The sequence below is a fragment of the Litorivita sp. NS0012-18 genome (assembly GCF_040371945.1).
GTDB lineage: Bacteria > Pseudomonadota > Alphaproteobacteria > Rhodobacterales > Rhodobacteraceae > Litorivita.
The window spans coordinates 1-113,847 of sequence record NZ_BAABWS010000001.1 but is presented as its reverse complement, the minus strand read 5'-3'; the positions used below and the strand labels follow the sequence as shown (position 1 = coordinate 113,847).

The following is a 113,847-nucleotide window of genomic DNA, read 5'->3' as shown; positions in this document are numbered from 1 at the left end:
GCATCATCTTCCCTTGGCGCAGATGGCCGAGGTTGATGCCGCATGGTCGGCCTCTCACGGGGTGGCGCGCGGCCTGTCGATGGGGCGCTATTGCGGTCAGTATTTGCGCGGGCAACGGGTCTTTACTGCCTATCTGGGGCATGAATTGATCGGATTTGTCAGCTTCCACGTCTCGAACCACGAAATGTGCCTTGATCTGATGCGCGCGCGCAGCGATGCGCCCGACGGCACCATGCATGCGCTGGTGAATTGCGCGATTGCCGAGGCGCGCGATGAGGGCCGGCGGCGCCTGTCCTTGGCCGCCCTGCCCGCCTTGCCGCCCGCGGGGGCCGCGCAAGGGCGGCGCGCGCGCGCGGTGGCACGGCTGCGCCATCTGGCGGCGCAAAAGACCGGCGGTCTGGGCCTTGTGCAATTCAAGATGTGTTTCAAACCACGTCTGGAGCCGCTCTATATGGCCGCCCCCTCATGGCCCGCGATGGCGCTGGCGGCGGCCGATCTGGCGCGCGAGGTGCATTTGACCCCGACGCATCCGCTCAGCCCCGCCCCGCCCCGTATTGGCGCGGCTGAGGTCTAGCCCACCCGCGCCGCCCTCATGATCATGATGCAGGAAATCAATTTGTCTTGTGCGGCCAAACATGCGAGGTGGTGCGCGAGAAATCACACAAGCCCGCAAAAGGTGAGCCGATGACCAATGCCTTGTCGAAAATGATCGAAACCCGCGAATGGATCCTCACGGATGGGGCCACGGGGACGAACCTGTTCAACATGGGGCTGACCTCTGGCGATGCGCCCGAAATGTGGAACGAAGAGCACCCCGACCGGATCAAGAATCTTTATAAATTGGCCGTCGACGCGGGGTCGGACCTGTTTTTGACCAATTCCTTTGGCGGCAACGCCAGCCGCCTCAAATTGCACAACGCCGAAAAACGCGCGCGCGAACTGTCACGAATCGCCGCCGAGCTGGGCCGCGAGGTCGCCGATGCGGCGGGCCGCCCCGTGGTGGTGGCCGGATCGGTCGGCCCGACGGGCGAGATATTCGCCCCCATGGGTCCGATGACGCATGAGTTGGCGGTCGAGATTTTCCACGAACAGGCCGAGGGCCTCAAGGAAGGCGGCGCGGATGTGCTTTGGGTCGAGACGATCTCGGCCCCCGAAGAATACAAAGCCGCCGCCGAAGCCTTCCGTCTGGCCGATATGCCGTGGTGCGGCACGATGAGCTTTGACACCGCAGGGCGCACCATGATGGGCGTGACCTCGGCGCAGATGGTTGAAATGGTCGAAGGCCTGCCGAACCCGCCCTTGGCCTTTGGCGCCAATTGCGGCGTTGGCGCGGCGGATTTGCTGCGCACGGTTCTGGGCTTTACCGCCGCTGGGGTCGAGCGCCCCGTGATTGCCAAGGGCAATGCGGGCATTCCCAAATATGTTGACGGGCATATCCATTATGACGGCACGCCGGAGCTTATGGCCGAATACGCCTGTCTGGCGCGGGACGCGGGCGCAAAGATCATCGGCGGCTGCTGCGGCACCATGGCCGAGCATCTGGCGGCGATGCATGAGGCGCTCAGCACCCGCCCCAAAGGCGCGCGCCCGACGCTGGAAACCATTGCCGAACGGATGGGCGGGTTTTCCTCGGCCAATGACGGCACCGGCGAGGGCGAAGACCCTGAAAGCACCCGCACGCGCGGACGCCGCCGCCGCAAATAAGCGCGGGGCCGTCGCTCCGACCTAAAAGAGAGACAATTGCCGATCCGCCTGCGCCTCCTGCGCGGGCGGATTTTTGGTTTTGCCCGCAGCGCGCTCGGGCGGCACAAACAGATCGCAGCGCAATGTGGGCTGCGCCGCATCAAGCCCCAATTTACGCGCCGACAAAGCAAAGCGTTTGGCGATCACATCGGCATAGGGCCCCTCACCGCGCATCCGCCTGTGCCAATCGCTGCGGTAGCTGGCGCCGCCGTGCATGGCGCGCACATGCGACATGACCCTTGCCGCGCGGTCGGGAAATTGCGTCTCCAGCCATTCCTCGAAGAGCGGCGCGACTTCGAGCGGCAGGCGCAGCATGATCCAACTGGCCGCATCGGCCCCCGCCTCCCTGCCCGCCGCCAAAAGCGCCTCGATCTCGTGATCGGTCAATCCGGGCACAACGGGCGAGGTCATGATGCGCACCGGAATGCCAGCATCAGAGAGCCGTTTGATCACCTGCAAGCGGCGCGCGGGCGGCGGGACGCGCGGCTCCATCTTGCGGGCGATATGGCGGTCCAGCGTGGTCACCGAAATCCCCACGCGGCACAGGCCCTCGCGCGCCATATCGGCCAGAATATCAATGTCGCGCTCGATCAACGTGCCTTTGGTGACAATCGCCACGGGGTGTTTCGCGGCGCAGAACACCTCAAGACAGGCGCGCATCACCCCTTCGGTCTTCTCGATCGGTTGGTATGGGTCGGTATTGGTGCCGATGGCGATCGGGGCGCAGCGGTAGGATTTTGCCGACAGCTCGCGCGCCAAAACCTGCGGCGCCTCGGGGCGCGCGATCAGTCGGGTTTCAAAATCCAAACCAGGCGAGAGGCCCAAATAGGCATGGGTGGGCCGCGCAAAACAATAGATGCAGCCATGCTCGCAACCGCGATAGGGGTTGATCGAGCGGTCGAACGGCAAATCGGGCGAGCGGTTATAGGTGATCAGACGGCGCGGGCGTTCATGACTGACCTCGGTGCGCAGAGGCGGCAAATCCTCGCCGATGTCCCATCCGTCATGCTCGGCCGCCCGCGCCGTAGCCTCATAGCGCCCAGCCCGATTGCTTTGCGCCGCGCGCCCCGGTGCAGGGCGGGTTTGCGGCGGCAACTCGGCGGCAATGGGCGGCAAGCCAAAGGGATCATCGGGTGTCATCATGGGGTGATTTTGGAACATAAAGAGAACAAATGCAATAACCCCAATATCTCTATGAGAAATATTCACACCCGCGAAGTGATTTTGCCTCTATAAGTCGGTCAAGCCTTCGCCTATGTCGCAATCTGCGCAGCTTCGACGCCGCGCGACGCACATTCTGGCACAAAGACCCGCATGCGCCGCAAGGTGCCCAGCCAAGGAAAGACCCGCATGTCTGACGAAGAAGACGACATTATCCTCGCTGATCTGGACGACGACGAGCTTGTCCAACAGATGTTTGACGACCTCTACGACGGGATGAAGGAAGAGATCGAAGAAGGCGTGAACATTTTGCTCGAACGCAACTGGACGCCTTACGACATCCTGACCAAATCGCTTGTCGGCGGTATGACCATTGTCGGCAATGATTTCCGCGACGGGATCTTGTTCGTGCCCGAGGTCTTGCTGGCCGCGAATGCGATGAAGGGCGGGATGGCGATCCTCAAGCCGCTGCTGATCGAAACCGGCGCGCCGCGTATGGGCAAGATGGTGATCGGCACGGTCAAAGGCGACATTCACGACATCGGCAAGAACCTTGTGGCGATGATGATGGAGGGCGCGGGCTTCGAGGTGGTCGATCTGGGCATCAACAATCCGGTCGAAAACTACATCGACACGGCCAAATCCGAAGGCGCCGATATCATCGGCATGTCCGCCCTTTTGACCACAACCATGCCCTATATGAAGATCGTGATCGACACGATGGTCGAGCAAGGCATCCGCGATGATTACATCGTTCTGGTCGGCGGCGCGCCTTTGAACGAGGAATTTGGCAAGGCCATCGGCGCCGATGCCTATTGCCGCGATGCCGCCGTTGCGGTGGAAACGGCCAAAGACTTCATCTCGCGCAAGCACAATCAGACCTCGGCCTAGGGGCTGCGCCGCGTTTGAACCGCATCAAGGCCCGCCTCATGTGCGGGCCTTTTGCATTTGACCGCCCGAAACCTCCCGCCGCATAAAGACCGGATCATGACCCGCCCTGCCGCCCCCGATATTTTGCCCGACGACGCCACTTTGACCAAGGATGGCGCCTTGCTGCGCGCCAGCGGAGCCCGTGTGCTTTTGGTGGCCTGCGGGGCTTTGGCGCGCGAGATCGTCGATCTTCGGGCGGTGAACGGCTGGGAGCATCTGGAGATCGCCTGCCTGCCCGCGATTTTGCACAACAGCCCCGAAAAAATCGCCCCTGCCGCGCGAGCGATCATCGAGGCGCGCGGCGCGCAGTTTGATCAGGTCTTTGTCGTCTATGCCGATTGCGGCACCGGCGGCGCGCTTGAGGCGCTGTGCCGCGAGACGGGCGCGCAGATGATGCGCGGGCCGCATTGCTACGCGTTTTTCGAAGGGGTCGAGGCCTTTGCCGCCAAGGGCGACGCCGATATGACCGCCTTCTACCTCACCGATTTTCTGGTGCGCCAGTTTGACGCCTTTGTCTGGCGGCCTTTGGGGCTGGACCGGCATCCCGACCTGCTTGGCACCTATTTTGGTCATTACGAACGGCTGGTCTATCTGGCGCAGGTCGATGATCCGGCGCTCGACCTCCAAGCGCAGGACTGCGCGCGCCGCATGGGCCTTGCCTATGAGCGCCGCTTGACCGGATATGGCGATCTGGCCATCGATCTGGCGCGTGTGGCGAAGGGTTAGGCTGCCTCGGCCGCCACTTGGTGAATGCGTTCGATCATCGCGCGCAGCCCGTTCGAGCGCTGCGCCGAGAGGTGATCGTTGAGCCCCAAGCGCGCCAGTTCTTCGGCGGCTTTGACCTGCGCCACCTCTTGCACCGACAGCCCGTTGTAGAGCGCGCGCAGCACCGCAATCAGCCCCGAGACAATCATCGCATCGCTGGCCCCGTCGAAGTGGAGCACGCCGCCCTCGATGACCGGATGCAGCCAGACCTGCGAGGCGCAGCCGTCCACCTTGGTCGCTGGCACGCAAAGCGCCGCGTCCAGTGGCTCCATCGCCTTGCCCGCGTCAATGACATAGCGATAGCGGTCTTCCCAATCTTCCAAAAACTCGAAATCCGCTACGATGTCTTCGAATGCCGCGCTCGCCATAGCCCTATGCCCTTTGCCAGATTGCCAATAGCGCACAGGTAAGCGCCGCGCTCCCAAAGGTCCAGCCCCCCAAAGCCGCGCGGCGAAAACTGCCTTGTTGCTTTTCAAGCGCGCTGCAATAGGGTAACTGCGATAAAAAGACCAAGAGGCAGGGACATGCGCACATCCATTATCGCCCTTTCCATTTCATCGCTGCTGCTTGCGGGCTGTGGCGGCGGGTCCGTCGGCACATCGCGGTATAATCCGGTCAATTGGTTTGGCAAAGACCGCGCGCCAGAGGCCGTTTCGACCGAGGTTGGCGAGAAAAACCCGCTGATCCCCGAACGCCAAGCGGCAAAGCTGAAATCCAAAGAGGCGGTCTATCTGGGCACCTCGGTCGAGAAAATCACCGCGCTGCGCCTCGAGGCGGCCCCGGGCGGGCGGATTTTGCGCGTGGAGGCCGTGGCGCAAACCCAGCGCGCCTTTGACGTGCGGCTGATTGCCGAGCCGTCCGATGAAGGCACCTTGGTCTATACGCTCAAAGCCGCCCATCCTGACCGCGCCGCTTATGGTCCCGATCGCAGCCGCAAAATCACCGCAGCGCTGTTTTTGACCGATCAGGATTTGCGCGACATCAAAACCGTGCGCGTCGCGGGCACCAGCAACGCATTGAGCGTGCGCCGCTAGGGCGATACGCGCGGCAACACAAAAAAACGGCGCCTCCGTATCGGGGCGCCGTTCTTTTATATATCAACAGCTTGCACGGCAAAGCTCAGGTCAGTCGAGATCGACGATCCGCACCGAGCTTCCCTTGGCCGAGAGGGCGATTTTACCCTCGCAAAGCCGCAAGGCATCATTGCCAAAGACCTCAAGCCGCCATCCGGTCAGCGCAGGCACATCGCGCATCCCCGCGGCAATCGCATCCAGATCGGCAGCAGGCGCGATCAGCTTTGGCGCAACGCCGGAGCTTTCGGTCTTGGCCTTGATCAACACGCGCAGCAGATCGGCCAAGGCGGGATTGACCTGTAGCTTGTCGCGCTCATTGCTGACCTTGGGCATTTTGTCGGGCGGGCAATTGAGCCCCGCTTTGACCGCAGCCAAAATCCCGTCGGCAATCTCTCCGCGCCGCGCCTCGCGCAGCAAGAGCCGCGAGCGGCCGAGATCTTGGGGGTTTTGCGGTTTGGTCGAGGCCAGCTCGACCAAAGCATCGTCTTTATAGACACGGTTGCGCGGCACGTTGCGCGATTGCGCATATTCTTCGCGAAACCGCGCCAATTCGCGCACAATGGCCAAAAACTTGCCCGATGTGGTGCGGGTCTTGACGCGTTTCCACGCCTCCTCGGGTTTGACCACATAGGTTTCGGGCGAGGTCAGAACCGTCAATTCCTCGCGCACCCATTTGGCGCGCCCAGTGCGCTCCAGTTCGGCGGCGAGATGCTCGTAAATCAGCCGCAGATGCGTGACATCGGCCAGCGCGTATTTTTGCTGTGCCTCGGTCAGGGGGCGGCGCGACCAATCGGTAAAACGCGATGTCTTATCAACGGGTTGCTTGGCAATCTTGCGCACCAGCGTCTCATATCCGGCCTGTTCGCCAAAGCCGCAGACCATGGCCGCGACCTGCGTGTCGAACAGTGGATCGGGGATCACCCCCGCATCGACATAGAAAATCTCGAGATCCTGACGCGCCGCGTGGAAAACCTTGACCACCGAGGTGTCGCGAAACAGCTCGTAAAGCGGCTCCAAAGAGATGCCCTCGACCAGCGGATCGACCAGAACCGCATTGCTGTCATCCGGCCCAGGCATGGCCAATTGGATCAGGCAAAGTTTGGAATAATAGGTCCGCTCGCGCAGGAACTCGGTATCGACGGTCACGTAATCATGGCCGCGCGCTTCGGCGCAATAGGCGGCCAAATCTTCGGTTGTTGTGAGTGTTCGCATCAGGGGTCGATCTTTGCTCGTCTTGTTATGGTTGTGCCCACGCCCTAGGCCGCAGGTATAGACCAGATGATCGGGTTTGGAAAGTGGCCTGCCGCCCCTGCCCGCAGCCCGCGCCCGTCAGGGCAGATAGAGCGGCGCGCGATCGCCGCTGGCAAAGCGGCGCAAGACCGCAGGATAGAGCGCATGTTCTTGCACCAAGACCCGCGCGGCCAAGCTTTCGGCGGTATCGCCTGCCATGACCGGCACCCGCGCTTGGCCCAAGATCGGCCCGTCATCAAGCGCCGCCGTGACCTCATGCACGGTGCATCCGGCCTGCGTATCGCCCGCGTCCAAGGCGCGTTGATGGGTGTGTAGCCCCTTATAGAGCGGCAAAAGCGAGGGGTGGATATTGATCATCCGCCCTTCAAAACGGCGCACAAAACCTTCGGTCAGCACCCGCATAAATCCGGCAAGGCAGATAATGTCCGGCGCCGCCGCCTCGATTTTCTCCAGCAAAGCCGCCTCAAAGGCAGGTCGGTCGCCTTTGAACGCGCGGTGATCTACCGCTGCCGTGGCAATGCCCATCTGCGCCGCGCGCGCCAGCCCGCCCGCTTGCGGATCATTCGAGGCCACAAGTACCGGACGCGCAGGATGGTCGCCCACCATGCTTTCGGCCAGTTTGACCATATTCGAGCCGCCCCCCGAAATCAGGATCGCAACCCGTTTGCTCAAAGAAGCGATCCTTTGTAGCGCACGCCCGCGCCCTCGGTGACGGTGCCAAGGCGGTAAACCGTCTCGCCTTCGCCTTGCAGAAGGGCACTCAAGGCGTCGGCCTCGTCCGCCGCAACCGACAGGATCATACCGACACCGCAGTTGAAGGTTTTGAGCATCTCGGCTTCGGCCATACCGCCGGTTGCGGCGAGCCATTTGAACACAGGCGGCAAATCCCATGCGCCAAGGTCGATATCGGCGCCAAGACCCTCGGGCAAAACCCGCGGCAGGTTTTCGGTCAATCCGCCGCCGGTGATATGGGCCAATGCATGCACGCCCCCTGCCCGCACCGCGGCCAAGGATTGCTTCACATAGAGCCGCGTCGGGGTCAGCAAAGCCGCGCCCAGCGTGCCCTCGCCCCACGGGCACTCATCGCCCCAACCAAGGCCCGAGACCTCGACCAGCTTGCGTACAAGACTATAGCCGTTGGAATGGATGCCATCGGAAGCCAGGCCGAGAAGAACATCGCCCTTGGCCACACCCGCCGGCAGATCGCTGCCGCGCTCCATCGCGCCTACGGCAAAACCGGCCAGATCGAAATCACCGGCCGGATACATGCCCGGCATTTCCGCCGTCTCGCCGCCGATCAACGCACAGCCCGAGCGCACACAGCCCTCTGCAATCCCCTCGATGATCCGCGCGGCTTTTTCGGTCTCAAGCTTGCCCGTGGCAAAATAGTCGAGGAAAAACAAAGGCTCGGCGCCCTGACAGACCAGATCATTGACGCACATGGCAACCAGATCGATACCGACACCGTCCACCTCGCCCGTATCAATCGCGATGCGCAGCTTGGTGCCCACGCCGTCCGTCGCGCCCACAAGGATCGGATCGCTATAGCCCGCGCCCTTGAGGTCAAACAAAGCGCCAAAACCGCCAAGGCCGGACATCACGCCCGAACGGTTGGTGCGTTTGGCCGCCGGTTTGATCCGGTCCACCAAAGCATTGCCCGCATCAATATCCACACCTGCATCCGCATATGTGATGCCGTTCTTGCCTGCCGTCGATGCGCTGTTGTCGCTGCTCATGAGAGCCCCCTTTGCCGATATCGCGCCCGCGATAGCGCAATGCGCCGCCGCTGTCCACGCCTGCCGCGCAAATCAGGCTCCGCGCCCCTTGACCCGCCGCCGCGCGCCGCATAATCACGCTCACGGCGGGCCTGTAGCTCAATTGGTTAGAGCAGAGCGCTCATAACGCTTTGGTTGCGGGTTCAAGTCCTGCCGGGCCTACCAAATCCCCGCCGTTGCCCTGCCGGCGCTCAGCCTGCGCCGCCAACCTGTGCCTCACGCTCAGCCTCGCAGGCGCGGCCAGATATGACAAAGGCGGGCGCGCCCGAAACATTCGCGCCTTTGCAGGTTCTCTAAATATCCCCGCCGGAGGCTCCTCGCCCCGCATTGCGCTCCCCGATCAGACGCAGCGCCACTCCTCCTACCGCGCGATCACAATATCGGCGCGCAGCCCGCCCAGACGCTCGCTCTCGCCCAAACGCAAAATCCCGCCATGGGCGCGCGCCGTATCATTGGCGATCGACAGGCCAAGCCCGACGCCCGTGCTGCGGTTCTGGTTTCGGGCGGGTTCAAGCCGCGCAAAGGGTTTGAGCGCCTCCTCGCGCTGCGCTTCTGCAATCCCCGGCCCGTCGTCCTCGACGCGGATACGCAGGCTTTTCTCGGTCAGCGAGACCGAAACCTCTACCCGCGTGCCATAATGCACCCCGTTCCCAATCAGGTTCTCGACCGCGCGGCGGATCGCCATCGGGCGCAGCCGCAACTCGCCCTCCCCCTGCGCCGCAATCAGCGTCACGTTTTGCCCCGCACGGGCGGCATCCTCGATGATCTGGCGCACCAAGGCGATGGGATCGGTCTTCTCCGGCTCGCCCTCGCTGGCCCCGCGCGCAAAGGACAAAAACTCATCCAAGAGCCGCTGCATGTCATCCACGTCGCGCACCATGGCCTCGGCATCGGCATCGTCAATCAAGGACAGTCCCAACCTGAGCCGCGTCAGCGGCGTGCGCAGATCATGGCTCACCCCGCTGAGCATCAAGGTGCGCTGCTCCAGATGGCGCTCGATCCGCGCGCGCATATCAACAAAAGCATGCCCCGCCGCGCGCACCTCATTGGCCCCCGCAGGCCGATAGGGCACATGCCGCCCGCGCCCGAAGGCCTCTGCCGCGCGCGCCAGCCGCGTGATGGGCCGCAATTGATTGCGCAAATAGACAAAGGCAATGAGCGTCATCAACCCGCCGAAAAACAACATATTTACAAATAGTTGGTGCGGATTTCGCGTGGCCACGCGGCGGCGGTCAAAACTGATCTGCAACGGTCCCTGCGGCCCTTCGACATAAAGCCGCACAGTGTAATCATCGGGCAGTTCCACCACCGAGACCTGCGGAAGCAGCGCCGAAATCTCGCGGATCACCACCAGACCGGACAGGTCGAACCAGCGCCGCAAATCCGCCCGCGGCATCGCCTTGACGCGTTGCAAGTCGATGTCCAAAGCCAGCGCCAGAGCGCCTTGCTCTGCGGGCGTGTCTGCCGCATCGAGCAGCAATTGCACCTCGCGCGCGATATTGCGGGTCATTTCTTCGGTCACGCCCTCGAAATGGCGCTGCAAAAACAATACGGTAACCACCAGTTGCAGCGTCACAACCGGCAAGACCAAGATCAAAAGCGCGCGCCCGTAAAGGCTGCGCGGCATATAGCGTTTGAGCCAAAGAAAAGACATGGTTAAACCTAGCCCTACCCGCGCAGGAGCGAAAGCCCCAAGGCGCCGCGCGCCGAGCGCCGGATCACAAAAGGACATTCTCTATGCTGCCACCCGATGATTTTGACCCGCCCGTCGCCGTGCCGGTCGCGCTGGAAAGCGGCCTGCGCCGGATCACCGCCCCCAACCCTTCGCCGATGACCTATCGCGGCACCAACACCTATCTGTTGGGCGAGCGCGAGATCGCCGTCATCGACCCCGGCCCTGATGGCACGGTCGGGGAACGGCAGATGGAGGCGATTCTGGGCGCGCTGACGACAGGCCAGAAAATCACCCATATTCTTGTCACCCATGCGCATCTCGACCATTCGCCTCTTTCGCGCGCCTTGGCGGCAGAGACCGGCGCGCCGATCTACGCCCTTGGCGATGCGCGCGCGGGACGCAGCGATGTGATGCAAGAGCTGGCCACGGCGGGCGAGATTCGCGGCGGCGAAGGAGTGGACGCCGATTTTATGCCCGATATCTGCGTGGCCGCAGGCGATGTGATCAAGACGCAGGGCTGGCAATTGGAGGTCCTGCCCACACCGGGGCATTTTGGCAATCACATCTCGTTCATTTGGAAAGATGCGGTCTTTACCGGCGATCATGTCATGGGCTGGGCCAGCTCTCTGGTCTCGCCGCCCGATGGCGATCTGACGCAATTCATGGCGTCTTGCGCGGCCTTGGCACAGGTGCCCGCGCGCATCTACTACCCAGGCCACGGCGCGCCGGTCACCAACCCGCAGACGCGCCTTGAGTGGCTGGTGGCGCACCGCATGGGCCGCGAGAGCGATATTTTGACCGCCCTTAAGGCAGCTCCCGCCACGGCAAGCGAGCTGGCCCGCGTGATCTACACCGATACACCGCCTGCCCTTCTTGGTGCCGCCGCACGCAATGTCCTGTCGCATCTCATTGATCTTACGGGGAAATCAATCGTCGCCCCCGTTGGCCCACTGACCGCTGAGGTGCGTTTCAAATGCCTCTAGGGTGAAATTTGCAAAAACGACAGATAATCTGAAAAACGCACTGGACGGCGCAAAACACTGTCGCTATATCACCCCTCGTGTTCCGGCGTAGCTCAGCGGTAGAGCAGTTGACTGTTAATCAATTGGTCGTAGGTTCGATCCCTACCGCCGGAGCCAATCACAAAAAAGTCCAGCAAAGTCAGTGACTTGGCTGGGCTTTTTTGTTTGGCAAGGTCATTCTCATCCCTCTGTGCCCCAAAGCGCGGTTTTTACTGCGCCCAAAGAGTCGGAGCCAAAGATGGGACGCATTGCTTACCTGACTAAACGCGGTGCCGTGTGGTGGTATCGCCGCCGCTATCCGGTTATTGTCATACATCCATCACAAAATAACCAAATATCAGTGCCTTGTTGCGACAATGGTACCAGCCTGCAAGCGCGCGGCCATTTGGCGGTTAGCTTGCGCACCCGCTCCAAGAGAGAAGCCCGCATTCTCGGTGCCTTCATCTCTGCGGATTTTGAGCGTGCGTGGGCGATGATCGAGGCAGTGATGAACGAACACGAATTTGATACCGACATGATGGACGCCATAGCGATGACTATGGCCAAGCATTTCCGTTCTCTGATCGAGAAAATCGCCCACGGGCCAGCGTCCAGCTTCCCCGATGGTGTCAAGCTGCGCGCTTATCGCATCTTGGAACAGGACTTGCGCAAGGCGCTCGGTGTCGAAGGCAAAGGGATCATTGCGGACGCGCCGCCAACCCCGCAGGTCGAAGAAAGCCCACCAGCAGAACAAATGTGCCAAGCGGAGCGCGATGCTCTCGCCTATGTAGAAGATCGCGATGATGACTACATGCAAGGCTTTGAGTGCTTCGACCCTGACCACGAGCCGGAATACCCACGCCTTGCCCATATCGGTGAAGACGCACGAACCAACGACGATTATTATGCCGACTATGTCGTGTCAGATTTCGGTCTGCACACACATGCGTTCCGTGCGACATTGTCGGAATATTTAGCCGCTTGCGAACGGTTGAACCTTGATCCGTCCGATGCCAACGCCGCTTTCCCGCTCGCCTTGAAAGAAGCAATGGACGCGGCGAAAAAAATCGGAATGTTTCCCGCGCCTGAACCAAAGTCATCGCCTGCGCCTGCGCCGCGAAAGAACAGCACCCAGAAGTTTGCCGACTTTGCCGAAAAGTACCTGGCCCTTCGTTGCCAAGGCTTCACGCTTGCGCGCGAAGACGAAACAGCCGATGCCGCGACGGGCCGGAACTTCGAACGGACCTCGTTGCGGAACTGGCAATCGTCGGTTCGATTGTTCGTTGAGATCGTCGGTGATCTACCCCTGTGCGATATCGGCAAAGAGGAAGTCATCGAATTCAACGACTGGCTTCAAAGACTTCCCAAGAACTTCGGCAAATCGTCCAAGGACAAGCGCACCGCGCGCCAGTTTATCGAAGACGCCGACGAGCACGACACAATCGGGATCAATGAACTGATTGAAAAGCTGCGACGCGAGGGCAAGCCACCCGGTGAGATCGAAGAAGCCGCAGCCGCAGCCCGTGTCGTGCGGCTGTCCGCGACAACGATGAAGCGTCATCAGCAAGCATTGCACGCCATCCTCGCCTATGCGCACGAAAGCGGCGCGATTGACGGTAACCCGTTCAAAGGGCGTACGCTGACCACATCCGAGATCAAACGGCGCAAGCGCAGCGAACGGCGCGTGGAGCGGGTTGGATGGGGTGAAGACATCTACGCCCTGCTCGGCTCGGAAATCTTCCAGAACGAGCTGGCGGAACAGGACGAGCCGCTTTTCTGGTGCCCGCTGATCGCAATGTACGCCGGCTTGCGGCTGGAAGAAATCTTGCAACTGCGGGTGAACGACTTCTTCTCGGACGCCGGGATCATGGCCGTGCGGGTCCAGAACGAGATTGGCTCGCAGGAAGTAAAGTCGGAGAACGGTTTTCGAAGTGTTCCGCTGCACAAGGCCTTGATTGACATTGGTCTGCCAGAACTTGTTGCCCTTCGCCGCCAACAGGGCCTGAGCCGCCTGTTCCCCCATATTGAGCGCTCAAAGTCCAAGGGGACGCTCAGCGCGATCATGTCGAAAAGGTTCGGCTATTACACCGAAAGCCGGGGCATCAAGAAGCCGGGTCTGGACTTCCACGCGCTTCGCACAGAGTTTCACGTCAGACTCGCGCGGGCAAAAGTGCCTGATCACGTGCGCAAGGGCTTGATGGGACACGAACAGACCGATGTGACCCACAAGAACTATTATCGTCTGGGCGAAACCATCGAAGCTCTCAAAGAGTACGTGGACCTCAACGACATTGATCACTCTGGCGTTCGCTCCCCGTTCGGGAAAACCTACCACAGGGCTGCCCCACACTTGCGGGTCGTAAACAGCGCGAACGGCTGATGCGCGGAACCGCCCTCACGCGCGCGGGTGCCTTTATCCCGCGTGCTCGGGGGCACGCATTAACCGCGTGCGTGAAGGCGCGAGAAGCGCATTGCATCGGAAAACGTCAGCTCGAAGCAATAGCCAATCCACAGGCGCGCCAAATCAAAACTTCGCCGCAATATGCTCGATTTCTTGCCACATTACCTAAGAATCGCGCCAAAGTCTTGACGCAATTGAGGCTCTCAATTTCTGGAAAACTGAAAGTCAATACTTTTCTTTTATTTTATTTCAATGTCTTACAGGCTGATTGAAAACTTTCTTCCGCTCAGATCCCAAACCAGCATTGCCGAAACAAAGTATCCGTTCATGTCCACTCCATCAACGCCAACTGATGGAAATTGCCATGAAAGACCTTTTCGATACCAACGCTAAAACACTGTCCGCGCTGATCAATGCAGACTGCCTTGATACACTAAAATCAATCGATTCGAACTCGGTCGACGCCCAAGTGTACGATCCGCCATACGAGGAGGTGCTGGACCACTACTGGGACAAAAACCTAAACCTTCTTCCGATTTGGGAAGAGTCGTTTCGGGTCTTGAAGCCGGGTGGATATCTTGTGGTTTTTGGAGACCACCGCAGGTTTCACCGAACAATCTGCCAGCTCGAAGATATCGGCTTCACGCTCATATCTGGGATGGGCTGGACCTATAACAACGGGACACCAGCGTGCCAAAAGATTGATGACCTACACCACGCCCGCGTGAAACCCGGAATCGAACCAATCGGCTTGTTTATGAAGCCGCTGCTGGAAAAGACTTATAAGGCGCACCGCAAAAAGCACGGAAACTCCGGGCTTCGGGTCAAAAATACCGTTCCCGGCGTCAAGATGACAAAGTCAACCTTTGACTACCGAAAGCCAAGCCCGACGGAGAGAAACCTCGGCGTCGAACACCTGCAAGCAAAGCGGGTGAACAAACGCGACGAAAGTAGCCGTGCGCTCCACGGCACGACGAGCCGTAAGAACCACGGCCCCTGCGTCAAGCCCGTGCAGCTAATGTACCATTTGTTGAAGCTCGTCACCCCGGAGGGAGGTACCGTGATGGACGCATTTATGGGAACAGGCGCGACCGGAATGGCGGCGGCTTGGGCTGGCTTCAATTTCATCGGGATTGAGCGCGACAAATCGTACTTCGAGGTTGCCAAGTTGCGGGTCGAATACGCCCTTAACAATCCAATGCCAAAGTTTCCGCTCTACGCAGCACAGCGGAAGAAAATTAAGAAGACGGAAAAGTCTTTCTCCAATCCTGCATCACACACGACGCCTTGGATTGAGACGACGACTGACTTGGGCACGCTCATGCCATTGCGTCGCCCAATCCGGGTCAAGCGCGCAATTCAAAAGCTTTTGGCGAGCGCCTCGACGCTTTTGGGCAATGCCGTCAATTCAATCAAGTGTACGGTCAATAAGGGCAAAATCTCGGGCCGTGGGCATGCAAAAAAGACAGTTTCCATTGCTGGCGTCAGCCCACACGGTACCAATCTGCCGTTTAACCGCCTCCCCTTCGTAGAGATGCTCCCCCTTGTATTCCACAACAAGAATGCGGCCATCGGTCAGCATCACGATAAAGTCGGGGTAGAATTTCCCGTGGGGCAATTGCAGCCAGAAGGACGAGCGCTTCCGGTCAATATTGCGCACCCAGTATCGGACCTTTTCGTGCCGGTCGATGTGCAGCGCACAGTCCCGTTCGTCGTCGCTGTCAAACGCGCCAATCAGCGAGAAGTAATGCTTGTTGAACTTGGTCGCACCGGAATAGGGCCGGTTCGGCGCGTGGCTCTGCTCGTCGAAGATGATGGACAGGTCCGCGCTCGTCTGAAAGTCTTCAGCGTTGGCGGCAAAAAGGGCGCTGTACTGGCTTGTTTCACGCTCGCCACGAAGGTCTTTGATGAACTGCGCAAGCGCTTTCCGAAGGTCATATTTGTTGCGGGCCAGCACATCCAGCGCAATCCCAGAGGCCACCAAATCTTCTATGGCCTTGGATATGAATACTACCGCGCTTGGCTTGGTGATATCGGGATGGACGATGCCGCTATCCAGCCAGTTGGCGAGGCGCGGCAAGGTCCAAGTCGGCTCGCGAACAACGCCCGCAAGCTGGCCTTGTAGCTGGTTGATGAAGTTGATTTCGACCTTGCCCTTATCACTGACATTTATCGTACCGGTTCGGCTCGTATCAGAGGGGCGGAACCGGTTCTTGATGTCGCTCACATCGCACGCGTCGAGCCGCCACGGCAGGTCAAGAAAATGCTCCTGTGAAAACAGTTGCAGCTCGCCCTGTTTGCGGAACCCCAGCATCGGCACAATGAACGGCGGCTTGTCTTCGTCGTCGGCGGCGCTGGTCTGGAAGTTGTTCGTCTTCGCATAAAGCCGGTCGATGGCCTTACCCACCTGCGGGACCGAAGCCAGCCCAAGGTGTAGCAGGTTCCGGCTCTCGCGGGTCATTGGCCCGGAGTAGGACAATGTCCGTGTATCGGCGTCAAACGAAACCCGCGTCTTCACCGAAGGCGGCAGTTTGGCGATGGCCGCGATGATCGTCTCGGGTTGCGCGGTCTCTTCCGGCAAGGGGTCAGACTGGTGCTGATAGGTGTCTGCCTCTTCCGAGAACCCCAAATTTTGCTGCGGCGCGACGATATCGTCCGCCTCCAACCGATTGAACCCGGCCCCTTCCACAAGGCCGGTTTTGAGCTGTTGCGCCGTCGTGTCAAAGCTGCGCGACACGATATAGGCATAGGACTGGTTCAGTGCGTCCCGCCGTTTTCGCTTGGCCTGCGGCATGCGCAGAATGCGGCCCAGGATTTGCTCCACCGCCACGGGCGAAACCTGATCGGCCACCGAACACAGCACATAGGCAAAGGGACAATCCCAGCCCTCTTTCAGCTTCGACACGGTGATGATGTAGCGCACCGGGCATTTCGGGTCGCGGATATCGTCAATCCCGTCAAGGTCTTTGCGCGGCCCCGTATGAACAGCGATCTGGTCCTTCGGGATGCGCTGGTCCTCCATCAAGTGCTTCTCGATGGTCTCCCATGTCAGCCGTGTTGGGTCTGTCTTGGACGCGCTCTGTGCCTGAAACAGGATGATCGGGCGGATGTATTCGCCGGTTTCCGCCTCTTCGGCCTTGGCCGCTTCTTCCAGCATCCGCTGGCAATCCAGCGCCGCGCCCACGGTCTTGGCCCATTCCCCGTCCGTGGTCAGGCGGATCGGCATCTTGATCATCTCTTCCGCTTTCAGCTCGGCGGCGGAAACGGCGTAGAGGATGTTGGACGCGTGCTGGCCCCGCTCGGGCTTGTGCTCGGTCTGCGGCGTGGCGGTCAGTTCCAAGATCAGCGACGGGCTGAACCGCGCCAGCGTGCGGAAGGACAGATCGCTGCGGCTGTTATGCGCCTCATCCACGATCACCATGGGCCGGTGCAGCCGCAAAAGGTTGGCCAGCGAGGCCACCGGGCGGCTTGTGCCCTCCACCAGATCAAGCGGCGCTTTTTGCTCTTCGGTTAGGCTGGCGAAGTGATCCATCAACGCGCCCGCGTCTTCATAGACCTTCAAGCCCTCGGGGTTTTCCTTGCCGCTGTCATCCTCACGGCGGAAGGATTGAATGGTGGTCACGATCACCACTGCCCCGCCGGTTGCGTCGGCGCGGGACATGGCCAAGGCCTCGGTCTTGGTCATCACCGTGAAATTGCGGTTGAAGTCGCGGGCAAGCGCGGCGCGGTACGGGTGGCCCTCGGTCTTCAACGCCTCAATCGTCTGATCAAGGATGGCGGTGGATGGCACCAGCCACAGCACCATTGGGTTGGCCACGGTCAGCAATTCGCGCGCGGCAATGCCGATGGAATGCGCGGCCAGCAAGGTCTTGCCGCCGCCGGTGGGCACGCGCAGGCAGACATAGGGCGTGCCTTGGGCCACAGCGGGCGCGTTGCGGAACGGGAACTTGGTCGCCTTGTAAAACGCCAGATCGGCACCCTGTTCGGCGGTGTCGCGCAGGTAAGAGGTCAGCCGATCAAGCGAGATCCGTTGATATTCTTTCAGCTCGAAATTGGTCGCGGCCATGTCACACGCCCTCGACCTGATAGGGGATCTGCTTGAACACCACGCCCTCGGCTTTCAGCCGGTCGGGCGAGACGGTGCAGCCCTCGGCATAGACAACGCGACTGCCCTCGAACCCTTCGGGCGGCGCGGGCAGATTGGCCAGCGCATCGGGGGTCAGCACATTGCCCATGGCCTCGCGCGGCATGCCCTCTTGGCCGGGGGCGAAAAGCAGATAGACCGCCTTGCCGCCATGCTTGCCAAGGTAAGGGCTGGTGCCTGTCGCCTTGGACGGGATCGGCACGCCGGTTTCGGCAAAGAAGATATGTGCGGCCAGATCGGGAAAGCTGACGGCGGTGTCGATATCGCCAAACTCGTTGAAGAGCGGCACGCCAAGGCGGCAATAGCGGAAGCCGCTGCCCAGCCCTTCGACGGGTTTCTCGGGGTCGCCATCATGATTGTATCCTTCGATCACCCGCCGGAGGCGTTCCGCTGTGATTGTGGATGCAATGTTCTGATCCAATTCAACAAGAATGAACTTCCGGCCAGTTTGAAGCATCGCATTTTGCTCCAAAACAGCATGACCTGTGGTTCCTGAACCGGCAAAAGAATCCAGAATGATATCATCGTCGTCAGTAACGTATGAGATCAAGCGGCCAATGACTTCATGATCTTTTGGGTTCTCGAAGACCTTCTTTCCATCGAACAGCGCTTTGTGGGCTTTCGCGACGACTTGCGCTTGTCGATAAATTACCGACCCCATCACAGTTGCTGAGCCATCGTCTGCACTTGCGTCTTTCGAAAGGTAGGATTTGAGCATTGGAGGCTTGGTATGATCTTCCCGAAAATAAATCAGACCATTATCGATCAATTCTTGAAAGGCCTCTGGGGTTGCAAATCCCCAGCCTCTATCCGGCACCTTACATGGCTGTTGCGTGACCGGATGCAAAACATCGTATCGAGGCCCCCCTCCACCGGGCCAAGATATGTCACGGTCTCGCCAAATACCTTGATCATCAACCCACTTGTGCCGCGAAAGTTTCTTTGAGGGATGGTCGTCGTCCAGTTCTTTATACCATTCTCGCAATTCTCTTTGGATATCTTCGTCGGGCAGACCAGACTTCTTCCATTTGCGGTATTGAAGCAGGATCTCCGCAGCACCGGGCTTGGGCTCCCGCCAAACAGTGCCCTTGCTGCGCAAATGCGCTAGGTTTTTGGCATAGACAACGGCGTACTCATGCCCAACCGAAAAGAGCTTTGCATCGTTCTTTCGCGTTTTGTCCCAAACAAGCTGGGCGATGAAGTTCTGCGTGCCGAAAATCTCGTTCATGAGAACGCGCAGAGTATGCACTTCAAAATCGTCGATGCTGATAATTATCACGCCATCTTCTTTGAGAAAATCGCGCAAAAGCCGCAGGCGCGGATACATCATGCAAAGCCATTTGTCATGGCGGGATAGGTCTTCGGCTTCCTTACCGACAACCTTGCCCAGCCAAGTGCGAATCTCAGGACTATTTACGTTGTCGTTGTAGACCCACCCTTCACTCCCGGTGTTATACGGCGGGTCGATGTAGATACATTTCACCTGCCCACCATAATACGGCATGAGGGCTTTCAGCGCCTCCAAGTTGTCGCCCTGCACCAGAAGGTTGCCCGCGTCCGGGTCGCCTGCGGACAGATCGCCATCACAATGCACCAGCCGATACGGCACCTCCGCATGGTGATGTTCGACGGCGTCTTTCCCTATCCAGTTCAAAGTCGGCATGATCTGTCCCGCTCGCGCTGCCTCGGATTCGGGCAGGTTGTTGATTTTTGGTCATTCTAGGCATGCCAGCCCGGCGCGCAACCATCCCGTGCCCTCGGGCAGCCCCGCGCGCGGTGGCCACGGGCAAAAAAGTTGAGAACTTTCTTGGGGCTGGGGGCGTTTGAACCAATCTTCAAACTGTCGGGCGGCAAGGCCAACAGGTACAACGCCGCATAGGCGACTTAGTAAGCAGTCCATCAACACAAGCGCCCCCTGCCCGACGCTGGCTCCGTAAACAAAACGCCCCCGGCCTTTCGGTCAGGGGCGTTTTCCTTGGTTGCGTGCGATCAGCGGTGGCGATGGATTGGTGCACGGTATCCATCAAACCAGCCATCCCCCCATGTCTTGGGATCTTGGCAATGGGACTGCGCCTCATCCAAGGTCAAGCCCCGCGCGCGGAAATATTATAACTTCATAAAATAACCAGACATAAAAAATTACGTCCGGATTTGAAAAATTTCTTGGGAAGAAAATTATTGAACCAACATCGTGATTCTAAACCTATCAGGAGGAACTACGATGGATACAATTGATGCCATCATCAGACTAGCAAAATTGGGAAGAACCGACAGCGGAGCAAGCGGTGCCGCCCGCTCCGTTTTAGTATATGCTTGGAATCCACACTGGCCTATTCGAGAATTATACAGACTTGATATCGAAAACCGACGTTCAGCCCTCATCATAATCGACCACGCCTTATACATTGAGGACGAAATTATTAAAAAACTGGTGCCAGAAATATCTGATTGGGCAATAGAACAAGAGGAATTAGAGATGAGCGGCAGGGAAAAGATCTAATCCTTACAATTTCCTTTTCGCTGGACCTGTGGCGCATAGGCAAAATTACATCAAAAAATGATGAAGGTGATGACGATAGTCGCGCGGCTGCCTTCGCCGAAGAAGTTGCCACCTCCCTACACGAAAACGCCCCCGGCCTTACGGTCGGGGGCGTTTTCGTGTGGAGCCGCTTATTCAGCGGCCACCTTTTGGCTTGCCTCGGTCAGGCCCTGGACAAAGTCCAAGGCCTTTTGTGCTTCGCTTGCTGCGCGGAAGATGGCTCGGTTGTCTTCCTTCATCGCTTTCATCCAGCCTTCGATATACGCCCCGCTCTGGTCAAAATCCGGGGTCAGGCCAAGGGTTGCACAAATCAGGCAATTTCCGATTTCGGCCACCAGCTCTTCAAAGGCGTAGGCCTTGCGGTCGCTGTGCCGCTTGAACCGGTCCAGCCGTTTGTCCGCGCCGGTCCAATGCGTCAGCTCATGGGCCAAGGTGGCATAGTACCCATTGGTGTCGTGAAAGGTGTTCGCCTCGGGCATATGGATGAAGTCGCCGCCGATATTGTAGAACGCGCGCGGCTGGTTGCTGTGCCGGATATCCGCGCCTGTGGCGGCAAAGAAGGCGTCCAGCTCGGGGTCGCGCTCGGTGCCCAAATCCCGCGCCGGATTGGGCTTGGTGTAGAACTCTTCCGGTAAGCCGTCGATCTGATCGGCATTGAACACGCGGTAAGACTTGGCAAAGGGAATGACCTTGGTTTCGCCCTCGTTGGCCTCGTCTTCGATTTCGGTTGTGGTGAAATAAACCACCTGCGATGATTTCTCACCCTTGCGCACGGCCCCGCCAAGGTCTTTGGCTTGCTTGAAGGTCATCCAGCGTGCGGATGTGTAGCCCTTGCTCGCCGCGATGGACCACAACACCAGAACATTGATCCCGCGATACGGCTCGCCATTGTGCCGCTGGGGCAGACCTGCGCCCCCTGCGCCGCCGGTCCACGGCTTGCGCCACGGTGCGCAACCGGCCTCGATGGCTGCAATGATCTGATCGGTGATTTCTTGTTGAATGTTGAATTTCTGCTTTGTCATAATCGTCTCCGTTGTTGAAAGCACGGACGATGTGCGTTCGATTTCAGATCCCGGAAGAAGATTTCTGACCGTCGGGTGATTGGTGTTGATCGGTCGGTTTCTGTTCCGAAAATCAGTGCTGATTTCAGGACTGACGCCGCAGGCGCCTGTTCCTGCAAATCTGCCACGTGGCGAACGCGGGAGGGGGCGAGGCAAGTTTTGAAAAGCGGAGGGGTATCACCCGGCAACGCAGCGCGGCGTCAGCCGTGACCGTTGTTGGGGAGACCGCTTTTCAATGCTTGCCCGAGGGGGAGGGCCGCGCCCTCACCCTGACTTTTGGTGGTTTGCTTGCTGTGCGTGGCGCTGCACTGTCTGCGTGCAGCAGCCCACGGAAATTCTTTTCTTGGTTGAAGGCGTTGCCCAAACAGGATCAACTGGTTGTCATAACTCGACAATGAAAGGTCCAGCCGTGCCGAACCGGTTTGTTTTTCGCCAAGTTCATTTTGAGGACCTGCCAACATTCTTGGCGGATGGTGAAATCAGGGCGAAAAACCACTTGGCTCCACAGAGCTGCCACCAGACCTCATATAAGGATATTGTCGATCGTCGTGGTACGGACGAATTTGAGATGCCGAACGGCTGCGTGGTCAACGACTTTGTGCCGTTCTATTTCAGCCCCATCACATCGTTCACTTACACTATTTACATGAAGAATGTGCCATTGGTCTCCCCTGAAGGACTGGAACTTCGCAAAGCTTGCGAAGATGATCGGATCTTCTTGGTCAGCTCACCACAAGCGTTCGTAGGTACCGGATTGTTCACTTGTTTCAGCGACTATGCATTGAATTCAAGAGCACCGATGCCAACGATTGAAACCGACCTCACGAAGCTAGAAGATCACGTCCACTGGAACGTCTTCGATGAAGCACCAACGGTTGCGGCCATACCCGACATCGGCTACTCGGGCGTTTGCAAGTGGTACCACAACATGGCAACACCGCCAGAGCGCATGACGCGTAGCGCCAAGCGCATGGCCGAGTTTTTGGTTCAAGACGCTATACCATTGGACAAAATCATGTGTATCGTGGTGAAAACAGACGCGATGCGAGCTACCTTGGGAGGGATGATGGCTGCTTCGGCTTGGGACATCCCGATCCTGACAAAGCGTGGGTGCTTCTACGGATGACGATACGAACCAAAAAAGGAGATATGTTTGCCGAGCCTGTGGAGGCTCTGGTTAACACCGTCAATTGTGTAGGCGTCATGGGAAAAGGCGTCGCCTTGGAGTTCAAGAACAGATGGCCCGCGAACTTCCGGGCCTACAAATCTTTGTGCGATGCCAAAGGCTTGCAGCCCGGAAAAATGTTCGTTTTCGACACCAAGGAGCTGTTCACCTCGGAAGGTCCGCGCTACCTGATCAACTTCCCAACGAAGGCCCACTGGCGCTCAAAGTCGAAGATGAAGTACATTGAGGACGGTCTCGATGCGTTGGTTGAGACCATCCGAGAGCACGAGATAACGTCCATCGCGATCCCACCCTTGGGGTGCGGAAACGGTGGGCTCGACTGGGCGGATGTTAGGCCGCTGATCGAAGCGAAGTTATCGAATCTCGATGACGTTGACATCGTTTTGTTCGCGCCCAAGCACGCCGCTGATGCGCCTGAACACGTGCATTCGGGTCTGACGATGACGTTCCCGCGCGCCATTCTGCTCAAAGCACTAAATGATCTCGAACGCTTTTTTGATGGGTCTTTCGACAGAATTTCGCTGCAAAAAATCGCATACTTTCTGCAAGCTTTGGGCGTGGACTTCAAACTGAAATTTGCCCGCAATCTGCACGGTCCCTATTCCGAAACCTTGAAGTTGGCCTATGTCTCTATGGAGCGTCACGGGATGATCGACGGCTTCCTGAGCGGCGAGCGTCAATCGCACGTGACGCCCAGCGGATGTGCAGTGGCCAATGAGTATTTGAACACCACTGACCGGAAAGCCGACGATGTAATTGATCGGTTGAGCAAGCTCGTTCAGGGGTACGAAAGTCCATACGGGTTGGAGCTTTTGTCCTCGGTTCATTTGCTTGCTCATCACGAAGGTCATTTCCCAGTGGAAAAGATCATTCAAGAGATGCAGGGATGGAGTGAAGCAAAGCGGAACAAGTTCAGCGATGACGCGATCCGCGCTGCCTACGACCGTCTGAAAGAAGATGGCCTGCTAAATTAACTCAAACTACTCTTTGCCGAAGAATACTCTTGCTCCTCCGCGACAGTTGAGGCCTGTTTTTATTTCTCTGTATGGAAACAGAGGCCAAAACAGTTTTGGCCCTATGGTCTTTGGGAGCTTGGGCGCAAGGCGACGAACTATCGCGCGACCAAAGCGCTTTCTCAAAATATAACTTAAATTTATAGACTTACCATAACGCAGGGCGCCTCAAAACCGTCGCAACCGTTCCGCCCAAGATTTTTCTGACCGGGCACAGGAAAAATATTTTGGATTGTTCTCTGTTTGTACCCAGCTCCTGATCGCAACAGGAGAAGAGTACGCCATGAAACACATTCACATCCCCAAACCAGACTACATCGGAACAACACCTGAGATCATTGCGCGCGTGCTGCGCGCTCGGAATCCGGGCCTTTCTTATCGCGACCGAAGCGCCTTGACCCGCGCCACCCTCGGACGGCGCTTCATGGACAAAGAGGTCTGTGTGTTGCGTGCGCCCGGAAACGACAAGCGGATGATCGCGGTGGACACGCCCTTGCCGCCGTTGGCCCGATCACATGTCGAGAGCAAAGCCATCATTCGTTGGGTTGACGACAACGGAACCATCATTCTCGAACCCATCACATAACCCCAATCCGAAACATTACGGAGCCAAACCTACCATTTGAAAGGAAACAATTATGGAGCATCACAGCAAGCAATACGAACGCGTCAAGAAGGCGTTGGCAAAAGCCGAAAAAATTGAAACCAAGAAACTCAATAAGCAAAAATGCGCTGTCATTGAGCACGACACCCCGCGCAAGGTCCGCCCTTCGACCAACGCGATACTGGCCCGTGCAGGCGCAGGCTTCGACCTTACACATTTGGGCAACTCTGATCGCTTTCTGGCCAAATACGGCACCCGAACGGCCTTTGCGATAGGCGCTGGCTGGGTCGTTTTCGATGGTCGCTGCTGGGACCGGTATTCAGGAAACGAACGCGCCAAGGGAATGGCCGGAGAGATTGCCCGCGCCATAAAAGAAGAGTGTAAGCACCTCAAAAAGAAGCAAGTCCCATATAGACTGCAATGGGCCGCAAGTTCGGGTCGTGCCTCCGCGATCAACGGTTCGTTGGATGTGATGAAGCCAGCGGTTATGGTTTCGCTCGATGTGTTCGACCGGCAACCTCATCTGTGGAACGCCCAGAACGGCACGCTTGATCTGACCACTGGCCAGCTCGCACAGTTCTCGCCAGCTGATATGCTGACCGGGATGGGGCCGGTGGACTACGACCCGAAGGCACCGTGCCCAGCATGGGACGCGTTCATCACCGATATCACCTGCAGTGATGGCACGCTCGCCGGGTTTCTCCAACGCGCTGTCGGGTATTCGATGTTCGCGCATCAGGAAGAACAGGTTGCTTTTTTTCTCACAGGCGATGAAACGAACGACAAGATGAACGGGAGCAACGGCAAAAGCCTGTTTCTCGCGATCATGGCTGCGGTCTTCGGGCAATACCAGACCGGCGTGGACAAGGGACTGATCACGCAGGCCTCGCGGAAATCCGGCATCAACAGCGATGTTGCGGCCTTGTCGGGCAAACGCCTTGGCATCGGCGGAGAGTTCGACCGCAACGATGTGATGGATGAACGCGAATTCAAGCGCCTGACTGGGGACGACGTGATCAAGGCGCGCTTCCTGCGGCAGGAATATTTCGATTTCTACTCGAAGGCGACGCTTTGGTATGCGACAAATTACATGCCGCTTATCCAGAGCCAGGACGCCGGGGTTTACCGCCGCACGATCATCATCCCCTTCCTTGCAAAGTTTCACGACGCCCATGAATGCCCCGAAGGCGGAAAGGTCAAAGACCCAAAATTGAAGGCTCGGTTGTTGGAAGAGTTGGAAGGCATTTTCCGCTGGTGCGTCGAAGGCGCGGTGGCCTATGCCCAAGGCGGGTTGAATGTGCCGGGGCATCTGTATGCCGTCCGCAACGCCAAAAAGGGCGATTTCAACCCGCTGTCGGACTTCGTTTCCATGTGCCTCGATATCAGCCCGGACAAGGTCGAACCAGCGAGTGATCTCTTTCGGGCATACGAACGCTTTGCCGAGGTCAATGAGGGCGAAAAGCTCCCGTGGGCCAAATTTGGCCGCCGCCTGAATGGTATGGGCATTGTCAAAGATGCGGATTTATCCAAGCGGCGCATCCATCGCCGTGGGGCGGGCTTGAACGAGACCGGCAAGGCCTATTTAAACGGCACGCGCGGCCTGATTGAACTCGAAAATAAGGACCGAGCTGAACACCTGCGCGTCGTGTGACACATCACCGACCTCGTTGTCGCTGCGAGAGCGCTTTGCGGGCTTCCTGCTCCCAAAAGCGCTCCCAGTCCCTTGCGTCGCGTTTGCGGGCCTGTTCTTCATCCTGTGTCACATCGCTGGGCGGCGCGATAGGTGTTGCCGTGTCCTTGGACTGGCCCGGCTCCGCACGGTTCTTGCCCGTGTTGGGCGGGGGCGTTGGTTCGCTGAACTGGACAGAGACCGTGGCGATTTGCGAAACGGCCCTCCCTGTGGCCTGCCAGATTGCCCGGTGTGCGGCATTGGCGGTCTTCCGGGCGGCGGCATAGGCAAGGTAGGATGCCACGCGTTTCGGTGTCGGAGGCAAAGCCCGGCCCGAGATCATGGCCGCTCGTGTGGCCGCTTGGTGTTTGCGCAGCATCGCATTGACCTTTGGGCCGCGATGAACGCCGGGGATGTAGTACGGGCCGTTGCCCTGCGGTTTCCGACCCAGATTGACGCGGGTGGCGGCTCCGACGCGAACAAGTTCCGCGTTCACGCGCTTTTCCCAATCCTTGCGCCGCCGTTCGATTTCAACCTTGCCCTGCTTGGCGTCGGTCAACTCGCGCACCTTCGCGCCGAATACCGGGCGGCCTGATCCGCTGGCAGTCATCCTCCGATCTGTCTCGACAATGTGGATGTGCCAGTTCTTTGCGCCTTCGCCATAGGCCTCGGAGTTAGGCGCGTGCAGTGCCCATGTACTGGCGATGCCGTATTGATCCCGAAGCCACAGGCAATGGCCCCGCGCGACACGCCGCGCCGCCTCGTGTCCGCCCTCGCACAATTCATGGGGCAGCGCGATCACCGTCTGGCGTCCGGGCCGTTCGTTGATTTTCTTCGCAGCGCCCTCGGCCCCGTTCCACAGTTCCGCAAGGGTCCAGTCCCGTGATCCGTCCGGGCCGACGACTTCCCAGTGGAGCACATCGCCTTGGCCATCCTTGCGCCAGAAGGTCTTGTCCCGGCGCACATCGTACAGGGGTTCGCCGGTGATATAGGCCGCATAATATACCGCGCTTTGGTCCTTGCGCCGCGCAATCGGTTGGGTCTTGTAATGGACCGCTTTGCTCGCGATCTGGGTTGTTCCTGTTGTCATGACCTGCCTCCCTATCTCGAAATCCGAAGGGTCAAATCCGAGATAGGTCCAAGCGGTAGCGATCTGAAAAAGCGCGATGTATCCGTTGGAAACAGAGGGCGATTTCGGGCACGCCCGCCGCAGGCGGTGGCGATCAGGCCCGACGCTGCAAACAGAGTTTGCGTAATTGCGCCTTTCAGGTTCTTCCCTCGCGCGCCTCACTTCCCCCGGTCAAAATTTTCCCCTGTGCGCACTGCACAGACAATTCCGCGCGCCAAGATTTGGGATCACCCCACCTTGTTTCCTATGTCCTGAAAAACACCAACACAGGAGGGGTCGATGGCACGGATCACACAAGCCCAAGTCGAGAAGGCTATGCGACTGGCACAAGAAAAAGAACGGGCGTTCAAGGAACAGGAACGCAAGGCAGAAAGCCGCAAGAAGGTCATCCTTGGCGGTCTCATCCTGCTCGCTGCGCGGAACATTGAACGGGAGGGATTGCCAAAGGACAAAGCCGTGGGCTTCTTTCAATTCCTCGCCAATCAAAAAGGCATCGCCCTGCGTGATACGCGTTTCCTCGCGGAGCGGTTGGAAGACGATTACGCCGCCCCGTTTCAGGAGGCCACCGCAAGATTGGAGGCGCAATGTGCCAGTCTCAATTCGGGAGGATCACAGTGATGGAAAAATTTCCTTGGGATGATGACGCAATTTCCAAACCTGCGCACAACGCCACAAACGAACTACCGCGCTCTTTGTCGGCCCGCGAACTTGTGGCGCGTGGTTTGCCCGTAGATGATCCGTTCTGGATGTCGCCCGAAGCCTTCGACGCGCATCTTGCTGAGGTTGAAGGCCAGCAAGCCGCACAGGTCAAAACACTTGGACCTGATGCGCCCGCCACGCAAAATATCCGCGTGGCGTCTCCCAGCCGTGCACCCTTACCCTCGCTTGATCCGTGCAAGAGGGGGTCAGCCGTGGCCGAACTCCCCGAAGCCGTGCGACGCGCGGTCGAGATCATCGCCAAACCACACGCCCCGGACGATCAAGCCATCGGGGCCGCTGCCTATCTGCTGAAATGGTACCAAGCCGAATATCGACGCCGCCCGACGCTGAAAGGAATGGTCTCGTGGTGGTGGAAGGCGGCCCGCCGCCTTGTTGATATCAGGAGTCTTTGGGCTGATGAAATCCGGCTCATCTGGAAAACTGACGAATGTCCGTACGCGCTCGACCCTGCCAGCGCGTCGGTGAATGCCTTCTACGGTGTATTGGCCCACCACGCGGCCCGCGTGTTCATTGCAGCACAGGGCTACAAGCCAGATGACGATGCGGGGCGCGACCTCATGCGGAAGGCGGGGTTTTCGACGCACGAGATACCAAAGGGCAAATCCTCGCGCGGTTCTGCTCGGCAAAAACGCCCAAGTTTGCGCACTTGACTGTGTCGCTTCGATGGGCACAATGCAGGTCCGAAGGCTGTTTCGCAGAGGGTCGGCCTTTGATTTTGTTGGATTTTTCCGGAGCTTCTGCGGCCCCTACCGCCGGAGCCAAAATCCCCTCGGGTATTTCTGCTACGATTGCCAATGCCGCTTTCGGCCGTTGGCGCCATATTTCATCACAATATTGCGCGTAGATACAGGCCGCCCGCAGATCTGCGCGCGGTCATTGAGAGTGTTTGCGGTGATCCGCTGCGTGCTCCGGCAGTTAGCCCGCAAACTTTACGGCCTACGCCCCGCCGCCGCCGCCTCCGCCAAGGGGCGCAGCGGCCGCGGCTGGGTTTTTGGTATTCACGGCGCCGCCGCTGATCCCGAAATCGACAGAGCCTGCCGAGAAATCATAGCCGATATCCAAGCCGATATAGAGGTTGTCGCCCAAACGGGCCGCGCCAAGGGTCGGGCGCACGCGTCGGGACTTGAACATATAGTCCACTCCGATCGAGGCCACGGTCTCGTCGCGCTGGTCGTCGGAAAATACCCGCAAGCCGATGCCCGCTTCGGGACCGCCGCCGCCAAAGGCAAAGCTGACGCCGAACCCGATTGCGGGGTCGGCCGATACAGGGGCTGCGGTGAGAGCGGCCACCAAGGCGGCGGCCGGAACTGTATGACGTGCAAAACGCATTTCAAGTCTCCATCAAATAGGGTTGTCGTTCAAAAATGGTCGTCTTCAATGCCGTTATTTTGCATGGGCAACGCCATTGGGTCAATTATTAACCATTACGGCCCATCGAGCCTTGATACGTGTCAAACTGGTATAGCTGTCGGCGCTTGTGATGGATCAATCGCCGCGCATTGCAGGACGCAGCGCGCCCATCGCCCAAAATACGCGAAATTTTCTGCGGAAAACTCCATTGTATACAACGGCACACATTGACTATCGCCCGCACCCCATTTAATCGGAGGCCAATGGCGCGGCGTTGGGGCGGATTCCCCGCTTTCGACCTCCCGCGCGAGGATGTTTGTCGCCCTGCCGGTGCCAAGCGCCTCCCCCTCAAACTGCGGAGATTGAGACAGATGGCCAAGACCGAAACCCCCGACATTATTTATACAATCGTGGACGAAGCCCCCGAATTGGCGAGCGCGTCGCTCTTGCCGATCATTCGCTCCTTTGCGGGAGCCGCGGATATCAATGTCGAAACCCGCAATATTTCGGTCGCAGCGCGCATCCTGTCGGCCTTTCCCGACTTTCTGACCGAAGCGCAGCGCATCTCGGACGATCTGGCCGAATTGGGCCAATTGGTCAAAACGCCCGAAGCCAATGTGATCAAACTGCCGAATATCTCGGCCTCGGTGCCGCAGCTTGTCGCCGCGATCAAGGAGCTTCAAGGTCAAGGCTACGCCCTGCCCGACTATCCCGAAGACCCGCAAAGTGACGCGGAGAAAGACGTGCGCAAGCGTTATGACGCGATCAAAGGCTCCGCCGTGAACCCCGTTTTGCGCGAAGGCAACTCTGACCGCCGCGCCGCAAAGGCAGTCAAGGAATATGCCAAGGCCAACCCGCATTCGATGGGGGACTGGACCGCGCAAAGCAAGACCCATGTCGCCTCGATGAGCGGCAATGATTTTTATGCCAACGAGACCTCCGCCACCATCACCGCCGCGCAAGCGGGCGGCGCAAAGATCACCTTCACCGGCGCGGATGGCACCGAGAGCGTGCTCAAGGACGGGCTGTCCTATGACGAGGGCACCGTGGTGGACGCGACCTTCATGTCCACCGCCGCCCTGCGCGATTTCATCAAGGCCGAAATCGCCTCGATGGAGCCGGGCGTGCTGTTTTCGGTGCACCTCAAAGCCACGATGATGAAAGTGTCGGACCCGATCATCTTCGGACATTTCGTCTCGGTCTACCTCGAAGACTTCCTCGCCAAACATGGCGCGGCGGTTGAGGCGCTTGGTTGGAACCCCAATTCGGGGATTGGCGATCTGGATGCCCGCATCGCAGACAATGCCGAGATGAAGGCCGATCTGGCCGCTGCTCTGGCCGGAAAACCGCCGCTCTATATGGTCAACTCCGACACTGGCATCACCAATTTGCACGTCTCTTCGGATGTGATCATCGATGCGTCGATGCCCGCCGTAATCCGCGCGGGCGGCATCGGCTGGGGGCCGGATGGCAAAGCCGCCGACACCAAATGCTGCATCCCCGACAATTGCTATGCCGGCGTCTATGACGAGACGATCAACTACTTCAAAGAAAACGGAAAACTGGACGTGACCACATGCGGCGCGGTCTCCAACGTCGGCCTGATGGCGCAAAAAGCCGAGGAATACGGCTCGCACCCGACCACATTCGAAGCCCCCGCCAAGGGCACGATCCGCGTGGTTCTGGCCTCGGGCGAGGTTTTGCATTCGCATGAGGTCGAGGCGGGCGATATCTGGCGCTCGGCCACGGCGAAAAAGGCACCGATCCTCGATTGGATCAAATTGGGCATCGAGCGCACCAAAGCCACCGGCAAGGCGGCGTTCTGGCTTGACGCAAACCGTGCCCATGACGCACAGATGATCCAATATGTGACCCCCGCCCTCAAAGAGGCCGGTATCGACATTCCGATCATGGCCCCGCGCGAGGCCACGCGCTTCACCCTCGAGGTCATGACCAAGGGCGAGGATTGCGTGACCATCACGGGCAACGTGCTGCGCGACTATCTGACCGATCTTTTCCCGATCTTGGAGCTGGGCACATCGGCGAAAATGCTCTCCATCGTCAAATTGATGAATGGCGGCGGCTTGTTCGAAACCGGTGCGGGCGGCTCGGCCCCCAAACACGTGCAACAGCTGATGGAGCAAAACCACCTGCGTTGGGACAGCCTTGGCGAATTCTGCGCGCTGGGCGAAAGCTTCAACTTCCTCGCCCAAGCCAAGGGCAAGAAAGCCGCCGCCGTCTTTGGCGCCGCGATCGAAGAGGCCACGCAAAAGGTTTTGATGAACGGCAACAGCCCCGAGCGCAAAGTCGGCCAGAACGACAACCGCACCTCGCATTACTGGTTCGCGCGTTACTGGGCCGAAAGCCTTGCCGCGCAGGGCGAGGATGCGGCTTTGGCGGCGCATTTTGGCCCCATCGCCGAGGCACTGGCCGCGGGCGAGTCCAAAATCCTTGCGGAGCTTCAGGGCGCAGAAGGCAATGCCGTGGACCTTGGCGGCTATTACCACGGGGATGCGGACAAAACCGCAAAGGTGATGCGCCCGTCGGCGACGCTCAACGCGATCATCGGCTAGGCCGCAGCGCATAGGCCCACGCAAAGCGCGTCGCATCTGCGGCGCGCTTTTGCATTTCAAACCCTCAGGTTAGCCCGAAACTGCCAAGGCCGCTCCGCACGGGGGCTTGGAGGCGCAATAGCGCTTCCAACTCGCCGCCCCATTGGGCACACTGCCCCGATGATTGACAAACTCGAGATGTTCATTGCGCTGGCCCGCGAGGGCCATTTTGGCAAAGCCGCAGCCGCCTGCGGCGTGGCGCAGCCCAGCCTGTCGGCGGCGATCAAACAGCTTGAGGCGCAATTGGGCGTGACGCTGGTCATTCGCGGCGCGCGCTATGGCGGGTTGACGCCGGAGGGGCAAAGGGTGCTGGTTTGGGCGCGCAAGATCGTCGGCGATGCGCATCAAATGCGCGCCGAGATGCGGGCGTCGGGCCGCGGTGCGGGGGCGGGGCTTTCGGGCGATTTGCGCCTTGCAGTGATCCCCACGGCCTTGAGCGTGGCGGCGGATCTGGCGGCGCGGTTTCGGGCACGCCACCCCGATGTGCGGCTGAGCCTTCTGTCGCAGACTTCCGACGAGATATTGAGCGGCATGGCGGATTTGCAAATCGACGCGGGCGTTACCTATCTGGACGGTGCGGCGCTGGGGCGGATGACGGCCTTGCCGCTCTATGACGAGCATTACCGCCTTGTCTGCGCGCGCGGCAGCGCCTTGGCGCAAAACCCCGCGCCGCCCACATGGGAAGACATCGCGCGCAGCCGGTTGTGCCTGCTCCCGCCCGATATGCAAAACCGCAAGATATTGACCCGCAGCTTTGCCGCGCAGGGCCTCGCCCCGCTGCCCGCATTGGAAAGCAACTCAACCGTGGCCTTGATGGCGCAGGTCATGGCGGGGGATTTGGCGACCATCCTGCCGGTGCAACTGGCGCAGTTCCTTGCCGCGGGCCGCCCCGAAATCGTGATCCGCGAGATCGCCGATCCGCCCGCCGCGCCCTGTGTGGGATTGATCGCGGTGCAGCGCGCGCCCCATACGCCGGTGATCGCCGCCCTGCTGTCCGAAGCGCGCCGGATGAGCGAGCAAATGCGCGTGGATCGCGCCTCATAGGCCGCGCAAAGGGAACCGGACAGGCCGATGCGGCGTTGTCTTGTCAAATCATGTAACGGTGGGGAATGGTGGGTGATGAGAGGCTCGAACTCCCGACATCTTCGGTGTAAACGAAGCGCTCTACCAACTGAGCTAATCACCCGTGAGGGGGCGTTTAGCGCAAAAGATATCGGGGATGCAAGAGGCAAGATGGCAAATTTCGGTAAAGTCGTATTCTCCGATCTCGACGGCACGCTGCTCGATCACGAGACCTATGATTTCGCGCCCGCCCTGCCCGCGCTGAGCCTGCTCAAAGAGCTTGGGATACCTCTGGTTCTGGCCTCGTCGAAGACCGCCGCCGAGATCGCGCCGCTGCGCGCCGCCATGGGGTTTTCGCATTGCCCCGCGATTGTCGAGAACGGTGCGGGAATTTTGCCTGCGGGCGAGACGGGCGCCACGACGGGGGGCGATTATGCCAAGCTGCGCGCGGCGCTAAACGCCCTGCCCGCGCCCCTTCTCGCGCCATTTTGCGGCTTTGGCGATCTGGACGCAGCGCAGGTCGCCAAACTGACCGGCCTGCCGCTCGCCTCGGCCGAACTTGCCAAGGCGCGCGGATTTTCCGAACCGGGGGTTTGGGACGCGCAAATCGCCCAAACCCGTGGCACCTCGCAAGAGGCCTTTATTGCGGCGCTGGCATGCGCGGGCATTCGGGCGCGTATGGGCGGGCGGTATTTGACGCTGAGCTTTGGCGCCACCAAGGCCGACCGTATGGAAGAAATCACGGCGCAGTATGGTGCGCGCGAGACGATTGCCCTTGGCGATGCGCCCAATGACAGCGAAATGCTGGCTGCTGCCGACATCGCCGTGGTGATCGCCAACCCCCATGGCGCCCCCCTTCCCGATCTGCCTAAAAATGAGGCGCGCCGCACGATATACAGTCAAAAAGCCGGTCCCGCCGGTTGGAACGAGGTGATGTTAGGGCTAACCTCGACCCAAGCACAGAGCCGTAACACCCCATAAATAAGGAGCCGACCCGCGTGGCTGATTTTCATCAAAACGGTAATATCGCAACCTTGCACAACCTGCGCACCCGCAGCGCAGAGCAAATCACACATGAGTTGCAAACCTTTGCCGCCACACGGAAAATCTCTTTGATCCTGCCCTCGCTGTTTTCCGAGCTTGAAGGCGAGGCGCTGCCCAATATCCTCAAGGAACTGGCGCAGGTCCCCTATCTGCACCGCATTATCATTGGCCTCGACCGCGCCGATGAGGCGCAATACCGCCATGCGCGGCAGTTTTTCTCGGTGCTGCCGCAAGAGCATGTGGTGATATGGAACGACAGCCCGCGGATGCAGGCGATTGACGCGCGTCTGACCGAATTGGGCCTCGCGCCCAAGGAGCCAGGCAAGGGCAAAAACGTGTGGACCTCTTTGGGCTATCTCATGGCGCGCCAAGACAGCGCCGTGGCCGCAATCCACGATTGCGATATCCTGACCTATGATCGCGACATGCTGGCCCGTCTGGTCTATCCTGTGGTCAATCCGACCTTTCCCTATCAGGTCGCCAAAGGCTATTACCCGCGCATCGGCGAGGGCAAAATCAACGGACGGGTCAGCCGCCTCTTGGTCTCGCCGCTGCTTATTGCCCTGAAACGGGTGATCGGGGACCGCGATTATATCGATTTCCTGCGCAGCTTTCGCTATCCGCTGTCGGGCGAATTCGCCATGCGCACGGGGATTTTACCCGATCTGCGCATCCCGTCGGATTGGGGATTGGAAATCGGGGTCCTCTCCGAAGCATGGCGCAATCTGGCCCCCAAGGCGGTGTGTCAGGTCGAGATTTCTGACGCCTATGACCACAAACATCAGGTGCTCTCGCCCGAGGATGCCTCCAAAGGGCTGTCGCGTATGTCGATCGACATTTGCAAAGCCATCTACCGCAAGCTGGCCGCCGATGGCACCGTCTTTACCGAAGAGATTTTCCGCACCCTCAAGGCGACCTATTACCGCTCGGCGCTCGACCTGTTGGATTGCTATTATAACGACGCCAAGATGAACGGGCTGAGCGTGGATCGCCATTCCGAAGAGAAAACCATCGAGCTTTTTGCCAATAATATCATCGAGGCGGGGCATGTGTTTTTGGAGTTTCCCTCCGACACGCCCTTCATCCCCACATGGAACCGCGTCCATGCCGCCGATCAATCCTTGATGCGCGATATTATTGATGCGGTCGACGCCGATATTGCCGAATACAGCTGACCGCTAATCCCCGACGCGGGCGTGATCGACCCTTGATGTCATGGTGCATTGGCTTGCTCCGCCGATCATCTGCACCATCGCGGCAGGAAACCGCGCGGTGAGCGAGGACAGCTGGCGCATATTGGTTTCGCTCTCGACATAGAGATCATGCTCAAAGCTGATCCGCAGCGCCCCGAGCGGCGTGCTGCGGCTTTGGGTGTCTTGCGCGCGCCAATGGTTTTCGGCCACGCGCACCCATGTGAAATCGCCCGCAATGGCGGCGCCATCAAAGACATCGGGAAAGGCAATGTAGCGCGGCGCATAGCCGCCCGATGTGGGGGCTGCAGAGGTCAGATCGGGCGGGCATCCGCTTTGGCCGGTCAATTGCGAGGCCCCCTGCCATGTGCCCGACAGCGGCCTGATGTCCGCCTGCACGGCGCTGGCGGAGATGATTGCGATGAAAGCGGCGAGACGAAAGCTATGACCCATGGTGATACCCCGATGGTTACTCGTATTACCCTAGGGTCAGCCTAACCTAGCTTTGGTTGCTGATCCAGCGGCATTGATAGGGCGAAAATTCAATCGCGCCGCCCGCCGGATCGATCACATCGCCGGTCAAAAGATCGGTCCAGAGCTCGCCCTCGATCAGGTTGATCTGTTCGGGGCGCAATTTGAGGCTCTGGGCGCTGACGTTATGCAGGGCGAAAACCGATTGCCGCCGGTCGATGCTTTGCCGCCAGAGGCCGAAAATCCGGTCATCGAGTTGCAAGGTGAACTGCGTCGCATTGGGGTGAAACGCCCCCTGCGCGCCGCGAATACCGATCCGGCGGCGCAGCTCCGACAGGACCCGCGCCGTGCGGCTGTTCGGGTCGGCAAGCTCGGCCTGTAGCGCCGGATAATCGAGCCGCGCACGGTTGATCGCGCGGTTATGGCCCGATTTTTCCACCCCCTCGACGTCATTGGGCGTGCCCAAAAGCGCGTGGATATAAAATGCCGGAATCCCTTCGAGCGCCATGACCAAGGTCTGACTGGCGATGAAACGTTCGAACTGATGCGCATCCTCGCCCGCGAATGTCCCCTTCATCGCCTCATACCATGTGATATTGAGCTCATAGGCCGATTGCCCGCCATCGGGCAGCGCCCGCATCGAAACCCGCCCGCCGAAGTCTTGCACCGCTGCGATGACTTGCGCGGTCTCATCGGGGGTGAGTTTGCCCTCGGCGGGGCGCATCCCGATGCCGTCATGCGAGGCGGTGAAGTTGAGGTAGGCACATCCCATTTGCGCCGGCGGCATCGCGCCTTGCCAGCGCAGCAAATGCCGCGCCGATCCCGAGAGCATCGCATGCAAAACCAAGGGCGGCAGGGTGAAATTATAGACCGCATGGGCCTCTTCGCCGCGCCCGAAATAGGACAGGTTCTCGGCATTGGGCACATTGGTTTCGGTGAGCAGAATCACAGGCTCGGTGGCGTAATCGGCCAAAAGCCGCATCAATTTCACGATGGCATGGGTCTGCGGCAGGTGGATGCAATTGGTGCCCACCTCTTTCCACAAAAACGCTACCGCATCGAGCCGGATGATGCGCACCCCTTGGTCGATATGCAGCCGCATCACCCGCAAAAATTCGAGCAAAACCTCAGGGTTGGAGAAATCCAGATCGACCTGATCATGGCTGAAGGTGCACCAGACATGGCGCGGCCCATCTGCGGTTTCGACCTCGCGCAGCAAGGGCTGCGTGCGGGGGCGCACCACTTGGCTCAGGTCGTCGTCGGGGCTGGCTTCAAAGAAAAACCGGTCATAGGGCGCATGGCCTTGCAAATAGGCATTGAACCAGACCGATTGCGAGGAGACATGATTGAGCACCAGATCGGACATGAGCAAAAACTCCGACCCGATGCGCGCGATGTCCTGCCAATCGCCCAAAAGCGGATTCACGGCGCGATAATCCGTCACCGCAAATCCGTCGTCGGAGGTATAGGGAAAAAACGGCAAGATATGCACGCCGTTGACCACCCCCGCCAGATGCTCGTGCAAAAAGTCGCGCAGCAAATCCAAAGGCTTATGCGCGCCGTCCACGATGGTATTGCCATAGGTGATGACCATCGCATCGGCCTCGGACCATTGCTGGTTTCCGGCAGCGCGGCGGCGTTTGCGGCGGTGGCGTTCTTCGGGCCAAAAGGCCTCGACCACCTGAGAGGCGAGGATGTCACGGTCCAGATGCGGGTAAATCTGCCCGATCAGCTGCCCAAGCCGCGCGCCAAAGCCCGATGCCTGATCTGCCTTCGTGCCCATGAATATGATCCTCGTCTTTCCTATCCCTTTGATTTCAAATCACACAGCGAGGTTCAAGGCGGCGCCTGCCGTGCCGCGCAATCCTGCGCTCAATATAGCGTCACTGCTGAAATTATTGGCAACCGCCACGCAGGCCCGCCGTGCAAAATGAAAAAGGCCTCCGAAACCGGAGACCTTCGCATCATACATCGGAATAATGGTGGGTGATAAGAGATTTGAACTCCTGACATCTTCGATGTGAACGAAGCGCTCTACCACTGAGCTAATCACCCGTGGCGCGGTATTTAGCCGCCCGCGCCGCCGCTTGCAAGCCCCTAGTCGTCACTATCTGACGTATCGCCGCGCGCCGTATTTTGGCCACCCGCGCTGCGGCGCAACCGGCCGATGATGACGCGCCCGTTGCCGCTGTCCTTGATGCGGTTGATCTTGAACTTGCCGAGCGGTTGCAATTCCCATTCGCGCCCCTCGCCCAAGGCCTCGCCCATCACGGCCATCATGGCTTCGACAACCGGTTTGGCGTCTTTCTTTTTCACGCCCGAGCGCGCGACCACCGCTTCGAGCAGCTCCTTTTTTTGCAACGCTGCCAAGGCGACCGTCGGGCCGCTATCGGTGACGAGAACCGGTTTGGGTTTGGCCGCTTCCGGCGTGTCGGGGCGCAAAATGCCGGTCGTGGACATGGCGGCGAGCGCTGGGTTTTTGGGCGCTGGTGCGGCGGCGGGTTTGGTATCCGCCGCGGACGCGCTGACCTGCGCGGCTTTCTTGGTCGCTGCGCTGCGCGCCGCCGGTGCTTTCTTCGCGGCTGGGGATTTCTTTGCCGTACTGCTCTTGCGTGTGCTGGGGGCCTTGGCCATTTTGATCGCCTCTTTCGCTCATGATCGCGTTGTTTCTTATATGGAAACATATTAACGCGGAATTGAAAACCAGAACAGTGAAGAGTTGACCGGACACTACATATGCGCATATTGGAGCGCACCTTAACTATATATTCTGGGGATGATATACAATGCGCCGTTTTCTTACTGCCGCCGCCGTTGCCACGGCTTTGACCGCCACCACCGCCCATGCGGGGGCCGTTTCGGACCCGATCTTGGAAGCCGAGATCATTGCAACCGATGCCGCGACCAGCTCGGTTGATCCGCAATTGTTTTTGGTGATGTTCACCGCTGCGGTCGTCTTTGCGGCCACCAATTGATCGGGCCGCGCCTTTGCGCGCGCAGATTTTGACGGTTACACACCAAAAGGCGCACCCAAACGGATGCGCCTTTCTTATTTTGAATCAAGGGATTGCCCCACGACATTGATGTATGATCCGGCGATATGGCGCGCGCCGCACCGCCGGTTTCACCCCATCAATGCGCCGTGGCTTGCGGGCCGTCTTTGGCCGCCAAAGCTGCCGCGGCTGCGGCTTCCTCTGCGGCCTCGTCCCACTCCACCGGCTCGGGTCGGCGCACCAAAGCATGCTCCAACACTTCCGAGACATGTTTGACGGGGATCAGCTCCAACCCCTCTTTCACATTGTCGGGAATATCGGCCAGATCCTTGACGTTCTCATCGGGAATCAGCACGGTTTTGATCCCGCCGCGCAGCGCCGCGAGCAGCTTTTCCTTAAGCCCGCCAATCGCCAATGCATTGCCGCGCAGGGTCACCTCGCCGGTCATGGCAATATCCTTGCGCACCGGAATGCCGGTCAAAACCGATACGATCGAGGTCACCATGGCCAAACCGGCGCTCGGGCCGTCCTTGGGCGTTGCGCCTTCGGGGACGTGGACGTGGATATCCCATTTCTCGAAGCGCGGCGGTTTTACCCCGATTTGCGGGCTGATCGACCGCACGTAAGAGCTGGCCGCGTCGATGCTCTCTTTCATCACATCGCCAAGCTTACCGGTGGTTTTCATCCGGCCCTTACCAGGCAAGCGCAGCGCCTCGATCTGGAGCAAATCGCCCCCCGCCGAGGTATAGGCAAGCCCTGTGACAACGCCGACCTGATCCTCGGTTTCGGCAAGGCCATAGCGGAATTTCTTCACGCCGAGATACTCGTCCAGGTTCTCTTCGGTGACCGATACGGTTTTCACCTCGCCCTTGACAATCTGGGTCACGGCTTTGCGTGTCAGCTTGGCCAGCTCGCGCTCGAGGTTACGCACCCCCGCCTCGCGGGTGTAGCGGCGGATCATTTCATTGAGCGCCCCATCGGTGATCTCGAACTCGCCTTTCTTCAGGCCGTGGTTCTTGATCTGCTTGTCGAGCAGGTGCTGGCGCGCGATCTCGCGCTTCTCGTCCTCGGTGTAGCCCGCCAGAGGGATGATCTCCATCCGGTCCAAAAGCGGTCCTGGCATGTTGTAGCTGTTCGAGGTGGTCAGGAACATCACGTTCGACAGGTCATATTCGACCTCGAGATAGTGATCCACAAAGGTGGAATTTTGTTCCGGATCAAGCACTTCGAGCATCGCCGAGGCGGGATCGCCGCGGAAATCCTGTCCCATCTTGTCGATCTCGTCCAAAAGGATCAGCGGATTTGTCGTCTTGGCCTTTTTCAAGGCTTGGATGATTTTACCCGGCATGGAACCGATATAGGTCCGGCGGTGGCCGCGAATTTCGCTCTCGTCGCGCACGCCGCCCAAGGAGATGCGGATAAACTCGCGCCCTGTGGCTTTGGCAACCGATTTCCCGAGCGAGGTTTTGCCCACGCCCGGAGGGCCGACAAGGCACATGATCGGGCCTTTGAGCTTCTGGCTGCGCTGCTGCACGGCGAGATATTCGACGATGCGTTCCTTGACCTTGTCGAGGCCATAGTGATCCGCATCGAGCACCTCTTGCGCCTTGGCGAGGTTCTTTTTGGTGCGCGATTTCACGCCCCACGGGATCGCCAGCATCCAGTCGAGATAGTTGCGCACAACGGTGGCTTCGGCGCTCATCGGGCTCATGTTCTTGAGCTTTTTGATCTCCGCATCGGCCTTCTCGCGCGCTTCCTTGCTCAGCTTGGTCGCAGCCACGCGCGCCTCAAGCTCGGCGACCTCGTTCTGGCCGTCCTCGCCATCGCCCAATTCCTTCTGAATGGCCTTCATTTGCTCATTCAGGTAATATTCGCGCTGGGTGCGCTCCATTTGCGATTTGACGCGGGTTTTGATCTTTTTCTCGACCTGCAGGACCGACATCTCGCCCTGCATCAATCCGTAAACCTGCTCAAGCCGCTCGGATACGGTGAGCGTTTCCAGCAAGGCCTGCTTTTGCTCGACCTCGATGCCAAGGTGACCGGCCACCAGATCGGCGAGCTTTTCCGGCTCTGTGCTGGCTTCGACCGCCGAGAGCGCCTCTTCGGGGATGTTCTTTTTGACCTTGGCATAGCGTTCGAATTCGGTGCCGACCGTGCGCACCAGAGCTTCGATCGTGGCCTCATCGCCCAATTCTTCGACCAGATATTCGGCGCGGGCCTCAAAGAAATCATCGTTTTCGATGTAATCAGTGATGCGTACGCGGGCTTGGCCTTCGACCAAAACCTTGACCGTGCCATCGGGCAATTTGAGCAATTGCAGCACATTGGCCAAAACGCCAACGTCATAAATACCGTCGGCATCGGGATCGTCCACACCGGGGTCGATCTGGCTCGACAGCAGGATTTGCTTGTCATCCGCCATCACCTCTTCGAGCGCGCGCACCGATTTTTCGCGACCGACAAACAGCGGCACGATCATATGCGGGAACACGACAATGTCGCGCAGCGGCAGGACGGGATAGGATGAATTGAGGGGCTCTTGCATGCTCATTCCTTCGTTATGGGCAGACGATCCAAAAGGCCCCAAGTAGCGGCAGCCTTGTCATCTCCTCTGTTCGCTCTTGATATTTGGGGCAGCGGCCGCTCGGTTTCAACCGCCCTGCCCCAAATCAGGCATGGGATCAGAATGACCGCCCCCGCGATCCGGTGCAAGCGGGGAAATCGGGCAAATCCGCACGAATTGGCGATGGAGAACCCGCCTTCGCGTGCCGAAATCCGCAAATCCAGCCCGCGTATTCATTGCCGATCGCTGCAAGAGCGGCAAGAACAGCTCTTTCGCCTTGCTCGGCGAGCCAAAGAAAAAAAGCGGTGAAATCACCCGAAAGTTTCAGGCAAGCTGCCCTGCGGGGATGGGAGATTCAATCGTCGGCGCTCAAGGCCATGGTTCTATTGGGCCCGCTCTTGAGGGCGGCGACGCGGGCAAAACGGCCATGGAATGGACGGCCTGAGGCAACGGCGGGATGCGGTTTGGGCGAGAGATATTCAAACCCCGAGCAAATCGTGACCGGAGCGATCATTGCCCCCCCCCTCAAAACGAAAAAGAGCGGCGCATCGCAGCGCCGCTCTTCTCTATCTAGCAATCGCGGGTGCGATTACGATTTTTTGCGGCGCTTCATCATGCCAAAGCCAGCCACGCCGAGTGCCAAGAGCGGCAAGGACGCGGGCAGCGGCACGGCAGGTGCGCTGTCAAGACGGACATAGAAGTCAGCAGGTGTGCCGCCGCCGCCATCGCCGATAACGATCAAGTTGTAGGACCCTGCACCGAGCAGCAATTCAAGGCTACCGTAGTCTGCGGACGTCCAGGCGGAATCTGCCGAGAAGTTATCGCCGAAGCCCGAAGCGAACGCGGTGAGCGTTGTTTCGGCCAGCAGGACACCGGACTGGTAAACCCCGAAGACGTCGCCGGTCAAAAAGGCATCCGTCAGGCGGAAATACGCGTCATCGGTCAGCGTAAAGGTGTAAGGGGAATCTTCGGACGGGAAGTCGGCGGTCAGAAGGGTATCTACCTCCCAACCCGCATCAAGGGTCAGTGCCGAAGCGGGGCTTACTGCGAGAAGCGCAGCAACAGCCGTCGCGCCGACGAGCGAAAGTGCATGTTTCATATGTATATCTCCAATATTGGCAACTTCGCTGAGATTAACCTAAAGTTAACAACTGCGCGACTCCGAAATGCGGCTCAAATGTGGCATTTGCACATTTTTGTTTCAAATATTCATAAAATGCGCCGTCTCGAGGAGGATTGTCGCGTAAATTGTGGCAAAATGTGGCGCTCGCTATCGCTGCCGCGCATGGACTAGCAGCGCCGAGAAGCGATTCGGAGCAGGATTTCATGGCCCCCAGGCCGCCTTGATGCCCCCTCGCCCCTGTCGGTCTATCTTGCGTGATTGAGACGCGAATGAGGCCGGATTGTGAACCGGTCACACGGCCGGCGGATCGGTATCGGGCCGCCGTGTGATCCGCACACAGGCCGGATTAACCAGCGACCGGCTTCGTCTTGCGGCGGCGCAGCAGGTGCAGGCTCGCCACTCCGATTGCCAGAAGCGGCAGGCTTGCGGGCAATGGCACGGTCGGGGCGCTCTCGACCGGTAGAGGTGTGACCGTGAACCGCGTCACATTTCCATAAAGCGGCCCCGCGTTGCCGGAGCTCAGGCTGGTGAAAGAATAGGCGCGCGAATATTCGTTTCCGGTGTTTGACGCCGTGTTGTAATAGACCTCGGGCCCGCCCGAGAGCCCGCCAACGCGCACGATATCGACCAGCAAATCGCCCTGCTGCGGGTCGTACTCATAACTGCCAGCAAAGCCGAAGAAATCATCCGGCTGAACCGAACCGGTGAAACGACGCAATTCGAAACGGGCCTCGTTATTGCCGACATTGGCATCCAGATCGCCGCTGAGGTTATTCACCCCATTGGCCACGACACTGAACCGCGCTTCATAGAGCGCATCGCGGCCCCAAAAATCCCCGTTTGAGGCGAGAAAATCGATCCGCTCGATGGTCACCGGTTCGGAGAAAATGTCGGAGGCATAGATTTGTTGATAGCGCAGGGTGCAGGCGAAGGTGCAATCGCCAGGCAAGGCCTGTCCCGACCCGTCGGCGGTGACAGTGATCGCGTTGGCAGATTGGCCGAGGCCGAGCGCGGCCAGCGCGGTGAAGGTAAACGACAAAAGGGAAGAGCGCAGGGAGCGTTTCAACATTGGGGCCTCTCATGATCCGGTCTGGTCCGTTGCGAATGGCAATCGGCCCTTCCGGTATTAGGGGAGGCTTGGTTAATTATGTTCTAACGGTTCATTATTTTTTGTTTGTTAACAATAGTTAAGACGGCCACGACCTACCCCAACATCACCCGACCCTAAAGCGGGTCAATATCGCCCATCGCGCGGCCCGCGTGAAATTCCGCCTCCCATGCCTCAAAGGCATCGACCTCGATCGCATCGCGCATGCCCTGCATGATCTCTTGGAAATAATGCAGGTTGTGCCATGTCAGAAGCATCCCCGAAATCATCTCTTGCGCGCGGAACACATGGTGCAGATAGGCGCGGCTGTAGTTCGCGCAGGCGGGGCATGTGCAGGCCTCGTCCAAGGGGCGCGGGTCGCCGGCATGGCGGGCGTTCTTGATGTTGACCACGCCGCGGCGGGTAAAGACCTGCCCCGTGCGCCCCGAGCGCGAGGGCAAGACGCAATCCATCATATCGACCCCGCGTTTGACCGCGCCGACGATATCGTCGGGCTTGCCCACCCCCATCAGATAGCGCGGTTTGTCCTCGGGCAGCATATCGGCGGCATAGTCGAGCACGCCGAACATCGCCTCTTGCCCCTCGCCCACGGCCAACCCGCCGATGGCATAGCCGTCAAAGCCGATCTCGCGCAGCGCCTTTGCGCTTTCCTCGCGCAGATCGGGCGTCACCCCGCCTTGCATGATCCCGAAAAGCGCATGGCCCGGACGATCGCCAAAGGCGTCTTTGGACCGCTGCGCCCACCGCATCGACATGCGCATGGATTTGGCCACTTCGGCGTCGGTGGCGGGCAATGCGGGGCATTCGTCAAAACACATCACAATGTCCGAGCCGAGCAGGCGCTGGATTTCCATCGAGCGTTCGGGGGTCAGTTCATGTTTAGAGCCGTCGATATGGGATTTGAAGGTCACGCCCTTCTCGGTCAGCCTGCGCAATCCGGCGAGGCTCATCACCTGAAACCCGCCGCTGTCGGTCAGGATCGGACGGTCCCAGTTCATGAACCTGTGCAAACCGCCCAAACGGTCGATCCGCTCTGCCGTGGGGCGCAGCATCAAATGATAGGTATTGCCCAAAAGAATATCCGCCCCCGTGGCGCGCACCGATTCCGGCATCATCGCCTTGACCGTGGCCGCCGTGCCGACGGGCATAAAGGCGGGCGTGCGGATCTCGCCGCGCGGGGTGGTGATCACGCCGCGCCGCGCCTTGCCGCTTTTGGCCAAAAGCGAGAAGGCAACATGGTCGGAGGTTTGGCGGTCAGTCATCGGAGGCCTCTGGTGGTTTGGCAGTGAATATCGTGTAGGGCGCGGCGGCGCGGGATCGCGCGCCGCTTTGGCGCGCTGATAGCACCGCGGCGCGGCAAATACCATTGGCGCCGCGCCCTGTGCGCAACAGCGTCTTACCATGGCGAGATTGACGTAAGGTGATGCAGCGTAAAGCTTGCGTGAGAGCGCCCTGCCCAAGCATGCTCAACGCCATCCATACATAAGCGGCCCGCAAAAGAGGCCGCATATCAGGAGGGAGACGACAATGGCCAGCTTTGCCATGCGCGCGGCAATCGCGCTGATCCGCTTTGGGGGAAAGCCCATGCGCGATCCGCAAAAATATCTTGCGGTGCGCCAGAACCGAACCCGTTCCGAGCCGCCGCCCATGCCCAAAAAGCTCGCCGCGCGCTGCACGGTGGACGAGCGCAAGGTCGAAGGGCAACGGGTCTTGACGCTGACGCCCCATGAGGGGCGCTCGCGCTGGACCCTGATCTATTTGCACGGCGGGGCCTATACCAATGAAATGCGCCCTGCCCATTGGACATGGATCGCCGCCTTGATGGAGGCGACAGGCGCGCGGATCATTTTGCCGCTCTATGCGCGCGCGCCCGAACATGACCACCGCCCCGCCCATGCCATGATGGCCGCGCTCTACGACCAGTTGCTGCAAAACATCGATCCGGCGACGATTGTGATTGGCGGCGACAGCTCCGGCGCGGGGCTGGCCTTGGGGGCGATGATGACAGCGCGCGATGCGGGGCGCCCGATGCCCGCGCAGATGCTGCTTTTTGCGCCATGGCTCGATATCACCTGCGCCAATCCCTTGGGCGCCGCGATCGAGGCGCGCGACCCAATGCTGGGGCTGGAGGCGGCGCGCACCTGCGGGCAATGGTGGGCGGGCGATGCCGATCCGACCCTGCCGCACCTCAGCCCCGCCTTTGGCACGGCGCTGGGCCTGCCGCCGATCCATATCTATCAAGGCTCGCTCGATATGGTCGCCCCTGATGCCGTCGCCTTTGCCGAAACCGGCCGCGCGGCGGGGGCCAATGTGACCTTGCACCTTTATGAGGGCGCGCCGCATGTCTTTGTCGCCGCCGTGTTCACGCGCGAGGCAAAAGAGGTCTTGGCACATATCAAAGGGCTTTTGGCCTGACCCCTGCCGTGGCAGGATATGTGCCAAACCAACGGCAGACCCCGCGCCGATCATTTGGGCCGAACCGGCGGCATGACCTCTTGCGAATGGCGGGAAAACACCCACATGTATACCATAGCATACACAAGTAACGAGGACAGATGATGACCGAAGATATCCTTTTAGACCTTTTGGCGAGCAACTTTGTCTGGCTGCTTTTGGCGGTTTTGATCATTGCGACAATCCTCAAAAGCGTCCACATCGTCCCGCAGGCGCAAAAATTTGTGGTCGAACGCTTTGGCCGTCTGCATTCGGTGCTTGGGCCGGGGATCAATTTGATCGTGCCGTTCTTGGACAAAATCGCCCATCGCGTGTCGATCCTCGAGCGGCAATTGCCGACCATGGCGCAGGATGCGATCACCCTCGACAACGTGTCGGTGCAGGTCGAAACCTCGGTGTTCTACCGCATCATCGAACCCGAAAAAACCGTCTACCGGATCCGCGATGTGGATGCGGCGATCTCGACCACCGTGGCGGGGATCGTGCGCTCGGAAATCGGCAAGATGGAGCTGGATCAGGTGCAATCGAACCGCTCGACCCTGACCTCGACGATCAAGGAACAATTGTTCGCGGTGGTTGACGATTGGGGCATCGAAGTGACCCGCGCCGAACTTCTGGATGTGAACCTCGACCAAGCCACCCGCTCGGCGATGTTGCAACAGCTGAATGCCGAACGGGCGCGGCGCGCGCAGGTGACCGAGGCCGAGGGCAAAAAGCGCGCGGTGGAACTGTCGGCCGACGCCGAGCTTTACGCCGCCGAGCAAATCGCCAAGGCCCGCCGCATCCAAGCCGACGCCGAAGCCTATGCTACGGGCGTGGTGGCAAAGGCCATTGCCGAAAACGGCATCGAGGCGGCGCAATATCAGGTGGCGCTCAAACAGGTCGAGGCGCTCAACGCGCTGGGCGCGGGCGATGGCAAGCAAACGATCCTCGTGCCCTCCGCCGCATTGGAGGCCTTCGGGGACGCGTTCAAGATGCTCAAGGGAGGCAAATGATGGTGGGAGTGACAGCAGGGATTTTGGCCAACTGGCTGGTATGGATCGCGGCGGCGCTGGTGCTGGGGATATTGGAGGTCCTCGCACCAGGGTTCATTTTTCTCGGCTTCGCCATCGGCGCGGCGCTGACGGGGCTGCTGCTCTTGGCTTTGAGCCTGATCCCCGCCACGCTCACCGCGCCGGTTCTGGCCACGATTTTTGCGGCCCTGTCACTGGCCGCATGGATCGCCCTGCGCCAACGCTTTCGCATGAAGGGCCGCGATGTGAAGCGGATCGAGGGGGATGTGAATGAGTGAGTGAGGGGGCGGGCCGGTAGAATAGCCCCCCCCCACATCCGCCTCTGGACCTTCCCCCGTCCAATCCCTATATGTTTGCTCAGGATAACGCAGGTGAGACAGACATGACCGATACCGCCCCGATGGAAGGCACGCCCCTTATTGCCCCCTCCAGCACCGATCACGCGCTTTATGATGCGGTGGTCGAGGCCTGCCGGTCGGTTTATGACCCCGAAATTCCGGTCAACATTTATGACCTTGGCTTGATCTACACCATTGATATCAATGACGAAAACGAAGTGCGCCTGATCATGACCCTCACCGCCCCCGGATGCCCTGTGGCGGGCGAGATGCCCGGATGGCTGGCCGATGCGATTGAACCGCTGGACGGTGTCAAACAGGTCGATGTCGAATTGGTCTGGGAGCCGCCTTGGGGCATGGAGATGATGAGCGACGAAGCGCGGTTGGAACTGGGCTTTATGTGAGAGAGAGCGCACCCTTTTGAGGGTGCGTTTTGCATTTGGCATCCCAAAACGGATGCACGCACAAGGCAACCGAAAAGGGTTGCATTTTTGCAATCGCACCCCATAATGGTTGCGACATGACAGAGCAGCAAAACATCATCACCGTCCTGACCGGCGACATCGTCAATTCGACCCGATTGAGCGCGGTGGAGCATCAGCGCGCCTATGAAGCGCTGGAGCGCTGCGCCGCAATGATCGCGGATTGGACCGACGCGCCGCTGCGCTTGACCCGCCACAGGGGCGATGGGTGGCAGGTGGTGATCACCCCGCCCGCGCTGGGCCTGCGCTGTGCCTTGGTGTTTCGCGCCGCGCTCAAGGCGCTGGGCACGTCTTTTGATACAACAATCGGGATCGGCGAAGGCGCGGTGCGTGTCCCCGTCCCAAATGATCTCAACGCCGCCACCGAGGCCCCTTTTGTGCAATCGGGCCGCGCCCAGACCTTAACCAAAAGCCAATCTATCGCATTTTTGCACGGCGGCGCGGGCGCTTTGAATGGCGCGGCGGTTCTGGCCGCCACGCTCAGCGACGATTGGACCGCTGCGCAATCTGCGGCGATCTATCACGCGCTGCACCCGCATCAGGAGCCGAATTTCACCGAGATCGGCGAGAGGCTTGGCAAATCGCGCCAAGCCGCGACCAAGGCTCTGGACGGCGCGAAATGCGAGCGGCTACGCTATGCGCTCACACTGCTTGAAACGGATGACCGCTATGTTTGAGACCCTTGCCGCGCTGCTGTTTGCCCATGTGCTGGCCGATTATGTGTTTCAAACCGGCTGGATGGTCGCCAACAAAGGCAAGCCGCTCGTGCTTTTGCTTCACACCGCGATCGTCATCGCCACGGCGCAGGTGGCCATCGGGTCGGTCATGGCATGGGAATTGCTGCTCCTTGGCGGGCTGCACCTCGGGGTGGATGCGATCAAGACCTACGCCCTGCCCGATACGGCGACGGCCTATCTGACCGATCAGGCGGCGCATCTGGCAGTGGTTGCCGCGCTGGCCTTTTACGCGCCAGAGCTTTGGGCCAACGGGATTTGGGCCAATCAACCCGCCCTGCCCGCGCCGGTCATATTGCATGTGATGGTGGCCAGCGGCGGCGCGATCTATGCCATCCGCGCGGGCGGCTTTGCGGTGGGCAAATTGATGACGCCCTTTGCCGACGGGTTTACCTCGGGCGGGCTGCCTTCGGGCGGGACGATCATCGGGGTGCTGGAACGGGGGCTGATCTATGTGCTGATACTGGCCGGACAAATCGCCAGTGTCGGCTTTTTGATCGCGGCCAAATCGGTCATGCGCTACGAGGCCTCCAAGGAACAAAAAGCTGCCGAATATGTGATCATCGGCACTTTGGCTTCCTTTTTATGGGCGATTTTGGTCTCTTACGGCAGTTTTGCGCTCTTGGGCCTCTTGCCGCCCATTGAGATTGGCCGCGCGCTGCCCTAAGTAGGGGGAAGCGAAAAGGACGATGACCATGTTCGGCATTCCAGGAAAACAAGCAGTCTCCATGACCCCCGCGGCGGCGTCGCAGATCATGAAGCTGATGAAGAAAGACGGCTCCAAGGGGCTGCGCATCGGCGTCAAGAAAGGCGGCTGTGCGGGCATGGAATACACCATGGAATATGTCGCGGATGTTGATCCGATGGACGAGGTTGTCGAACAGGACGGCGCGCGGGTGATGATTGCCCCGATGGCGCAGATGTTCCTTTTCGGCACGCAGATCGATTACAAAACTTCGCTGCTCGAATCCGGTTTCCATTTCAACAATCCCAATGTGACCGAGGCCTGCGGCTGCGGCGAGTCGATCAAATTCGCGGATCAAGACGGCCAAAGCGCCTAAGGATCGCCCATGGCCACCGACCCCGCGCTTTTGGCCCATATCCGCGATCTCTTCGCCGGTTTGGGGCCGATTTCGACAGGGCGGATGTTTTCGGGCACGGCGCTTTATGTCGAGGGCGACGTGATGTTTGCCGCGATTTTGGGCGGCACAGTGTGGATGAAATCCGACGACAGCACCCGCGCGCAATTCGACGCCGCCGGATCGCGGCCCTTTTCCTATATGCGAGGGAGCGGCCCGCGCGAGGCGGCCTCGCTGATGTCCCTGCCCGACAGCGCGATGGATGATCCTGACGAGGCGATGCAATGGGCGCGCCTGTCCCTCGCCCCCGCCCGTGATGCGGCGATCCGCAAACGCGCGCAAAAGGCCCGCAAACTGGCACGGCCGCAAGCCGAGCGCTAAGCGCATTGACCGCCACCGCTCACTTTGACCGCGACAGCTCCATCCAGCCCGAAACACTGGGCCGCGCGCCCATCCGTTCGCGCCACATGTGCAGCGCCCGACATGTCTCGGGAATCGCCACGCCCACCAGATCGGCAAAGATGAGACCAGCCAGAACGGTGATGTCAGCCATTGAAAACCGGTCCACCGCAACAAAGCGGCGCGCCGCGAGAAGCTCGTCAAAATAATGCATGGCCGCAATTGCTTTGTCGCGCTGCCGCAGGCCCCACTCGGCGTTCTGATAAAGCTCGACCGCAGGACCAAGGCCGGAGGTTGCGTGATGGAAATAGACGCTGATCGGGTCGAGCAACTCGATCTCGGCACGCTTGTTCATCATATGGATCAACCCGCGCTCCAGCGCGCCTTCTCCGGTCAGAACCGGCGCCCCGCGTAGCGCGTCCAGATATGCGGTAATCGCGGTGCATTCCGCGATCAATGTGCCGTCAGCGGTTTCCAGAACCGGCAATGTCCCCGAATAATTCTTGGCCAAAAAGGCGGGTTTCTTGTGCTCCCCCTTGCGCAGATCGACCGAAACAAAGGTGACATCGCGTTGCAGCCCCTTTTCGATCAGGGCCATGCGCACGCGCGCAGGATAGGGGCCGGTGTGCCAGTCGTATATCTTCAAACCCTGCTGCGCCATCGCCCTGCCTCGCCTATCTATCACTTGATAGGCATTTCTTACCGGTTGTGTTTTGCCTGTCAATCCCTATCTATCACTTGGCAGGTATCCGAGAGCGCAGCACAAGGACAAGGCCGTGACCAACACCACCAAAGACAGCATCCTCGACGCAGCCAAAGCGAGTGCGCAGGCCCATGGCTATGCGGGCCTGAACTTTCGAGATATTGCCAAACAGGTCGGCATAAAATCCGCCAGCATCCACTATCATTTTCCCAGCAAGGCAGATCTTGGCCTCGCCGTGGCGAAACGGTATTGGCAGGATACGAAAAAAATTTTGGACAGAAAAACCGAGGCGCTGCCGGACCCGAAGGACCGTCTACGCTGGTATCCCTCCCTGTTTCGCCATGCGCTCGAGCACGACAATCGCATGTGCCTGTGTAGCTTCATGTCCGCAGAATATGATGCCCTGCCCGCCGCGCTCAGGGCCGAGGTGCAAATTTTTGCCACCGTGAACTTGGAATGGCTGGAACGCACACTTCGAGATGCGGGCCCGTCCTCCAGCCCGCCCGCCCCCGCAGCGTCTGGTGCTCAACTGACCGCCGCGCAACAGGCACAAGCCATATTTGCCGCCGTCACAGGCGCACAGCTTCTCGCGCGCAGCCGCAATGATATCTCGATATTCGACAGTGCCATCGAGAGCTATCGCGCTGCGGGAGTGCTACCGAGCGGCTGACGGCATGACCCAAGCGGACCGGATCCGCGCTCCGCTCAGCCTTTGAGATGCACATATGTCTCGCCAAAACGTCTCGCCAGATGCGCCCCCGCCAGCACCGGCGCGCCTCCCGCTGGCCCGACATCCGCATCCCAGTTGGGGTTAAAGAACATCGGCACGGAAATCCGCTCGGCCTTGGAGCCGCGCACGCGGTGTAGGGTGGCCTTGACCGCCCCGCCGGTCCACATTTCCAGCATCTCGCCAAAATTGATCACGAAACGTCCCGGCTCGGCGGTCACCGCCTGCCATCTGCCATCACCGCCCAGCACCTCCAGCCCCGGAACGCCGTCCGAGGCCAAAAGCGTGACGCAGCCGTAATCGGTATGGGCGGCGATGCCGAAGTCCTTGTCTCCGGCCCAATCAGGGCGCGCGGGGTAGAAATTGCCGCGCAAAAGCGCCATGGGGCGGGTGAATTTATCGTCGAAATAGCCCGCATCCTTGCCGATTGCCTCGGCGATGGCGCGCAAAAGATCGCGGCACACCTCAAGCGCCTGTGCGTAATAGGATTGGATGGTGCTGCGAAAACCCTCCATCCCCTCGGGCCACAGGTTGGGCGCATAAACGCCAAACCCGCGCGCAGCCAAAGGGTCGCCCTCGGGCAGCTCGAAGCCGCAATCAAAGACCTCTTTGTAATCGGGATTGGCCATGGGATCGACCTGCTCTGCGCCGCCCGCGCCCCAGCCGCGATTGGCCCCTGTGCGGGCCATATTTACCGGCTCCTTCAGCGCCGCCTCTTGGTGGAAAAATCCGCGATAGGCATCGATCACGTCACGGATGCGCGCAGGGGTTATCGCGGTGTTATGCAGGGTCAAAAACCCGCTTTGCTCCGCGCCGATGCGCAATTGCGCCATGGTTTGCGGATCACGCGCTAGAAGTTTTTGCATATCGATTTCGGGGATCATCGGCGGTCCTGTTTGGCTGTCGTGTCTGGCTGCGGTGTCTGGCAGTCGTGCTTGACCGTTGCGCTGGGGGGCGCAAGGGGTCCGGGCCTGCATAACGGCTGGCGGCATGGATGCAAAGCCTGCGGGCGGCAAAGGGCTCTTGACTGTCTGGCACGGCTGCGCAGGATGGGCGCAAACCAACAAAGGAGCGGGCAATGCGGCGAAAACTGGCAGCGGGCAACTGGAAAATGAACGGTCTGCGCGCCGATCTGGCCGAATTGGATGCGCTGGCGTCCCGATATGAGGCGCCCGAGGTTGATATCCTGCTTTGCCCGCCTGCGACGCTCGTCGCCGAGGCATGCGCGCGCAGCGGTGCGATTTCCATTGGCGGGCAGGATTGCCACAGCGGCCAAAGCGGCGCCCATACGGGCGACATTTCAGCCATGATGCTCAAGGATGCAGGCGCAGGCGCGGTGATTTTGGGCCACTCGGAACGGCGTGAGGACCACGAAGAGAGCAGCGAGGATGTGCGCGCCAAAGCATTGGCGGCCAATGCGGCGGGGTTGATGTGCGTCATTTGCCTTGGCGAGAGCCTTGAGCAGCGCGAGGCGGCCAATACGCTTGAAATCATCGGCGGGCAATTGTCCGCCTCTGTGCCCGACACGGCCACCGGCGAGAACCTTGTCATCGCCTATGAGCCGATTTGGGCCATCGGCACCGGATTGGTGCCCAGCCTTGATCAGATCGGCGAGGTCCACGATTTTATCCGCACCCAGCTCGAGCGCCGTTTCGGGGCGGGTGTGGGCCGCTCTGTGCGCCTGCTTTATGGCGGGTCGGTCAAACCGGACAACGCCGCCGATATTTTCGCGGTGAGCAATGTCGACGGCGCATTGGTCGGCGGTGCCAGCTTGAAAAGCGGTGATTTCTCGGCAATCATCGACGCATTGAACGACAGCGCATAGCAGCCGCGCATATCAATGCGCCCACATAGATTTTCCCTCATGTGTTAATGGTATGTTAATGCTCGGTCGCGAGTTTGTTAATGATTAGGGAATGGGGAACAGATGGCGCATCTGTCGCTGATTACACGGATTGGGCAGGCCTCTGACCGGCTGACCTTGGCGACCCTGCGTTGGCGCGGCGCGGTTGCGGCCAATTACCAGCCGACCGATCTGTTGATGGCGACGGTCCGGCGCGCCCAAATCGACATGGTGCTGGCGCTGACCCCTGCGATGGTCACGGCGAATCTGGCCTGTATCGGCTGTTTGATCGCGCTGGAGCTGACCAATCCGCGCGGGCAGTATTTCATCTTCATCTGGGCCTCTGTGATGATGGCGCTCCTGACCAACTGGATCAGCGCCTATCGCGTCGCGCGCAGCAAACGCGCCTTGGGGCGCGGGAAACTGGCCTCGGCCCATTCCACCGGCGTTGTGATTTTGTCGAGCACCGCCTACGCAATGCTGTGGAGCGTGGGGATGGTGGTCGTGCTCTACCACGCGACGCCGCAAGAGATCGCCTTTTTGGGGGCTTTGGCGGCGGGGCTTGTGGCGGGGGGCGCTTGGGTGCTCTACTCGATCCCTCTGGCCGCCATCAGCTATGGCCTGCTCTTGCTGGCGCCAGTGCTGCTGACCCATGTGATCATGGGAAACCCGCTTTGGGGCTATTACATCATTGTTTCGATTACGTTTTACATCCTACTGCTCGATTCCATCGTGCGCCATTCCACGCAATTCATCGCCGAACGGATCGGCCATGAGCAGGCCGCCGCGCAGCGCGATGTGATCTCTTTGTTGATGAATGACATCGAGGCGACGGGCACGTGTTGGCTGTGGCGCAGCGATGCGCACCTGCGGCTCAGCCATGCCTCAAGCGGCTTTGCCGCGGCGCTCGGGCTCAAGCAAAGCGCCCTGCTCGGCCGCCGTTTGGGCGAAGTTCTGACCGAATGCGGCGCGCACAGCAATGATCCAAAAAGCCAAGAGGCGCTGAGCCGGATCACGGCGTCGAACGGGCCGGACCTTCCGCATTTCGAATTCCGGCTCAAAATCCATTCCCCCAGCGGCGGCGAGCGCCATCTGGCGATCTACGGCAGCCGCAGCGATATCGGCGATGCCTCGCGCGCACCTTTCGAAGGCTTCGTGCGTGACATCACAGAAGCCGTGCGCGATCACGAGAAGATCCAGTTCCTCGCCACCCGTGACGCCTTGACCGGATTGTGGAATGCCGCCGGTTTCATTGCCCGCGCGCAAGAGGAAATCGACCGCCGTCATGGCCGCATTCGTCCTGCCCTCGGTTCTGTTGCAGACCAACCCTTTAACGCCCTCACCGCGTCCACGCGGGTGGAGCTTCATGATCCGGATGCGCCGATGACGGCAATGACGGCAATGTTTCTTTACATCGACGCCGATAATCTCAAGGCGGTCAACGACACCTATGGCCACCGCGCTGGGGATGCCTTGTTGGTCGAGGTCGCGCGCAACCTGACCGAAGTTGCGGGCAGCTCTTGCGTGATCGGGCGCAAGGGCGGCGACGAATTCCAATTGTTCGGCTATTTTGTCAGCGAAGCGCAGGCGCGCAATCTGGCGCAGAAGGTCTGCCAACGTCTCGGCGCCTCCTTCAACTATGACCAGATTACAATTCGCAAAAGCTGCTCGATCGGCGCGGTGATCCAATCGCGCAGCACCTACTCCATCGGCACGCTCGAACAATGGGCCGACCGCGCGCTTTATTCGGCCAAGAACAAAGGCAAGGCGCGGCTTGAATATTATGACGAAGAGTTGGGCGCGCAGGTGTTTCAACAGCGCCGCATCACCGCCGATCTGCCTGCGGCCTTGGACCGCGGCGAATTGACTGTGCGCTTTCAACCTATCGTCTGCATTGCCGACGAGAAAATCGTCGGCTGCGAGGCGTTGCTGCGCTGGAACCATGCCGATTTTGGTCCCGTCTCTCCCGCCGCTATCGTCGATGCGGCGCGCGCCTCGGGCAAACAAACCGAATTGGGCGACTATATCCTCGAACGTGCTGTCACTGCGGCGCTCGACTGGCCAGGGCAAAGCTATGTCTCGGTCAATGCCACGGCCTTCGAGCTCAATGATCCCGACTATTTCAAACGGATCGTCGCCGCATTGGAGCGGGCCGGATGTCCGCCCGAGAGATTGTGCATCGAGATCACCGAAAGCCAGCTTCTGGAGCGGAACAGAACGGTCTTGGCCAACCTTCTCAAAATCCGCAACAGCGGGATCAAGCTTGCGGTGGATGATTTCGGCTCGGGCTATTCGTCTTTGTCCTATCTGCCGCAATATCCGTCGAATTTTCTCAAACTTGACCGCTCGCTTTTGGGGCAGGACAATCCGGTCACGGGCCGCGCGATCTTGCGTGCGGTGGCCACTTTGGCAAACGAGCTAAAGGTGCTCGCCGTGGCCGAAGGCGTCGAGACATTGACCGAACTGAACATGGTCCGCGAGGCGGGGATCTTGTTGGTGCAGGGATTTCACTACCATCACCCGATGGCACGCAACGAGATCGCCTCGATGATGGCCACGCGGGGCGCGCGCGATTTCGAATGGCCGTTCTAGACCTGCGCTGCTCATGACGCTGTGGCGCATTTGTCTCATATGCGCCGCATCCAAATTCCACTTGCCATATTTGCGCCCCTTTGCCGTGCCAGCCTTGTGCAATGCCCTTGGGCCAAGGGGCGCGGCTCACCGTTTTGCGCGCCGCCAAATCCCAAGCGCACAACGCAAAACGTGCAGGAGCAATACAATGGCACAGGCAAAACCCACGGCCAAAAGCGCCGCCCCCAAAGCGCAGGCCGCGCAAAGCCAGCCGGCAAAAGCCGCAGCGCCCGCAGCGCGCAAATCCACAAGCGGCAGCGCGAAAAGCCAGCCGACCTTTACCGATTTCGCCAGCATCTAGGCGCGCAAAACCGCCGCAGCAGGCGCAATGCGCTCTGGCCTCATCTGCGATCGGGCGCTAGTTTCGCGCCATGAGCCAGACGCAAAAAAACCCCGTGACCTCCATTCGCAACATCGGCCCCGCGATGGAGCAAACCTTGGCACGGATCGGCATCACCTCGGCCGAAGAGCTGCGCGCCTTGGGCGCCGATGCGACCTATGCGCGGATGCTCGAAAGCGGCTCGCGCCCGCATTTCATCGCCTATTACGCGCTGGTCATGGCGCTGCAAGGGCGGCCGTGGAACGATTGCAAAGGCAAGGAAAAATCCGATCTGCGGATCAAATTCGACGCTTTGGTCAGCGGCGGGCATGACAAAGGCCGCTCCGATCTCGAAGCGGCCCTCAATATCATTGGCGTGATCGAGCGGCCCTGACGGCCCCGCCCGACCCTTGTCGGATCAACCGACCAGTTCGAGACCGGAGAAGAAGAAGGCAATCTCTTCGGCTGCGGTTTCCGGCGCGTCCGAACCGTGGACCGAGTTTTCACCGATCGACAGAGCGAACTCTTTGCGGATCGTGCCTTCGGCGGCGTCGGCAGGGTTGGTGGCGCCCATGACTTCGCGGTTTTTCGCGATGGCATCTTCACCTTCGAGAACCTGAACCACGATCGGCTCGGAGATCATGAATTCGCAAAGCTCGCCAAAGAAGGGACGCTCGGAGTGCACGCCGTAGAACTGCTGTGCCTGCGCGAGGGTCAGCTGGATGCGCTTGCTTGCTACAATGCGCAGGCCCGCCTCTTCGAATTTCGCGGCGATTTTGCCGGTCAGGTTGCGTTTGGTGGCGTCGGGTTTGATGATCGAGAATGTGCGCTGAATGGCCATGATAAACCTCATAAGATGGTGAAGAGACAGGCACCGCGCCCGCCCCGAATTGGATCGCGGCTGCGATACCACGGGGCATGGGGTTTGAAAAGCGGCGATTGCGCGCATTAAGGCCGTGATCTGCGCGGATCGCCAATTGACGCCCCCGCGCACCTCAGGCATGGGAGGGCCATGTTACGCATCAATGATATCTCCTATTCCGTCGCGGGCCGCAGCCTGATCGAAAACGCCTCTGTCACCATCCCGACGGGCCATAAGGTCGGCATTGTCGGGCGCAATGGCGCGGGCAAAACCACGCTGTTCAAACTGATCCGCGGCGAATTGGTGCTCGAAGGCGGCTCGATCACCTTGCCCGAGCGCGCCAATATCGGCGGCGTGGCGCAAGAGGTGCCTGGCAATGAGGTCTCGTTGATCAATACGGTTCTGGCCGCCGACAAAGAGCGCGCCGCGCTTTTGGCCGAGGCAGAAACCGCCACCGATCCGGCCCGCATTGCCGAGGTGCAAACCCGCCTTGCCGATATCGATGCATGGTCCGCCGAGGGGCGCGCCTCGTCGATCCTCAAGGGGCTAGGCTTTACCTATGACGAGCAAAAAATGCCCTGCTCGGCCTTTTCGGGCGGCTGGCGGATGCGGGTGGCTTTGGCCGCGGTGCTGTTTTCCGAACCCGATTATCTGCTGCTTGACGAGCCGACCAACTACCTCGATCTCGAGGGTGCTTTGTGGCTCGAAAACTACCTGACGCGCTATCCGCATACGGTATTGATCGTCAGCCACGACCGCGAACTTTTGAACCGCTCGGTCACCGGTATCCTGCATCTGGATCAAAAAAAGCTGACCTATTACACGGGCACCTATGATCAATTTGCCGCCGCCCGCGCCCAAGCGCGCGCCGTGCAGGCCGCGCAGGCGAAAAAGCAAGAATTGCAGCGCGCCCATTTGCAAAGCTTTGTTGACCGTTTCAAGGCCAAGGCGTCCAAGGCGAAACAGGCGCAAAGCCGCGTGAAGATGTTGGAGAAAATGACGCCGATCACCGCGCCCGAAGATGCGGCGCGGGTGGTGTTCACCTTCCCCGAACCCGAAGAATTGTCGCCCCCGATCATCGCCACCGAAGGCGTGTCGGTGGGCTATGACGGCACCGAAATCCTCGGGCAACTCAACCTGCGCATCGACCAAGACGACCGCATCGCGCTTTTGGGCCGCAACGGCGAGGGCAAATCGACCCTGTCGAAACTGCTCTCGGGGCGGCTCAATCCGATGGGCGGGAAGATGTCGCAAAGCAACAAGCTGCGCATCGGTTTTTTTGCCCAGCATCAGGTCGATGAGCTGTTCGTCGACGAGACGCCGTTGCAGCATCTGATGCGCGAGCGCGCCGCCGAGGGGCAGGCAAAGCTGCGCGCGCGTCTGGCCTCTTTCGGCCTTGGCGCCGATCAGGCCGACACCGAAGTGGGCCGCCTGTCGGGCGGGCAAAAGGCGCGTTTGTCGCTCTTGCTCGCCACCCTGCCCGCGCCGCATTTGCTGATCCTCGACGAGCCGACCAACCACCTCGACATCGAGAGCCGCGAGGCTTTGGTCGAGGCGCTCACCGCCTATAGCGGCGCGGTCATTCTGGTCAGCCACGACATGCATTTGCTCTCCTTGGTGGCCGACCGGCTTTGGCTTGTCAAAGACGGCCGCGTCAACCCCTACGAGGAAGATCTCAACGCCTATCGCAAGATGCTTTTGACGCCCGAAAAGACCGAAAAAACCGGCGGCAAAGGTGCGGGCGCGAAGGAAAAAGCCCCTGCCCCCGCGCCCAAACGCGCCAGCCGCGACGAAATTCTCGCCCTGCGCAGCGAGGTGCGCAAATCCGAGGCCCGCGTCGACAAGCTCAACGATATGCGCGACAAGCTGGCGAAAAAGCTGGCCGATCCGGCGCTCTATGAGGGCGCGCGCAAGGATGAAGCCGTGGTCTGGCAAAAGAAATATGCCGAAGTCATGGAGGCGCTCGACCGCGCCGAGGCGCTTTGGGAAGCGGCGCTGACCAAGCTGGAGAAGGCCGAAGCCTGACGGCGCGGCCCGATCTTGCGCGTTTTGGCACGGTTTCAATCGGGTCCGTATCGCCGTTGGAAACAGTCCATTTACACTTGCCGCATTGCCCCGAAGCGCCGCTTTTGCAATACAGGCGAAAGGGGCTGCCTTTATCAACGGGTCAGCGAAATGAAATTTTCTCAATCACTTAGCGCGGCGGCACTGGCCGCCTGCACGGCTTTTGTGGCCATCGCTCTGCCTGCGCAGGCGGCGACCGTGTCCGGCGGCACGCTTTTGGACGGGGCCAGTGCGACGTTTCTGCAGACCCAGATCGGCAGCGCCAGCACCTTTACCCATGTCTGGACCGGCGCGGCCAATCGCGCCACCTCCGCCAGCTTTCACGCCGCCGCCGATGCCTATAATCGCACCCTGTCGATCTATAACATCCAACACTATTCCGGCGAGGTTTTGCGCGTGGGCGGTTATACCGCCTTGAGCTGGGACGCGCAGGGCGGGCTGGCACAGGGCTATGCCTTTGATCCGACCGCCTTTTTGTTCAACCTTGAAAGCAGCGAAGTGCAACGCGCGAATGCGGGGCAGACGGGATCGATCTATCGCCACGACGATTATTTCCCGACCTTTGGCGGCGGTCACGATCTGATGGCGGGGCGCGGAATTTTGGGCACCTACTATGGCCAGTTTTCCGACTCGCCGTCGGGTCACAGCCGCTCTAGCACCTATGATCACAGCCAAGGGCAGATCGTCATCGCAGGCGACAGCGGCAGCGGCAACGGGGACAGCGGATGGGAGTTCAATAGCTGGCGCGCGCTGAGCCTTGAGGTCTATGCGGTCGAAGACGCCCCTGCCATTCCCCTGCCCGCCGGATTGCCGATGTTACTGGCGGGACTGGCCGGATTTGGCGCCGTGCGGATCGCGCGGCGCGGCGCCAAGTAAGGCGCGCGCGCTCTTTTCATTGCGCGCGATCCGTGCTCTGGTCGGCGCATGGATACAGCCTTCTTTGTCACCGCCTTTGTCACCCTCTTCGTGATCATTGACCCCATCGGGCTGACCCCGCTTTTTGCGGCGCTGACCCAAGGGATGGGCGCGCGCGAGCGGCGCGCGATTGCCCTTCGCGCCAGTTTGGTCGCAGCGGGGGTATTGGCGCTTTTTTCACTGTTTGGCGAGGCGGTTTTGGGCTTTGTCGGCATCTCCATGCCCGCGTTTCGCATCGCGGGGGGTGTTTTGCTGTTTTTGACCGCGCTTGAGATGCTGTTTGAAAAGCGCAGCAAGCGGCGCTCGGACCAAGCCCAAGAAGGCGAAGAAAGCGGCGCATTGTCCCATGACGACGAGAGCGATCCGTCGGTGTTTCCGCTCGGCATTCCGCTGATCGCCGGTCCAGGATCGATTGCAACGGTGATCCTTTTGTCGGGGCAGCAGGCCGGATTTTGGGGGCTGGTGCAGGTGCTGGGCGCGGCCTTTGCGGTGCTGGGCGCGGTGTTTGCGATGTTCCTGACCGCAGGGCTGTTGGAACGCGCGATTGGCAAGACAGGCATCAATGTGGTCACCCGTTTGTTGGGCATGCTTTTGGCGGCGCTGGCGGCGCAATTTGTGCTCGAAGGGCTGCGCGATTTCGGATTTGCCGCCTGACTGGAAGCGCGCGGCGTTGATCCCTATATGGGCCTCAGGCACAGACAAAGAGAGCGATGATGCGCGAGATTGATCCCGGACAACTGATTTACCTGATCTTGCTGCTGGTGGCGGTTGGCGGGTGGTTTTTGGGCCAAGGGCGCGCCAATTTGGGCAAGATGAGCCAACAGGCGCTGGTTTGGGTGTTCATCTTTATCGGGGTGATCGCCGTGGTCGGCCTGTGGGGCGATATCCGCCAAACGGTGGCGCCGCGCCAAAGCGTGATGAGCGAGGCGGGGCGGATTGAATTGCCGCGCGCGCAGGACGGGCATTATTATGTCACGGCACAGATCAATGGCGTGCCGGTGAATTTTGTGGTCGATACCGGAGCCAGCGCCGTGGTGCTGACGCTCGAAGATGCGCAGCGCGCGGGGATCGACACGGATAGATTGGCCTTTGCCGGTCAGGCAGGCACCGCCAATGGGGTCACGAAAGTGGCCTCGGTGCGGCTCGACCGCTTTGACATCGGCGGGATTTCCGATCCGGGCCTGCGGGTTCTGGTCAACCAAGGCGAGATGCGCAATTCACTTTTGGGGATGAGTTATCTGCAGCGTTACGGCTCGGTGGAGATCCGTGACGGCACATTGATCTTGACGCGCTAACGGCGGCGGGGATCTTGACGCGCTAGAGGCCGCGGGCGGTGCTTAGCGCCCCTGCCCCAAGGCACCGTTCAAGGCACGCGCTACGTGTTGTTAGTGGTCGCGCAGCGATCCGCGCCTTTATGAGGCCGCGCGTCGGCGGGCCGCTGCGCGTCTGGCCTCATCACCAGCAAAACCTTGATCTCCGCCCGCGCCCCCTGCTGTGGGGGCAAGGCGGAAGCGTTCCACCAATTGCTCCAAGGCTGCGGCCTGACCGGACAGATCGCTTGCCGCTTCTTCGCAATTGGCGGTCAATGTGGTGCCATGCTGCACGTCTTGGTCGATAGCATCGATTGCGACCGCAACTTCGCTGATGGCGCGGCTTTGCTCGCTGCTGGAGGCATCCACGGCGCGGATATTCTCTTCGAGCGCATCAATAGCGCGGCGGATGTCGGAGATTTTCGTGCCCGCCTCATCGGCCAAGGCCACGCCGCTGGCGACGTTGCGTTGGCTTTCGTCGATCAGCCCCTTGATGTTATCGGCGGCATCGGAGGTCTTATGCGCCAATCCGCGCACCTCTGCGGCCACCACCGAAAAGCCTTTGCCTGCCTCGCCCGCGCGCGCCGCCTCTACCGAGGCATTCAGGGCCAAGATATTGGTCTGGAACGCAATTTCCTCGATCGCATTGACGATAGAGACGATTTTGCCCCCCGATTCCGCGATCAACCGCACCGCATCTTTGGTGCGCTCGACCACGGTGGAGCCTTCGTCGGAGAGGTGGCAGACCTCTTGCACGCTGCTGCGTGCGGCGGCGGCGCTGGCGGCATTGTCTTTCACGCTGTCGTTGATTTGCGCCACGGTGGCGCTCAGCTCGCTGAGGGCCGCAGCCTGCGTATCGGTTTGGCGCGCCAGTTCTTGCGCCACCGAGCCGATCTCGCCCGCGCGCAAGGACACCATCGCGCCGCTGTCGCGGATCTCGCCGATCATCGCGGATAGGCCTTCGACCGTGCGCATGATCCCGTCTTGGGTCTCGCCAAAGGCGCCGGTGAACCGTTTGTCGAAGCTTTCGGTCAAATTGGCGTCGCTGAGCGCGCCGACCACATGGTTGATCTCGGCAAAGACGCCGCGCAGCTCGCCGGTCAGCGAATTCATCGATGCGGCCAATTGGCCAAGCGCGGGCGTGTTCCATGTCTCGCCCATTGCCCCGTCCATATCGCCTTTGGTGACCTGATCGACGATCTGCAACAGCTCTGCGGTCAATGCGTCGGTTTCGCGCTGGCGTTCGGCAATCTCGTCGGTTTGCTCTTGCGCCTTGCGGTGCTGCTCGCGCAGCTCGGCCGCCGCCGCGCGGCTTTCGGCGTCTTTGGCCTCCAGATCGCGCAGCGCGCTGCGGCTTTGCTCTTCGAGCGCGGCGCGTGCCTCCAGCGCCTCTTGGAAGCGCAGCACAACATCGCGCAAATCGCCCATTTCATCATTGCTGTGCCATGTCGGCGCGGCCACATCCATGTCGCCCTTGGCCAAAGCGGTCAGCGTGGCCGACAGGTCGATCAACCGGTTGATAAACCGCGCCCGCAACAGCGTGTAGGTCAGGAAGGCAACGATGAGAAAGCTGCCAACGCCCAAGACGATGGTGATGACCAACCGTTGCTGCATTGTCGCCTGCACTTCAAGCCCTTTGGAAATCAGGCTGCGCATGCTGTGCTTGACCACATCGGACGCCTCGACAAAGCTATGGAATGTATTGATAAATTCAGTGCGCCCCGCGGCGGCGGCGGTGCGTTGCGCCCTGCTGCGCTCGTCAAGGTCAAGCGCCAGATCGGAGAGCAGCGCAATGTCGAAAGCGGCGGCGGAAAAGGCGCGCCCGCCCCCGAAGCGCGAGGCCTCGTTGATCTTCTCCTGAACCGTGGCAAAAATCGCTTGGACCGCGCCGATCTGCACCTCGCCGGCCCCGCCGATCATACGCTCGACGGCGAGATGGCCCAAGGCCATTTGCGTGCGCGCCTCGCCCATCAGGGCCTGCGCGCGGGCATTTTGAATGATCGACGGATCGCGCGACAGATCGGCCAGAGCGGTGCTGAGCCGCTCGTATTCCGATGCATACCCTTGCGCCGGTTGGGCGCTGTTTGCGGCGGCGGCCTTTGCCGCGGCGACCTGCGCGAAATAACCCTCTGACAAACGCTCCAGCGTGCCCAGATCGAGCAAGGCCGCTTCAATGTCATTTCTCAATTTTTGCGCCAGAGCATCCGAGAACAACCCCGCCCCGTCATGGTCGAGAACCGCGTCCAAATCGCGTAGCATCTCTTCGCCAAGGCGCCGGCTTTTGGCAAAATTGGCGCGCACGGTTTCGATCATCGCCTCGTCAGCACGGCCATCATAGAGGCTGTCGGCCAAAAGCACCCGCCCGTCATGCGCCGAAAGCTGCATTTCCTTGGCGGCATCGGCCATAGGCGCGAGGGAGCCTCCCACCTCTTTGGCGACCGCGCCGAGCATGATTGTATAGGCGAAAGCGGCAATCCCAGTGATCAGCGCAATGGTCGAGAACACCGCCAAGACCATGCGCGCTTTGCCCGCCAAGGAGCGAAAGCCCCGTGCCTTTGCGGGCAATGCCTCGTCACCTTGTGTTTGCGCAGTGCTGCCCTCTTGCGGATCGCTCTGCAAGGGCGGCGCTTCGTGATCTTCTTCGTGATCTAGCGCCGGAACGGCGGCGTCAGCCTCATCGCTGGTCACTTCGGCGGGAGCGGATTTTGCAAAAGGAAGTTTGAAACGCACGGGCTTGGTCCTTTATCAGTCTGCCCCAAAGCCCTATGCGCGATTGATTTCAGAAAGGTTGATATGCGCCTCAGCTTTGCGCTTTCATCTCCCAACCCCCGCCTTCCTCGGACCAATATTGCGCTGTAGCGCCTTGTTTTGTAATGGCTTTCCATTGCCCTCGCGCCGCTTCCACGGCGGCGGGATCGTTTCCGTCAAATATGATACAAACCCGTGCGCTGGCCTCGACCTCGGCGGCGCTGATCTGTGCGCCGTCGATGGCCATCAGGCAATCGGGCGCATTGGCCGCATGCGCGGTCTCGGGCAAGAGCAAGATCGGCTGGTCTTGCGGCGCGGGTCCGTCCCAAAGCCCGTGCGGCAAAAAGCTCTCCGGCGCGCCTTCCCAGAGCAGATCGTCAAGCCGGCGCAGCCGCGCGGGGTCGCGCCCGCGCAGCGCCACGCGCCATCCGGCCTCGCGCGCCTTGCCCAAAAGCATCGGCAAGCTGCGCTCCAGCGGGCTACGCGTGAGGTGGTAGAAATAGGCAGCGCCCATGGTCTTGCGGCTCCTTCAGGGGCGGAACGGCGAGCGGGCGATCAGCCCTCGTCCGCCGCCTCGCACATATCCGCAACCAAGCGGTTGAGCGCCAGAACGCCCCAGCCTGTCGCACCTTTGGGCGAGAAAGCCGTGCCGGATTTGACCGACGCCACGCCCGCAATATCAAGGTGGATCCACGGCATGTCGTCTTTGACAAAGCGTTTGAGGAACATCGCCGCCGTGATCGACCCCGCAGGGCGCCCGCCGGAGTTCGACACATCGGCCACGCGCGATTTGATCAAGGCGTTATAGGCCTCGCCAATCGGCATGCGCCATGCGCCCTCGCCCTCGGCTTCGGCGGCTTTGAGGAAGCTTTTGCACAGGTCGTCGTCATTGGAGAAAACCCCTGCGTTTTCATGGCCCAAGCCGACGATGATTGCCCCCGTCAATGTGGCCAGATCGATCATGCCGCGCGGTTTGAACCGCTCTTGCGCATACCACATCACATCGGCCAGAACGAGGCGGCCTTCGGCGTCGGTGTTGATCACTTCGATCGTGTCGCCCTTCATCGAAGTCACCACATCTCCAGGACGTGTGGCGCGGTCCGAGGGCATGTTTTCGACGATGCCGACGAGGCCCACGACGTTTGCCTTGGCTTTTCGCAGCGCCAGCGATTTCATCACCCCCGACACGACGCCCGCGCCGCCCATATCCATGGTCATATCTTCCATGCCTGCGGCGGGTTTGAGGCTGATGCCGCCGGTGTCGAAGACCACGCCCTTGCCGACCAAGGCCAAGGGCGCATCACCCTTCTTGCCGCCGTTCCATTGCATCACCACGACTTTGGAGGGGCTGATCGAGCCGTGGCCGACGCTGAGCAAAGCACCCATGCCGAGCTTTTGCAGGTCTTTTTCCTCAAGCACTTCGACCTTGAGGCCGATTTTTTCGAGCGCGGCGAGGCGATTTGCAAATTCGGTGGTGGTCAGAACATTGGCCGGCTCGTTGGTCAGATCGCGGGTGAAGAACACGCCTTCGGCCTTGGCCAAAAGCGGTTTGGCCTCGCTTGCGACCTCGGCGGATTTGGTCGCCATGACGGTGACGGCGCCGCGCGCGTCGGCTTTTTTGCTCATATGGGCGTCAAAATCATAGGCCCGCAAGGCGCAGCCCAAGACCACCTCGGCGGCGCGGTTGTTGCTGCCCAAAAGCAGCAAGAGCGCGCTGCCCCCTTGGCGCGCGCTCAGCGCCGCACCGGCTTTGCGCGCCTCGGCCACCGAGGGGCGGCGGGGCAGGCAGACCACATCGACAGCCTTGGCCGCCATGCCTGCCGGATAGCCCAAGGATTTGACCTCACCCGCCTTCATCTTGCCGATCTCGCCCGCCTCGACCAACCGCGCCAATGCGCCCTTGGTCAAACGGTTCACCCGCCGCGCTGCCGGATCGAGCTTGCCGTCACTGCCCACAAACACGGCCACACGGCCAGAGGCAGCGGCAATCGCGTCCAGATCGGTGTCGTGAAACTCAAAGGCAAGTTGCTCGGTCATAAAATATCTCCTCGGTATGGCGCGCCTGCGCCTGTGGGTTCGCGCGCGGATGCGCGGGGGGTCGGGCCGAAAGCCGTCGGCGGGCCGCGGCGTATCGGGCTGCGCGATGCGGCCTTCGCCTGCGCGATCCTTGTCTGGCCGCGCCGCGATGGCAAGGCCCGATGGCAAGCTCTCGCCCACACCTAGCGCGCCGCCGCGCGCTTGACCAGATAGCAGTTTTCCCCCCCGTGCAATTGCGCTAACACAGTGGGCAGTTAAGACGTGGGGGATATCGCTTGGCCAGATTCGACAGATATATGCTGTCGCAACTCATGGTTCTGTTCGGCTTTTTCGCGCTGGTTCTGGTCTCGATCTACTGGATCAATTCCGCCGCGCGCCTGTTCGACCGTTTGGTGGGCGACGGGCAATCCGCGCTGGTGTTTTTGGAATTCACCGCGCTCACCTTGCCCAATGTGATCCGCCTTGTGTTGCCGATGTCCGCCTTTGCGGGCGCGGTCTATGTGACCAACCGGCTCAGTTCGGAAAGCGAATTGACGGTGATGCAGGCGACGGGATTCTCGCCGTGGCGGCTGGCGCGGCCGGTGTTGGTTTACGGGGTGATCACCGGCCTGATGATGATGGCGCTGACGCATTTTCTGGTGCCGACCAGCCGCGCGATGATGAAAGAGCGCGAGGCGGAAATCTCGCGCAATATCACCGCCAAACTGTTGACCGAAGGCACGTTTTTGCACCCCACCGACGGGATCACCTTTTTCATCGGTGAAATCTCGCCCGACGGGACGCTGTCGGATGTGTTTTTGTCGGACCGCTCCAAAGCGGGCAGCGCCATCACCTATACCGCCGCCAGCGCCTATCTGGTGCGCTCGCCCGCCGCGCCCGCAGGCGCAAACGCCCCTGCCCCCGAAGACGGCAGCGCCGCGCAGCAAGGCACAAAACTGGTCATGGTCGACGGGATGGCGCAAAGGCTCAGCCAAGCCGACAATCGCCTCTCGACCACGCATTTTTCAGATTTTTCCTATGACATCAGCGGCTTGATCACGATGGAGACCGTCGATACCCGCAATGTCGTCTATCAGCCCACGCATCGCTTCATCACCGATCCGCGCGGTTTGGCCGCCGCCACGGGAGTGGCCGAGAGCGAAGTGCTCTCGCGGCTGCATCAACGCTTTGCCGAGGCGCTGCTGTGCGTGGTCGGGGCGTTGATCGGGTTTTCGGCGCTTTTGGTGGGCGGATTTTCGCGCTTTGGCGTCTGGCGGCAGATCGTCATGGCGCTTTTGCTTTTGGTGGTGGTCAAATCCATCGAGGGCGCGGTGACGACACCGGCGCGCAAGGGCGAGGGTCTGTGGCTTTTGGTCTATTTGCCCGAATTGGTCGGCTTTGCCATGGCGGCGGGGCTTTTGGCCTTGGCCGCGCGCAAACGCGGGCGCGGATGGCGGCGCAGGGCGGGCGGTGATGACGCGGCGCAAGACACGCCCGCGGAGGCGGCGACATGAGGCTGCATTTCTATTTCGCGCGCAAATTCGCCAAGAGCTTTTTCGGCCTTTCGGCGGTGTTCATCTTGCTGACCACATTGATCGATCTGGTCGAACAAATGCGCCGTTTGGGAAATTCCTCGGCCAGCTTCGGCCAGTTGGTCGAACTGACCTTGCTCAATGCGCCCGACGGCTATTACACGATTTTGCCCTTGGTGATGATCCTTGCCACGGTGGTTTTGTTCCTTGGCCTTGCGCGCAGCTCAGAGCTGGTGGTGGTGCGTGCCTCGGGGCGCTCGGCGCTCAGCACCCTGATCGCGCCGGTTCTGGTGGCGCTGATGATCGGATTGGTGGCGATCTCGGTGCTCAACCCGATTGTCGCCGCCACCTCCAAACGCTTTGCGCAGCTTTTCGAATTCTATTCGAGCGGCTCCGAAGAGGTGTTGTCGATCTCCTCCGAGGGGCTTTGGCTGCGCCAAGCGGACGCCGAGGGGCAAACCGTGATCCGCGCCGCGCGGGCCAATCCGCAAGCCACCATTTTGTATGACGTCAGTTTCATCAGCTACGGGCCAAACGGCCCCGTGCGCCGGATCGAGGCGCAATCGGCGGCGCTTGATGGCGGGCAGTGGCAATTGACCGATGCGACGGTCTGGCCGCTGACGGCGGGGACCAATCCGCAAGCCAGCGTGCGCCATTACGGCGATCTCGATCTGGCCTCCTCGCTGACCAACGAGCGGATATTGGAGGGGTTCGGCACGCCCTCGTCGATCTCGATCTGGGACCTGCCCGATCATATCGGCCAATTGACCCGCGCCGGATTTTCCGCCCGCCGCCATGCGGTCTGGTTCCAGATGGAATTGGCCAAGCCGTTGTTTTTAATCGCAATGGTTCTGGTCGCGGCGGCCTTTACCATGCGCCATGTGCGGTTTGGCAAGACCGGCGTGGCGGTGCTGAGCGCGGTGATGCTCGGCTTTGGGCTTTATTATGTGCGCAATTTCGCGCAAATCATGGGCGAGAACGGCCAGATACCGATCATCTTGGCCGCATGGGCGCCGCCGGTGGCCTCGGTGATGCTCGGATTGGGGATTTTGTTGCATATGGAGGACGGATAGATGCGCGCGCGCTGGCTCAAATCCTCCGGCACGGCGGCGCTTGTGGTGGCGGGCGCTTTGGCCTTGGCGCCGATGGGCGCGGTGCCCCCTGCGATGGCGCAAAACGCGGGCGCTTCGGGGGCCGCAGCGGCGCCGCGCGCGGCGCAAGAGGCCGCGGTTCTGGTCGCCGATACGGTCTATTTGCGCGACAATGACACATTGGTGGCCGAGGGCGCGGTCGAGGTGCTCTATGGCACGCGGCGGCTGAATGCGTCGAAAATCACCTATGAGCGCGGCAACGGGCGGCTGATCATCGACGGGCCGATCCGCCTCACCGAAACCCGCCAAGACGGCCAGAGCGAGAGCGAGACCCTGATCCTTGCCCAGAGCGCCGAATTGGACCGTGATCTGCAAGGCGGCATCATTCGCGGCGCGCGCGTGGTTCTGGACCAGCAGTTGCAGCTTGCCGCCCTGTCGATGAGCCGCGCCGAGGGGCGCTACAGCCGTCTTTACAAGGCCTCGGTGACCTCCTGTTCGGTCTGCGCCGCCAATGGGGTGCCGCAAGCGCCGCTGTGGCAAATCCGCGCCGAAAGCGTGGTGCATGACCAACAGGCGCGCCAGCTTTACTTTACCAAAGCGCAATTGCGGGTGCTCGATGTGCCGGTGTTTTATTTGCCGCGCCTGCGCCTGCCCGACCCGACACAAACCCGCGCCACGGGGTTCTTGATCCCCACGGCGCATCGCTCGTCGCTTTTGGGGTTCGGGGTGCGCGTGCCCTATTTCATCGCCATGGGCGATCACCGTGACCTGACGCTGACGCCCTATCTGTCGACCCATAGCCGCACGCTGGAGCTGCGCTACCGCCAAGCCTTCCGGCGCGGGCAGATCGAGGTGACCGGCGCGGTGAGCCAAGACAGCCTGCAAGACGGCTCGCGCGGTTATCTGTTTGCCAACGGGCAATTCGCCCTGCCGCGTGATTTCACCCTCAGCTTTGACATCGAAGCGGTCAAGGATGATGCCTATCTGGTCGATTACGGCTATTCCTCCAAGGACCGGCTCGACAGCGACCTGACCCTGACGCGGGTGCGGCGGGGCGAATATATCAACGCCGCCTTGACCAATTACCACACGCTGCGCGATGACGAGACCAATGCGACCATCCCGTCGATCATCGGCGATCTGAGCTATGAGCGGCGGGTGTTTCCCGCCATCACGGGCGGCGAATTGCGGCTCTCGGCGGGGCTGCGGCATTTCTACCGCTTCTCCGATCTCGATGTCGACAGCCTTGATAGCGACTCGATCGTCGACGGGCGCGATGTCACCCAGCTTGAGGCCGAGGCGCGATGGATGCGCGATTGGACGCTGCGCGGCGGGCTGCGGTTTGGGGCCACTGGGGCGCTGGCCTTTGACAGTTTCACCATCGCCCAAGACAGCACCTACGCCGGTTCGACGGCGCAGGTGACGCCGATGGCGGCGCTGCGGCTGAGCTATCCTTTGGAGAAAACCGCCGCCAATGGCACCCGCCATGTGATCGAGCCGATGGCACAGCTGAGCTATACCGGCGGGTCCAAGCTCGATGTGCCCAACGAGCAATCGACGCTCAATGAGTTTGACGCGGGCAATCTCTTCTCGCTCACGCGCTTTACCGCCGCCGACCGGCGCGCGCGCGGCGCGGCGCTGGCGCTGGGGGCGCGGTGGTCGCGCTATGGGGCCTCGGGCAGCGAAAGCACCCTCGTGCTCGGACAGGTTTACCGCGACGAGGTCGATGGCGATTTTACCCGCACCTCAGGCCTGTCGGGCACGACCTCGGGGATGCTCGTCGGGGCGCAATGGCGCGGCGCGGGCGGGCTGACCTTGACGGGGCGCAGCGTGTTTGACATCGACATGGGGCTGAGCAAGGCCGAGGCGCGCGCCGATTGGTTCAAATCCGACGCGATGAACCTGTCGGCCTCCTATGTATGGCTGGGCGCCGATGCGGGCGAGGACCGCCCCGATACGGTGTCCGAATGGTCGATCGACGGCAGCTACCGTTTGGCACGCCATTGGATCGGATCGGCCAACTGGCGCTATGATGTCGCCGCAGACCGCACCGCCGAGGCGGGGATCGGCCTGCAATACCGCAATGAATGCGTGGACATGACACTTTCGCTCTCGCGCCGCTTCACTTCCTCGCTTAACCTTGCGCCATCGACCGACATTTCCTTTACGGTCGGGCTGCGAGGCTTTAGCACTGACACTATCGACAAAAGCTACACCCGTAGATGCAAGAACTGATCAGGCAGGACGACACCGCAATGACCCATCCCTTTGCCCAAGCCCCCTCCCCCGAACGCGCCGCGCGCGCGCAGGCCCGCGCGGTTGCGCAAGACCGCCGCGCCGCGCGCCACCATGCCTTGGCGCTTTTGGCTTTGGCGGCGGCGGTTTTGGCCTTGCTGCTTGCCCTGCCGCGCACGGCGTTGGCGCAAAACCTCTTTGCCCCTGTGATCAAGGTCAATGATGCGGTGATCACCGGCTACGAGCTTGAGCAGCGCACGCGCTTCTTGACGCTTTTGCGCGCGCCTGGCGATCCGGCGAAACTGGCGCGTGAGCAATTGATCGACGACCGGCTGAAAATGTCCGTCGCCAAAGCCGCAGGGATCACCGCCACGCCCGAACAGGTCCTCGAAGGCATGGAAGAATTCGCCGCCCGCGCCAATATGAACGCCGAGCAATTCATTCGCGCCCTCGAAGGCGGCGGCGTCTCCGAGCAAACCTTCCGCGCCTTTGCCGAATCCGGCCTTGTGTGGCGCGAATATGCCCGCGCGCGCTTTGCCAGCCGTGTGTCGGTCTCCGAGGCCGAACTGGACCGCGCCGAACGCGCCACCGCCGGATCGGATGTGCGGGTGCTGCTCTCCGAGATCATCATGGTCGCCCCGCCCGCGCAAGCCGCCGCCGTGCAAGCGCGCGCCGCCGAGTTGTCGCGTCTTCAAGGTGAAGCCGCCTTTGCATCGGCCGCGCGTCAATATTCCGCCTCGCCGACACGCGGGCGCGGCGGCAAGCTGGAATGGATGCCGCTGACCAAACTGCCGCCTGCCCTGCGCCCGATCATCCTTGGCCTCGCCCCCGGACAGGTCAGCGCGCCGATCCCCCTAAACGGGGCGGTCGCCCTGTTCCAGATGCGCGCCATCGAGGAAACCGGCGTCACACAACCCGAATATTCCGCCATCGAATATGCCGCCTATTACATCCCCGGCGGGCGCAGCCCCGAAGCCTTGGCCAAAGCCGCCAAAGTCGCCGCGCGCGTCGATACCTGCGATGACCTATACGGCGTCGCCAAGGGCCAACCCGTCGAGAGCCTTGAGCGCGGGGCCAAAGCGCCCGCCGAAATCCCGCAAGACATTGCGCTGGAACTGGCCAAGCTTGACGATGGCGAGGTCTCGACCGCGCTGACGCGGGCGAACGGGCAAACCTTGGTCTTCTTGATGCTTTGCGGGCGCTCGACCGAATTGACCGAAGGGCTGGGCCGCGAGGATCTGTCCTTGCAATTGAAGAACCGCCGCCTTGCCGCCTATGCCGAGGGCTTCTTGGCCGAATTGCGCAGCGCCGCCCGTATCACCGAGCAATGAGCGCCCCCGCCCCCGTTGCGATGACCTGCGGCGAACCCGCAGGGGTGGGGCCGGAATTGGCCGTAGCGGCATGGCGCGCGCTGGGGGCCGATCTGCCGTTCTTCTGGATCGGCGATCCGCGCCATTTGCCCGCGGGCACCCCCACCGCTTTGATCGATGATCCGCAAGAGGCCCGCGCCGCCAGCGCCGCCGGTTTGCCGGTGCTCGCCCATGCGTTCAACGGCGAGGCCCGCGCCGGTCGCCCCGATCCGGCCAATGCCCAAGGGGTGATCGATGTGATCGCCCGCGCCGTCGATCTGACCCGCAGCGGCGCCGCCTCGGCGATCTGCACCGCGCCGATCCACAAAAAGGCGCTCAGGGACGGCGCCGATTTCGCCTATCCCGGCCATACGGAATATCTTGCCGCGCTGGCGGGCGGCGGGCCGGTGGTGATGATGCTGGCCTCGCCGCAATTGCGCGTGGTGCCCGCCACCATCCATATCGCCCTCGAAGACGTGCCGATGGCGCTCAACCCCGCGCTGCTCACCGATACGGTGCTGATCACCCATGCCGCTCTGCGCCGCGATTTCGCCATCGCCCGCCCGCGCCTTGCGGTGGCAGGGCTGAACCCCCATGCGGGCGAAGGCGGCGCGATGGGGCGCGAAGAGATCGAGATGATCGCCCCGACGCTGGAGGCGCTGCGCGGCCAAGGCATCGACATCACCGGCCCGCTGCCCGCCGATACGATGTTCCACCCGCCCGCGCGGGCGCGCTATGACGCGGCGATCTGCATGTATCACGACCAAGCCCTGATCCCGATCAAGACGCTTGATTTCGACCGCGGCGTTAATGTCACCCTCGGCCTGCCCTTTATCCGCACCTCGCCCGATCACGGCACCGCCTTCGACATCGCGGGCCAAGGGGTGGCCAATCCGTCCTCGCTGATCGAAGCGCTGAAAATGGCGCGCGCCATGGCCGCCGCCCGCGCCGCACGGGCATGACCCTGATGCTTGCAGGTTCCCCAAATATCCCCGCCGGAGGCATCCCATGCCCGCCAAGGAGCACCGCCCCATGAGCGCCATCGACACGCTGCCCTCGCTCTCCCAAGTGATCAAGACCCACGGGCTTGATGCGCGTAAATCGTTGGGGCAGAACTTCTTGCTCGATCTCAACCTGACCTCGAAAATCGCACGGCTGGCGGGGGATTTGACGCAGTGCGATGTGCTTGAAATCGGCCCCGGCCCGGGCGGTTTGACGCGCGGGCTTCTGGCCGAGGGGGCGCGCCGCGTGCTGGCGATCGAAAAGGACGCGCGCTGCATCCCTGCGCTGGCCGAAGTGGCCGCGGCCTGCGACGGGCGGCTTACGGTGATCGAGGGCGATGCGCTCGATATCGATCCTCTGGCGCATCTGCGCGCGCCGATCCGCATCGCCGCCAACCTGCCCTATAACGTGGGCACCGAGCTTTTGGTGCGCTGGCTCACGCCGCCGCAATGGCCGCCGTTCTGGCAAAGCCTGACCTTGATGTTCCAGCGCGAGGTCGCCAATCGCATCGTCGCCGCCCCCGGAAGCAAGGCCTACGGGCGTCTGGCGATTTTGGCGCAGTGGCGCACCGATGCGCAGATCGTGATGTCCTTGCCGCCCGAAGCCTTCACCCCGCCGCCCAAGGTGCATTCGGCGGTGGTCCATCTCAAGGCCCTGCCGCAGCCGCGGTTCGAGGCCGATGCGAAGATCCTTGAACGCATCGTCGCCGCAGGGTTCAACCAGCGGCGCAAAATGCTGCGCGCCTCGCTCAAAGGTATCGCCCCTGACATTTCGGACCGGATGGAAGCGGCGGGGATCAAACCCACCGACCGCGCCGAACAGATCGATGTCGAGGGATGGTGCGCCTTGGCGCGCGAGGTCGCGCGCGGGTAATCTGCGCGCGGGATCGGCACCCGAAACGCGGCCCCTTCGCGGCGGCAACAGACCACGCCAACACAAGACTGCCCCCCGACAAAAACCCCGCCAACAAAAATCCCCGCGCGGCAAGGCCGGCGGGGATGTTTCACACTGTCAAAAGCCTGCGCGCCTATTCGGCGGCGTCATTGGTGCTTCCGGCCTCGGGGGCGGAGGCGGGCTTTTTGGCGCGCGGTTTGCGCGGCGCGCGTTTGGGTTTGCTTTCGGGGGTGTCGACCAGACCGCTGTCGCCCTCGGCGTCATCGCCATTGCCCGCGCTGTCGGCGCGAAGATCGGGTTGCGGCGCCGATCCGGGATCGGTGATGAAGGCGGGCAATTCCTCTTGCGGGCTGCGCTCGCGGCGCGGGCGGCGCTCTTTGCGCGCGGGGGCCTCGCCGCTTTCGGCGGGGGCGGATTGCCCGTCGTTTCCGGCGCCCTCGGAGCCGCCGTTTGCGGCGTTCGCGGCGTTTTGCTCGGCGCGCTGGCGGTCACGTTCGGCATTCTGGCGGTCACGCTCGGCCTGACGGTCGCGGTTCTCGCGCTCTTGTTGCTCGCGTTTTGCGTCGATCTCTTTTTGCGCCGAGCTGAGCAAGCGCATGTAATGTTCGGCGTGCTGTTGGAAATTCTCCGTCGCGACGCGGTCATTGCCAAGCTGCGCATCGCGCGCCAGCTGGTTGTATTTCTCGATGATCTGGCTCGGGGTGCCGCGCACCTTGCCTTCGGGACCATTGCTGTCGAACACGCGGTTGACGATATTGACGCCGGACCGGTTGTTGTTGTTCCGGTTCGATTTGTTCCGCGAGCGGGATTTGGAAGATCTCATTGTAAGCTGTCCAGCCTTATGCGTTTGGACGTCGCTGTGGCCCGATATGCGCAAGAGGCGCGGGTCATTCGGATGAGCGACAATTTATGGCTTGGCGTCGTGAGGGACCGCTTAAGCGCTTCCACCGTCTCGACAGATACAGGGTTAAACAGCGCGCGCCTTCATGACAAGAGGGAAGTGACAGTTTTAGCAAGATTTGCGCCTAAAAGACGGGGATAACCGCCGGTTTGTTGCGCGCCGCGCCAAAATGCGCCCATTGGCACGCGATTGATGCGCCGCGCGCGCGCCAAAGCAAAGCGCGCTCAGCCCAAGGCGGCGCAGGTCACGCGGTCGCGCCCCTCGAAGTCCTGCACCGTTTCGATATCGCGAAATCCGGCCTGCGCGAAAATCTGTGCGACCTGCGGGCCTTGGCGCCATCCCATTTCGACCAAAATCCGCCCCTGCGGCGCCAGATGCGCAGGCGCCGCGCGCGCGATGATCCGGTAAGGCTCCAGCCCGTCCCCGCCGGGCGTGAGGGCCAGATGCGGGTCGTGATCGCGCACCTCGGGGGAAAGATCGGCCATCTCGGCCTCGGTGATATAGGGCGGATTGGCGGTGATCAGATCAAAGCGCCCCTCCACCGCATCAAACCAATCGGACAGGCGCAGATCGGCGCGCGCGCCCACGCCGGTGCGCGCCGCATTCTCGCGTGCCACCTGCAGCGCAGCGGGCGAGATATCGACCCCCATGCCGCTGGCCTGTGCGCGCTCGGCCAAAAGGCTCAAAAGAATACAGCCCGTGCCGGTGCCAAGGTCGAGGACACGGGTGAAATCGCGCTCAAGCGCCTTGGCCACAAGGGTTTCGGTATCGGCGCGCGGGTCAAGCACATCGGCGGTGACCAAAAATTCATGGTTCCAAAAGGCGCGTTTGCCGGTGATTTTCGACACCGGCTCGCCGGTCGCGCGCCGCGCCAGATATTGCCCGTAGCGCGCCATCACATCGGCGCTCAATTCCGCCGCGCCGAGCGCCATGAGCCGCGCCGCATCCACCCCTGCGGCATGGGCCAAAAGCCGTTTGGCATCGCGCGGCGCAACGCCCTGCCCCTCGCCCGCGGCCATGGCCGCGCGCAACGCCTCCTGCCCTCCGCTCATCCGCTCATCCGTTCATCGCGGCCAGTTGCTCGGCTTGGCTATGGGCGGTCAGCGCGTCGATGATCTCGTCCAGATCGCCGCCCATCACGGCGTCAAGCTTGTAGAGCGTGAGGTTGATGCGGTGGTCGGTCATGCGCCCTTGCGGGAAGTTATAGGTGCGGATGCGTTCGGAGCGATCCCCGCTGCCCACTTGGCTTTTGCGATCGGCAGAGCGTTCGCCGTCGATGCGTTGACGCTCCAGATCATAGAGCCGCGTTTTGAGCACCTGCATGGCGATCTCGCGGTTGCGGTGTTGGGATTTCTCCGAGGATGTGACCACAAGGCCGGTGGGAATATGGGTGATGCGCACCGCCGAATCGGTGGTGTTGACGTGTTGGCCGCCCGCCCCCGACGCGCGCATCGTGTCGATGCGGATGTCATTGGCGTTGATCTCGATATCCACGTCTTCGGCCTCGGGCAAAACCGCCACCGTCGCCGCCGATGTATGGATGCGCCCGCCGCTTTCGGTTTCGGGCACGCGCTGCACACGGTGCACGCCGCTTTCGAATTTCAGGCGGGCAAAGACGTTCTCGCCCTTGATGTGGCCGATCACCTCCTTGATGCCGCCCAGATCGCTTTCCTGCTCTTCGATGATCTCGAATTTCCAACCGCGCGCCTCGGCATAGCGTTGATACATGCGCAGAAGATCACCGGCGAACAGCGCCGCCTCGTCGCCGCCGGTTCCGGGGCGGATTTCGATGATCGCGGGGCGGGCATCGGCCTCGTCCTTGGGCAAAAGCGCCAGTTGCAGCGCCGCCTCGGCCTCGGGCAAGGCGCGGCGCAGGGCGGGCAATTCCTCTTCGGCCAATTCCTTCATATCGGGATCGGCGAGCATTTCCTCGGCCGCCTCGATATCGGACAGAAGCTGCCGGTAGGCATGGATTTGCTCGATCAGGGGGCGCAGGTCGGAATATTCCTTGGCCAGCTTGGCGATATCGCCGCCGCCCTCGGCCATCTTCGCTTCCAGAAACTGAAACCGTTGGGTGATCTGCTCTAATGTATCATTCGGAACCATGGGGTTCTGTCTCTTATCAAAGGGATTTGGTCAAGCGGATTTGGCGCAGCCGCCGATTTGGGGCGGAGTGTTTTTTGTGCTATCTTAGGCCATGCACAATGCCCTGCCTGCCCTGATGGTGGCTGTGTCCGCCGTGATGATCGCCCCCGCGCCTGCGCCGGCCCAAAGCGCCGGTGCGCTTGATTGCTATTGCACCGACAGCACCGGCGGGCGGGTGGAATTGGGCGAGATGATCTGCCTCAGCGTCGGCGGGCGCAGCTTTATGGCGCAATGCCAAATGTCGCTCAATGTGCCGATGTGGCGCGAGGTGGGGCAAATCTGCCCCGCCGCGCGGGGACGGCCCGCGCCGCTATTGCCGCGCCAGAGCCGACAGCCACCCGTCCACGCGCACCTTATTGACCCCCATGTCGGATTTTCCGAACCGCAGCCGCGCATAGACATGCAAATCATCGCCGTCCTGCCGCGCCGTGGTGTAATCGGGAAATCCCCATAGTTTCGAGCGGGTGATATAGGTCACCATGCCCTCTTCGACCGATCCGGCCAGAACACGGGTGCGCGGGCCGGACATGATGATCCGGTCCAGAAGCGACAATCCTTGCGGCCCCGCCGCGCCGCTGCGGATCACGCCGCCGTCGAAATCCTTGCTCGCGGGGGCATCGGGCATCACATGCCAGACCTGCGGATCGGAGGGCGCAAGCCGGATATAACCCGCAAGCACAATGAGACATCCGATTGCAATAACAATGGCATAGAGCATCTTCTTCACTTTCTCTTGTTATAGGCCCAAAGGCAGATCAGCTCCATCGCCACATGGGCGCCCGCTACGGCGGTGGCGCCCGAGGGATCATAGGGCGGCGAGACCTCGACCACATCGCCGCCGACCATGTTGATCCCCGCCACATCGCGCAAAAGGATCGCCGCCTGCCCCGAGGACAGCCCGCCCCAGACCGGCGTGCCGGTGCCGGGGGCAAATCCGGGATCGAGGCAATCGATGTCGAATGTCACATAGGTCGGCCGGTCCCCGAGGATCGATTTCACCTTGGCCGCCGCCGCCGCCGCGCCGCCCTCATGGACCTCGCGCGCGTCGATGATATTGACCCCCATCGTGTCGTCATTATGGGTGCGAATGCCGACCTGCACCGAGGTTTTCGGATCGATCAGCCCCAATTTCACCGCCTTATAGAACATCGTGCCATGGTCGATGCGGCCCATATCATCATCGGCCCAAGTGTCGGAATGGGCATCGAAATGCAGCAACGACAGCGGCCCGTATTTCTCGGCGTAGGCCCTCAGAATCGGAAAGGAAATATAGTGATCGCCGCCCAAGGTGATGCTCGCCGCGCCCGCGTCCAAAATGCCCTTGATATGGGCGCTCAGCGCATCGGGAAAGGCCGCGACATTGGCGTAATCAAAGGCCAGATCGCCATAATCGACCACGGCAAAATCGCTCAGCGGATCAAAGCCCCAGCCATAGGGCGGATCATAGGGCTGCAAGCTGGAGGCCTCGCGGATGGCGCGCGGGCCAAGGCGGGTGCCGGTGCGGTTGGTCACGGCTTGGTCAAAGGGCACGCCGGTGACCGCAATATCGACGCCTGCGAGGTCTTTGGTGTAGCGGCGGCGCAAAAAGCTCAGCGCGCCGCCAAAGGCGTTCTCATAGCTCAGCCCGCGCGCATCCTTGCGGGTAAAGGCCTGATCCACTTGTGTTTTTGCGTCTTCCAATGCCATATCTTTCCCGCCTTTTCTGACCCTTTGCCGCCCGCGCGCCCTGCCCGCTCTGGACATCCGTTGCGCGGCGGCTAGGCTGCTATCCAACCGCAATAACAGAGCCTTCGCAATGCCTCAAACGCCCGCGCCCAAGGCGCCCCGCCCCAAACATGATCCGCTGATCTTTGATCCCAAAGGCGGGATGGCGCGTTTGCGTGCGATCATGCGGGCGCTGCGCGATCCCGATACGGGCTGCCCTTGGGATATCGAGCAAGATTTCGCCTCCATCGCGCGCTACACCATCGAGGAGGCCTATGAGGTCGCCGATGCCATCGAACGCGAGGATATGGGGGAACTGAAAAAGGAACTGGGCGATCTTTTGCTGCAATCGGTGTTTCACGCACAGATCGCCGAGGACAAAGGATTGTTCAATTTCGAGGATGTCGCCGACGGGATCAGCGACAAGATGCTGGCCCGCCATCCGCATGTGTTCGGCAATGAGAGCCGCGACAAATCCGCCGAGCAGCAGACCCGCGATTGGGAGGCGATCAAGGCCGCCGAACGCGCAAATAGCGGCGCGCGCGGCACATTGGACGATGTGGCGCTTGGATTGCCCGCCCTGATGCGGGCCGAAAAATTGCAAAAACGCGCGGCGCGGGTCGGGTTTGATTGGCCCGATATCGAGAATGTGACCGATAAGATCGTCGAAGAGGCGCAAGAATTGGCGCAGGCGCGCGCCACATTGACCCAAGCCGAGGTCGAGGAAGAATACGGCGATCTGCTCTTTGTCATGGCCAATTTGGGGCGACATCTGGGCCTTGATCCCGAGGTATCATTGCGCGCCGCCAATGATAAATTCACGCGCCGTTTCAAGGGTGTAGAGGCCAAACTTGCCGCGCTTGGCAAGACCCCCGCGCAATCCAATCTTGAGCAGATGGACCGGCTTTGGGACGAGGTGAAGCGCGAGGAGAAGGCTAAACCTGAATAATTTAATCAGCTATTGACCCGACTAATTTAGTCGGATTAAAAGCGGCGCAATCGAAACGATCAAAAATGAGGATTCTCATGTTCGCTCGCCTTGCGCTTATGACTGCCGCTGCTCTTCCCGCTTTCGCCACCACGGCGATGGCCGATGAGGTCAATCTCTACTCCTACCGCCAGCCCGAATTGCTCAAGCCGCTGACCGATGCCTTCACCGCAGAGACCGGTATCAAGGTCAATGTCGCCTATCTGGCCAAAGGTATGGTCGAGCGGCTGAGCGCCGAGGGCAAACGCTCCCCCGCCGATCTGGTGCTGACCGTGGATATCGCGCGGCTGGCGTCGGTGGTCGATGCCGGATTGACCCAACCCGTTGAAAGCGCGACGCTTTCGGCCAATGTTCCGGCGCAGTATCACGATGCGGATAAACATTGGTGGGGCCTGACGACGCGCGCGCGCATCGTTTACGCCTCGCGTGACCGCGTCGCCGATGGCGAGGTGACCACCTATGAGGACCTTGCCGATCCCAAATGGAAGGGCCGCATTTGCACCCGTTCGGGCACCCATGCCTATAACGTCGCGCTGACCTCGGCCTATTTGCTGCACCACGGCGAGGCCGAAACCAAAACTTGGCTCGAAGGCGTCAAAGCCAACCTCGCGCGCAAACCCCAAGGCAATGACCGCGCACAGGTCAAGGCCATCTGGGCCGGTGAATGCGACATCTCCATCGGCAACACCTATTACATGGGCAAAATGATCTCGGACCCCGAGCAAAAAGCATGGGCCGACAGCGTGCGCATCGTTTTCCCGACCTTTGAAAACGGCGGCGCGCATGTGAATATTTCCGGCGTGGCGATGACAAAATACGCACCCCACCCCGATAACGCCTTGAAAATGATGGAATTTCTGACCTCGCCCGAGGCACAGAAAATCTATGCCGAGGCGAATTTCGAATATCCCGTCGCGCCCAATACCTCTGCCGATCCTTTGGTCGAAAGCTGGGGCAGCTTCACGCCCGATGAGGCCGACCTGATGGAATTGGCCCGTTTGCGCCCCGCCGCATTGAAGCTGATCGAAGAGGTTGATTTCGACGGCTAAGGCCGCTAGACGACAAAAATGCACCGTCGGGGATAATCTACAGGCCCCTCGGCGCGCATTGAGGCGGTCCGCACCACTCGCGGGCCGCCTTATGTTTTTTGGGCCGGTGGTTTTGGGCCGGTGGTTTTGCCCCTGTGATGATCGCCCGATGTGATTTGAGGCCCGTCCCATAGGTCCGCCCGTGCCCGCCCCCGCGCCGCCTTGGCGCCCGCCTGCCGGATCGGCAATATTCCCCCGCCGCCAGAGCGCTTGCGCTGGACATCGCGGCGCGGCGCGGCCACTGTGCGGCCACTGGCTTGCCCGCCCGCCCAAGGGCCGCACACAGGACCGCATCAAAGGACCCCCGCCATGACAGACGCCATGACAAACGCCCCGCGCAAAATCATCATCGACACCGATCCAGGGCAAGACGACGCGATGGCGATCCTTCTGGCGCTGGCCAGCCCCGAGGAGATCGAGGTTTTGGGCATCACGGCGGTGGCGGGCAATGTGCCCTTGGCGCTAACAGAGGTGAATGCGCGCAAGATCTGCGAATTGGCGGGCAAGCCGCAGGTCAAGGTCTTTGCCGGATGCGACCGCCCGCTGGATCGCGCCTTGGTCACGGCCGAACATGTGCACGGGCAATCGGGGCTGGACGGGCCGGTTTTGCCCGATCCGACCATGCCGCTTCAGGCGCAGCATGCGGTGGATTTCATCATCGAGACCCTGCGCGATGCGCCCTCCGGCTCGGTGACGCTTTGCGCTTTGGGGCCGCTGACCAATCTGGCCATGGCGCTGCGCAAGGCCCCCGATATCGCCGCACGCATCCGCGAGATCGTGCTGATGGGCGGGGCCTATTTCGAGGTGGGCAATATCACCCCCGCCGCCGAGTTTAACATTTACGTCGACCCGCATGCCGCTGATATTGTTTTCAAATCCGGCATTCCATTGGTGGTGATGTCCTTGGATGTGACCCATAAGGCCTTGGTGACGAAACCGCGCAACGACGCCTTTCGCGCGATTGGCAATGCGGTCGGGATCGCCGCCGCGCAGATGACCGAGTTTTTCGAACGTTTCGACCGCGAGAAATACGGATCGGAGGGCGCGCCCTTGCATGATCCTTGCGTGACCGCCTATCTGATCGCGCCGCAGATCTTCACCGGTCGCCATATCAATGTCGAGATCGAGACCAAATCCGAATTGACCCTTGGCATGACGGTGGCCGATTGGTGGGGGGTGACCGACCGCGCGCCCAATGCCATGTTCATGGGCACCATCGACGCCGATGCCTATTTCGCCCTGCTCACCGAAAGGCTCGCCCGCCTATGACCGCTTTGCACCTTGCGACCCCTGCGGATGCCGACCGTATTTTGCCGATGATGGCCGCCTTTCACCGCGAAGCTGGCATCACGCGCAGCGACGAGCAACGCGCCGAGGCCCTCGCGCCGCTGCTGGACGGATCGCCCCTCGGCGTGGTCTATCTAATCGGGCCGCAGCGCTCGCCGATCGGCTATGTGGTGATCTGTTTCGGCTGGTCGATCGAATTGGGCGGCATGGACGGGTTTATCGACGAGATTTATATCCGCTCAGGCGTGCGCAGCCGCGGGCTTGGCTCCGAAGTGCTGCTCTCCTTGCCCAAGGCGCTGGCCGGTGCGGGGCTCAAGGCGCTGCATCTGGAGGTGCGGCGCGACAATGCCCGCGCCAGATCGCTCTACAAAAAGCTGCATTTCACCCCGCGCGACGAGTATTCGCTGATGACGCGCTACCTCTAGGCGCTGCCTTGCCATTTGGACCGATATGAAACTCTCCTTCGACAACAGCTATGCCGCCCTGCCCGAGGCGTTTTTCGCCCGTCAACACCCCGCGCCTGCTCCCGCGCCGCGGCTTTTGGCCTTTAACACGGCGCTGGCGCAAGAGTTGGGGATCGAGGTCGAGGCGGGCGATGATCTGGCCGCGATTTTCAGCGGCAATGCCCTGCCAAAGGGCGCCGATCCGATTGCGCAGGCCTATGCGGGCCATCAATTTGGCGGATTTTCCGCGCAACTGGGCGACGGGCGCGCGGTGCTTTTGGGCGAGGTGATGGACACAAATGGCGCGCGGCGCGACATCGCGCTCAAAGGCTCGGGGCGCACGCCGTTTTCGCGCGGCGGCGACGGTTTGGCGTGGATGGGTCCGGTGCTGCGCGAATATCTGCTCTCGGAGGCGATGCATGCGCTTGGCGTGCCGACGACGCGCGCGCTGGCGGCGGTGGCCACGGGCGGCGAGGTGGTGCGCCCTACGGGGTCGATGACCGGCGTCTTGCCCGGTGCGGTTTTGACCCGCGTCGCCGCCAGCCATCTGCGCGTCGGCACCTTTCAATATTTCGCCGCGCGCCGGATGCTGCCCGAGCTTGAAACCCTCTTTGACTATGCCCGCGCCCGCCATGCGCCGCAGGCCGCTGGCCCGCATGAATTCTTGCAATCCGTGATCGACCGGCAGGCCGAACTGGTCGCGCATTGGCTCTCGCTGGGCTTTATCCACGGGGTGATGAACACCGATAACACCTCGATCAGCGGCGAGACCATCGATTATGGTCCCTGCGCTTTTATGGATATTTATCATCCGGTTACGGTCTACAGTTCAATCGACGCCCACGGGCGATACGCCTATGACAACCAAGCGGCGGTGATCCCGTGGAACATGGCGCAACTGGCCTCGTCCTTGATCCCGCTCATGCCCGACCAAGAGCAGGCGGTGCAGATGTTCACCACCACGGTCAACGCCATGCCCGACCGGATCGAGGCGGCGTGGCTGCGCCGGTTTGCGGGCAAATTGGGCCTTGGCGCGCCGCGCGAGGGCGATCAGGCGCTGATCGGCGATCTTCTGGCCTTGATGCAGGCGGGGCAATCGGATTTCACCAATACATTCCGCGCCCTCTCGGCGGGCGGCGCGCAGGATCAATTTGCGGATCGCGATGGATTTGCCGCATGGCAGGCGCGCTGGCACGCGCGGCTGGCGGCGCAGGGCGCTTTGGAGGGCACGATCGAGCAAGCCCGCCCGAATGCGCAGACCCGCGCCGCGATGGAGGCGGTCAACCCCGCGCTGATCGCGCGCAACCACCGTGTCGAGGCGATGATCGAAGCGGCGGTGGCGGGCGATATGGCCCCCTTCGAGCGGCTGATGCGCGCCTATGCGCGGCCCTTCGAGGCGCAGGCGGAATTTGCCGATCTGGCGCGCCCGCCCGCCGCCTCCGAAGTGGTCGGCGCGACCTATTGCGGCACATGAGGATCGCGCCGCAAGGCATTGATTTCACATTATGATGGCACGCGCGGCCTGCGGTTGATCAAAACGATCCCGAGCGCCACAAGGCCGAGCGCGCCGATCACGTCGAGGCTCAAAGGCTCGCCCAGAACCCACCATCCGAAGATCACCGAAAACACCGGCGACAGGAAGCTGAAGCTGGCCACGCCCGAGGCCGGATAGATGGTCAGCAAGAAGAACCAGAACAAAAAGCCGAAGCTGGCGACCAAGACCACCTGATAGCCAAGGCCGAGCAGGAAAACAGGGGTGAAATCGCGCATCAGCGGGCCAAAAAGCGGCGCCAGAGCAATGAGGCACAGGGCCGAGACCGCAAGTTGCCAAAACAATTGCATCTCGGGGCGCAAACGGGCCAGCGCCGAGCGCCGCGCCATCATCGCGATGCCCGCCCATGCCAAGGCCGCGCCCAAAGCGGCCAGATCGCCGATCAGGCTCGCCTGCCCGCCCGCCACACCTGCCGAACGGTCGAGCAAAACCCAAGCCACCCCGCCCATGGCCAAGGCCAATCCGGCGGCGCGCATCGCGGTGATGCGCTCATTGGGCAGCCAAAAATGCGCCATGATGCTCAAATGCACGGGCATGGAATAGAAAATGATGCTGGCGCGGCTGACGCTGGTATGGTCGAGCGCCCAGAACAAGGCGGCAAATTCGCCCGAAAACAGCAGCCCCGAGATCACCCCCGCCCCAAGGGCCGCGCGCGGCGTATGCACCGCAATGCCGCGCAGCCGCATCCACACGAGCAAGACCGCCAGAGCACCAACAGAGCGCAAACCGGCGGAGAACACCGGCTGTATCCCCTCATTGGTCAGCTTGATAACCACTTGATTAAAGGCAAGAATAATCGCGAATGCGATCAATCCCGATGCGCCGAGGGCGTCTATTCTATCGCGTCTTTCCATCGCGCCAGATGAGGGCACCAAGGCGGCGGCGTCAATAGCGCGCCCGCTCTATTTGCGCGATTTGCGAAACAGGCGCGGATTGCGGGCGACGAAATCCTCGATCACCGCGCCCAGCCTGCTGTAATCGCGCCCCTTGAGATAGCCATAGCCGCTGCCCGCGCCGATCAACGCGCCAAGGGCATCGACGATCAGATCGGTCATCGTATCCACAAGGCCGGATTTTTGCATATTGGTGCCAAAGGTCTGATCCATGGCGAATTCGAAAATCTCCCATGTGGCGCCGATGCTCATGGCAAAGCAAAAGCCGAAAAACGCCACGGCGAAATGCGGCGCGGCGAATCTGTTGCCTTGGAACATCATGAAAACAAGGGTGAATCCCATCAAACCGAAGACCAAGGCGCTGCCGCCATGCAGCAAGATATCCCACCACCAGAAGCGGTTGTAGAAATCGAACACCTCGCCCAAGAACAGCGTCGCCCCGACAAAAGCGGTGGAGATGGCGAAAAAGAACCGCGGCACTTTGATCTGGACCCAGCGGGCCAAGGCGATGGGCACCAGCGAGAGCCAGAAGGTGATGACCGCCACAAAGGCCACCTCCCATCGCGCGTTCCACAGGGCCGTCGCCGCAAAGACCGCCAAGGCGGCCCAGATCAGTTTAACGGTCAGGGCGAGGTCTTTGAACATCTGCGGCGCGGTCCTTTGTGCGATCCCCCGATGGGCATCTTTCTGCGCGTTCATATAGGCTGCGCGCGCAAATAACAAAACCTTGCCGCCGCGCGGCATCTTGCTCTTGCTGCGCCTGCATGGTTGTCTTGGCGCAATGGAACAGCCCGCTTTTCGCCTTGCCAGTTACAATTTGCAAAAATGCGTCGGCATGGATTTGCGCCGCAATCCGGCGCGCAGCCTGCAGGTGATCGCGCAGATCAACGCCGATGTGGTGGTGCTGCAAGAGGCCGACAAGCGCCTTGCGCCGCGCCCTGCCGCGCTGCCCCATGCGATGGCCGAGGCCGAGGGCTGGCGGGTGGTGGATTTTGGCGAACACGGGGCCTCCTTGGGCTTTCACGGCAATGCGATGCTTTTGGGCGCGGGGGTCGAGGTGATCCAGACCGCGCATATCGACCTGCCCGGATTGGAGCCGCGCGGGGCCATTCGCGCCGATCTGGAGACAAGGCTCGGCGCCTTGCGGGTGATCGGTGTGCATCTGGGGTTGATCCGGCGCTATCGGGTGATGCAAATCGCCGCCGTGGTGCGCCATTTGCGCGAATTGCCCGCCCTACCCACGGTTCTGGCCGGAGATTTCAACGAATGGGGATCGCCGCGCGAACTGGACGCCGTGGCGCAGGGATTGGCGTTCTTGCCCTCCAAGCCGAGCTTTCCGGCGCTGCGCCCTGTCGCGGCCTTGGACCGCTTTGCGCTCAGCCCCGATTTGCAGGCCCGCGATCACGGGGTGCATCGCACGCGCCCCGCGCATATCGCCTCGGATCATTTGCCGGTCTGGGTCGATCTGGAGACCGTGCCCGCACAGCCTGCGCGCCCGTGATCCGAACCGCTCGGGGGCGGCGCGGTTTACGCCTTTTTGCGCGCTTGGAGGGGGGCGAGGCGCGTGGTAACAGGGGCCGTAATCAAAGGATAAATACCATGACCGTCCTGCAAATCGCCTCGGCCTTGATCGTGCTTGCCGGTGCCTTTGGCGCCATCAACTACCTGTTTTTGAAACTGCCCTCGGCGATCGGCATTCTGGTTGTCGCGCTTTTGGCCTCGCTGGTTTTGCTCGGGCTTGACCTGTTGTTTCCGGCACTCAACATGGCCGACGAGATGCGCCGCACCGTGACCAGCGTGGATTTCTCCGATGCGCTGCTTGAAGGGATGTTGGGGCTTTTGCTTTTTGCGGGGGCCTTGCATGTCAAATTGTCGGACCTGCGCGCGCAGTGGCGGGTTGTGGTGCTGATGGCAACGCTGGGCGTGGGGCTTTCGACCGCTGTGGTCGGCTTTGGCTTCTCATGGCTGACGGGGATGCCGATTGCCATCGCCTTGGTCTTTGGCGCGCTGGTCTCGCCCACCGATCCGGTGGCGGTTCTGGGGGTTTTGCGCGAGGCCAACCTGCGCAAATCCCTCGAGACCAAGATCGCGGGCGAGAGCCTGTTCAATGACGGCGTGGGCTATGTGGTGTTTTTGGTGCTGGTCGGCATCGCCTTTCCGTCCCTCTCCAGCCACGGGGCCGAGGCGGGCAGCCACGGCGGCGAAACATCGGTTCTGGCCGGCGCGCTGGTGCTTTTCGTGCAAGAGGCCGTGGGCGGCGCGGTCTTGGGCATTGTTTTGGGCTGGCTGACCTTTCGCGTGATGCGCCGGATCGACGATTACGCCTTGGAGGTCTTGATCACGCTGGGGCTGGCCTTTGGCGGCTATGAGCTGGCCGTGGCCTTGCACGTCTCGGCCCCGATCATGGCGGTTTGCGCCGGATTGCTCATCGGCGATGTGGGCAGCAAATACGGCATGAGCGACGAGACCCGCAAATATGTCGATGCCTTTTGGAAGATGATCGACGAGATTTTGAACGCGGTGCTGTTCTTGATGATCGGGTTCGAGGTGTTTGCCGTGGCCTTCGAGTTCGATTTCATCGTCGCGGGGGCGGCCTCGATTGCCTTGGCGCTGCTCGGGCGGCTGACGGCGGTCGCGGTGCCGGTCTTGCTGTTGCAACCCTTCCGCGCCTTTTCCGGCGGGGTGATCCCGATCATGACATGGGGCGGGCTCAAGGGCGGGATTTCCGTCGCCTTGGCCCTGTCCTTGCCCGATAGCGAATGGAAACCGCTGATCCTGACGGCGACCTATATGATCGTGATTTTCTCGATCATCGTGCAGGGGTTGACCGTCACCAAAGTCGCCAACCGCTTTGGCCGCGCGCCGGATTTGATGTGAGCATGATGGGGCACGGGCGCGGACACGGGCACGGGCACGGACCAAGGCCCTGACAAAGGCGCTATAAACACCTGATACAAAAGAAAAAGGCGCGAGGCATATCGCCGCGCGCCTTTGCTTGTCTCATACTCGGGCCTCGCCGCCCTAGGCGCTCGCCCCTAGGCCGCCGAGCTGCCTTTGCCGCGACCGCCGCCGCCGCTGCGTCTGCGGCGCTGACCGCCGGGTTTGCCTGCGCCTTGGGGCTTGGAGCCGCCTGCCCCTGCGCCGCCGCCGCCACGCGGGCCGCCGCGGCCTCGGCCGCCGCCCCCGCGCCCACGCCCGCCGCCGCCCTTGGGCTTGGCGGGGATGTCCATCGCTTCCCACGGACGGCCCGAGGCCACGGGGATCGAGATTTTCATCACCTTCTGGATCGCCTTCAATTCATCCATCTCGTCGGGGGCGCAAAAGGCAATCGCCGCGCCGTCCGCACCGGCGCGCGCGGTGCGCCCGATCCGGTGGACATAGTTGTCGGGCACATTGGGCAGATCATAGTTATAGACGTGGCGCACATCGGGAATATCAAGCCCGCGCGCCGCCACATCGGTGGCCACCAGCACCTTGATCTTGCCCTCGCGAAAGGCCTGCAAGGCGCGCTCGCGCTGGCCTTGGCTTTTGTTGCCATGGATCGCACCGGCGGCAAAACCGGCTTTTTCGAGCGTCTTCATCAGCTTTTCGCAGCCATGTTTGGTGCGCCCGAACACCAACGCCAATTCATCGCGGTGCTTGTCGATCAATTCGATAAGCAGCTTGGTTTTCTCGGCTTTGGCGATGAAATGCACCTCTTGGGTGACCTTATCGGCGGCCTTGCCGGGGGGCGAGACCTGCACCCGCACGGGGTCCTTGAGATAGCTGGAGGCCAGCTCGCTCATCTGTTTGGGCATGGTGGCCGAAAACAACATGGTCTGACGCTCGGCGGGCAGCAGCGCCGCGATTTTGCGCAGCGAGTGGATAAAGCCCAGATCGAGCATCTGGTCGGCCTCGTCGAGCACCAAGAAGCGCGCCTTGTCGAGGCGCAGGGCGCGGCGATCCAGCAGGTCGATCAAACGGCCCGGTGTGGCGATGAGCAGGTCGACGCCGCGCTCAAGGCGTTTGATCTGCGCGTTGATCGATTGGCCGCCGACGACGACCGCAACGCGGATATGGCTTTTGCCGACCAGATCGCTGATGTTCTCGCGGATCTGGTTGGCCAATTCGCGCGTCGGCGCAAGGATCAACCCGCGCACCGATTTGGGTTCGGGGCGCCCGCCCTCGCGCAAAAGCATGGTGATCAGAGGCAGGCCGAAAGCGGCGGTTTTGCCGGTGCCGGTCTGGGCCAGCCCCATCACGTCGCGCCCGTCCAAAGCATGCGGAATGGCGCGCACCTGAATGGGAGTGGGTTCGGTGATGCCGATCTCGGTCAGGCGCTGCACCAGTTTGACGGGCAGGCCCATCATTTCAAACGGGTTGCCGCCGGTTTGCGGGCGGTCTTCGGCTTCCATATGGATGTCGTCTTGGTCGGTGTCGTTATTGTGGGTGTCGTTTCGGGGGGCCTCATGGGCCTGTGCGTTGCGGGTCATATCTATCCTTGGCGCGGCTCATGCGCGCAAAATCCAAAAGCGCCCCCGCACGCAGGATGCGCCGGAGGATCGCGGGGTTGCGCATAAGCTTGCGAAGGGCAGAATTGCCCCGCCGCCGCAGATACGCTTCGGCCCCACGCGTGATTTTGGGATCAACACCGGTGCTCTACTGAGCCGTGCCGCGATGGCGCCCGAAGGGGCTATGCGGCTTTCGCCCGAAGGGGGCGATGGCATCTGCTCACGCGGCAGAAAGCACTGGATAGGGGTCATATGGGCGATCGGGGCGGCAAAGTCAACCGCTGCGCCGCAGCATGACCCTTTGCCCCGACGGCACGCAGGGGTGCGTGGGAGCGGCGCCGCCCGCCTGCGCCCCGCGCAGCGCCCCACCCCACAGCAACGGCCGCAAAACCTTCTGGCCTTGTGCGGCGGCGCGCGCTATCCCTCGAACGCAAGACAAACAGAGACCCGATATGCCCGACACTACGATCATCGACCGCTGCGAAGCCGCAGGATTGCGCATGACAGGGCAGCGGCGCACCATTGCGACCGTCCTGCAAGAGGCCGATGACCACCCCGATGTCGAAGAGCTTTACGCCCGTGCCAGCGGCATCGATCCCAATATCTCGATCGCCACGGTTTACCGCACGGTCAAGCTGTTCGAGGAAACGGGGATTTTGGAGAAGGTCGATTTTGGCGACGGGCGCGCGCGCTACGAGGATGCGGACCGCGACCACCACGATCATTTGATCGATCTGGAAACCGGACGGGTGATCGAATTCGTCGATCCCGAGATCGAGGCCTTGCAAGAGAAAATCGCGCGCCGTCTGGGCTATACGCTCAAGGGGCACAAGCTGGAGCTTTACGGCACCAAGCGCAAATAGCGCCGCAAGGACGCCCGCCCTGCCCCGCGCTGCTGCGGCCGCTACCGCACCGACGCAATACCGACGTATTACCGACGTGATACCGCAGGGCATTTTGCCCCCTTTGCGCCGTGCGCGCCGCCCTCGCGCCCCCCGTCAAGCCACCGTAGAGCTACGGGGGTTTTCTTTCGCCCCGCGCGCTTTTAGGCTCGCGCAAAGCCCCGTCCGAAAAGCGACCTCCATGGAAAATACACGCGGCGCACTCATCATGGTGCTGGCCATGCTCCTCTTTGCGCTGGAAGATTTGTTTATCAAATCTCTCTCGAGCGATCTGTCGATCGGAGTGATCCTTGTGGTGCTGGGATTGGGCGGCGGCGCGGTCTTTGCCTTGGCGACCAAATACCGCCGCGAGCGCCTGCTCGACCGCGCGCTTTTGAGCCGCGCGGTGATGCTGCGCAACATCGGCGAGATGATCGGCACCATGGGGTTTGTCACCGCGATTGCGCTCACGCCTCTGGCCTCGGCCTCGGCAATTTTGCAGGCCAATCCCTTGGTGGTCACGCTGGGCGCGGCGCTGTTTTTGGGGGCCGAGGTCGGCTGGCGGCGCTGGCTGGCAATCTTGATCGGCTTTGGCGGGGTCTTGCTCATCGTGCAGCCCGGATTAGACGGGTTCGAACCGGCCTCGCTCTTCGCGGTCCAAGGCGTCATCGGGCTTGCGATCCGCGATCTGGCCACGCGCGCCGTGCCCGCATCGGTCAGTTCGATGCAATTGTCGACCTACGGGTTTTTGTCGGTGGTGCCGGTGGGCATGGCGATGATCCTTTGGGACGGGGCAGCGCATTGGCCCGAGCCGGTCCACCTGAGCCGCTTTGGCGCGGCCATCGTCATGGGGGTGTGCGGCTATTACGCCATCGTGGCGGCGATGCGGATCGGCGATATCGCCGTGGTCACGCCGTTTCGCTACTCGCGGCTGATCTTTGCGATGATCATCGGGTTTTTCGTCTTCGGCGAAGTGCCCGATTTGTGGACCGTCATCGGCGGGGTGATTGTCGTGGCCTCGGGGCTGTTTACCCTGATCCGCGAGGCGCGGCTGCGCGGGCGGGCGCGGCGCGGCAAAGCCTGAGGCCGAGGCAGAGACCGAGGCCAAGCCAGAGCCCGAGCGCCGCAATCGCGGCATTTGTGCCCCAATGGCAAGATGGTAGCGCAAACCGCGCGCCCTGCCCCTTTTCCTTGTTACAAAGGGGCGTTAGAAGCGCGCCAACCATAGTTTGCGATCACCCAAAAGGACCCGCCCCATGAGCATTATCATCGACATTCTCGCCCGCGAAATTCTCGACAGCCGTGGCAACCCCACCGTCGAGGTGGATGTGATTTTGGAAGACGGCACAATGGGCCGCGCAGCGGTGCCTTCGGGGGCTTCGACCGGTGCCTATGAGGCCGTCGAAAAGCGCGATGGCGACAAAGGCCGCTACCTTGGCAAAGGCGTTCTGGAGGCGGTGGCCTCGGTCAATGGCGAGATCGCCGAAGCGCTGGTCGGCTTTGACGTGACCGAGCAGGTGGCCATCGATATGGCGATGATCGAACTGGACGGCACGCCGAACAAGGCGCGCCTCGGGGCCAACGCGATTTTGGGCGTCTCGCTGGCCGTGGCCAAGGCCGCTGCCGATTACACCGCACAGCCCCTGTTCCGCTATATCGGCGGCACTTCGGCGCGGGTATTGCCGGTGCCGATGATGAATATCATCAATGGCGGCGAACATGCCGACAACCCGATCGACATTCAGGAATTCATGATCATGCCGGTGTCGGCGAGCAACATCAAAGAAGCGATCCGCATGGGCGCAGAGGTGTTCCACACGCTGAAAAAAGAGCTGTCGGCGGCGGGTCACAACACCGGTATCGGCGATGAGGGCGGCTTTGCGCCCAACCTCGCTTCGACCCGCGATGCGCTGGATTTCGTCATGACTGCAATCGAGAAAGCCGGCTATAAACCGGGCGAGGATATCTACCTCGCGCTCGATTGCGCCGCCTCGGAATATTTCAAGGATGGCAAATACGAGCTCAAGGGCGAAGGCAAATCGCTCAGCTCTGCCGAGAACGTCGATTACCTTGCGGCGCTGGTCAATGATTACCCGATCATCTCGATCGAGGACGGCTGTGACGAGGATGATTGGGAGGGCTGGAAACTGCTCACCGACAAGATCGGCGACAAGGTGCAATTGGTCGGCGACGATCTTTTCGTGACCAACCCTGAGCGTTTGGCCGACGGTATCGCCAAGGGCTGCGCCAACTCGATGCTGGTCAAAGTGAACCAGATCGGCTCGCTCACCGAAACCCTCAAAGCCGTCGATATGGCCCACCGCGCCCGCTACACCAATGTGATGTCGCACCGCTCGGGCGAGACCGAAGACGCGACGATTGCCGATCTCGCCGTGGCGACCAATTGCGGCCAGATCAAAACCGGATCGCTGTCGCGCTCGGACCGGCTGGCCAAATATAACCAATTGATCCGCATCGAGGAAATCCTCGGCGAGACCGCCGAGTATGCGGGTCGCTCGATCCTCAAAGGCTAAGGCCTGCGGCGCTTTTGCGCTGCGCCATGACCCTGACGCGCCGCGGCCCATGCCGTCGGCGCGTCTCTCTATTCTAGCCGCCTGAACGCGGCCCTAACCGCCCGAGCGGGCCTTAGGTAAGGCGCAAAAACAAGAGACGGCAGGGTGATTCCCTGCTAGGGTTTGCCCATGACGCACGGCCCTTCGACCCATGATTTCCAACATGCCACGCCCAAGGGCAGATCCGCCGCGCGGCACAGCGGATATCACCATGCACAGCTTTTCGAGACGGCGCACCGCTATTTCATCATCTTGCTCGCAGGACTGGTGATCGGATGGGCCACCGGCTCTTATTTTCCAATGGCTTGGGCCATAGGTTATATCGCGGTGAACCTGTCTTATCAGGCCATATTGCTGCGCGCCCGCACCCGCAGCGCAGAGATATCGCCGCTGCAAAACGCGATCGGTTTTTCGCTCAGCGTGCTGGTCTTTGCCTCGATGATCGTCTTCTTGTGGCTTGAGGACGGGCTGGTTTTGAAATTCACCGCGCTGTCGGGGCTGATCGGCCTTGGGCTACATAGCCTGTCGCGCCCGCAAAAGGTGTTTTGGGTGACGCTTGCGGACAGCGTGGTCATCCTTGCTTTGTATATTTTCATGGGCGTGACGGTATTTTTGGCGCATCCCGAGAACAAGACACTCGCGATTTTGCTGATGTGTTTGTTCTGCACTTCCTCCTATTTTGTCGTCTCGCAATGGCGCGCCTACAAACGGGCCGAGGCGATCAAAAGCGCCGAGCAGCGCCTGATGCGCAATCGCGAAATGGAGGCCATGGGGCGGCTCACGGGCGGATTTGCGCATGATTTCAACAATATACTAGCCGCCATGCGGGGCAATCTTGATCTCTATGACGAAGTCACCGACCCCGAGGAAAAGCGCCGCATCTTGCACGAGGCGCAAAGCGCAACAGCGCGCGCGGCGCGGCTGACGCAAAAGCTGTTGACCTATAGCCAAAAGGCCGTGCTGCGCCCGAGCCGCGTGATCACGGGGGCCTTTATCACCGAATTCGTCGCCATGATGGGGCGCAACCTGCCCGAAACCGTCACCTTGAGGCTCGAGATCGACGACAACCCGCCGCCGCTCCTGATCGATGCGCAAACGCTCGAAATGGTCTTGACCAATCTGGTGATGAATGCCGCCGATGCCATCGGCGAGCAGATCGGCGAAGACGGCGGCCCACCAACGGGCGAGATCACCCTGTCGTGCGGACCGATGTTGATGCCCGCCACCTCGTCGGCCCCCGCCGCGTCGGAAATCCGCGCAGGCCACTATTTGCGCCTCGCGGTCCAAGACACCGGAGCGGGCATTCCCGAGGCGCTCTTGCCGCATATTTGCGAGCCCTTCTACAGCACCAAAGCAGTCGGGCGCGGGTCGGGTTTGGGACTGCCCATGGCGCAAGGATTTGCCGAGCAATCGGGCGGCGCGCTGCGGATCAGCAACACAGAAGGCAGCGGCGCCTTGGTCGAACTGTTCCTGCCCCTTGAGGGCAGCGCGTAGAGACGGGGCGGGCGAGGCGCCAGCCATAATGCTTTAATATCACCTCGCAAACCCTTTCAAATAAATCAAAAAACCCAATCAAGAGCCTCGTGGTCGTAGAGACGATGGTCGAATAAACCAACGTCGAATTCATCCGCATAGCCTGCCTCGACTACGCTCCCATCACCTGACGCCACAAAACGAAGGGCGCAGGCACAACATCTTTAGGGAGGACATCATGAATATTATCACCGCATTGGCGATTTCCATCGGCGCGCTTGCCGCCGTGGCCACATGGCTTTGTTTGGGCAACGGGTTCGGGCTACAGGTCTGGGCGCTGTTCATCGGCTGGGGCAGCTTCTATCACACCGGCGGCGGCATGGAGGGCGCGACCAAATCCGTCACCAACCACATCTGGGGCGCCATCGTCGCGGGTATCACGCTCTTCATCGTCGCCTCCGTGGGCGGCACGGTTCCGGTGACCTCGGCCATTGTTGGCCTGTCGGTCGTGGTTTTGGTTCTGGGCGCGCATATGCCCGCGCTCTCGACCATTCCGGCGGGGGTCTACGGCTATGCCTCAACGGCGGGGTTTTGCCTCTTGTCGGGCGTGGCCTTGGGCGATGTCGCCGCGGTTTCTAAGGCGGTGTTCTTGGTGCTGGTCTCGCTGATTGCGGGCAATATCTTCGGCTTTGTCTCTGAGAAAATCGCAGGCGCCATGGCGGCCAAAGCAGAGGCCTAAGCGCGCCTCTCCCATGTGAGCGGCCAGCCGGCTTGCACGCTGCGCCGCTCACCAATGCAGGGCCATTTCTCTTCCGGCCCTGCCGCCCTCGCAAAAGCGGCTCTCCCATATGCCCCTGCGAGGGCGATTTATTTTCAAAGGCTTAGCCGCGATGCCCCTGCAGGTAGCGGATCAAGGCGCGGGTCGATCCGTCTTTGCTCTCACTGCTTTGCTCGCCCGACAGAACCGGCCCCAAAGCGGTGGCCAGTTCCTTGCCCAACTCGACCCCCCATTGATCAAAGGAGTTGATCCCAAGGATCACCCCTTCGACAAACACGCGGTGCTCGTAAAGCGCGATGATCTGCCCCAAGACATGCGGCGTAAGCTGCGGATAGATCAAAGTCGTCGAGGGCCGGTTGCCAGGGAATACGCGGTGACGGGCCTGACGCTCCAACTCGGCGCCGCTGGCCCCTTTGGCCGCCATGATCGCCCGCGCCGCATCCAGATCGCGCCCGCACATCAGCGCTTCGGATTGCGCGAGGCAATTGGCCACCAAAAGCGCATGGTGATGGGCCAGATCGGGCTCGTGCCCCTTGGCGGCGACCAGAAACTCGCAAGGCACGGTGCGGGTGCCTTGGTGGATCAATTGGTAGAAGGCGTGTTGCCCGTTGGTGCCCGGCTCGCCCCAAACCACGGGGCCGCTGTCGCGGGGCAAATCGGCGCCATCCATCGACACGCGCTTGCCGTTGCTCTCCATTTCAAGCTGTTGCAAATAGGCCGGAAGGCGCAGCAAGCGTTGATCATAGGGCAGCACCGCGCGGCTGGCATGGCCTTGCACTTGGGCGTGCCAGATGCCGACCAGAGCCAACAGAACCGGCAGGTTCTCGGCCAAAGGCGCGGCGCAAAAATGCGCGTCCATCTCGGCGGCGCCCGCCAAAAGCGCGGCAAAATCCTGCGGCCCGACGGCGAGCATGATCGACAAACCGATCGGCCCCCATAGGGAATAGCGCCCGCCAACCCAATCCTCGAAGCCAAAGACCCGCTCGGGCGCGATGCCCCATGCGGTGGTCGCCTCGACATTCGACGACAGGGCGGCAAATTGCGCACCGGTGTCGCGCACCTGCCGCGCCATCCAGTCGCGCGCCGTGGCGGCATTGGTCATGGTCTCTATGGTGGTGAAGGTTTTCGATGCAACGATGACCAAAGTGCGCGTCGGATCAAGATGTTGCAAGGTATCGTGGATATGCGCCCCATCGACATTCGAGACAAAATGCACCCGCGGCCCGTCGTGGTAGGGGGCCAAGGCGAGCGCCGCCATCACGGGGCCAAGGTCCGAGCCGCCAATGCCGATATTGACCACATCGGTGATCGAGCCGCCCTGCCCCGCAAAGGCGCCCGAGCGCAGATCCGTGGCAAAGCGCTCCATCGCGGCGCGGGTTTTGCGCACCTCGGGCATGACATCCGCGCCATCCACCATGATCGCCCGCTCGCCCCCCGCGCGCAGCGCCGTATGCAGCACCGCGCGCCCCTCAGTCTCGTTGATCGTCTCGCCGCCAAACATCGCATCGCGGCGCGCCTCGACACCCGCGTCGCGGGCCAGTTCAACAAGCGCCGCGCGCGTTTGGGCATCGATATTGGTTTTCGAGTAATCGAACAGCATATCGCCGAGGCGGGCCGAAAAATCGGATGCCCGATCCGTGCCTTCAAACAGGTCCAAAATCGAACGGCCCTGAGCGGCTTTGGCCAAATCTTGCAACCGGTTCCAATGGGTCATGAAAGGCTCCTTGCCTGCGGCGAAATGAATATGTGAAGCGATATCAATATGATGCCCCCCCTTATGGAGCCCAATGCACAGTTGCGCCATCCAAAACCGCCGCAACCGGCGCATCAAGGGGGCGCATTTTTGCGGCGCGCTCTATGGCGGCGCGTTTTTGTGCGCCGGTGATGAGGATATGTTTGTTCATCGCAGCGGCCAGAACCCGCGCCGTGAGGGTGATACGCGGCTCTGGCGCGCCTGCGGCCCGCATCGGCAAAAGCACCGGCGCGTCAGGGCTGAGCGCGTCTTCGAGCCGGTCGGCTTCGGGAAAGATCGAGGCGGTATGCATGTCAGCGCCCATGCCCAAGAGCAGGACCGAGATCGGCAAAGCCGGCGCAATCACCGCCTCCAGCTCTACCAAGACCTCTTCGGGTGTTTGCGCACGTGCATAAAGCGGCAGGTAACGCGCCTTGGCCGCGTGATTGACCAAAAGCCGCTCGCGCAGCAGCCGCGTGTTGGAACGGATATGCACCTCGGGCACCCAGCGCTCGTCCGAGAGCATCACATCGACCCGTGCCCAGTCCAGATCGACGCTGGAAAGAGCGTCAAACACCGGCCCCGGTGTGGTGCCGCCCGGCACGACCAAAAGCGCGCGATCTTGGGCTTTGAGGCTCTGGCGCAACTCTCCGGCGAGGTTTTGCGCCAGATCGATCATCATCATCTCGTCGTCGGAATACTCCTTGAAGTTCATGCCCTTATCTCCCGCCAGCGGCGCCCGTCGCGGTGCATGAGCATGAGCGCATCTTCCGGCCCCGAGCTGCCGCTTTCATAAGGCACGGGCGCATCGCCACGCGCCTCCCAGCCCTCGATCAAAGGGTCGGTCCACGCCCATGCGGCCTCGACCTCATCGCCGCGCATAAACAATGTCTGGTTGCCGCGGATCACATCCATGATCAGCCGCTCATAGGCGTCCGGCACCTCTTCTGCCTCCGGCCCCAGAGCCTCGGCAAAGGACATATCGAGCGGCACGTCGATCAGGCGCATACCGCCCGGCCCCGGTTCTTTGATGGTCACGCCCAATTCCATCCCCTCGTTGGGTTGCAAACGGATGGTCAGGATATTGCGGTGACGGCCCGCTTCGGGGCCAAAGATCGAATGCGGCGTGTCCTTGAACACCACGGCAATTTCCGAGGTGCGCGCCTTGAGCCGCTTGCCGGTGCGCAAATAGAAGGGCGTGCCCTTCCAGCGCCAGTTGCTGATCGCAAGGCGCATGGCGATAAAGCTTTCGGTTTTCGAACGCGGATTTTCGGCATGTGCCAGATATCCCGGTTTGTCGGGGTCATCGGTTTCGGCAAGGTATTGACCGCGCACGATATCTTCGGGCGGCACCGGATCAAGGGCGCGGATCACTTTGAGCTTTTCATCGCGCACCGCATCGGGGTCGAATTTGGCGGGCGGCTCCATCGCAATGAGGCACAAAAGCTGCATCAGGTGGTTTTGCACCATATCGCGCATCGCGCCCGAACGGTCGTAATATTCGCCGCGCCCGCCCACGCCCACGGTTTCGGCGACCGTGATCTGGATGTGGTCCACATATTGCGCGTTCCACAAGGGTTCGAAGAGCATATTGCCAAAGCGCACCGCCATGAGGTTTTGCACCGTCTCTTTGCCAAGATAATGGTCGATGCGGTAAATCTGGCTCTCGTCGAAATGCAGCGCCAGCGTGTCGTTGAGCGCCCGCGCCGTGGCCAGATCGCGGCCAAAGGGTTTTTCCACCACGATGCGGCTGTCGGCATCGGCCATGCCGTATTGGTGCAACCGTTCGGCCAGATCGCCAAAAAGGCTTGGCCCCACCGAGAAATAAAAGGCCCGCACCACGCCAGGTTTCATCATGGCGGCCAGCGCGCTCCAACCGTCCGTGCCGCGCGCATCGACGGTGATATAGCTCAGGGTTTTGCAAAACCCCTCCAATGTGCCCTCTTCGCAGGCGCGCCCCGTGCCAAATTCGCGCAGCGCCTCGCGCACAAACTCGCGGTAGCCCTCATTGTCCATCTCCGAACGCGCCGCGCCGATGATCCGCGCGCCCCGCTCCATTTGCCCCGCACAAAACCGCCGGAACAAGGCAGGCAGGATTTTGCGGCGGGCCAGATCGCCCGTGCCCCCGAAAATCACCAGATCGAATTCATCCACCGGAATAACGCGCGAAACCATTTTCAAATCCTGTTTGCTGCCGTGAGCCTGCGGCATATGTCGTGACCGGCGCGGGCCGGAGGGGGATTGCGGGTGCGTCTGCCTTGCGATGTTAGCGCTAACTGACACAGATATGCGGTTCTTACCCAAAGGGTCTGGCAAAGTCTAGCACGGTTGCATCTGTTCACAATGCCGTGGTGGCCATTTGCAGGGGTTTATCATGGGGCTGCGCTTGGCTAGCCTTGGCCCAAGCATGAAAAGGAAATCCCGCCCCATGAAAGACGCCGCCCCGCAAAGCCTGAACCGCGCCGCTCATGGCACGGCCAATGACGGAAAATTCCGCGATCCCGCCCTCACGGCCAAAGGCGAGACCCGCGCCAGTGTGCCGCTTTTGGGCGCGAAAACGCTTTGGTTCAATACCGGCACCCTGTGTAATATCACCTGCGCCAATTGCTATATCGACAGCTCGCCCACCAATGACGCCTTGGTCTATATGACCGCCTCCGAGGTGGCCGAATACCTCGATCAGGCCGAAGCGCGCGACTGGCCGCTGGAAGAGGTGGCCTTTACCGGCGGCGAGCCGTTTATGAACCCGCAGATCATCGAGATGATGCGCGAAGGGTTGTCGCGCGGCTATCGGGTTCTGGTTCTGACCAACGCGATGTTGCCGATGATGCGCAAGGGGATGCGTGCGGGGCTTGAGGCCTTGCAGGCGCAGTTCGGCGCGCGGTTGACGCTGCGCATCTCGCTCGATCATTGGCAAGAGGCCGAACACGACCGCGAGCGCGGCAAAGGCGCGTTCCAGCGCAGCCTGCAAGGGATGGACTGGCTGCGTGATCAGGGGATCAAGATGGCCGTGGCAGGGCGTTCGGCATGGTTCGAGAGCGAGGCCGAGGCCCGCGCCGGATATGCGCAGGTCTTTGCCGCACGCGGATATGAGATCGAGACCGCCGATCCGGCGCAATTGGTGCTGTTTCCCGAAATGGACATGAGCGCCGAAGTGCCCGAGATCACCACCGAATGCTGGGGCATCTTGGGCAAATCGCAATCGGATGTGATGTGTTCTTCCTCGCGCATGGTGGTCAAACGCAAGGGTGCAGAGCGCCCTGCGGTGCTGGCCTGCACGCTCTTGGCCTATGAGGCCGAATTTGAACTCGGCGAGACATTGGAGCAGGCCGAGCGCGACGTGGCGCTCAACCATCCCCATTGTGCCAAGTTTTGCGTTTTGGGCGGCGCCTCCTGTTCGGCGTGAACGGCGCGAGGGGGCGGTTTGGCCCGCTGGCCGCCGCGTTTGATGCGAGGGGCGGATGCCTCCGGCGGGGATATTTGCGGAACCTGCAAAGGGGCGTTTCTATCCGCGCGCCGCGTCTTACGTGAAATCCGATGGCACTTAGGGGCGGCTGATTTCGCCGCCGCCTACGAGGGCGCGCACACCGGTGGTAGAGGGTCCTGATGTGGGCAAGCCGCGTGCGACGCGGACCGCGAGATGGGCAAAGGCTTGGGCTTCGAGCATATCGCCGTCAAGCCCGACCTCTTCGACCGCCGCGACAGGGCAATCGAGCGAGACCTGCAGCATTTGCATCAAGACCGGATTGCGGCGCCCGCCGCCGGTGACCAGAACGCGGGCGGGCGGGATCGGACAATGCTCCATCCCGCGGGCCACGGCAGCGGCGCAGATGCCTGTGAAGGTGGCGGCGGCGTCAGCGTCCGAAAGTTCGGCCACCAGATCCATCATGTCGGGGAAGGCATCACGGTCGAGGGATTTGGGCGGGATGCGGGCGAAATAAGGTTCGTCCAGCAGCAGTTCGAGCGCGCCAAGGGCCACTTCGCCGCCGCGCGCCAAAGCGCCGTCCTTGTCATAGGGTTTGCCAAAACGGCTTTGCATCAAATCATTGATCGGCGCGTTTGCAGGGCCGGTGTCAAAGGCGAGGAGCGCGCCGTCTTGGTCGGGGCCGGATTTTGACGGATCGACCCATGTGATATTGCCGACGCCGCCAAGGTTGAGGAAACACAAAGGTTCGCCCGCTTGGATGTATTTGGCGCAGGCGAAATGGAAATAGGGCGCGAGCGGCGCGCCCTCGCCGCCCAGTTGCACATCAGCCGAGCGAAAATCCCACACCACAAGCGTGCCGAGCGCCGATGCCAAAGCCGCCCCATCGCCGATTTGCAGCGTGCCGCGCCCGCGCGGATCATGGGCAAGCGTCTGGCCGTGAAACCCGATGAGATCGGCCTCTTTGAAACCGGCGAGCAGATCGAGATGCGCCTGCATGACGACATCGGTTGCGGCCTCGACCTGCGGGCCGCTCCATTTGCCCAAAGCGGCGCGCAGGGTGGCGCGTTCGGCATCACTATAGGCGCGATAGGCGCATTCGCCAAAGCTCTCGATCCGGTGCCCGTCCGTCACAAGAAGCGCCGCATCCACCCCGTCCAAAGAGGTGCCCGACATCGCCCCGAGAGCCGTCACCGCGCCAGCCTTCAACATGGTCTTTTCCTTTGCCATTTGCCCCCCTATACATGCCGCGCAAACACAAGCGGGACAAGAGCGATGACCTACCACCCCAAATCCGAATTCATGCGTGTGATGATCGAGCGCGGCTTTCTGGCCGATTGCACCGATTATCAAGGCCTCGACGAGGCGCTGCTGAACGGGGTTGTTCCGGGTTATATCGGGTTTGATGCCACGGCGAAGTCCTTGCATGTCGGATCGCTGATCCAGATCATGACCCTGCGCTGGCTGCAAAAAACCGGCCACCAGCCGATCACCTTGATGGGCGGCGGCACGACCAAGGTTGGCGATCCGAGCTTTCGTGCCGACGAGCGCCCGCTTTTGACGCCCGAGCAGATCGACGACAATATCGACGGCATCAAACAGGTGTTTGCCAAATATATAGATTATTCCGATGCGCCCACCGGCGCTTTGATGCGCAACAATGCCGAATGGCTAGACGAGCTCAATTACCTCGAGTTTTTGCGCGACATCGGGCGGCATTTTTCGGTCAACCGGATGCTGTCCTTTGAAAGCGTCAAATCGCGTCTCGACCGCGAGCAGTCTTTGAGCTTTCTTGAGTTCAACTATATGATTTTGCAGGCTTATGATTTCTTGGAGCTGAACCGCCGCTACGGCTGCCTTGTGCAATTTGGCGGCTCGGATCAATGGGGCAATATCGTCAACGGCATCGATTTGACCCGCCGCGTGTTGGACCACGAGATTTACGGGCTGACCACGCCTTTGCTGACCACTTCGGACGGCAAGAAGATGGGCAAATCGGCCAATGGCGCGATCTGGCTCAATGCCGATATGCTCTCGCCCTATGAGTTTTGGCAGTTCTGGCGCAACACCACGGATGCCGATGTGGGGCGGTTCTTGAAGCTCTATACCGAACTGCCGGTCGAGGAATGCGACCGTTTGGGCGCGCTGGAAGGGTCGGAAATCAACGAAGCCAAAGTGGTCTTGGCCAATGAAGTCACCACCCTGTGCCACGGCGCGGATGCGGCGGCGGCGGCGCAAGCCACAGCGCGCGAAGTCTTTGAAAAGGGCGGCGTGGGCGATGATTTGCCCACCGTCACCTTGAGCGCGGCAGAGATTGGCGACGGGATTTCCATCGTGCAGCTTTTGGTCAAATCCGGTCTGGCAAAATCGGGCAAGGACGCCAAACGCCTGATCGCGGAGAATGGCGCGAAACTCGACGATGCGCCTTTGACGGACGCCGGTTTGATGATTGATGCGGCGGCTCTGGCCGCGCCGGTGAAACTGTCGGCGGGCAAGAAGCGCCATGCTTTGGTGAAGCTGGACGGCTAAGGACAGGCGCGGGTTGCGGGCCGCCCTTCGCGGGTCGCGGGCCACGCTTTTTCAATCTGGGGTTTGGGGCGGCCTAGCGCCCCTTTAGAGCCTCGGCCAAAATCTCGCGCACCAAGGCCGGATCGACATCCGAGCTGACAAAGCTCTCGCCGATGCCGCGCGCGAGGATAAACCGCAATTGCCCGTCCACGACCTTTTTGTCCTGCGCCATCAGCGCAATCAGCCCATCCGCATCGGGTAATTCCCCTGCGATATCAGCGATATCCACCTTCATCTTCATGTCGCGCAAATGGGCGCGCAGGCGGCTGGGGTCTTCTTGGCTGCACAGGCCCATGCGCGCCGACAGCTCAAACGCCAAGGCGCAGCCGATCGCCACGCCTTCGCCGTGCAGCAGGCGCGCGCCATATCCCGTCGCAGATTCCAGCGCATGACAAAACGTATGGCCCAGATTGAGCAAGGCGCGCTCGCCCTGCTCGGTCTCGTCGCGCTGCACGATCTCGGCCTTCATCTGCACCGAGCGTTTGACCGCATAAATCCGCGCGGCCATATCCCCTGCGGCGGCTTTGGCGGCGTTGGCTTCGAGCCAGTCAAAAAACGCCGCATCGCCCAAAAGCCCGTATTTCACCACCTCGCCGTAACCGGCAAGGAAATCGCGCTCGGTCAAGGTGCCCAAAACGCCGGTATCGGCCAGAACGAGACTGGGTTGGTGGAAGGCCCCGATCAGGTTCTTGCCTTGGGGGGCGTTGATGCCGGTTTTGCCGCCGACCGAACTGTCGACCTGCGCCAAAAGCGAGGTCGGGATTTGCACAAAACGCACGCCGCGGCGCAAAACCGCAGCGGCAAAGCCGACCAGATCGCCGATCACCCCGCCACCAAAGGCCACCACGACATCACCGCGCTCGACCTTTTGTTCCAAGAGCCATTCGACCGTGCGGGTAAAATGCGGCCAGCTTTTGGTGCCCTCGCCTGCGGGCAGGACCAAAGAGACCATCTCCACCCCGCCGGCGGCCAAACCGGCGCGCAGCGCCTCCAGATGCAGGGCAGCGACGTTTTCGTCAGACACCACCGCCACGCGCGCGCGGCGCAGCAGCGGCGCGATCAACGCGCCCGCCTCGGCTACAAGCCCCGTGCCGATGTGGATATCATAGGCGCGCGCGCCCAAATCCACATGAACCAATTCGCGCAATTGCCCGCTCATCGCACTGTCTCCATCACATCTTCGCGCTGCGCGATGGCCGCCAAGACATTGCCGGCCATCTCTTCGATCGAATAGGCGGCATCGGCGCGCACCTCGATATCGGCCTGCGCATAGATCGGCACGCGCGCCTCGTAAATCGCGCTGAGGGTGGCCAAAGGATCCGCCGTGCGCAGTAAAGGCCGCGTGGCCTTATGTTTCACCCGCGCCCAAAGCAGATCGAGATCGGCATTGAGCCAGACCGACACGCCGCGTTCGGAAATCATCCGCCGGTTGGCCTCGGCCAAAAACGCCCCGCCCCCCGTCGACAGGATACAGCGCCCGCCATCGAGCAGCCGCTCGATCACTTGGGATTCCTTCTTGCGGAAAAACGCCTCGCCATCGCGGGTGAAAATCTCGGCGATGGTCATATTGGCGGCCCGTTCGATCTCTGCATCGGAATCAATAAAGGGCACGCCAAGCTTCGCTGCCAGAGCCTTGCCCACGGCGGTTTTGCCTGCGCCCATCATCCCCACCAGAACAACGGTTTTCCTCAATTGATCGCTCATTGCTTGCGCCGCCATCGGCGCTCCCCTGCCAAAATCCCGAATTTGCGTCTGAATGACGTGATCTTAGCCAAAAGGCCAGTTATAACTTGGTCAAAAGACGCAAAAACGGGCAGGATTCACATGTTTCGCATCATCAAATACCTGTTTTTCCTTAGCGTTCTGGGCTTCTTGGCGCTGATTGCCTATGCTTATCTTGCGCCCTTCTTCGGGGCTGATTTTGCCCCGACCCCGACAGAGATTCGCACGCCTGTGGTGCTTGATGCCAATTAGACCCCTCTTTTTCGCCGCGACTTGTTGCGCCTTTACGTCCATGGCGACAGGCGCTGCGGCGCAACAAAGCGCGCCGCTGTCGGCGATTGATTGGCTGGGCGCGGTCAGCTTGCCGGTGGTGCAGCCACGATCAGGCGCGCAGCCTGCGCCCGCAATCGACGAGCCACCGGTCACCCAAGGCGCATTGGTGCCCGATGTGAGTGTTGCGCCGCTTGATGCGCCTGTGCCCGATGCGGTGGGCCTGCTGCCAAGCACCACGACCGGATTGCCGCAAGACCTGTGGCAAAACTCGCGCAGCAGTGATTTGACCGCCCTGATCCGCGCCCAAAAGGCCCCGCTTTTGCCTGCCTTGCAAGAGTTGCTCTACACGCTGCTGCTCGCCGAGGCCGACCCGCCCGAGGGGGCTGCGCAGGCGGGGCTGATGCTATTGGCGCGGGTGGATGCGCTTATTTCGTTTGGCGCGCTGGAGCCCGCCGAGGCCTTGCTGCAGCGCGCGGGCCCCACCACGCCCGAACTGTTTTCGCGCTGGTTCGATGTCACGCTATTGACCGGAACCGAGGATGAGGCCTGCAGCGCGCTTTTGCAAAAGCCCTCGCTCTCGCCCGGATATGCGGCGCAAATCTATTGCACCGCGCGGGCGGGCGATTGGGAAACCGCGGCTTTGACGCTCGATACCGCGCGGGCGCTCAAGCTGATCACCCAGACCGAGGATATCTTGCTCGAGGTGTTTTTGGACCCCGAGGCCGACGAACGGCTGGCGCAGCTCGCACCGCCGTTGCGACCAACGGCGCTTCTGTATCGGTTATTCGAAGCGGCCGGCATCCCCTTGCCCACCGCGATTTTGCCGCGCGCCTTCTCGATGGGGGATTTACGCGACACCTCGGGATGGAAATCCGAGCTTGAAGCCGCCGAGCGCCTGACCGTCACGGGGGCCTTGGCGCCCAACCGTTTGCAAGCCTATTACACCGCGCGAAAGCCCGCGGCATCTGGCGGCATCTGGGACCGCATTGCAGCCTTCCAAGCCTTCGACAGCGCCTTTGCACGCCGCGATCTGGACGCCATTTCGCAAACCCTTGGCCCCGCGTGGGAGGCGATGCGCGCCGCGCATCTGGAACTGGCCTTTGCCGATCTTTACGGCGGCGCGCTCTATCAACTCGCGCTCTCGGGCACCCCGCGCAACTTGGCCTATCACATTGCGCTATTGTCGCAAGACTATGAAAAGGCGGCGCTTTCTGCGCGGCCCTTGACGCGCGCAGACCGGTTTTTGACGGCATTGGCCAAAGGCGCGCCCGCCGATCCCCATAGCCCGCGCGCCGAGGCGATCACCGCCGGATTTGCCCCCGACGCCGCGCCCCCCGCGGCCCTCGCGGCCCTGCTGGACGAGCGCCGTTTGGGCGAGGCGATCTTGCGCGCCACCGCGCTTTTGTCACAGGCCAGCGGCGGCGACATGGTCGGCATCACTGGCGCGATCGCCACCTTCCGCGCCGTGGGGCTGGAGGCCACAGCGCGCCGCGCGGGGCTACAGATGATCTTGCTGGAGCGGCAAAGCTGATGTCGGCGCTGTCATGGATTTCCGCCTTTATCGAGGCGCAGGCCGCCGAGCTTGGCGCGGCGGACAACACGCAACAAGCCTATGCGCGCGACCTGAAGGATTTTGCCGACTGGTGCGGGCGGCGCGATCATGATTTCGCCGATCTGACCCGCCCCGTGATCGAGGACTACCTTGTCCATTGCGAGGCGCAGGGGCTGGCGCAATCCACGCGCGCGCGCCGCCTGTCGGCGATCAAACAGCTATACCGTTTTGCCTATGAAGAGCGGATGCGCGCCGACAATCCGGCCTTGATGATCAAAGGCCCGCCCAAGGCGCAAAGATTGCCGAAAATCCTGTCTCTCGAAGAGATCGAGGCCTTGCTCGGGGCGGCGCGCAGCTATGGCAAGACCCCCGAGGCGCGGCTGCGCTGCACCGCGTTGATGGAGCTGTTATACGCCACGGGGATGCGGGTGAGCGAATTGGTCACCCTGCCGGTGTCGGCGGCGCGCGGCGATCCGCGAATGCTTTTGGTGCGCGGCAAGGGCGGCAAGGAACGCATGGTGCCGCTCTCGCCCCCTGCCCGCGCGGCGCTGGCCGAATGGCTCGCCCTGCGCGACGCCGCTGAAGAGGCCGCGCAGGCCGATCATGGCACGCCGCCGTCGAAATTCCTGTTCCCGTCGCGCGGCAAGGCGGGGCATCTGACGCGGGTGCGGTTTTATACGCTGATCAAGGAATTGGCGGTTTTGGGCGGGGTCTCGCCCGCCAAGGTCACGCCGCACACCTTGCGCCATGCCTTTGCCACGCATCTATTGGCCAATGGCGCGGACCTGCGCGCGATCCAGACGTTGCTTGGTCATGCCGATGTGGCGACCACCGAAATCTACACCCATGTGCTGGACGAGCGGCTCAAGGAACTGGTGCTCGAACATCACCCGCTGGCCAAAGACTGAGCGCGGCGCAGCGGCGCGGGCAGCACATCCTCCGAAGGCCAGACACCCGTGGTGAGCGCCAAAGCATAGCCCTCGGGAAGCCCTTTGGCGCGCATCGCGGCGGCGGCGGCGGGCGCATCATAGGCGAGCCGGTGAAAAGACAGATCGCCACGCGGCGACAGGCGCGCATATTCGGTCTGCGCGCGCCCGTCATGGGGCGGCATGCCAATCACGCCGGCGTTGATCCACAGATGCCGCCCGACGGTTTTGGCAAAGGCAATGCCCGAATGCCCCGCAATCACCGCATCGACGCGTCCGGCTTCGGCCTCGATCCGCGCGATTTCGGCGGCAAATTCGGCCTCTGGCGTGACGCTCCACACAAAGCGCGCGGCGTCGCTGGCCGCGCCGTGCACCATGGCATAGCGCCGCCCCGCATGGGCAAAGACGATCCAATCGGGCAGGTCCGCCATCCACGCCAAGGCGCCCGCATCCAGCGCCTCTTTGGCGAAAGGATACCAGCGCGCCGAGAGCAGATCGCAAGCCGAACCCTGCGCAAAACCGCAGCCGCAATCCTCGGCCCCCGAGGCCAGTTGCACCTCGCAATTGCCGCAAATCACATGGGCGCCGCTTTGCCGGATTTCCTGCACCGTTGCCGCAGGATCGGCGCAATAGGCCGCCACATCGCCGGTGCAAAAGATATGCGCCGCGCCGCTCGTGCGGGCCTGCGCCAGAACGGCGCGCGTTGCCTCAAGGTTGGAGTATGGCCCACCAAAGACAAGCAATTCCCCCTCCAATTGGCCCAGATCGGCAATTTTCATATCCGCCCTCCCCATAGGGCGGCACCCGCGCCCTTGATTGCAGGCGCGCAGCGGCCCATAACCGTATCAACATTAACGGGAAACCCATCTATGGAACAGGCGGCAACGCAGCTCGACACCGCATTTTGGATCACATCTGCGGCAATTCTATTTCTGCTGGTGCTTTCGGCGTTTTTCTCTGGCTCGGAAACCGCGCTGACGGCGGCCAGCCGCGGCAAATTGCGCGCGCAGGCCGACAAAGGCTCCAAGGGCGCAGAGCGGGCTTTGGACATCACCGATGACAACGAGCGGCTGATCGGATCGGTGCTCTTGGGCAACAACCTCGTCAATATCCTCGCCACATCGCTCGCCACGGCCCTGTTTACCCGCGTATTTGGCGAAAGCGGCGTGGCTTTGGCGACTTTGGTCATGACGATGCTGGTTTTGGTCTTCGCCGAAGTCCTGCCCAAAACCTATGCCATCACCAATGCCGAAGCCGCCGCGGCGGGGGTCTCGCCGGTGATCGCGGTGGTGATCCGCATCTTCTCTCCGGTGGTCAGCGCCGTGCGGCTTTTGGTGCGTGGGGTGTTGCGGCTTTTCGGGGTGCAGATCGACCCCGACAGCCATATTCTGGCGGTGCGCGAGGAGATCGCAGGCGCGCTTTACTTGGGCCATTCCGAGGGCGTGGTCGAGAAGGAAGACCGCGACCGTATCCTTGGCGCGCTCGATTTGGGCGAGCGGGCGGTCGAGGAAATCATGCTTCACCGCAGCCAGATCGAAATGATCAACGCGCGCAGCGAACCTGCTGATATTCTTGCACAATGTCTTGAAAGCAATCACACGCGCCTGCCCGTCTACAAGAACGATCCGGACAATATTATCGGCGTGATCCATGCCAAGGATTTGCTGCGCGCCATGCATAAACTGGCGCTGGCGCCGATGGAGGGCAAAGGCCCGCAGCCCTTGGACGAGTTCAAAATCGAACAGGTGGTGATGGAGCCCTATTTCGTGCCAGAAACCACCACGCTGGACGATCAGATGCGGCAATTCTTGCGCCGCCGGACGCATTTTGCGCTGGTGGTGGATGAATACGGATCGCTGCAAGGCCTGATCACGCTTGAGGATATTTTGGAAGAAATCGTCGGCGAGATCACCGATGAATTCGACCCAGATGCCGAGCATTTGATCCGCAAAAGCGAGGACGGGCAGTTTTTGATCGACGGGGCGATGACGATCCGCGATCTCAACCGCGCCACCGATTGGACCCTGCCCGACGAGGAGGCCAATACCGTCGCCGGATTGGTGATTCACGAGGCGCAGATGATCCCCACCGTGGGACAGGTGTTCAGCTTCCACGGCTTTCGTTTCGAGGTCACGGCGCGCAAGGACAACCGGATTACTCGGCTTAAAATTCGTCCGCTATGACATTGTGTTCAGGGGATAAATCACCATGAGCGCGGCGGCGATCCTGATCTTGGCGGCGGGGGCCTCGTCGCGGATGCGCGGCGGCGACAAGGTGATGGAAGAGGTCGGCGGCGCGCCCCTTTTGACCGTTCTGGCGCAGCGGGCTTTGTCCGCAGGTGCGGAGGTTTTCGTAGCGCTGCCCGCGCTCACCCATCCGCGTGCGGCGGCTTTGGATGGGCTGGCGGTGACGCCTGTGCCCGCGGCAGAGGCGGCGATGGGCATGGCGCGCTCGATCGCGGCGGGGGTGGCGGCTTTGCCGAGCGATTGCTCGGGCGTGATGCTCCTGCCCGCCGATATGCCGGACTTGACCGAGGCCGACCTGCGCGCGGTGCTGGACGCTTTTGCCAAAGGTTTGGGGCGCCTACCCGCCCAAGGCTGCGCGGCGGATGGCACGCCAGGGCATCCGGTGGTGTTTCCGGCGCGCTGCTTTGCGGCATTGTCGGCTTTGCAAGGGGATCAGGGCGCAAGATCGGTGCTCAAGGCCGAGGCGGATGTTTTGCGCATCCCCCTGCCCGCGCGCCATGCTTTGACCGATCTCGACACGCCCGAAGATTGGGCGGCTTGGCGCGCCAAAGCCTAAGGCCCCGCGCCGACCCGCGTTTTGCCGCGGACGCAATCCCGCTGCGACGGCGAGACCGCAGCTCCTTGTGACGCCTTCCCAAAACGACAACGCCCCGACGCACACCTTCGCACAGCCTGCGTCGGTGTCCATCGGGGCGCGCGAATACCCCGCCGCCACGTGGCAGCGCCGCGGGCAGAGTATTTAACAGGGGGCCAAAGGTTTGATCCTTTGGCCCCGCGCTGCATATGGGTTTTACTTCAGCAACAGGCGCGCTTCGTGTTTCTTGAGCGAGCGACGGGCCGATTGATAGGCCTCGATGCCCTCTTGGCTGCGCAGTTCGGGGAAGAGTTCGAAAATCTCGTTCCGCTGCGAATTGCCAAGACCGTCAAGCGTCTGCTCCCCTGGTTGGAAGCTTTCCGTCCACGCGCCGTTCGACAGAACCACCTCGTGATGGTCGAACATGAAGTGGATGTAGGTCGTGCTCGACGCCTCCACCACATCCACGCCGGCCATACCGGTGAGGTGTTTCGCCGCCGCCAGAACCTCACGCTCTTCGAAATAGAGCGCGGTCTTGTCGTTGTTGACAAGGATCCGGTGGTTCGGGCTGACCAGCATGTCCCGCTCGGGCAGGTTATTGCCCAGCGATCCGGCGCGGATCAGAACCGGCTTGAGATGCGGCGCATGCTGCAACTCTTGGCCGGAGAGGCCACGGCTGCCGAGCCAACGGATCTCTTGAATACCGTTGTCGCGGGTGATGATACGATCACCGACCTGCAGCTCTTCGACCAGACGCTCGCCTTTCGGCGTGGCAATCACGGTGCCCGGTGTAAAGCAGGGGATCACATTCTCGATGTTCGAGAAGGTCATCGTGCCCGTCACCGTGCCGGAAGCATCGCGGAATTCCACGATGCCGTTTTCGGCATTGGTCGGATCATAGACCACATTGATCGATTGATCCGGCGTGGCCACCCCGCGCAGGTCGAGCGTATCAAAGTCGTCGCCGCCTTCGTTGCCGTCCACGACATCGCCGATGTTGCCACCAAGGAAGGTGTCGCGATCGTCGCCACCAGAGAGGTCATCCGCTCCTTCGCCGCCGATGATCGTGTCATTCCCGGCGCCGCCGACAACGGTATCGTCCTGATCGCCGCCGTCGAGGTAATCGTTGCCGTCGCCGCCGAGGATCAGATCCTCGTCGATGCCGCCATCGATCACATCATCGCCCGCGCCGCCGAGAAGCGTATCGTCGTCATCTTCGCCGAGAATGGTGTCGTTGCCGTCACCGCCATCGACGTAATCACGGCCGTTTTCAGGCTGCGGATCGGTGTCGTCGGGTTCCTGACCCCACAAGAGCGTGCTGTCACCGGCATTGATGAAGTCATCACCGTCACCGCCGTAGATTTCATCCGAGCCGTGACCACCGATGATGCTGTCATCGCCTTCGCCGCCATCGATGTAATCGTCATCGATCCCGCCGTTGATCGTGTCATTGCCCGTGCCGCCATCGATGCTATCCGCATCATCGCCGGTCGAGATCAAATCATTGCCCGCGCCGCCAAAGACCGTGTCTTTGTTGTCATCGGGATCGGGGTCCGAGGCATAGCCCGGCACCGGGAAGGGATCGTCATTCTCGTAATCCGAGAAGGTGTCGAAGCCGCCTTCGATGGTGTCGTCGCCGTCGCCTGCGTCGATGAAGTCATTGCCGTGGAAGCCGTCGATATAATCGTCGCCCTCTCCGCCATAGACCACATCGTCGTCGATGCCGCTTTCGATCGAGTCGTTGCCGGTGCCGCCATAGATCGTGTCGGCATCATCGCCGGTCATGATCGTGTCGTTACCCGCTCCGCCATCGACAAAATCGCGGTCATCATTGGGATCGGCATCGGGGCTGTCGACGAAGGGGAAGAAGGTGTCGATTTTCGGATCGTCATTGCCAGCGCGGATCAGGTCATCACCCTCGCCGCCTTCCATGCTATCCGAGCCTTCGTTGCCCGACATCGTGTCATTGCCGTCGCCGCCAAGGACCGTGTCGTCCCCAACCCCGCCAGCCATGCTGTCGTTGCCTTCATTGCCTTCGACAATATCGTCGCCAGCACCGCCGCGCACCGTATCGTCGCCAAGCCCGCCGATCACGGTATCTTCGCCATCCTGACCGCGGATCGAGTCATTGCCCTCGCCGCCGTCGATGATGTCGTCGCCGACACCGGCATAGATCTCGTCATCGCCGCCTTCGCCAATGATGTCGTCATCGCCCTCGCCGGCATAGATGGTATCGTCGCCATCGCCTGCTTGGATGATGTCATCGTTCGGGCCTTCACCCGGAAGGATTTCATCATTGTTGTCGACCATGTCGCCTTCGGGATCGCCCGTATAGGCCACATCGATCAGGTCATCGCCATCGGTGCCCGAGACAATGCCGTCAAGCGGTTGCTCGCCCACAGTGATCGTGACCGTCGCCGTATCGGTGCCGCCCTGACCATCGTCCACGGTATAATCCACCGTCGCCACACCCTCAAAACCGGGTGTCGGTTCAAAGGTGATCGTGCCATCGGGGTTGATGGTCACGGTGCCGTCGGGGCTGGTCGCCTCGGTCACCGTCAGCGGATCGCCGTCGACATCCGTATCGTTGCCCAGAACATCCACAACCACCGGCGTGTCGAACGGGGTTTCTGCAGTGTCATCATTGGCCACCGGATCGTCATTGACGGGGGTGACGGTGACGATGACTTCGGCCGTGTCCGTGCCGCCGTTGCCGTCATCGATGGTGTAGCTGATCACAGCCTCGCCATTGAAGTCGGGGTTCGGAGTGAACTCGAGCGTGCCATCGGGGTTGATCGTGACGGTGCCATCGGGGCTGGTCGCCTCGGTGACGGTCAGGTCATCGCCGTCCGCGTCGGTGTCATTGCCGAGCACGTCGATGGTGACAGGCGTGTCCTCATCGGTGGTGGCCGCGTCATCTTCCGCAACCGGCGGGTCATTGACTTCGCCAACGTTTACAGTGACTTGCGCCGTGTCCGTGCCGCCTTGGCCGTCGTCCACCGTATAGGTGATCGTCGCCTCGCCGGTGAAATCAGGCGCGGGCTCGAAGGTGATCGTGCCATCGGGGTTGATGGTCACATCGCCGTCGGGCGATGTCGCCTCGGTGACGGTCAGATCATCGCCGTCGGCGTCGGTGTCATTGCCAAGCACATCGATGGTGACCGGCGTGTCTTCCTCGGTCGAGGCCACGTCATCATTGGCCACCGGATCGTCGTTGACGGGGGTGACGGTGACGATGACTTCGGCCGTATCGGTACCGCCGTTGCCGTCATCGATGGTGTAGCTGATCACAGCCTCGCCATTGAAGTCGGGGTTCGGAGTGAACTCGAGCGTGCCATCGGGGTTGATCGTGACGGTGCCATCGGGGCTAGTCGCCTCGGTGACGGTCAGATCATCGCCGTCCGCGTCGGTGTCGTTGCCGAGCACATCGATGGTGACAGGCGTGTCCTCATCGGTAGTGGCCGCGTCATCTTCCGCGACCGGCGGGTCATTGACTTCGCCAACGTTTACAGTGACTTGCGCCGTGTCCGTGCCGCCC

General features: G+C 61.3%; 103 protein-coding genes, 4 tRNA genes and 1 pseudogene (1 of these 108 only partly in view). 66 read left to right on the top strand and 42 right to left on the bottom strand.

Features of this window, described 5'->3' with window-relative positions; genetic code table 11:
* Positions 1-574, top strand: the final stretch of a protein-coding gene (locus ABWV64_RS00545; protein WP_353342307.1) for a phosphatidylglycerol lysyltransferase domain-containing protein. 1,391 nt of this gene lie to the left of the window's left edge; 574 of the gene's 1,965 nt are visible here — the last part of the coding sequence; the start codon falls outside the window, past its left edge; the stop codon is at positions 572-574.
* 110 nt (positions 575-684) lie between these two features.
* A complete protein-coding gene (gene bmt, locus ABWV64_RS00540; RefSeq protein WP_353342306.1) occupies positions 685-1,704 on the top strand; it encodes a betaine--homocysteine S-methyltransferase in 1,020 nt (339 codons plus the stop codon).
* A 21-nt stretch (positions 1,705-1,725) separates the two neighbouring features.
* Here bmt and ABWV64_RS00535 read toward each other — a convergent pair whose 3' ends face one another.
* On the bottom strand, positions 1,726-2,886 hold the full coding sequence (locus ABWV64_RS00535; protein ID WP_353342305.1) for a PA0069 family radical SAM protein: 1,161 nt from the start codon (positions 2,884-2,886) through the stop codon (positions 1,726-1,728).
* A gap of 207 nt (positions 2,887-3,093) precedes the next feature.
* Between ABWV64_RS00535 and ABWV64_RS00530 the strand changes: the two genes are divergently transcribed.
* Together ABWV64_RS00530 and ABWV64_RS00525 are read left to right on the top strand one after the other, a co-directional pair.
* Complete coding sequence (locus ABWV64_RS00530) at positions 3,094-3,795, top strand: cobalamin B12-binding domain-containing protein (protein ID WP_353342304.1); 702 nt, start codon at positions 3,094-3,096, stop codon at positions 3,793-3,795.
* A 96-nt stretch (positions 3,796-3,891) separates the two neighbouring features.
* Positions 3,892-4,560: a DUF1638 domain-containing protein gene (locus ABWV64_RS00525; RefSeq protein ID WP_353342303.1), complete on the top strand. Its 669-nt coding sequence runs from the start codon at positions 3,892-3,894 to the stop codon at positions 4,558-4,560.
* Here the strand turns inward: ABWV64_RS00525 and ABWV64_RS00520 are convergent.
* Positions 4,557-4,967: a SufE family protein gene (locus ABWV64_RS00520; protein ID WP_353342302.1), complete on the bottom strand. Its 411-nt coding sequence runs from the start codon at positions 4,965-4,967 to the stop codon at positions 4,557-4,559. The genes ABWV64_RS00525 and ABWV64_RS00520 overlap by 4 nt on opposite strands.
* 156 nt (positions 4,968-5,123) lie before the next feature.
* On the opposite strand from ABWV64_RS00520, the gene ABWV64_RS00515 reads away from it, so the two are divergent.
* A complete protein-coding gene (locus ABWV64_RS00515; RefSeq protein WP_353342301.1) occupies positions 5,124-5,633 on the top strand; it encodes a hypothetical protein in 510 nt (169 codons plus the stop codon).
* A 90-nt stretch (positions 5,634-5,723) separates the two neighbouring features.
* Here ABWV64_RS00515 and rnd read toward each other — a convergent pair whose 3' ends face one another.
* The 3 genes from rnd to purM form a co-directional block, all read right to left on the bottom strand.
* Positions 5,724-6,884: a ribonuclease D gene (gene rnd, locus ABWV64_RS00510; protein WP_353342300.1), complete on the bottom strand. Its 1,161-nt coding sequence runs from the start codon at positions 6,882-6,884 to the stop codon at positions 5,724-5,726.
* A 117-nt stretch (positions 6,885-7,001) separates the two neighbouring features.
* On the bottom strand, positions 7,002-7,595 hold the full coding sequence (purN, locus tag ABWV64_RS00505; RefSeq protein ID WP_353342299.1) for a phosphoribosylglycinamide formyltransferase: 594 nt from the start codon (positions 7,593-7,595) through the stop codon (positions 7,002-7,004).
* Positions 7,592-8,659, bottom strand: coding sequence for a phosphoribosylformylglycinamidine cyclo-ligase (gene purM / locus ABWV64_RS00500; protein ID WP_353342298.1), 1,068 nt, complete (start codon positions 8,657-8,659; stop codon positions 7,592-7,594). The genes purN and purM overlap by 4 nt, the downstream gene beginning before the upstream one ends.
* A 127-nt stretch (positions 8,660-8,786) precedes the next feature.
* Between purM and ABWV64_RS00495 the strand changes: the two genes are divergently transcribed.
* Positions 8,787-8,863 (top strand) — tRNA-Ile (locus ABWV64_RS00495).
* 196 nt (positions 8,864-9,059) lie between these two features.
* On the opposite strand, the gene ABWV64_RS00490 is transcribed toward ABWV64_RS00495, so the two are convergent.
* Positions 9,060-10,352, bottom strand: a complete 1,293-nt coding sequence (locus tag ABWV64_RS00490) for an ATP-binding protein (RefSeq protein WP_353342297.1) — start codon at positions 10,350-10,352, stop codon at positions 9,060-9,062.
* A gap of 83 nt (positions 10,353-10,435) precedes the next feature.
* On the opposite strand from ABWV64_RS00490, the gene ABWV64_RS00485 reads away from it, so the two are divergent.
* The 5 genes and pseudogenes from ABWV64_RS00485 to ABWV64_RS00465 form a co-directional block, all read left to right on the top strand.
* The gene (locus ABWV64_RS00485) at positions 10,436-11,356 is read left to right on the top strand and encodes an MBL fold metallo-hydrolase (RefSeq protein WP_353342296.1); all 921 of its coding nucleotides are present in this window, start codon (positions 10,436-10,438) and stop codon (positions 11,354-11,356) included.
* A gap of 81 nt (positions 11,357-11,437) precedes the next feature.
* Positions 11,438-11,512, top strand: a tRNA-Asn gene (locus ABWV64_RS00480).
* Positions 11,513-11,633: 121 nt separating this feature from the next.
* Positions 11,634-13,754 carry a tyrosine-type recombinase/integrase gene (locus tag ABWV64_RS00475; RefSeq protein WP_353342295.1) on the top strand — a complete coding sequence of 707 codons (2,121 nt, stop codon included), beginning with the start codon at positions 11,634-11,636 and terminating at the stop codon, positions 13,752-13,754.
* Positions 13,754-14,047, top strand: coding sequence for a hypothetical protein (locus ABWV64_RS00470; protein WP_353342294.1), 294 nt, complete (start codon positions 13,754-13,756; stop codon positions 14,045-14,047). Before ABWV64_RS00475 ends, ABWV64_RS00470 begins: the two co-directional genes overlap by 1 nt.
* An 80-nt stretch (positions 14,048-14,127) precedes the next feature.
* Positions 14,128-14,931, top strand: a pseudogene (locus tag ABWV64_RS00465) (DNA-methyltransferase); the annotation flags it as partial.
* Between the two features lie 252 nt (positions 14,932-15,183).
* Here ABWV64_RS00465 and ABWV64_RS00460 read toward each other — a convergent pair.
* Positions 15,184-17,841 (bottom strand): DEAD/DEAH box helicase, encoded by a 2,658-nt coding sequence (locus ABWV64_RS00460; protein WP_353342293.1) that lies wholly within the window; start codon positions 17,839-17,841, stop codon positions 15,184-15,186.
* A gap of 1 nt (position 17,842) precedes the next feature.
* Positions 17,843-19,582: a site-specific DNA-methyltransferase gene (locus ABWV64_RS00455; protein ID WP_353342292.1), complete on the bottom strand. Its 1,740-nt coding sequence runs from the start codon at positions 19,580-19,582 to the stop codon at positions 17,843-17,845.
* A gap of 558 nt (positions 19,583-20,140) precedes the next feature.
* On the opposite strand from ABWV64_RS00455, the gene ABWV64_RS00450 reads away from it, so the two are divergent.
* The gene (locus tag ABWV64_RS00450; RefSeq protein WP_353342291.1) at positions 20,141-20,419 is read left to right on the top strand and encodes a DUF7673 family protein; all 279 of its coding nucleotides are present in this window, start codon (positions 20,141-20,143) and stop codon (positions 20,417-20,419) included.
* A gap of 170 nt (positions 20,420-20,589) precedes the next feature.
* On the opposite strand, the gene ABWV64_RS00445 is transcribed toward ABWV64_RS00450, so the two are convergent.
* A complete protein-coding gene (locus ABWV64_RS00445; protein ID WP_353342290.1) occupies positions 20,590-21,480 on the bottom strand; it encodes an ArdC family protein in 891 nt (296 codons plus the stop codon).
* Between the two features lie 355 nt (positions 21,481-21,835).
* Between ABWV64_RS00445 and ABWV64_RS00440 the strand changes: the two genes are divergently transcribed.
* From ABWV64_RS00440 to ABWV64_RS00425, 4 genes are all read left to right on the top strand, one after another.
* The gene (locus tag ABWV64_RS00440; RefSeq protein WP_353342289.1) at positions 21,836-22,645 is read left to right on the top strand and encodes a DUF4433 domain-containing protein; all 810 of its coding nucleotides are present in this window, start codon (positions 21,836-21,838) and stop codon (positions 22,643-22,645) included.
* Positions 22,642-23,679, top strand: coding sequence for a type II toxin-antitoxin system antitoxin DNA ADP-ribosyl glycohydrolase DarG (gene darG, locus ABWV64_RS00435; RefSeq protein WP_283983289.1), 1,038 nt, complete (start codon positions 22,642-22,644; stop codon positions 23,677-23,679). The genes ABWV64_RS00440 and darG overlap by 4 nt, the downstream gene beginning before the upstream one ends.
* Positions 23,680-24,001: 322 nt before the next feature.
* Positions 24,002-24,304 carry a hypothetical protein gene (locus ABWV64_RS00430; protein WP_353342287.1) on the top strand — a complete coding sequence of 101 codons (303 nt, stop codon included), beginning with the start codon at positions 24,002-24,004 and terminating at the stop codon, positions 24,302-24,304.
* A 52-nt stretch (positions 24,305-24,356) separates the two neighbouring features.
* Complete coding sequence (locus ABWV64_RS00425) at positions 24,357-25,973, top strand: DNA primase family protein (protein WP_353342285.1); 1,617 nt, start codon at positions 24,357-24,359, stop codon at positions 25,971-25,973.
* 4 nt (positions 25,974-25,977) lie between these two features.
* Here the strand turns inward: ABWV64_RS00425 and ABWV64_RS00420 are convergent, their stop codons facing one another.
* Complete coding sequence (locus ABWV64_RS00420; RefSeq protein ID WP_353342284.1) at positions 25,978-27,081, bottom strand: MobA/MobL family protein; 1,104 nt, start codon at positions 27,079-27,081, stop codon at positions 25,978-25,980.
* A 318-nt stretch (positions 27,082-27,399) separates the two neighbouring features.
* Between ABWV64_RS00420 and ABWV64_RS00415 the strand changes: the two genes are divergently transcribed.
* Both ABWV64_RS00415 and ABWV64_RS00410 read left to right on the top strand, forming a co-directional pair.
* Positions 27,400-27,738 (top strand): hypothetical protein, encoded by a 339-nt coding sequence (locus ABWV64_RS00415; RefSeq protein ID WP_353342283.1) that lies wholly within the window; start codon positions 27,400-27,402, stop codon positions 27,736-27,738.
* Positions 27,738-28,490 (top strand): hypothetical protein, encoded by a 753-nt coding sequence (locus ABWV64_RS00410; RefSeq protein ID WP_353342282.1) that lies wholly within the window; start codon positions 27,738-27,740, stop codon positions 28,488-28,490. Before ABWV64_RS00415 ends, ABWV64_RS00410 begins: the two co-directional genes overlap by 1 nt.
* Positions 28,491-28,776: 286 nt before the next feature.
* Here ABWV64_RS00410 and ABWV64_RS00405 read toward each other — a convergent pair whose 3' ends face one another.
* Positions 28,777-29,169 carry a hypothetical protein gene (locus ABWV64_RS00405; protein WP_353342281.1) on the bottom strand — a complete coding sequence of 131 codons (393 nt, stop codon included), beginning with the start codon at positions 29,167-29,169 and terminating at the stop codon, positions 28,777-28,779.
* A 392-nt stretch (positions 29,170-29,561) separates the two neighbouring features.
* On the opposite strand from ABWV64_RS00405, the gene ABWV64_RS00400 reads away from it, so the two are divergent.
* The gene (locus ABWV64_RS00400) at positions 29,562-31,763 is read left to right on the top strand and encodes an NADP-dependent isocitrate dehydrogenase (protein WP_353342280.1); all 2,202 of its coding nucleotides are present in this window, start codon (positions 29,562-29,564) and stop codon (positions 31,761-31,763) included.
* 159 nt (positions 31,764-31,922) lie between these two features.
* Complete coding sequence (locus ABWV64_RS00395; protein WP_353342279.1) at positions 31,923-32,846, top strand: LysR family transcriptional regulator; 924 nt, start codon at positions 31,923-31,925, stop codon at positions 32,844-32,846.
* 66 nt (positions 32,847-32,912) lie between these two features.
* Here ABWV64_RS00395 and ABWV64_RS00390 read toward each other — a convergent pair.
* Positions 32,913-32,988, bottom strand: a tRNA-Val gene (locus ABWV64_RS00390).
* A gap of 47 nt (positions 32,989-33,035) precedes the next feature.
* Between ABWV64_RS00390 and ABWV64_RS00385 the strand changes: the two genes are divergently transcribed.
* Together ABWV64_RS00385 and ABWV64_RS00380 are read left to right on the top strand one after the other, a co-directional pair.
* Positions 33,036-33,845, top strand: coding sequence for an HAD-IIB family hydrolase (locus tag ABWV64_RS00385; RefSeq protein ID WP_353342278.1), 810 nt, complete (start codon positions 33,036-33,038; stop codon positions 33,843-33,845).
* Positions 33,846-33,862: 17 nt separating this feature from the next.
* Positions 33,863-35,083: a glycosyltransferase family protein gene (locus ABWV64_RS00380; RefSeq protein ID WP_353342276.1), complete on the top strand. Its 1,221-nt coding sequence runs from the start codon at positions 33,863-33,865 to the stop codon at positions 35,081-35,083.
* A gap of 3 nt (positions 35,084-35,086) precedes the next feature.
* Here ABWV64_RS00380 and ABWV64_RS00375 read toward each other — a convergent pair whose 3' ends face one another.
* From ABWV64_RS00375 to ABWV64_RS00360, 4 genes are all read right to left on the bottom strand, one after another.
* Positions 35,087-35,551: a hypothetical protein gene (locus ABWV64_RS00375; RefSeq protein WP_353342275.1), complete on the bottom strand. Its 465-nt coding sequence runs from the start codon at positions 35,549-35,551 to the stop codon at positions 35,087-35,089.
* Positions 35,552-35,597: 46 nt separating this feature from the next.
* Positions 35,598-37,352, bottom strand: coding sequence for a sugar phosphorylase (locus ABWV64_RS00370; protein ID WP_353342274.1), 1,755 nt, complete (start codon positions 37,350-37,352; stop codon positions 35,598-35,600).
* 197 nt (positions 37,353-37,549) lie between these two features.
* A tRNA-Val gene (locus ABWV64_RS00365) sits at positions 37,550-37,624 on the bottom strand.
* 42 nt (positions 37,625-37,666) lie between these two features.
* Complete coding sequence (locus tag ABWV64_RS00360; protein WP_353342273.1) at positions 37,667-38,203, bottom strand: HU family DNA-binding protein; 537 nt, start codon at positions 38,201-38,203, stop codon at positions 37,667-37,669.
* Positions 38,204-38,355: 152 nt separating this feature from the next.
* Between ABWV64_RS00360 and ABWV64_RS00355 the strand changes: the two genes are divergently transcribed.
* Positions 38,356-38,544 (top strand): hypothetical protein, encoded by a 189-nt coding sequence (locus ABWV64_RS00355; protein ID WP_353342272.1) that lies wholly within the window; start codon positions 38,356-38,358, stop codon positions 38,542-38,544.
* A gap of 157 nt (positions 38,545-38,701) precedes the next feature.
* Here ABWV64_RS00355 and lon read toward each other — a convergent pair whose 3' ends face one another.
* Entirely contained in the window at positions 38,702-41,107 is a 2,406-nt protein-coding gene (gene lon, locus ABWV64_RS00350) for an endopeptidase La (protein ID WP_353342271.1), read from the bottom strand.
* Positions 41,108-41,327: 220 nt separating this feature from the next.
* Here lon and ABWV64_RS00345 point away from each other — a divergent pair, with 220 nt between their 5' ends.
* Positions 41,328-41,570, top strand: a complete 243-nt coding sequence (locus ABWV64_RS00345) for a hypothetical protein (RefSeq protein ID WP_353342270.1) — start codon at positions 41,328-41,330, stop codon at positions 41,568-41,570.
* Between the two features lie 144 nt (positions 41,571-41,714).
* Here ABWV64_RS00345 and ABWV64_RS00340 read toward each other — a convergent pair whose 3' ends face one another.
* The 3 genes from ABWV64_RS00340 to tgt all read right to left on the bottom strand — a co-directional run bounded on the left by ABWV64_RS00340 (position 41,715) and on the right by tgt (position 44,618).
* Positions 41,715-42,224, bottom strand: a complete 510-nt coding sequence (locus ABWV64_RS00340) for a VPLPA-CTERM sorting domain-containing protein (protein ID WP_353342269.1) — start codon at positions 42,222-42,224, stop codon at positions 41,715-41,717.
* A gap of 370 nt (positions 42,225-42,594) precedes the next feature.
* Positions 42,595-43,317: a VPLPA-CTERM sorting domain-containing protein gene (locus ABWV64_RS00335; RefSeq protein ID WP_353342268.1), complete on the bottom strand. Its 723-nt coding sequence runs from the start codon at positions 43,315-43,317 to the stop codon at positions 42,595-42,597.
* A 155-nt stretch (positions 43,318-43,472) separates the two neighbouring features.
* Complete coding sequence (gene tgt, locus ABWV64_RS00330; RefSeq protein WP_353342267.1) at positions 43,473-44,618, bottom strand: tRNA guanosine(34) transglycosylase Tgt; 1,146 nt, start codon at positions 44,616-44,618, stop codon at positions 43,473-43,475.
* A gap of 265 nt (positions 44,619-44,883) precedes the next feature.
* On the opposite strand from tgt, the gene ABWV64_RS00325 reads away from it, so the two are divergent.
* From ABWV64_RS00325 to ABWV64_RS00290, 8 genes are all read left to right on the top strand, one after another.
* The gene (locus ABWV64_RS00325) at positions 44,884-45,771 is read left to right on the top strand and encodes an alpha/beta hydrolase fold domain-containing protein (RefSeq protein WP_353342266.1); all 888 of its coding nucleotides are present in this window, start codon (positions 44,884-44,886) and stop codon (positions 45,769-45,771) included.
* Positions 45,772-45,914: 143 nt separating this feature from the next.
* Complete coding sequence (locus ABWV64_RS00320; protein WP_353342265.1) at positions 45,915-46,805, top strand: SPFH domain-containing protein; 891 nt, start codon at positions 45,915-45,917, stop codon at positions 46,803-46,805.
* Positions 46,805-47,101, top strand: a complete 297-nt coding sequence (locus ABWV64_RS00315; RefSeq protein ID WP_353342264.1) for an NfeD family protein — start codon at positions 46,805-46,807, stop codon at positions 47,099-47,101. The genes ABWV64_RS00320 and ABWV64_RS00315 overlap by 1 nt, the downstream gene beginning before the upstream one ends.
* Positions 47,102-47,205: 104 nt before the next feature.
* Complete coding sequence (locus ABWV64_RS00310) at positions 47,206-47,565, top strand: SUF system Fe-S cluster assembly protein (protein ID WP_353342263.1); 360 nt, start codon at positions 47,206-47,208, stop codon at positions 47,563-47,565.
* Between the two features lie 116 nt (positions 47,566-47,681).
* Positions 47,682-48,320 carry a hypothetical protein gene (locus ABWV64_RS00305; protein ID WP_353342262.1) on the top strand — a complete coding sequence of 213 codons (639 nt, stop codon included), beginning with the start codon at positions 47,682-47,684 and terminating at the stop codon, positions 48,318-48,320.
* A complete protein-coding gene (locus ABWV64_RS00300) occupies positions 48,313-49,044 on the top strand; it encodes a DUF3307 domain-containing protein (RefSeq protein WP_353342261.1) in 732 nt (243 codons plus the stop codon). The genes ABWV64_RS00305 and ABWV64_RS00300 overlap by 8 nt, the downstream gene beginning before the upstream one ends.
* A 28-nt stretch (positions 49,045-49,072) precedes the next feature.
* Complete coding sequence (locus tag ABWV64_RS00295) at positions 49,073-49,438, top strand: HesB/IscA family protein (protein WP_353342260.1); 366 nt, start codon at positions 49,073-49,075, stop codon at positions 49,436-49,438.
* 9 nt (positions 49,439-49,447) lie between these two features.
* Positions 49,448-49,837 (top strand): TfoX/Sxy family protein, encoded by a 390-nt coding sequence (locus ABWV64_RS00290; RefSeq protein WP_353342259.1) that lies wholly within the window; start codon positions 49,448-49,450, stop codon positions 49,835-49,837.
* Positions 49,838-49,856: 19 nt separating this feature from the next.
* On the opposite strand, the gene ABWV64_RS00285 is transcribed toward ABWV64_RS00290, so the two are convergent.
* On the bottom strand, positions 49,857-50,501 hold the full coding sequence (locus ABWV64_RS00285) for a glutathione S-transferase (RefSeq protein WP_353342258.1): 645 nt from the start codon (positions 50,499-50,501) through the stop codon (positions 49,857-49,859).
* 130 nt (positions 50,502-50,631) lie between these two features.
* Between ABWV64_RS00285 and ABWV64_RS00280 the strand changes: the two genes are divergently transcribed.
* Positions 50,632-51,228: a TetR/AcrR family transcriptional regulator gene (locus tag ABWV64_RS00280; RefSeq protein WP_353342257.1), complete on the top strand. Its 597-nt coding sequence runs from the start codon at positions 50,632-50,634 to the stop codon at positions 51,226-51,228.
* 35 nt (positions 51,229-51,263) lie between these two features.
* Here ABWV64_RS00280 and ABWV64_RS00275 read toward each other — a convergent pair whose 3' ends face one another.
* On the bottom strand, positions 51,264-52,169 hold the full coding sequence (locus ABWV64_RS00275) for an isopenicillin N synthase family dioxygenase (RefSeq protein ID WP_353342256.1): 906 nt from the start codon (positions 52,167-52,169) through the stop codon (positions 51,264-51,266).
* A gap of 194 nt (positions 52,170-52,363) precedes the next feature.
* On the opposite strand from ABWV64_RS00275, the gene tpiA reads away from it, so the two are divergent.
* From tpiA to ABWV64_RS00255, 4 genes are all read left to right on the top strand, one after another.
* A complete protein-coding gene (tpiA, locus tag ABWV64_RS00270) occupies positions 52,364-53,110 on the top strand; it encodes a triose-phosphate isomerase (RefSeq protein ID WP_353342255.1) in 747 nt (248 codons plus the stop codon).
* A 102-nt stretch (positions 53,111-53,212) separates the two neighbouring features.
* Complete coding sequence (locus ABWV64_RS00265; RefSeq protein ID WP_353342253.1) at positions 53,213-55,720, top strand: putative bifunctional diguanylate cyclase/phosphodiesterase; 2,508 nt, start codon at positions 53,213-53,215, stop codon at positions 55,718-55,720.
* A gap of 187 nt (positions 55,721-55,907) precedes the next feature.
* Positions 55,908-56,060 (top strand): hypothetical protein, encoded by a 153-nt coding sequence (locus ABWV64_RS00260; protein ID WP_353342252.1) that lies wholly within the window; start codon positions 55,908-55,910, stop codon positions 56,058-56,060.
* Between the two features lie 70 nt (positions 56,061-56,130).
* Positions 56,131-56,472 (top strand): TfoX/Sxy family protein, encoded by a 342-nt coding sequence (locus ABWV64_RS00255; protein ID WP_353342251.1) that lies wholly within the window; start codon positions 56,131-56,133, stop codon positions 56,470-56,472.
* Positions 56,473-56,496: 24 nt separating this feature from the next.
* Here the strand turns inward: ABWV64_RS00255 and ndk are convergent, their stop codons facing one another.
* Entirely contained in the window at positions 56,497-56,919 is a 423-nt protein-coding gene (gene ndk, locus ABWV64_RS00250) for a nucleoside-diphosphate kinase (protein WP_089946822.1), read from the bottom strand.
* Positions 56,920-57,090: 171 nt separating this feature from the next.
* Here ndk and ABWV64_RS00245 point away from each other — a divergent pair, with 171 nt between their 5' ends.
* From ABWV64_RS00245 to ABWV64_RS00230, 4 genes are all read left to right on the top strand, one after another.
* Positions 57,091-58,965 carry an ABC-F family ATP-binding cassette domain-containing protein gene (locus tag ABWV64_RS00245; RefSeq protein WP_353342250.1) on the top strand — a complete coding sequence of 625 codons (1,875 nt, stop codon included), beginning with the start codon at positions 57,091-57,093 and terminating at the stop codon, positions 58,963-58,965.
* Between the two features lie 150 nt (positions 58,966-59,115).
* Positions 59,116-59,880, top strand: a complete 765-nt coding sequence (locus ABWV64_RS00240) for a PEP_CTERM-anchored TLD domain-containing protein (protein WP_353342249.1) — start codon at positions 59,116-59,118, stop codon at positions 59,878-59,880.
* Between the two features lie 48 nt (positions 59,881-59,928).
* The gene (locus ABWV64_RS00235) at positions 59,929-60,573 is read left to right on the top strand and encodes a MarC family protein (RefSeq protein ID WP_353342248.1); all 645 of its coding nucleotides are present in this window, start codon (positions 59,929-59,931) and stop codon (positions 60,571-60,573) included.
* Between the two features lie 59 nt (positions 60,574-60,632).
* Complete coding sequence (locus ABWV64_RS00230; protein ID WP_353342247.1) at positions 60,633-61,214, top strand: retropepsin-like aspartic protease family protein; 582 nt, start codon at positions 60,633-60,635, stop codon at positions 61,212-61,214.
* Between the two features lie 117 nt (positions 61,215-61,331).
* Here ABWV64_RS00230 and ABWV64_RS00225 read toward each other — a convergent pair whose 3' ends face one another.
* From ABWV64_RS00225 to ABWV64_RS00215, 3 genes are all read right to left on the bottom strand, one after another.
* On the bottom strand, positions 61,332-63,959 hold the full coding sequence (locus tag ABWV64_RS00225; protein WP_353342246.1) for a methyl-accepting chemotaxis protein: 2,628 nt from the start codon (positions 63,957-63,959) through the stop codon (positions 61,332-61,334).
* 70 nt (positions 63,960-64,029) lie between these two features.
* Positions 64,030-64,491: a DNA polymerase III subunit chi gene (locus tag ABWV64_RS00220; RefSeq protein WP_353342245.1), complete on the bottom strand. Its 462-nt coding sequence runs from the start codon at positions 64,489-64,491 to the stop codon at positions 64,030-64,032.
* A 41-nt stretch (positions 64,492-64,532) separates the two neighbouring features.
* Entirely contained in the window at positions 64,533-66,014 is a 1,482-nt protein-coding gene (locus ABWV64_RS00215) for a leucyl aminopeptidase (RefSeq protein WP_353342244.1), read from the bottom strand.
* A gap of 275 nt (positions 66,015-66,289) precedes the next feature.
* Between ABWV64_RS00215 and ABWV64_RS00210 the strand changes: the two genes are divergently transcribed.
* From ABWV64_RS00210 to rsmA, 6 genes are all read left to right on the top strand, one after another.
* Positions 66,290-67,507 (top strand): LptF/LptG family permease, encoded by a 1,218-nt coding sequence (locus ABWV64_RS00210; protein WP_353342243.1) that lies wholly within the window; start codon positions 66,290-66,292, stop codon positions 67,505-67,507.
* Positions 67,504-68,598, top strand: coding sequence for an LPS export ABC transporter permease LptG (lptG, locus tag ABWV64_RS00205; RefSeq protein ID WP_353342242.1), 1,095 nt, complete (start codon positions 67,504-67,506; stop codon positions 68,596-68,598). Before ABWV64_RS00210 ends, lptG begins: the two co-directional genes overlap by 4 nt.
* Positions 68,599-70,851 (top strand): LPS-assembly protein LptD, encoded by a 2,253-nt coding sequence (locus ABWV64_RS00200; RefSeq protein ID WP_353342240.1) that lies wholly within the window; start codon positions 68,599-68,601, stop codon positions 70,849-70,851. It begins immediately after the preceding gene.
* A 20-nt stretch (positions 70,852-70,871) separates the two neighbouring features.
* The gene (locus tag ABWV64_RS00195; RefSeq protein ID WP_353342239.1) at positions 70,872-72,182 is read left to right on the top strand and encodes a peptidylprolyl isomerase; all 1,311 of its coding nucleotides are present in this window, start codon (positions 70,872-70,874) and stop codon (positions 72,180-72,182) included.
* Positions 72,179-73,162 (top strand): 4-hydroxythreonine-4-phosphate dehydrogenase PdxA, encoded by a 984-nt coding sequence (gene pdxA, locus ABWV64_RS00190; RefSeq protein ID WP_353342237.1) that lies wholly within the window; start codon positions 72,179-72,181, stop codon positions 73,160-73,162. Before ABWV64_RS00195 ends, pdxA begins: the two co-directional genes overlap by 4 nt.
* A 70-nt stretch (positions 73,163-73,232) precedes the next feature.
* The gene (gene rsmA / locus ABWV64_RS00185) at positions 73,233-74,075 is read left to right on the top strand and encodes a 16S rRNA (adenine(1518)-N(6)/adenine(1519)-N(6))-dimethyltransferase RsmA (RefSeq protein WP_353342236.1); all 843 of its coding nucleotides are present in this window, start codon (positions 73,233-73,235) and stop codon (positions 74,073-74,075) included.
* A gap of 154 nt (positions 74,076-74,229) precedes the next feature.
* Here the strand turns inward: rsmA and ABWV64_RS00180 are convergent, their stop codons facing one another.
* From ABWV64_RS00180 to speB, 5 genes are all read right to left on the bottom strand, one after another.
* Positions 74,230-74,919: a DUF4167 domain-containing protein gene (locus ABWV64_RS00180; protein ID WP_353342234.1), complete on the bottom strand. Its 690-nt coding sequence runs from the start codon at positions 74,917-74,919 to the stop codon at positions 74,230-74,232.
* 302 nt (positions 74,920-75,221) lie between these two features.
* Positions 75,222-76,049 (bottom strand): peptide chain release factor N(5)-glutamine methyltransferase, encoded by an 828-nt coding sequence (gene prmC, locus ABWV64_RS00175; protein ID WP_353342233.1) that lies wholly within the window; start codon positions 76,047-76,049, stop codon positions 75,222-75,224.
* A 4-nt stretch (positions 76,050-76,053) separates the two neighbouring features.
* Positions 76,054-77,103 (bottom strand): peptide chain release factor 1, encoded by a 1,050-nt coding sequence (prfA, locus tag ABWV64_RS00170; protein ID WP_353342232.1) that lies wholly within the window; start codon positions 77,101-77,103, stop codon positions 76,054-76,056.
* A gap of 349 nt (positions 77,104-77,452) precedes the next feature.
* On the bottom strand, positions 77,453-77,860 hold the full coding sequence (locus tag ABWV64_RS00160) for a DUF1499 domain-containing protein (RefSeq protein ID WP_353342230.1): 408 nt from the start codon (positions 77,858-77,860) through the stop codon (positions 77,453-77,455).
* A gap of 5 nt (positions 77,861-77,865) precedes the next feature.
* On the bottom strand, positions 77,866-78,828 hold the full coding sequence (gene speB / locus ABWV64_RS00155; protein WP_353342229.1) for an agmatinase: 963 nt from the start codon (positions 78,826-78,828) through the stop codon (positions 77,866-77,868).
* 109 nt (positions 78,829-78,937) lie between these two features.
* On the opposite strand from speB, the gene mazG reads away from it, so the two are divergent.
* From mazG to ABWV64_RS00130, 5 genes are all read left to right on the top strand, one after another.
* Entirely contained in the window at positions 78,938-79,795 is an 858-nt protein-coding gene (gene mazG, locus ABWV64_RS00150; RefSeq protein ID WP_353342228.1) for a nucleoside triphosphate pyrophosphohydrolase, read from the top strand.
* A 77-nt stretch (positions 79,796-79,872) separates the two neighbouring features.
* Positions 79,873-80,883 (top strand): Fe(3+) ABC transporter substrate-binding protein, encoded by a 1,011-nt coding sequence (locus ABWV64_RS00145; RefSeq protein WP_353342227.1) that lies wholly within the window; start codon positions 79,873-79,875, stop codon positions 80,881-80,883.
* 348 nt (positions 80,884-81,231) lie between these two features.
* Positions 81,232-82,191 (top strand): nucleoside hydrolase, encoded by a 960-nt coding sequence (locus ABWV64_RS00140; protein WP_353342226.1) that lies wholly within the window; start codon positions 81,232-81,234, stop codon positions 82,189-82,191.
* On the top strand, positions 82,188-82,634 hold the full coding sequence (locus tag ABWV64_RS00135) for a GNAT family N-acetyltransferase (protein WP_353342225.1): 447 nt from the start codon (positions 82,188-82,190) through the stop codon (positions 82,632-82,634). The genes ABWV64_RS00140 and ABWV64_RS00135 overlap by 4 nt, the downstream gene beginning before the upstream one ends.
* A 25-nt stretch (positions 82,635-82,659) precedes the next feature.
* A complete protein-coding gene (locus ABWV64_RS00130) occupies positions 82,660-84,126 on the top strand; it encodes a protein adenylyltransferase SelO (protein WP_353342224.1) in 1,467 nt (488 codons plus the stop codon).
* 29 nt (positions 84,127-84,155) lie between these two features.
* Here ABWV64_RS00130 and ABWV64_RS00125 read toward each other — a convergent pair whose 3' ends face one another.
* The gene (locus tag ABWV64_RS00125; RefSeq protein ID WP_353342223.1) at positions 84,156-85,016 is read right to left on the bottom strand and encodes a DMT family transporter; all 861 of its coding nucleotides are present in this window, start codon (positions 85,014-85,016) and stop codon (positions 84,156-84,158) included.
* Positions 85,017-85,106: 90 nt separating this feature from the next.
* Complete coding sequence (locus ABWV64_RS00120; RefSeq protein WP_353342222.1) at positions 85,107-85,742, bottom strand: DUF2238 domain-containing protein; 636 nt, start codon at positions 85,740-85,742, stop codon at positions 85,107-85,109.
* 136 nt (positions 85,743-85,878) lie between these two features.
* Here ABWV64_RS00120 and ABWV64_RS00115 point away from each other — a divergent pair, with 136 nt between their 5' ends.
* The gene (locus ABWV64_RS00115; protein WP_353342221.1) at positions 85,879-86,598 is read left to right on the top strand and encodes an endonuclease/exonuclease/phosphatase family protein; all 720 of its coding nucleotides are present in this window, start codon (positions 85,879-85,881) and stop codon (positions 86,596-86,598) included.
* A 98-nt stretch (positions 86,599-86,696) separates the two neighbouring features.
* On the top strand, positions 86,697-87,974 hold the full coding sequence (locus tag ABWV64_RS00110) for a cation:proton antiporter (RefSeq protein WP_353342220.1): 1,278 nt from the start codon (positions 86,697-86,699) through the stop codon (positions 87,972-87,974).
* A 158-nt stretch (positions 87,975-88,132) separates the two neighbouring features.
* Here the strand turns inward: ABWV64_RS00110 and ABWV64_RS00105 are convergent, their stop codons facing one another.
* Complete coding sequence (locus ABWV64_RS00105; RefSeq protein ID WP_353344430.1) at positions 88,133-89,443, bottom strand: DEAD/DEAH box helicase; 1,311 nt, start codon at positions 89,441-89,443, stop codon at positions 88,133-88,135.
* 596 nt (positions 89,444-90,039) lie between these two features.
* Here ABWV64_RS00105 and ABWV64_RS00100 point away from each other — a divergent pair.
* The 5 genes from ABWV64_RS00100 (at position 90,040) to ABWV64_RS00080 (ending at position 95,253) form a co-directional block, all read left to right on the top strand.
* The gene (locus tag ABWV64_RS00100; RefSeq protein ID WP_353342219.1) at positions 90,040-90,450 is read left to right on the top strand and encodes a Fur family transcriptional regulator; all 411 of its coding nucleotides are present in this window, start codon (positions 90,040-90,042) and stop codon (positions 90,448-90,450) included.
* A 220-nt stretch (positions 90,451-90,670) separates the two neighbouring features.
* Positions 90,671-91,552: a DMT family transporter gene (locus ABWV64_RS00095; protein ID WP_353342218.1), complete on the top strand. Its 882-nt coding sequence runs from the start codon at positions 90,671-90,673 to the stop codon at positions 91,550-91,552.
* Positions 91,553-91,724: 172 nt separating this feature from the next.
* Positions 91,725-93,002 carry a phosphopyruvate hydratase gene (gene eno, locus ABWV64_RS00090; RefSeq protein ID WP_353342217.1) on the top strand — a complete coding sequence of 426 codons (1,278 nt, stop codon included), beginning with the start codon at positions 91,725-91,727 and terminating at the stop codon, positions 93,000-93,002.
* A gap of 168 nt (positions 93,003-93,170) precedes the next feature.
* On the top strand, positions 93,171-94,535 hold the full coding sequence (locus ABWV64_RS00085; protein ID WP_353342216.1) for a sensor histidine kinase: 1,365 nt from the start codon (positions 93,171-93,173) through the stop codon (positions 94,533-94,535).
* A gap of 217 nt (positions 94,536-94,752) precedes the next feature.
* Complete coding sequence (locus ABWV64_RS00080; RefSeq protein ID WP_353342215.1) at positions 94,753-95,253, top strand: DUF1097 domain-containing protein; 501 nt, start codon at positions 94,753-94,755, stop codon at positions 95,251-95,253.
* Between the two features lie 142 nt (positions 95,254-95,395).
* On the opposite strand, the gene pgi is transcribed toward ABWV64_RS00080, so the two are convergent.
* From pgi to zwf, 3 genes are all read right to left on the bottom strand, one after another.
* Complete coding sequence (gene pgi / locus ABWV64_RS00075; protein ID WP_353342214.1) at positions 95,396-97,006, bottom strand: glucose-6-phosphate isomerase; 1,611 nt, start codon at positions 97,004-97,006, stop codon at positions 95,396-95,398.
* 61 nt (positions 97,007-97,067) lie between these two features.
* Positions 97,068-97,739 carry a 6-phosphogluconolactonase gene (pgl, locus tag ABWV64_RS00070; protein WP_353342213.1) on the bottom strand — a complete coding sequence of 224 codons (672 nt, stop codon included), beginning with the start codon at positions 97,737-97,739 and terminating at the stop codon, positions 97,068-97,070.
* Entirely contained in the window at positions 97,736-99,199 is a 1,464-nt protein-coding gene (gene zwf / locus ABWV64_RS00065; protein ID WP_353342212.1) for a glucose-6-phosphate dehydrogenase, read from the bottom strand. Before zwf ends, pgl begins: the two co-directional genes overlap by 4 nt.
* Before the next feature lie 253 nt (positions 99,200-99,452).
* Between zwf and ABWV64_RS00060 the strand changes: the two genes are divergently transcribed.
* A complete protein-coding gene (locus tag ABWV64_RS00060; protein ID WP_353342211.1) occupies positions 99,453-100,430 on the top strand; it encodes a radical SAM protein in 978 nt (325 codons plus the stop codon).
* Positions 100,431-100,568: 138 nt separating this feature from the next.
* Here the strand turns inward: ABWV64_RS00060 and ABWV64_RS00055 are convergent, their stop codons facing one another.
* Positions 100,569-101,660 (bottom strand): anhydro-N-acetylmuramic acid kinase, encoded by a 1,092-nt coding sequence (locus ABWV64_RS00055; protein ID WP_353342210.1) that lies wholly within the window; start codon positions 101,658-101,660, stop codon positions 100,569-100,571.
* Between the two features lie 63 nt (positions 101,661-101,723).
* On the opposite strand from ABWV64_RS00055, the gene tyrS reads away from it, so the two are divergent.
* Positions 101,724-102,977, top strand: coding sequence for a tyrosine--tRNA ligase (gene tyrS, locus ABWV64_RS00050; protein ID WP_353342209.1), 1,254 nt, complete (start codon positions 101,724-101,726; stop codon positions 102,975-102,977).
* A gap of 73 nt (positions 102,978-103,050) precedes the next feature.
* Here tyrS and aroB read toward each other — a convergent pair whose 3' ends face one another.
* Together aroB and ABWV64_RS00040 are read right to left on the bottom strand one after the other, a co-directional pair.
* Positions 103,051-104,163: a 3-dehydroquinate synthase gene (aroB, locus tag ABWV64_RS00045; protein WP_353344428.1), complete on the bottom strand. Its 1,113-nt coding sequence runs from the start codon at positions 104,161-104,163 to the stop codon at positions 103,051-103,053.
* An 8-nt stretch (positions 104,164-104,171) separates the two neighbouring features.
* On the bottom strand, positions 104,172-104,720 hold the full coding sequence (locus ABWV64_RS00040) for a shikimate kinase (RefSeq protein WP_353342208.1): 549 nt from the start codon (positions 104,718-104,720) through the stop codon (positions 104,172-104,174).
* A gap of 120 nt (positions 104,721-104,840) precedes the next feature.
* On the opposite strand from ABWV64_RS00040, the gene ABWV64_RS00035 reads away from it, so the two are divergent.
* From ABWV64_RS00035 to ABWV64_RS00025, 3 genes are read left to right on the top strand one after another with little or no spacing between them, the layout of a single operon-like run.
* Positions 104,841-104,990, top strand: coding sequence for a hypothetical protein (locus ABWV64_RS00035; RefSeq protein WP_353342207.1), 150 nt, complete (start codon positions 104,841-104,843; stop codon positions 104,988-104,990).
* 40 nt (positions 104,991-105,030) lie between these two features.
* Positions 105,031-106,542, top strand: a complete 1,512-nt coding sequence (locus ABWV64_RS00030) for a hypothetical protein (RefSeq protein ID WP_353342206.1) — start codon at positions 105,031-105,033, stop codon at positions 106,540-106,542.
* Positions 106,542-107,471: a site-specific tyrosine recombinase XerD gene (locus ABWV64_RS00025; protein WP_353342205.1), complete on the top strand. Its 930-nt coding sequence runs from the start codon at positions 106,542-106,544 to the stop codon at positions 107,469-107,471. Before ABWV64_RS00030 ends, ABWV64_RS00025 begins: the two co-directional genes overlap by 1 nt.
* Here ABWV64_RS00025 and ABWV64_RS00020 read toward each other — a convergent pair.
* Positions 107,450-108,268, bottom strand: a complete 819-nt coding sequence (locus tag ABWV64_RS00020) for a metallophosphoesterase family protein (RefSeq protein ID WP_353342204.1) — start codon at positions 108,266-108,268, stop codon at positions 107,450-107,452. The two genes, ABWV64_RS00025 and ABWV64_RS00020, sit on opposite strands and share 22 nt — an antisense overlap.
* A 90-nt stretch (positions 108,269-108,358) precedes the next feature.
* Here ABWV64_RS00020 and ABWV64_RS00015 point away from each other — a divergent pair, with 90 nt between their 5' ends.
* Both ABWV64_RS00015 and ABWV64_RS00010 read left to right on the top strand, forming a co-directional pair.
* Positions 108,359-109,672 (top strand): HlyC/CorC family transporter, encoded by a 1,314-nt coding sequence (locus ABWV64_RS00015; RefSeq protein ID WP_353342203.1) that lies wholly within the window; start codon positions 108,359-108,361, stop codon positions 109,670-109,672.
* A 25-nt stretch (positions 109,673-109,697) separates the two neighbouring features.
* Positions 109,698-110,291, top strand: a complete 594-nt coding sequence (locus ABWV64_RS00010; protein ID WP_353342202.1) for a nucleotidyltransferase family protein — start codon at positions 109,698-109,700, stop codon at positions 110,289-110,291.
* 234 nt (positions 110,292-110,525) lie between these two features.
* Here ABWV64_RS00010 and ABWV64_RS00005 read toward each other — a convergent pair.
* On the bottom strand, positions 110,526-113,847 hold a 3,322-nt coding region (locus ABWV64_RS00005; protein WP_353342200.1), incomplete at its 5' end, for an Ig-like domain-containing protein.

Bases quoted from the DNA above. Each gene is read 5' to 3' on its own strand.
- pdxA (WP_353342237.1), top strand. From the start codon at position 72,179: ATGAGCGCCCCCGCCCCCGTTGCGATGACCTGCGGCGAACCCGCAGGG.
- mazG (WP_353342228.1), top strand. From the start codon at position 78,938: ATGCCTCAAACGCCCGCGCCCAAGGCGCCCCGCCCCAAACATGATCCG.
- ABWV64_RS00145 (WP_353342227.1), top strand. From the start codon at position 79,873: ATGTTCGCTCGCCTTGCGCTTATGACTGCCGCTGCTCTTCCCGCTTTC.
- ABWV64_RS00525 (WP_353342303.1), top strand. From the start codon at position 3,892: ATGACCCGCCCTGCCGCCCCCGATATTTTGCCCGACGACGCCACTTTG.
- rnd (WP_353342300.1), bottom strand. From the start codon at position 6,884: ATGCGAACACTCACAACAACCGAAGATTTGGCCGCCTATTGCGCCGAA.
- ABWV64_RS00200 (WP_353342240.1), top strand. From the start codon at position 68,599: ATGCGCGCGCGCTGGCTCAAATCCTCCGGCACGGCGGCGCTTGTGGTG.
- purM (WP_353342298.1), bottom strand. From the start codon at position 8,659: ATGAGCAGCGACAACAGCGCATCGACGGCAGGCAAGAACGGCATCACA.
- ABWV64_RS00245 (WP_353342250.1), top strand. From the start codon at position 57,091: ATGTTACGCATCAATGATATCTCCTATTCCGTCGCGGGCCGCAGCCTG.
- ABWV64_RS00010 (WP_353342202.1), top strand. From the start codon at position 109,698: ATGAGCGCGGCGGCGATCCTGATCTTGGCGGCGGGGGCCTCGTCGCGG.
- ABWV64_RS00035 (WP_353342207.1), top strand. From the start codon at position 104,841: ATGTTTCGCATCATCAAATACCTGTTTTTCCTTAGCGTTCTGGGCTTC.
- ABWV64_RS00255 (WP_353342251.1), top strand. From the start codon at position 56,131: ATGAGCCAGACGCAAAAAAACCCCGTGACCTCCATTCGCAACATCGGC.
- ABWV64_RS00415 (WP_353342283.1), top strand. From the start codon at position 27,400: ATGGCACGGATCACACAAGCCCAAGTCGAGAAGGCTATGCGACTGGCA.
- ABWV64_RS00430 (WP_353342287.1), top strand. From the start codon at position 24,002: ATGAAACACATTCACATCCCCAAACCAGACTACATCGGAACAACACCT.
- ABWV64_RS00030 (WP_353342206.1), top strand. From the start codon at position 105,031: ATGGCGACAGGCGCTGCGGCGCAACAAAGCGCGCCGCTGTCGGCGATT.
- ABWV64_RS00450 (WP_353342291.1), top strand. From the start codon at position 20,141: ATGGATACAATTGATGCCATCATCAGACTAGCAAAATTGGGAAGAACC.
- ABWV64_RS00080 (WP_353342215.1), top strand. From the start codon at position 94,753: ATGAATATTATCACCGCATTGGCGATTTCCATCGGCGCGCTTGCCGCC.
- tgt (WP_353342267.1), bottom strand. From the start codon at position 44,618: ATGACTGACCGCCAAACCTCCGACCATGTTGCCTTCTCGCTTTTGGCC.
- darG (WP_283983289.1), top strand. From the start codon at position 22,642: ATGACGATACGAACCAAAAAAGGAGATATGTTTGCCGAGCCTGTGGAG.
- rsmA (WP_353342236.1), top strand. From the start codon at position 73,233: ATGAGCGCCATCGACACGCTGCCCTCGCTCTCCCAAGTGATCAAGACC.
- ABWV64_RS00215 (WP_353342244.1), bottom strand. From the start codon at position 66,014: ATGACCGAGCAACTTGCCTTTGAGTTTCACGACACCGATCTGGACGCG.
- ABWV64_RS00160 (WP_353342230.1), bottom strand. From the start codon at position 77,860: ATGCTCTATGCCATTGTTATTGCAATCGGATGTCTCATTGTGCTTGCG.
- ABWV64_RS00470 (WP_353342294.1), top strand. From the start codon at position 13,754: ATGCGCGGAACCGCCCTCACGCGCGCGGGTGCCTTTATCCCGCGTGCT.
- ndk (WP_089946822.1), bottom strand. From the start codon at position 56,919: ATGGCCATTCAGCGCACATTCTCGATCATCAAACCCGACGCCACCAAA.
- ABWV64_RS00385 (WP_353342278.1), top strand. From the start codon at position 33,036: ATGGCAAATTTCGGTAAAGTCGTATTCTCCGATCTCGACGGCACGCTG.
- ABWV64_RS00085 (WP_353342216.1), top strand. From the start codon at position 93,171: ATGACGCACGGCCCTTCGACCCATGATTTCCAACATGCCACGCCCAAG.
- ABWV64_RS00395 (WP_353342279.1), top strand. From the start codon at position 31,923: ATGATTGACAAACTCGAGATGTTCATTGCGCTGGCCCGCGAGGGCCAT.
- ABWV64_RS00445 (WP_353342290.1), bottom strand. From the start codon at position 21,480: ATGACAAAGCAGAAATTCAACATTCAACAAGAAATCACCGATCAGATC.
- ABWV64_RS00220 (WP_353342245.1), bottom strand. From the start codon at position 64,491: ATGGGCGCTGCCTATTTCTACCACCTCACGCGTAGCCCGCTGGAGCGC.
- ABWV64_RS00405 (WP_353342281.1), bottom strand. From the start codon at position 29,169: ATGCGTTTTGCACGTCATACAGTTCCGGCCGCCGCCTTGGTGGCCGCT.
- ABWV64_RS00020 (WP_353342204.1), bottom strand. From the start codon at position 108,268: ATGAAAATTGCCGATCTGGGCCAATTGGAGGGGGAATTGCTTGTCTTT.
- ABWV64_RS00290 (WP_353342259.1), top strand. From the start codon at position 49,448: ATGGCCACCGACCCCGCGCTTTTGGCCCATATCCGCGATCTCTTCGCC.
- ABWV64_RS00520 (WP_353342302.1), bottom strand. From the start codon at position 4,967: ATGGCGAGCGCGGCATTCGAAGACATCGTAGCGGATTTCGAGTTTTTG.
- ABWV64_RS00400 (WP_353342280.1), top strand. From the start codon at position 29,562: ATGGCCAAGACCGAAACCCCCGACATTATTTATACAATCGTGGACGAA.
- ABWV64_RS00240 (WP_353342249.1), top strand. From the start codon at position 59,116: ATGAAATTTTCTCAATCACTTAGCGCGGCGGCACTGGCCGCCTGCACG.
- ABWV64_RS00530 (WP_353342304.1), top strand. From the start codon at position 3,094: ATGTCTGACGAAGAAGACGACATTATCCTCGCTGATCTGGACGACGAC.
- ABWV64_RS00055 (WP_353342210.1), bottom strand. From the start codon at position 101,660: ATGTTGAAGGCTGGCGCGGTGACGGCTCTCGGGGCGATGTCGGGCACC.
- ABWV64_RS00275 (WP_353342256.1), bottom strand. From the start codon at position 52,169: ATGATCCCCGAAATCGATATGCAAAAACTTCTAGCGCGTGATCCGCAA.
- ABWV64_RS00110 (WP_353342220.1), top strand. From the start codon at position 86,697: ATGACCGTCCTGCAAATCGCCTCGGCCTTGATCGTGCTTGCCGGTGCC.
- ABWV64_RS00455 (WP_353342292.1), bottom strand. From the start codon at position 19,582: ATGCCGACTTTGAACTGGATAGGGAAAGACGCCGTCGAACATCACCAT.
- ABWV64_RS00180 (WP_353342234.1), bottom strand. From the start codon at position 74,919: ATGAGATCTTCCAAATCCCGCTCGCGGAACAAATCGAACCGGAACAAC.
- ABWV64_RS00100 (WP_353342219.1), top strand. From the start codon at position 90,040: ATGCCCGACACTACGATCATCGACCGCTGCGAAGCCGCAGGATTGCGC.
- ABWV64_RS00260 (WP_353342252.1), top strand. From the start codon at position 55,908: ATGGCACAGGCAAAACCCACGGCCAAAAGCGCCGCCCCCAAAGCGCAG.
- ABWV64_RS00195 (WP_353342239.1), top strand. From the start codon at position 70,872: ATGACCCATCCCTTTGCCCAAGCCCCCTCCCCCGAACGCGCCGCGCGC.
- prfA (WP_353342232.1), bottom strand. From the start codon at position 77,103: ATGGTTCCGAATGATACATTAGAGCAGATCACCCAACGGTTTCAGTTT.
- ABWV64_RS00025 (WP_353342205.1), top strand. From the start codon at position 106,542: ATGTCGGCGCTGTCATGGATTTCCGCCTTTATCGAGGCGCAGGCCGCC.
- ABWV64_RS00485 (WP_353342296.1), top strand. From the start codon at position 10,436: ATGCTGCCACCCGATGATTTTGACCCGCCCGTCGCCGTGCCGGTCGCG.
- ABWV64_RS00105 (WP_353344430.1), bottom strand. From the start codon at position 89,443: ATGGGCCTGCCCGTCAAACTGGTGCAGCGCCTGACCGAGATCGGCATC.
- ABWV64_RS00115 (WP_353342221.1), top strand. From the start codon at position 85,879: ATGGAACAGCCCGCTTTTCGCCTTGCCAGTTACAATTTGCAAAAATGC.
- ABWV64_RS00420 (WP_353342284.1), bottom strand. From the start codon at position 27,081: ATGACAACAGGAACAACCCAGATCGCGAGCAAAGCGGTCCATTACAAG.
- ABWV64_RS00120 (WP_353342222.1), bottom strand. From the start codon at position 85,742: ATGTTCAAAGACCTCGCCCTGACCGTTAAACTGATCTGGGCCGCCTTG.
- speB (WP_353342229.1), bottom strand. From the start codon at position 78,828: ATGGCATTGGAAGACGCAAAAACACAAGTGGATCAGGCCTTTACCCGC.
- ABWV64_RS00340 (WP_353342269.1), bottom strand. From the start codon at position 42,224: ATGAAACATGCACTTTCGCTCGTCGGCGCGACGGCTGTTGCTGCGCTT.
- bmt (WP_353342306.1), top strand. From the start codon at position 685: ATGACCAATGCCTTGTCGAAAATGATCGAAACCCGCGAATGGATCCTC.
- ABWV64_RS00375 (WP_353342275.1), bottom strand. From the start codon at position 35,551: ATGGGTCATAGCTTTCGTCTCGCCGCTTTCATCGCAATCATCTCCGCC.
- ABWV64_RS00265 (WP_353342253.1), top strand. From the start codon at position 53,213: ATGGCGCATCTGTCGCTGATTACACGGATTGGGCAGGCCTCTGACCGG.
- zwf (WP_353342212.1), bottom strand. From the start codon at position 99,199: ATGGTTTCGCGCGTTATTCCGGTGGATGAATTCGATCTGGTGATTTTC.
- pgi (WP_353342214.1), bottom strand. From the start codon at position 97,006: ATGACCCATTGGAACCGGTTGCAAGATTTGGCCAAAGCCGCTCAGGGC.
- ABWV64_RS00300 (WP_353342261.1), top strand. From the start codon at position 48,313: ATGTTTGAGACCCTTGCCGCGCTGCTGTTTGCCCATGTGCTGGCCGAT.
- ABWV64_RS00095 (WP_353342218.1), top strand. From the start codon at position 90,671: ATGGAAAATACACGCGGCGCACTCATCATGGTGCTGGCCATGCTCCTC.
- ABWV64_RS00135 (WP_353342225.1), top strand. From the start codon at position 82,188: ATGACCGCTTTGCACCTTGCGACCCCTGCGGATGCCGACCGTATTTTG.
- ABWV64_RS00460 (WP_353342293.1), bottom strand. From the start codon at position 17,841: ATGGCCGCGACCAATTTCGAGCTGAAAGAATATCAACGGATCTCGCTT.
- ABWV64_RS00360 (WP_353342273.1), bottom strand. From the start codon at position 38,203: ATGGCCAAGGCCCCCAGCACACGCAAGAGCAGTACGGCAAAGAAATCC.
- ABWV64_RS00040 (WP_353342208.1), bottom strand. From the start codon at position 104,720: ATGAGCGATCAATTGAGGAAAACCGTTGTTCTGGTGGGGATGATGGGC.
- ABWV64_RS00310 (WP_353342263.1), top strand. From the start codon at position 47,206: ATGACCGATACCGCCCCGATGGAAGGCACGCCCCTTATTGCCCCCTCC.
- prmC (WP_353342233.1), bottom strand. From the start codon at position 76,049: ATGAGCGGAGGGCAGGAGGCGTTGCGCGCGGCCATGGCCGCGGGCGAG.
- ABWV64_RS00140 (WP_353342226.1), top strand. From the start codon at position 81,232: ATGACAGACGCCATGACAAACGCCCCGCGCAAAATCATCATCGACACC.
- ABWV64_RS00295 (WP_353342260.1), top strand. From the start codon at position 49,073: ATGTTCGGCATTCCAGGAAAACAAGCAGTCTCCATGACCCCCGCGGCG.
- ABWV64_RS00235 (WP_353342248.1), top strand. From the start codon at position 59,929: ATGGATACAGCCTTCTTTGTCACCGCCTTTGTCACCCTCTTCGTGATC.
- ABWV64_RS00490 (WP_353342297.1), bottom strand. From the start codon at position 10,352: ATGTCTTTTCTTTGGCTCAAACGCTATATGCCGCGCAGCCTTTACGGG.
- eno (WP_353342217.1), top strand. From the start codon at position 91,725: ATGAGCATTATCATCGACATTCTCGCCCGCGAAATTCTCGACAGCCGT.
- ABWV64_RS00315 (WP_353342264.1), top strand. From the start codon at position 46,805: ATGGTGGGAGTGACAGCAGGGATTTTGGCCAACTGGCTGGTATGGATC.
- ABWV64_RS00370 (WP_353342274.1), bottom strand. From the start codon at position 37,352: ATGGGCACGAAGGCAGATCAGGCATCGGGCTTTGGCGCGCGGCTTGGG.
- ABWV64_RS00355 (WP_353342272.1), top strand. From the start codon at position 38,356: ATGCGCCGTTTTCTTACTGCCGCCGCCGTTGCCACGGCTTTGACCGCC.
- tpiA (WP_353342255.1), top strand. From the start codon at position 52,364: ATGCGGCGAAAACTGGCAGCGGGCAACTGGAAAATGAACGGTCTGCGC.
- ABWV64_RS00325 (WP_353342266.1), top strand. From the start codon at position 44,884: ATGGCCAGCTTTGCCATGCGCGCGGCAATCGCGCTGATCCGCTTTGGG.
- lon (WP_353342271.1), bottom strand. From the start codon at position 41,107: ATGCAAGAGCCCCTCAATTCATCCTATCCCGTCCTGCCGCTGCGCGAC.
- ABWV64_RS00515 (WP_353342301.1), top strand. From the start codon at position 5,124: ATGCGCACATCCATTATCGCCCTTTCCATTTCATCGCTGCTGCTTGCG.
- tyrS (WP_353342209.1), top strand. From the start codon at position 101,724: ATGACCTACCACCCCAAATCCGAATTCATGCGTGTGATGATCGAGCGC.
- ABWV64_RS00425 (WP_353342285.1), top strand. From the start codon at position 24,357: ATGGAGCATCACAGCAAGCAATACGAACGCGTCAAGAAGGCGTTGGCA.
- ABWV64_RS00230 (WP_353342247.1), top strand. From the start codon at position 60,633: ATGCGCGAGATTGATCCCGGACAACTGATTTACCTGATCTTGCTGCTG.
- ABWV64_RS00535 (WP_353342305.1), bottom strand. From the start codon at position 2,886: ATGATGACACCCGATGATCCCTTTGGCTTGCCGCCCATTGCCGCCGAG.
- ABWV64_RS00305 (WP_353342262.1), top strand. From the start codon at position 47,682: ATGACAGAGCAGCAAAACATCATCACCGTCCTGACCGGCGACATCGTC.
- ABWV64_RS00060 (WP_353342211.1), top strand. From the start codon at position 99,453: ATGAAAGACGCCGCCCCGCAAAGCCTGAACCGCGCCGCTCATGGCACG.
- ABWV64_RS00335 (WP_353342268.1), bottom strand. From the start codon at position 43,317: ATGTTGAAACGCTCCCTGCGCTCTTCCCTTTTGTCGTTTACCTTCACC.
- ABWV64_RS00320 (WP_353342265.1), top strand. From the start codon at position 45,915: ATGACCGAAGATATCCTTTTAGACCTTTTGGCGAGCAACTTTGTCTGG.
- ABWV64_RS00130 (WP_353342224.1), top strand. From the start codon at position 82,660: ATGAAACTCTCCTTCGACAACAGCTATGCCGCCCTGCCCGAGGCGTTT.
- pgl (WP_353342213.1), bottom strand. From the start codon at position 97,739: ATGAACTTCAAGGAGTATTCCGACGACGAGATGATGATGATCGATCTG.
- ABWV64_RS00015 (WP_353342203.1), top strand. From the start codon at position 108,359: ATGGAACAGGCGGCAACGCAGCTCGACACCGCATTTTGGATCACATCT.
- ABWV64_RS00475 (WP_353342295.1), top strand. From the start codon at position 11,634: ATGGGACGCATTGCTTACCTGACTAAACGCGGTGCCGTGTGGTGGTAT.
- lptG (WP_353342242.1), top strand. From the start codon at position 67,504: ATGAGGCTGCATTTCTATTTCGCGCGCAAATTCGCCAAGAGCTTTTTC.
- ABWV64_RS00410 (WP_353342282.1), top strand. From the start codon at position 27,738: ATGGAAAAATTTCCTTGGGATGATGACGCAATTTCCAAACCTGCGCAC.